General features: G+C 71.8%; 103 protein-coding genes and 5 tRNA genes (1 of these 108 only partly in view). 28 read left to right on the top strand and 80 right to left on the bottom strand.

Features of this window, described 5'->3' with window-relative positions; all coding sequences use genetic code 11:
* Window positions 1-14 precede the first annotated feature (14 nt).
* The 11 genes from AC069R_RS11805 to rpsB form a co-directional block, all read right to left on the bottom strand.
* Window positions 15-812: a maleylpyruvate isomerase family mycothiol-dependent enzyme gene (locus AC069R_RS11805; protein ID WP_478766631.1), complete on the bottom strand. Its 798-nt coding sequence runs from the start codon at window positions 810-812 to the stop codon at window positions 15-17.
* 24 nt (window positions 813-836) lie between these two features.
* Window positions 837-1,853: an ABC transporter ATP-binding protein gene (locus AC069R_RS11810; protein WP_478766633.1), complete on the bottom strand. Its 1,017-nt coding sequence runs from the start codon at window positions 1,851-1,853 to the stop codon at window positions 837-839.
* The gene (locus AC069R_RS11815) at window positions 1,853-3,454 is read right to left on the bottom strand and encodes an ABC transporter permease (protein ID WP_478766635.1); all 1,602 of its coding nucleotides are present in this window, start codon (window positions 3,452-3,454) and stop codon (window positions 1,853-1,855) included. The genes AC069R_RS11810 and AC069R_RS11815 overlap by 1 nt, the downstream gene beginning before the upstream one ends.
* 47 nt (window positions 3,455-3,501) lie before the next feature.
* Window positions 3,502-4,572, bottom strand: a complete 1,071-nt coding sequence (locus AC069R_RS11820) for a thiamine ABC transporter substrate-binding protein (RefSeq protein ID WP_478766637.1) — start codon at window positions 4,570-4,572, stop codon at window positions 3,502-3,504.
* Window positions 4,573-4,839: 267 nt separating this feature from the next.
* Window positions 4,840-5,946, bottom strand: coding sequence for a dual-specificity RNA methyltransferase RlmN (rlmN, locus tag AC069R_RS11825; RefSeq protein WP_397983780.1), 1,107 nt, complete (start codon window positions 5,944-5,946; stop codon window positions 4,840-4,842).
* 108 nt (window positions 5,947-6,054) lie between these two features.
* Window positions 6,055-6,831, bottom strand: coding sequence for a VOC family protein (locus AC069R_RS11830; protein ID WP_478766639.1), 777 nt, complete (start codon window positions 6,829-6,831; stop codon window positions 6,055-6,057).
* A 239-nt stretch (window positions 6,832-7,070) separates the two neighbouring features.
* Complete coding sequence (locus tag AC069R_RS11835) at window positions 7,071-8,333, bottom strand: phosphatidate cytidylyltransferase (protein WP_478766874.1); 1,263 nt, start codon at window positions 8,331-8,333, stop codon at window positions 7,071-7,073.
* A 140-nt stretch (window positions 8,334-8,473) separates the two neighbouring features.
* Window positions 8,474-9,031 carry a ribosome recycling factor gene (gene frr, locus AC069R_RS11840; RefSeq protein ID WP_478766641.1) on the bottom strand — a complete coding sequence of 186 codons (558 nt, stop codon included), beginning with the start codon at window positions 9,029-9,031 and terminating at the stop codon, window positions 8,474-8,476.
* Between the two features lie 187 nt (window positions 9,032-9,218).
* The gene (pyrH, locus tag AC069R_RS11845; protein ID WP_046421052.1) at window positions 9,219-9,977 is read right to left on the bottom strand and encodes a UMP kinase; all 759 of its coding nucleotides are present in this window, start codon (window positions 9,975-9,977) and stop codon (window positions 9,219-9,221) included.
* A 204-nt stretch (window positions 9,978-10,181) separates the two neighbouring features.
* Window positions 10,182-11,018, bottom strand: coding sequence for a translation elongation factor Ts (gene tsf / locus AC069R_RS11850; RefSeq protein ID WP_397983783.1), 837 nt, complete (start codon window positions 11,016-11,018; stop codon window positions 10,182-10,184).
* A 159-nt stretch (window positions 11,019-11,177) separates the two neighbouring features.
* Complete coding sequence (gene rpsB / locus AC069R_RS11855; protein WP_478766644.1) at window positions 11,178-12,083, bottom strand: 30S ribosomal protein S2; 906 nt, start codon at window positions 12,081-12,083, stop codon at window positions 11,178-11,180.
* 273 nt (window positions 12,084-12,356) lie between these two features.
* Between rpsB and AC069R_RS11860 the strand changes: the two genes are divergently transcribed.
* A complete protein-coding gene (locus tag AC069R_RS11860; RefSeq protein ID WP_478766646.1) occupies window positions 12,357-12,926 on the top strand; it encodes a peptidoglycan DD-metalloendopeptidase family protein in 570 nt (189 codons plus the stop codon).
* Between the two features lie 19 nt (window positions 12,927-12,945).
* On the opposite strand, the gene AC069R_RS11865 is transcribed toward AC069R_RS11860, so the two are convergent.
* The 17 genes from AC069R_RS11865 to AC069R_RS11945 form a co-directional block, all read right to left on the bottom strand.
* The gene (locus tag AC069R_RS11865; RefSeq protein ID WP_397987164.1) at window positions 12,946-13,500 is read right to left on the bottom strand and encodes a TetR/AcrR family transcriptional regulator; all 555 of its coding nucleotides are present in this window, start codon (window positions 13,498-13,500) and stop codon (window positions 12,946-12,948) included.
* Window positions 13,501-13,565: 65 nt separating this feature from the next.
* On the bottom strand, window positions 13,566-14,408 hold the full coding sequence (gene whiG / locus AC069R_RS11870; RefSeq protein ID WP_397983786.1) for an RNA polymerase sigma factor WhiG: 843 nt from the start codon (window positions 14,406-14,408) through the stop codon (window positions 13,566-13,568).
* A gap of 323 nt (window positions 14,409-14,731) precedes the next feature.
* The gene (dprA, locus tag AC069R_RS11875) at window positions 14,732-15,898 is read right to left on the bottom strand and encodes a DNA-processing protein DprA (RefSeq protein ID WP_478766875.1); all 1,167 of its coding nucleotides are present in this window, start codon (window positions 15,896-15,898) and stop codon (window positions 14,732-14,734) included.
* A gap of 440 nt (window positions 15,899-16,338) precedes the next feature.
* Complete coding sequence (locus AC069R_RS11880) at window positions 16,339-17,949, bottom strand: YifB family Mg chelatase-like AAA ATPase (protein ID WP_478766649.1); 1,611 nt, start codon at window positions 17,947-17,949, stop codon at window positions 16,339-16,341.
* A complete protein-coding gene (locus AC069R_RS11885; protein ID WP_478766651.1) occupies window positions 17,950-18,312 on the bottom strand; it encodes a YraN family protein in 363 nt (120 codons plus the stop codon).
* A gap of 127 nt (window positions 18,313-18,439) precedes the next feature.
* Window positions 18,440-18,748: a DUF2469 domain-containing protein gene (locus AC069R_RS11890; RefSeq protein WP_014675276.1), complete on the bottom strand. Its 309-nt coding sequence runs from the start codon at window positions 18,746-18,748 to the stop codon at window positions 18,440-18,442.
* A 56-nt stretch (window positions 18,749-18,804) separates the two neighbouring features.
* Window positions 18,805-19,323, bottom strand: coding sequence for an NUDIX hydrolase (locus AC069R_RS11895; RefSeq protein ID WP_478766653.1), 519 nt, complete (start codon window positions 19,321-19,323; stop codon window positions 18,805-18,807).
* Complete coding sequence (lepB, locus tag AC069R_RS11900; RefSeq protein ID WP_478766655.1) at window positions 19,313-20,095, bottom strand: signal peptidase I; 783 nt, start codon at window positions 20,093-20,095, stop codon at window positions 19,313-19,315. Before lepB (AC069R_RS11900) ends, AC069R_RS11895 begins: the two co-directional genes overlap by 11 nt.
* Before the next feature lie 111 nt (window positions 20,096-20,206).
* Complete coding sequence (gene lepB / locus AC069R_RS11905; RefSeq protein ID WP_478766657.1) at window positions 20,207-21,214, bottom strand: signal peptidase I; 1,008 nt, start codon at window positions 21,212-21,214, stop codon at window positions 20,207-20,209.
* The gene (gene lepB, locus AC069R_RS11910) at window positions 21,102-22,193 is read right to left on the bottom strand and encodes a signal peptidase I (protein ID WP_478766659.1); all 1,092 of its coding nucleotides are present in this window, start codon (window positions 22,191-22,193) and stop codon (window positions 21,102-21,104) included. The genes lepB (AC069R_RS11905) and lepB (AC069R_RS11910) overlap by 113 nt, the downstream gene beginning before the upstream one ends.
* Window positions 22,186-22,884: a signal peptidase I gene (lepB, locus tag AC069R_RS11915; RefSeq protein ID WP_478766661.1), complete on the bottom strand. Its 699-nt coding sequence runs from the start codon at window positions 22,882-22,884 to the stop codon at window positions 22,186-22,188. Before lepB (AC069R_RS11915) ends, lepB (AC069R_RS11910) begins: the two co-directional genes overlap by 8 nt.
* Before the next feature lie 45 nt (window positions 22,885-22,929).
* Window positions 22,930-23,280, bottom strand: a complete 351-nt coding sequence (rplS, locus tag AC069R_RS11920) for a 50S ribosomal protein L19 (RefSeq protein WP_471067095.1) — start codon at window positions 23,278-23,280, stop codon at window positions 22,930-22,932.
* Between the two features lie 135 nt (window positions 23,281-23,415).
* Window positions 23,416-24,249 (bottom strand): tRNA (guanosine(37)-N1)-methyltransferase TrmD, encoded by an 834-nt coding sequence (gene trmD / locus AC069R_RS11925; RefSeq protein ID WP_478766664.1) that lies wholly within the window; start codon window positions 24,247-24,249, stop codon window positions 23,416-23,418.
* A complete protein-coding gene (gene rimM, locus AC069R_RS11930) occupies window positions 24,249-24,860 on the bottom strand; it encodes a ribosome maturation factor RimM (protein WP_478766666.1) in 612 nt (203 codons plus the stop codon). The genes trmD and rimM overlap by 1 nt, the downstream gene beginning before the upstream one ends.
* 158 nt (window positions 24,861-25,018) lie before the next feature.
* Entirely contained in the window at window positions 25,019-25,258 is a 240-nt protein-coding gene (locus AC069R_RS11935) for an RNA-binding protein (RefSeq protein WP_029385578.1), read from the bottom strand.
* A gap of 5 nt (window positions 25,259-25,263) precedes the next feature.
* Window positions 25,264-25,683 (bottom strand): 30S ribosomal protein S16, encoded by a 420-nt coding sequence (gene rpsP, locus AC069R_RS11940; RefSeq protein ID WP_478766668.1) that lies wholly within the window; start codon window positions 25,681-25,683, stop codon window positions 25,264-25,266.
* Window positions 25,684-25,963: 280 nt separating this feature from the next.
* A complete protein-coding gene (locus tag AC069R_RS11945) occupies window positions 25,964-26,560 on the bottom strand; it encodes a hypothetical protein (RefSeq protein WP_478766670.1) in 597 nt (198 codons plus the stop codon).
* Window positions 26,561-27,086: 526 nt separating this feature from the next.
* Here AC069R_RS11945 and AC069R_RS11950 point away from each other — a divergent pair.
* On the top strand, window positions 27,087-27,926 hold the full coding sequence (locus AC069R_RS11950; RefSeq protein ID WP_478766672.1) for a class I SAM-dependent methyltransferase: 840 nt from the start codon (window positions 27,087-27,089) through the stop codon (window positions 27,924-27,926).
* A gap of 43 nt (window positions 27,927-27,969) precedes the next feature.
* On the opposite strand, the gene ftsH is transcribed toward AC069R_RS11950, so the two are convergent.
* From ftsH to nsdA, 6 genes are all read right to left on the bottom strand, one after another.
* On the bottom strand, window positions 27,970-29,913 hold the full coding sequence (ftsH, locus tag AC069R_RS11955) for an ATP-dependent zinc metalloprotease FtsH (RefSeq protein ID WP_478766675.1): 1,944 nt from the start codon (window positions 29,911-29,913) through the stop codon (window positions 27,970-27,972).
* A gap of 142 nt (window positions 29,914-30,055) precedes the next feature.
* The gene (gene ffh, locus AC069R_RS11960; protein WP_397983803.1) at window positions 30,056-31,609 is read right to left on the bottom strand and encodes a signal recognition particle protein; all 1,554 of its coding nucleotides are present in this window, start codon (window positions 31,607-31,609) and stop codon (window positions 30,056-30,058) included.
* Window positions 31,610-31,708: 99 nt separating this feature from the next.
* On the bottom strand, window positions 31,709-34,168 hold the full coding sequence (locus AC069R_RS11965) for a [protein-PII] uridylyltransferase (protein ID WP_478766677.1): 2,460 nt from the start codon (window positions 34,166-34,168) through the stop codon (window positions 31,709-31,711).
* Window positions 34,169-34,235: 67 nt separating this feature from the next.
* Complete coding sequence (locus AC069R_RS11970) at window positions 34,236-34,574, bottom strand: P-II family nitrogen regulator (protein ID WP_397983805.1); 339 nt, start codon at window positions 34,572-34,574, stop codon at window positions 34,236-34,238.
* Complete coding sequence (locus AC069R_RS11975; protein ID WP_478766679.1) at window positions 34,571-35,968, bottom strand: ammonium transporter; 1,398 nt, start codon at window positions 35,966-35,968, stop codon at window positions 34,571-34,573. The genes AC069R_RS11970 and AC069R_RS11975 overlap by 4 nt, the downstream gene beginning before the upstream one ends.
* Window positions 35,969-36,239: 271 nt before the next feature.
* Window positions 36,240-37,715, bottom strand: coding sequence for a transcriptional repressor NsdA (gene nsdA, locus AC069R_RS11980; protein ID WP_478766680.1), 1,476 nt, complete (start codon window positions 37,713-37,715; stop codon window positions 36,240-36,242).
* Between the two features lie 503 nt (window positions 37,716-38,218).
* Between nsdA and AC069R_RS11985 the strand changes: the two genes are divergently transcribed.
* On the top strand, window positions 38,219-38,881 hold the full coding sequence (locus AC069R_RS11985; protein WP_478766681.1) for a bifunctional DNA primase/polymerase: 663 nt from the start codon (window positions 38,219-38,221) through the stop codon (window positions 38,879-38,881).
* Window positions 38,882-39,142: 261 nt separating this feature from the next.
* On the opposite strand, the gene ftsY is transcribed toward AC069R_RS11985, so the two are convergent.
* Window positions 39,143-40,348: a signal recognition particle-docking protein FtsY gene (gene ftsY / locus AC069R_RS11990; RefSeq protein ID WP_397983809.1), complete on the bottom strand. Its 1,206-nt coding sequence runs from the start codon at window positions 40,346-40,348 to the stop codon at window positions 39,143-39,145.
* Window positions 40,349-40,520: 172 nt separating this feature from the next.
* Between ftsY and AC069R_RS11995 the strand changes: the two genes are divergently transcribed.
* Window positions 40,521-42,008, top strand: a complete 1,488-nt coding sequence (locus AC069R_RS11995) for a cytosine permease (RefSeq protein WP_478766683.1) — start codon at window positions 40,521-40,523, stop codon at window positions 42,006-42,008.
* Between the two features lie 914 nt (window positions 42,009-42,922).
* Here the strand turns inward: AC069R_RS11995 and AC069R_RS12000 are convergent.
* The 4 genes from AC069R_RS12000 to AC069R_RS12015 form a co-directional block, all read right to left on the bottom strand.
* Entirely contained in the window at window positions 42,923-44,341 is a 1,419-nt protein-coding gene (locus AC069R_RS12000) for a sugar porter family MFS transporter (RefSeq protein ID WP_397983812.1), read from the bottom strand.
* Window positions 44,342-44,590: 249 nt separating this feature from the next.
* A complete protein-coding gene (gene smc / locus AC069R_RS12005; RefSeq protein ID WP_478766685.1) occupies window positions 44,591-48,205 on the bottom strand; it encodes a chromosome segregation protein SMC in 3,615 nt (1,204 codons plus the stop codon).
* Window positions 48,206-48,448: 243 nt separating this feature from the next.
* Window positions 48,449-48,652, bottom strand: coding sequence for a hypothetical protein (locus tag AC069R_RS12010; RefSeq protein WP_023546484.1), 204 nt, complete (start codon window positions 48,650-48,652; stop codon window positions 48,449-48,451).
* 373 nt (window positions 48,653-49,025) lie between these two features.
* Window positions 49,026-49,307: an acylphosphatase gene (locus AC069R_RS12015; protein ID WP_478766686.1), complete on the bottom strand. Its 282-nt coding sequence runs from the start codon at window positions 49,305-49,307 to the stop codon at window positions 49,026-49,028.
* Window positions 49,308-49,440: 133 nt separating this feature from the next.
* On the opposite strand from AC069R_RS12015, the gene AC069R_RS12020 reads away from it, so the two are divergent.
* Complete coding sequence (locus AC069R_RS12020) at window positions 49,441-50,919, top strand: CAP domain-containing protein (RefSeq protein ID WP_478766687.1); 1,479 nt, start codon at window positions 49,441-49,443, stop codon at window positions 50,917-50,919.
* 66 nt (window positions 50,920-50,985) lie between these two features.
* Here the strand turns inward: AC069R_RS12020 and AC069R_RS12025 are convergent, their stop codons facing one another.
* A complete protein-coding gene (locus tag AC069R_RS12025) occupies window positions 50,986-51,570 on the bottom strand; it encodes a flavodoxin family protein (RefSeq protein ID WP_478766688.1) in 585 nt (194 codons plus the stop codon).
* 104 nt (window positions 51,571-51,674) lie between these two features.
* Here AC069R_RS12025 and AC069R_RS12030 point away from each other — a divergent pair, with 104 nt between their 5' ends.
* Window positions 51,675-52,070 carry a winged helix-turn-helix transcriptional regulator gene (locus tag AC069R_RS12030; RefSeq protein ID WP_397983817.1) on the top strand — a complete coding sequence of 132 codons (396 nt, stop codon included), beginning with the start codon at window positions 51,675-51,677 and terminating at the stop codon, window positions 52,068-52,070.
* Here the strand turns inward: AC069R_RS12030 and mutM are convergent.
* The 8 genes from mutM to recG form a co-directional block, all read right to left on the bottom strand.
* Window positions 52,043-52,903, bottom strand: a complete 861-nt coding sequence (mutM, locus tag AC069R_RS12035; protein ID WP_478766689.1) for a bifunctional DNA-formamidopyrimidine glycosylase/DNA-(apurinic or apyrimidinic site) lyase — start codon at window positions 52,901-52,903, stop codon at window positions 52,043-52,045. The two genes, AC069R_RS12030 and mutM, sit on opposite strands and share 28 nt — an antisense overlap.
* Before the next feature lie 124 nt (window positions 52,904-53,027).
* Window positions 53,028-53,867, bottom strand: a complete 840-nt coding sequence (rnc, locus tag AC069R_RS12040) for a ribonuclease III (RefSeq protein ID WP_478766691.1) — start codon at window positions 53,865-53,867, stop codon at window positions 53,028-53,030.
* A gap of 7 nt (window positions 53,868-53,874) precedes the next feature.
* Window positions 53,875-54,048 carry a 50S ribosomal protein L32 gene (gene rpmF, locus AC069R_RS12045; protein WP_003951102.1) on the bottom strand — a complete coding sequence of 58 codons (174 nt, stop codon included), beginning with the start codon at window positions 54,046-54,048 and terminating at the stop codon, window positions 53,875-53,877.
* 2 nt (window positions 54,049-54,050) lie between these two features.
* Window positions 54,051-54,695 (bottom strand): YceD family protein, encoded by a 645-nt coding sequence (locus tag AC069R_RS12050; protein ID WP_478766693.1) that lies wholly within the window; start codon window positions 54,693-54,695, stop codon window positions 54,051-54,053.
* A gap of 153 nt (window positions 54,696-54,848) precedes the next feature.
* Window positions 54,849-56,063 carry an ATP synthase F0 subunit B gene (locus tag AC069R_RS12055; RefSeq protein ID WP_478766695.1) on the bottom strand — a complete coding sequence of 405 codons (1,215 nt, stop codon included), beginning with the start codon at window positions 56,061-56,063 and terminating at the stop codon, window positions 54,849-54,851.
* Between the two features lie 63 nt (window positions 56,064-56,126).
* The gene (gene coaD / locus AC069R_RS12060; RefSeq protein ID WP_397987166.1) at window positions 56,127-56,606 is read right to left on the bottom strand and encodes a pantetheine-phosphate adenylyltransferase; all 480 of its coding nucleotides are present in this window, start codon (window positions 56,604-56,606) and stop codon (window positions 56,127-56,129) included.
* 26 nt (window positions 56,607-56,632) lie between these two features.
* Window positions 56,633-57,220, bottom strand: a complete 588-nt coding sequence (gene rsmD, locus AC069R_RS12065; RefSeq protein WP_478766697.1) for a 16S rRNA (guanine(966)-N(2))-methyltransferase RsmD — start codon at window positions 57,218-57,220, stop codon at window positions 56,633-56,635.
* A gap of 129 nt (window positions 57,221-57,349) precedes the next feature.
* The gene (gene recG / locus AC069R_RS12070; RefSeq protein WP_478766699.1) at window positions 57,350-59,578 is read right to left on the bottom strand and encodes an ATP-dependent DNA helicase RecG; all 2,229 of its coding nucleotides are present in this window, start codon (window positions 59,576-59,578) and stop codon (window positions 57,350-57,352) included.
* A gap of 224 nt (window positions 59,579-59,802) precedes the next feature.
* Here recG and AC069R_RS12075 point away from each other — a divergent pair, with 224 nt between their 5' ends.
* Both AC069R_RS12075 and AC069R_RS12080 read left to right on the top strand, forming a co-directional pair.
* Entirely contained in the window at window positions 59,803-61,638 is a 1,836-nt protein-coding gene (locus tag AC069R_RS12075) for an HSP90 family protein (RefSeq protein ID WP_478766701.1), read from the top strand.
* Complete coding sequence (locus AC069R_RS12080; RefSeq protein ID WP_478766703.1) at window positions 61,631-64,492, top strand: tetratricopeptide repeat protein; 2,862 nt, start codon at window positions 61,631-61,633, stop codon at window positions 64,490-64,492. Before AC069R_RS12075 ends, AC069R_RS12080 begins: the two co-directional genes overlap by 8 nt.
* A gap of 260 nt (window positions 64,493-64,752) precedes the next feature.
* On the opposite strand, the gene AC069R_RS12085 is transcribed toward AC069R_RS12080, so the two are convergent.
* Window positions 64,753-66,507, bottom strand: coding sequence for a DAK2 domain-containing protein (locus AC069R_RS12085; protein WP_478766705.1), 1,755 nt, complete (start codon window positions 66,505-66,507; stop codon window positions 64,753-64,755).
* 256 nt (window positions 66,508-66,763) lie between these two features.
* Between AC069R_RS12085 and rpmB the strand changes: the two genes are divergently transcribed.
* Window positions 66,764-66,949 carry a 50S ribosomal protein L28 gene (gene rpmB / locus AC069R_RS12090; RefSeq protein WP_004924906.1) on the top strand — a complete coding sequence of 62 codons (186 nt, stop codon included), beginning with the start codon at window positions 66,764-66,766 and terminating at the stop codon, window positions 66,947-66,949.
* A 107-nt stretch (window positions 66,950-67,056) separates the two neighbouring features.
* Here the strand turns inward: rpmB and AC069R_RS12095 are convergent, their stop codons facing one another.
* On the bottom strand, window positions 67,057-67,533 hold the full coding sequence (locus AC069R_RS12095; protein WP_478766708.1) for a MarR family winged helix-turn-helix transcriptional regulator: 477 nt from the start codon (window positions 67,531-67,533) through the stop codon (window positions 67,057-67,059).
* A gap of 44 nt (window positions 67,534-67,577) precedes the next feature.
* Between AC069R_RS12095 and AC069R_RS12100 the strand changes: the two genes are divergently transcribed.
* Window positions 67,578-68,492: an alpha/beta hydrolase gene (locus AC069R_RS12100; RefSeq protein ID WP_478766710.1), complete on the top strand. Its 915-nt coding sequence runs from the start codon at window positions 67,578-67,580 to the stop codon at window positions 68,490-68,492.
* A 62-nt stretch (window positions 68,493-68,554) separates the two neighbouring features.
* Here AC069R_RS12100 and thiD read toward each other — a convergent pair whose 3' ends face one another.
* Both thiD and AC069R_RS12110 read right to left on the bottom strand, forming a co-directional pair.
* A complete protein-coding gene (gene thiD / locus AC069R_RS12105) occupies window positions 68,555-69,349 on the bottom strand; it encodes a bifunctional hydroxymethylpyrimidine kinase/phosphomethylpyrimidine kinase (RefSeq protein ID WP_397983828.1) in 795 nt (264 codons plus the stop codon).
* Window positions 69,346-70,311 (bottom strand): thiamine-phosphate kinase, encoded by a 966-nt coding sequence (locus tag AC069R_RS12110; protein ID WP_471067048.1) that lies wholly within the window; start codon window positions 70,309-70,311, stop codon window positions 69,346-69,348. The genes thiD and AC069R_RS12110 overlap by 4 nt, the downstream gene beginning before the upstream one ends.
* Before the next feature lie 254 nt (window positions 70,312-70,565).
* Here AC069R_RS12110 and AC069R_RS12115 point away from each other — a divergent pair, with 254 nt between their 5' ends.
* Together AC069R_RS12115 and AC069R_RS12120 are read left to right on the top strand one after the other, a co-directional pair.
* Window positions 70,566-70,799 carry an Lrp/AsnC family transcriptional regulator gene (locus tag AC069R_RS12115; RefSeq protein WP_037654619.1) on the top strand — a complete coding sequence of 78 codons (234 nt, stop codon included), beginning with the start codon at window positions 70,566-70,568 and terminating at the stop codon, window positions 70,797-70,799.
* Window positions 70,800-70,819: 20 nt separating this feature from the next.
* Complete coding sequence (locus AC069R_RS12120; RefSeq protein ID WP_478766714.1) at window positions 70,820-71,350, top strand: DUF3515 domain-containing protein; 531 nt, start codon at window positions 70,820-70,822, stop codon at window positions 71,348-71,350.
* Window positions 71,351-71,363: 13 nt separating this feature from the next.
* Here the strand turns inward: AC069R_RS12120 and AC069R_RS12125 are convergent, their stop codons facing one another.
* The 3 genes from AC069R_RS12125 to AC069R_RS12135 form a co-directional block, all read right to left on the bottom strand.
* Entirely contained in the window at window positions 71,364-72,521 is a 1,158-nt protein-coding gene (locus AC069R_RS12125) for a D-alanine--D-alanine ligase family protein (protein WP_397983830.1), read from the bottom strand.
* Window positions 72,522-72,645: 124 nt separating this feature from the next.
* Window positions 72,646-73,656 (bottom strand): NAD(P)H-dependent glycerol-3-phosphate dehydrogenase, encoded by a 1,011-nt coding sequence (locus AC069R_RS12130; protein ID WP_478766717.1) that lies wholly within the window; start codon window positions 73,654-73,656, stop codon window positions 72,646-72,648.
* Window positions 73,653-74,423 (bottom strand): lysophospholipid acyltransferase family protein, encoded by a 771-nt coding sequence (locus AC069R_RS12135; protein ID WP_478766719.1) that lies wholly within the window; start codon window positions 74,421-74,423, stop codon window positions 73,653-73,655. The genes AC069R_RS12130 and AC069R_RS12135 overlap by 4 nt, the downstream gene beginning before the upstream one ends.
* A 165-nt stretch (window positions 74,424-74,588) precedes the next feature.
* Between AC069R_RS12135 and cofC the strand changes: the two genes are divergently transcribed.
* Complete coding sequence (gene cofC, locus AC069R_RS12140; protein WP_478766721.1) at window positions 74,589-75,227, top strand: 2-phospho-L-lactate guanylyltransferase; 639 nt, start codon at window positions 74,589-74,591, stop codon at window positions 75,225-75,227.
* 96 nt (window positions 75,228-75,323) lie between these two features.
* Complete coding sequence (locus AC069R_RS12145; RefSeq protein ID WP_478766722.1) at window positions 75,324-75,527, top strand: hypothetical protein; 204 nt, start codon at window positions 75,324-75,326, stop codon at window positions 75,525-75,527.
* Between the two features lie 81 nt (window positions 75,528-75,608).
* Here the strand turns inward: AC069R_RS12145 and AC069R_RS12150 are convergent, their stop codons facing one another.
* From AC069R_RS12150 to leuC, 4 genes are all read right to left on the bottom strand, one after another.
* Window positions 75,609-76,250: an HU family DNA-binding protein gene (locus tag AC069R_RS12150; protein ID WP_478766724.1), complete on the bottom strand. Its 642-nt coding sequence runs from the start codon at window positions 76,248-76,250 to the stop codon at window positions 75,609-75,611.
* A gap of 136 nt (window positions 76,251-76,386) precedes the next feature.
* On the bottom strand, window positions 76,387-76,617 hold the full coding sequence (locus AC069R_RS12155) for an SCO5555 family protein (RefSeq protein ID WP_111585543.1): 231 nt from the start codon (window positions 76,615-76,617) through the stop codon (window positions 76,387-76,389).
* A gap of 277 nt (window positions 76,618-76,894) precedes the next feature.
* Window positions 76,895-77,488: a 3-isopropylmalate dehydratase small subunit gene (leuD, locus tag AC069R_RS12160; RefSeq protein ID WP_478766726.1), complete on the bottom strand. Its 594-nt coding sequence runs from the start codon at window positions 77,486-77,488 to the stop codon at window positions 76,895-76,897.
* Window positions 77,489-77,494: 6 nt separating this feature from the next.
* Window positions 77,495-78,919 (bottom strand): 3-isopropylmalate dehydratase large subunit, encoded by a 1,425-nt coding sequence (gene leuC / locus AC069R_RS12165; protein WP_478766728.1) that lies wholly within the window; start codon window positions 78,917-78,919, stop codon window positions 77,495-77,497.
* A gap of 187 nt (window positions 78,920-79,106) precedes the next feature.
* Here leuC and ndgR point away from each other — a divergent pair, with 187 nt between their 5' ends.
* Complete coding sequence (gene ndgR / locus AC069R_RS12170; RefSeq protein WP_046427375.1) at window positions 79,107-79,823, top strand: IclR family transcriptional regulator NdgR; 717 nt, start codon at window positions 79,107-79,109, stop codon at window positions 79,821-79,823.
* Between the two features lie 92 nt (window positions 79,824-79,915).
* Here the strand turns inward: ndgR and AC069R_RS12175 are convergent, their stop codons facing one another.
* Complete coding sequence (locus AC069R_RS12175) at window positions 79,916-80,452, bottom strand: DUF4188 domain-containing protein (RefSeq protein WP_478766731.1); 537 nt, start codon at window positions 80,450-80,452, stop codon at window positions 79,916-79,918.
* A 44-nt stretch (window positions 80,453-80,496) separates the two neighbouring features.
* Here AC069R_RS12175 and AC069R_RS12180 point away from each other — a divergent pair, with 44 nt between their 5' ends.
* A complete protein-coding gene (locus AC069R_RS12180) occupies window positions 80,497-81,141 on the top strand; it encodes a MerR family transcriptional regulator (RefSeq protein WP_478766733.1) in 645 nt (214 codons plus the stop codon).
* Window positions 81,142-81,194: 53 nt separating this feature from the next.
* On the opposite strand, the gene AC069R_RS12185 is transcribed toward AC069R_RS12180, so the two are convergent.
* The 9 genes from AC069R_RS12185 to AC069R_RS12225 form a co-directional block, all read right to left on the bottom strand.
* Window positions 81,195-81,267, bottom strand: a tRNA-Glu gene (locus tag AC069R_RS12185).
* A gap of 28 nt (window positions 81,268-81,295) precedes the next feature.
* Window positions 81,296-81,367: transfer RNA gene (locus AC069R_RS12190), tRNA-Gln, on the bottom strand.
* A gap of 20 nt (window positions 81,368-81,387) precedes the next feature.
* Window positions 81,388-81,460 (bottom strand) — tRNA-Glu (locus tag AC069R_RS12195).
* A gap of 29 nt (window positions 81,461-81,489) precedes the next feature.
* Window positions 81,490-81,562: transfer RNA gene (locus tag AC069R_RS12200), tRNA-Glu, on the bottom strand.
* Between the two features lie 21 nt (window positions 81,563-81,583).
* A tRNA-Gln gene (locus AC069R_RS12205) sits at window positions 81,584-81,655 on the bottom strand.
* Window positions 81,656-81,746: 91 nt separating this feature from the next.
* A complete protein-coding gene (locus AC069R_RS12210; RefSeq protein WP_478766734.1) occupies window positions 81,747-82,478 on the bottom strand; it encodes an HAD family hydrolase in 732 nt (243 codons plus the stop codon).
* Between the two features lie 153 nt (window positions 82,479-82,631).
* Entirely contained in the window at window positions 82,632-84,122 is a 1,491-nt protein-coding gene (gene gltX / locus AC069R_RS12215; protein ID WP_478766736.1) for a glutamate--tRNA ligase, read from the bottom strand.
* Window positions 84,115-84,900, bottom strand: a complete 786-nt coding sequence (locus tag AC069R_RS12220; protein ID WP_397983842.1) for a fumarylacetoacetate hydrolase family protein — start codon at window positions 84,898-84,900, stop codon at window positions 84,115-84,117. Before AC069R_RS12220 ends, gltX begins: the two co-directional genes overlap by 8 nt.
* A gap of 409 nt (window positions 84,901-85,309) precedes the next feature.
* Window positions 85,310-85,504, bottom strand: coding sequence for a hypothetical protein (locus tag AC069R_RS12225; protein WP_397983843.1), 195 nt, complete (start codon window positions 85,502-85,504; stop codon window positions 85,310-85,312).
* A 583-nt stretch (window positions 85,505-86,087) separates the two neighbouring features.
* On the opposite strand from AC069R_RS12225, the gene AC069R_RS12230 reads away from it, so the two are divergent.
* The 8 genes from AC069R_RS12230 to AC069R_RS12265 all read left to right on the top strand — a co-directional run bounded on the left by AC069R_RS12230 (window position 86,088) and on the right by AC069R_RS12265 (window position 96,952).
* A complete protein-coding gene (locus tag AC069R_RS12230; protein ID WP_478766738.1) occupies window positions 86,088-90,155 on the top strand; it encodes a sensor histidine kinase in 4,068 nt (1,355 codons plus the stop codon).
* Between the two features lie 9 nt (window positions 90,156-90,164).
* A complete protein-coding gene (locus AC069R_RS12235) occupies window positions 90,165-90,578 on the top strand; it encodes a roadblock/LC7 domain-containing protein (protein WP_023546525.1) in 414 nt (137 codons plus the stop codon).
* A 111-nt stretch (window positions 90,579-90,689) separates the two neighbouring features.
* Window positions 90,690-91,088, top strand: a complete 399-nt coding sequence (locus AC069R_RS12240; RefSeq protein ID WP_037654659.1) for a DUF742 domain-containing protein — start codon at window positions 90,690-90,692, stop codon at window positions 91,086-91,088.
* On the top strand, window positions 91,069-91,644 hold the full coding sequence (locus AC069R_RS12245) for a GTP-binding protein (protein ID WP_085566720.1): 576 nt from the start codon (window positions 91,069-91,071) through the stop codon (window positions 91,642-91,644). Before AC069R_RS12240 ends, AC069R_RS12245 begins: the two co-directional genes overlap by 20 nt.
* 403 nt (window positions 91,645-92,047) lie before the next feature.
* On the top strand, window positions 92,048-95,266 hold the full coding sequence (locus tag AC069R_RS12250; protein ID WP_478766741.1) for a nitrate- and nitrite sensing domain-containing protein: 3,219 nt from the start codon (window positions 92,048-92,050) through the stop codon (window positions 95,264-95,266).
* Window positions 95,267-95,276: 10 nt separating this feature from the next.
* Window positions 95,277-95,690: a roadblock/LC7 domain-containing protein gene (locus AC069R_RS12255; protein WP_004983065.1), complete on the top strand. Its 414-nt coding sequence runs from the start codon at window positions 95,277-95,279 to the stop codon at window positions 95,688-95,690.
* 94 nt (window positions 95,691-95,784) lie between these two features.
* Complete coding sequence (locus AC069R_RS12260) at window positions 95,785-96,381, top strand: DUF742 domain-containing protein (protein ID WP_478766744.1); 597 nt, start codon at window positions 95,785-95,787, stop codon at window positions 96,379-96,381.
* Complete coding sequence (locus AC069R_RS12265) at window positions 96,362-96,952, top strand: GTP-binding protein (RefSeq protein ID WP_070022337.1); 591 nt, start codon at window positions 96,362-96,364, stop codon at window positions 96,950-96,952. The genes AC069R_RS12260 and AC069R_RS12265 overlap by 20 nt, the downstream gene beginning before the upstream one ends.
* 147 nt (window positions 96,953-97,099) lie before the next feature.
* On the opposite strand, the gene AC069R_RS12270 is transcribed toward AC069R_RS12265, so the two are convergent.
* Entirely contained in the window at window positions 97,100-97,291 is a 192-nt protein-coding gene (locus AC069R_RS12270; RefSeq protein WP_397983847.1) for an acyl-CoA carboxylase subunit epsilon, read from the bottom strand.
* 35 nt (window positions 97,292-97,326) lie between these two features.
* Window positions 97,327-98,922 (bottom strand): acyl-CoA carboxylase subunit beta, encoded by a 1,596-nt coding sequence (locus tag AC069R_RS12275; RefSeq protein ID WP_478766746.1) that lies wholly within the window; start codon window positions 98,920-98,922, stop codon window positions 97,327-97,329.
* 401 nt (window positions 98,923-99,323) lie between these two features.
* Here AC069R_RS12275 and AC069R_RS12280 point away from each other — a divergent pair, with 401 nt between their 5' ends.
* Complete coding sequence (locus AC069R_RS12280) at window positions 99,324-99,926, top strand: YceI family protein (protein ID WP_478766748.1); 603 nt, start codon at window positions 99,324-99,326, stop codon at window positions 99,924-99,926.
* Here the strand turns inward: AC069R_RS12280 and AC069R_RS12285 are convergent.
* Window positions 99,913-100,533 carry an FUSC family protein gene (locus AC069R_RS12285; protein ID WP_478766750.1) on the bottom strand — a complete coding sequence of 207 codons (621 nt, stop codon included), beginning with the start codon at window positions 100,531-100,533 and terminating at the stop codon, window positions 99,913-99,915. The genes AC069R_RS12280 and AC069R_RS12285 overlap by 14 nt on opposite strands.
* On the bottom strand, window positions 100,530-100,916 hold the full coding sequence (locus AC069R_RS12290; protein ID WP_478766751.1) for a hypothetical protein: 387 nt from the start codon (window positions 100,914-100,916) through the stop codon (window positions 100,530-100,532). Before AC069R_RS12290 ends, AC069R_RS12285 begins: the two co-directional genes overlap by 4 nt.
* A gap of 99 nt (window positions 100,917-101,015) precedes the next feature.
* Between AC069R_RS12290 and AC069R_RS12295 the strand changes: the two genes are divergently transcribed.
* Window positions 101,016-101,459 carry a MarR family winged helix-turn-helix transcriptional regulator gene (locus AC069R_RS12295; protein WP_478766753.1) on the top strand — a complete coding sequence of 148 codons (444 nt, stop codon included), beginning with the start codon at window positions 101,016-101,018 and terminating at the stop codon, window positions 101,457-101,459.
* A 113-nt stretch (window positions 101,460-101,572) separates the two neighbouring features.
* On the opposite strand, the gene AC069R_RS12300 is transcribed toward AC069R_RS12295, so the two are convergent.
* Together AC069R_RS12300 and AC069R_RS12305 are read right to left on the bottom strand one after the other, a co-directional pair.
* Window positions 101,573-102,940, bottom strand: coding sequence for a hypothetical protein (locus AC069R_RS12300; RefSeq protein ID WP_478766755.1), 1,368 nt, complete (start codon window positions 102,938-102,940; stop codon window positions 101,573-101,575).
* A gap of 51 nt (window positions 102,941-102,991) precedes the next feature.
* Window positions 102,992-106,012 (bottom strand): glycoside hydrolase family 3 protein, encoded by a 3,021-nt coding sequence (locus AC069R_RS12305; protein WP_478766757.1) that lies wholly within the window; start codon window positions 106,010-106,012, stop codon window positions 102,992-102,994.
* A 146-nt stretch (window positions 106,013-106,158) separates the two neighbouring features.
* Here AC069R_RS12305 and AC069R_RS12310 point away from each other — a divergent pair, with 146 nt between their 5' ends.
* Entirely contained in the window at window positions 106,159-108,024 is a 1,866-nt protein-coding gene (locus AC069R_RS12310; RefSeq protein ID WP_478766759.1) for a lectin, read from the top strand.
* Between the two features lie 63 nt (window positions 108,025-108,087).
* Complete coding sequence (locus tag AC069R_RS12315) at window positions 108,088-108,690, top strand: GOLPH3/VPS74 family protein (protein WP_478766761.1); 603 nt, start codon at window positions 108,088-108,090, stop codon at window positions 108,688-108,690.
* Between the two features lie 154 nt (window positions 108,691-108,844).
* Here the strand turns inward: AC069R_RS12315 and cimA are convergent, their stop codons facing one another.
* From cimA to AC069R_RS12340, 5 genes are all read right to left on the bottom strand, one after another.
* Window positions 108,845-110,452: a citramalate synthase gene (gene cimA / locus AC069R_RS12320; RefSeq protein WP_478766763.1), complete on the bottom strand. Its 1,608-nt coding sequence runs from the start codon at window positions 110,450-110,452 to the stop codon at window positions 108,845-108,847.
* A gap of 286 nt (window positions 110,453-110,738) precedes the next feature.
* The gene (locus AC069R_RS12325; RefSeq protein WP_478766765.1) at window positions 110,739-112,049 is read right to left on the bottom strand and encodes an MFS transporter; all 1,311 of its coding nucleotides are present in this window, start codon (window positions 112,047-112,049) and stop codon (window positions 110,739-110,741) included.
* A gap of 109 nt (window positions 112,050-112,158) precedes the next feature.
* On the bottom strand, window positions 112,159-112,776 hold the full coding sequence (locus tag AC069R_RS12330) for a TetR/AcrR family transcriptional regulator (protein WP_478766767.1): 618 nt from the start codon (window positions 112,774-112,776) through the stop codon (window positions 112,159-112,161).
* A 116-nt stretch (window positions 112,777-112,892) separates the two neighbouring features.
* Complete coding sequence (locus tag AC069R_RS12335) at window positions 112,893-113,372, bottom strand: nuclear transport factor 2 family protein (protein WP_478766769.1); 480 nt, start codon at window positions 113,370-113,372, stop codon at window positions 112,893-112,895.
* 33 nt (window positions 113,373-113,405) lie between these two features.
* Window positions 113,406-114,056: the 3' portion of an agmatine deiminase family protein gene (locus tag AC069R_RS12340; RefSeq protein ID WP_478766771.1), read on the bottom strand. 399 nt of this gene lie beyond the right edge of the window; the window shows 651 of its 1,050 coding nt (coding positions 400-1,050); its start codon lies beyond the right edge, outside the window; the stop codon is at window positions 113,406-113,408.

Genomic DNA, 114,056 nt, shown 5'->3' on the forward strand with positions numbered 1-114,056 from the left:
TACCCCCACGGCGCTCAGCCGAAGTTCGTGTTCTCCAGCCAGAACTCCAGCACCGCACGCTCGCCCACGACGTCGAGACCCGGAGTGTCCAGCGGCAGCCGGCGGTAGAAGGCGAGCAGCACGGACGTGAGCGGCCCCCGCAACGCGACCGTCGCCTTCTCGTGGCCGCGCCGCCAGCTCACGCCGTCCTCGCCCAGCTCGACCAGCCACTCGGCGTTCAGCTCCGGCTCGGCGTCGGTGGCGTGCAGATGGATGCTCCGGCCGGGCGCGCGCAACTCCGCGGCCCACTCCCGCGCGCCGGTGCGCTGCACCCACTCCACCAGTTCCAGCCACTCGTCCAGCGCGTCGGCGGCGATGTCGGCCGCGACCTCGTACGGCGCCCCGGTGGTGAGCGCCGCGTCGGCGCGGTGGACGGTGATCTCATGGGTCATCCGGCGCGCCCAGAAACCGCTGGTGGCGGGGCCGGTCCAGCTCCACACCCCGGCCTCGGGGCCCGCCTCGCGCAGCGCGCCGACGATCAGCTCGCCGGTGTCCGCCAGCCACGCGTCCAGCGCCGCCGCATCGCCCCGCTCCTCGGGACCGCCGCCGAGCGGGACCCGGTCCGTCGGGATCATCTCCTGCGCCCGCTCCCGCACCATCGTGCCGGACCAGCGCAGGGCGCCACCCATATGCCGTACGAGCTGTTCCAGCGACCACTCCGGGCAGGTCGGCACGGTGGCCGACAGATCCGCGCCGGAGGCGATCAGTTCCCTCAACTGCCCCACCTGGAGGGCGATTTCATCGCAGTAGCGGTCGTGCGCGAGGTAGGTCATGGGCCCACCCTAGGCGGCCGGTGATCAGTCGAGCACGACGATTTCGGCCGCGTCGAACTCCGCGCCCACCGTGTCCCCCGTCTCCGGCGCGTCCCGCAGCGCGCAGGCCGCTTCCAGGCGGGGGCCGTCCTGTGGCTGGAGGTGGACGGCGACATGGGTGCCCTTGAAGGTGCGGGCGGCGACGGTGCAGGTCAGCCCGGTGTCGGCGGGGACGAGCCGTACCCCGGCGGGCCGGACCAGCAGCGTCCGGGGGCCCTGCGGGGCGTCCTTTGGCACCGGCAGCTTGCCCCAGGGGCCCTCGGCGACCGCGCCCACGACCGTCGCCGGGACCACGTTCTCGAAGCCGAGGAAGCGGGCCACGAACGCGTCGGCGGGGCGCCGCCAGACGTCGAGTGGCGTGCCGGACTGGGCGATCCGGCCGTCCCGCATCACCACCACCCGGTCAGCCAGCGCGAACGCCTCGCCCTGGTCGTGGGTGACGGCGAGCACGGTCGTGCCCAACCGCCCGAAGAGTTCGCGGAGTTCGACCACGAGGCGTTCGCGCAGGGAGCGGTCGAGCTGGCCGAGGGGTTCGTCCAGCATCAGCAGCCGGGGCCGGGGAGCGAGCGCGCGGGCGAGGGCGACGCGCTGCTGCTCGCCGCCGGACAGCCCGGCCACCGCCCGGCGGGCGGCGCCCGGCAGTCCGACCAGTTCCAGCAACTCGCCCACCCGCGCGTCCCGTTCGCCCTTCGGCACGCCGTGCATCCGCAGCCCGAACGCCACATTGGCGCCCACGTCGCGCTGCGGAAAGAGCTGGTGGTCCTGGAACATCAGGCCGACCCCGCGCCGGTGCGCGGGCACCCCGCCCTGGTCCCGTCCGGCCAGCGCGATCCGCCCGGCGTCCAGGGGCTGGAGCCCGGCGACCGCGCGCAGCAGCGTGGACTTACCGCTGCCGCTGGGCCCGAGGACGCACACCACCTCGTGCTCGGCGACCTCCAGGCCGACCGCGTCCAGCACGGGCCGCCCGCCGAAGCGCACGGTCGCGCCCTCGATGCTCAGCATCAGAACTCCCCCGTCCGGTCGGTGCGCAGCCGCTCCAGGAGGAGCAGGGCGGCCGCGCACACCACCATCAGAATCGTCGAAAGGGCCATCGCCTGGCCGTAGTTGAGGTCGCCGGGACGGCTGAGCAGCCGGGCCACGGCGACCGGCAGGGTGGGGTTGTCGGGCCGCGCGATGAACACGGTCGCGCCGAACTCGCCCAGCGAGACGGCGAACGCGAACCCGGCCGCGACCAGCAACGCCCGCCGCACCAGCGGCAGATCGATCTCCCGCCACACCCGCCAGGGCGAGGCCCCGAGCACGGCCGCCGCCTCCCGCAGCCGGGCGTCCACCGCGCGCAGCACCGGCAGCATGGTGCGCACCACGAAGGGGGCGCCGACCAGGGCCTGCGCGAGCGGCACCAGGATCCAGGACTGGCGCAGGTCCAGCGGCGGTCTGTCGAGGGCGATCAGGAAGCCGAAGCCGACGGTCACGGCGGACACGCCGAGCGGCAGCATCAGCAGCGCGTCGAAGCCCCGTACCAGCCGGCCCGCGTCGCGGCGGGCCAGCGCGGCGGCGGCGAGGGAGCCGATCAGCACGGCGATGGCGGTGGCGGCGACGGCGTACTGGAGCGAGGTCCACACCGCGTGCACCGGCGCCACCAGGAACGTACCGCCGTCGGTGCGGGTCAGCGCCCGGTAGTAGCCGAAGCCGGGGGCGTCCAGGGAGCGGCGGACGAGGACGGCGAGCGGCAGCACCAGAAGCAGCGCGACGCCGGCGAGGACGCCCGCGAGCAGCGCCCACTGCCCCGCGCCGCGCGGCCGCCGGGCGGTGATGCCGGGGTCGACCAGGCGCAGGGCGGTCTCCCGGCGGCGTACCGTCCAGGCGTGGACGCCGAGGACGGCGCCGACGGCGGCGAACTGGACGAGGGTCAGGACGGCGGCCGTGCCCAGGTCGAAAATCTCGGAGGTCTGCCGGTAGATCTCCACTTCGAGGGTGGAGAAGGTGGGGCCGCCGAGGATCTGGACCACACCGAAGGAGGTGAAGGTGAACAGGAACACCATCAGCGCGGCGGCGGCCACGGCGGGCGCGAGGGCGGGCAGGGTCACCTTGCGCCACGCGGCGAACGGGGAGGCGCCGAGCATCCGCGCGGCCTCCTCCTGCCGCGGGTCGAGCTGGGCCCACAGCCCGCCCACGGTCCGTACGACGACGGCGTAGTTGAAGAAGACGTGCGCGAGCAGGATCGCCCACACGGTGGTGTCCAGCCGTACGCCCCACAGCTGGTCGAGCAGTCCGCCGTGGCCGACGAGGGCGAGGAAGGCGCTGCCGGCGACGACGGTGGGCAGCACGAACGGGACGGTGACGACGGCCCGCAGCACCTGTTTGCCGGGGAAGTCGAGGCGGGCGAAGACGAACGCGGCGGGCAGCGCGAGCAGCAGGGTGAGCGCGGTGGAGGCCAGCGCCTGCCAGGTGGTGAACCACAGCACGTGCCGGATGTCCGGCCGGCCGACCACGTCCGCGATCCGCCCGAGGTGCCAGGCGCCGCCGGTCTTCAGGCCGCGCGCCACGATCGCGGCGACGGGCCAGGCGAAGAACACGGCGAAGAACGCGACGGGCAGGGCCATCAGCCCCAGCCGCGCCGCGCTCCCGCGCCACCTCCGCCCGCGGGCGGTCACTTCAGTACGAGTGACGTCCACGTCTTGACCCACTGATCACGGTCGGCGGCGATCTTCTCGGGGGCCATGGTCTCGGGGTGGGGGGCCGGGGGACCGTACTTGGTGAAGTCGGCGGGCACCCGGGCCCCCGCGACGACCGGGTAGACGTACATGTTCAGCGGCATGTCCTGCTGGAACTCCCGCGAGATCAGGAAGTCGAGGAACGCCTTGGCGCCCTTGGGGTTCCGCGCGTTGCTGAGCAGCCCGGCGAACTCGATCTGGCGGAAGCAGGTGCCGGTCGCCACGCCGGTCGGGGCGGTGGCGGGGCGCTTCTTGGCGTAGATCACCTCGGCGGGCGGGGAGGAGGCGTACGACACGACGAGCGGCCGGTCGCCGCCGGCCTTCCTGCCGCCGGAGGAGCCGGAGAACTCCTGGTCGTAGGCCTGCTCCCAGCCGTCGACGACCTTGACGCCGTTGGCCTTGAGCTTCTTCCAGTAGTCCTGCCAGCCGTTGTCGCCGAACCGCGCGGCGCTGCCGAGCAGGAAGCCGAGGCCGGGCGAGGCGGTGGCCGGGTTCTCGGTGACGAGGAGGTTCTTGTACTGGGGCTTGACGAGGTCGGCGTACGACTGCGGCGGCGTCAGGTGGTGCTTGCTGAAGTACGCCTTGTCGTAGTTGACGCAGATGTCGCCGTAGTCGACGGGGGTGACGCGGTGCTTGCCGTCGAGCTGGTACCGGGCGCCGACCTTGTCCAGGCCCTTGGCGGTGTACGGCTGGAACAGGCCGTTGTCGAGGGCGCGGGAGAGGAGGGTGTTGTCGACACCGAAGAGGACGTCGCCCTGGGGGTCGTCCTTGGTCAGGATGGCCTTGTTGACGGCCTGTCCGGCGTCGCCGTCCTTGAGGACGCGGACCTGGTACCCGGACCGCTTCTCGAAGTCCGCGAGGACGCTCTTGGAGACGGCCCACGAGTCGTGGCTGACGAGGGTGACGGTCTTGTCGTCCGCCGTGCTCTGGCCCTGGGTCGAGCCGCACGCGGACAGCGCGAGCAGGCCGAGACCGACCGCCGCGGCCACACAGGTCTTGTTGTGCACTTGGTTGTCCTCCTGGGGTTGGCCAGGAAGAACGCGGCCCTGCCCGGAAGACCCGGACAGGGCGCAACAGCTTGAGTAGTGACCGAACTTCCTACCCAGAATGACCTGGGCGAGGTTCAGAGGGTCTGCGGCCTGGTGCCGCACTCTCAGCGCTGTGGCGCTCCCCTGTCGGAATATGAAGATGTTGAGACTGCTTCTTCTGCTTCTTCGACTTCTTCTGCTTCTTCGACTGCTTCAATGATGAAGAAGCGATGGACCGGGCTCAGACTACCGCTCGGTGGCGGCGAGCTGACCACAGGCTCCGTCGATCTCCTGGCCACGGGTGTCCCGGATCGTCACCGGCACACCGTGCGCGGCGATCGCGTCCACGAACGCCTTCTCGTCCTCGGGCCGCGAGGCCGTCCACTTGGAGCCCGGAGTCGGGTTCAGCGGGATGAGGTTGACGTGCACGGGCCGGCCCTTGAGCAGCCGGCCGAGCCGGTCGCCGCGCCACGCCTGGTCGTTGATGTCGCGGATGAGCGCGTACTCGATCGACAGCCGGCGCCCGCTCTTCTCGGCGTACTCGAACCCGGCGTCCAGCACCTCGCGCACCTTCCACCGCGTGTTCACGGGGACGAGGGTGTCGCGCAGCTCGTCGTCGGGGGCGTGCAGCGAGATCGCCAGCCGGCACTTGAAGCCCTCGTCGGCGAACCGGTGGATGGCCGGCACCAGGCCGACGGTGGAGACGGTGATGCCGCGCTGGGACAGACCGAGGCCGTCCGGCGCCGGGTCGGTGAGCGCGCGGATGGCGCCGACGACCCGGTTGTAGTTGGCGAGCGGCTCGCCCATGCCCATGAACACGATGTTGGACAGCCGCGCCGGGCCGCCCGGCACCTCGCCGTCGCGCAGCGCCCGCATGCCGTCCACGATCTGGTGGACGATCTCCGCGGTGGACAGATTGCGGTCCAGGCCCGCCTGCCCGGTCGCGCAGAACGGGCAGTTCATGCCGCAGCCCGCCTGCGAGCTGATGCACATGGTGACCCGGTCCGGGTACCGCATCAGCACGGACTCCACGAGGGTGCCGTCGAACAGCTTCCACAGCGTCTTGCGGGTGGTGCCCTCGTCGGTCGACAGATGCCGGACGACCGTCATCAGCTCCGGGAACAGCGCCTCGCGCAGCTTCTGCCGGGAGCCGGCCGGGATGTCGGTCCACTGCTCGGGGTCGTGCGCGTACCGCGCGAAGTAGTGCTGCGAGAGCTGCTTGGCACGGAACGGCTTCTCACCGATCCCGGCCACCGCTTCCTTGCGCTCCGCGGGCGAGAGATCGGCGAGATGCCGCGGCGGCTTCTTGGCTCCGCGCGGCGCGACAAAGGTGAGTTCTCCGGGCTTGGGCATGGTGGTACCAGTGTCGCAGATCCAAACGGGTGACCTGCGGCCGCAGCTTGTGGTGCTCGTCGCGGGCGGACCGGGCCGTTCGGCTGGGGGCCGGTCGGTGCGGGTGGTTCACATCGGGGTCGGTTTGATCATGGCGAAGGGGGCGCCCTGGGGGTCGGTGACCACGGTCATCCGGCCGGCCATCATGTCGAAGGGCGGGGCGAGGACCGTGCCGCCGCTTCTGACCAGGGCGTCCACGGTGGAGTCGACGTCGTCGACCGCGAAGTAGGCCAGCCAGTGGGCGGGGGTGCCGGGCGGGTCGTCGGCGAGCTGGGTGACGCCGCCGACCGCGCGGCCGCCGACCATCAGCGCCCAGTAGGCGTCCGCGCCCTCCATGGGCTCGATCTCGATGCCGAACGCCTCGCCGTAGAAGGCGGTGGCGCCGGGTACGTCGCTGGTGTGCAGCTCGTTCCAGGTCAGCGCGCCCGCCTCGTTGACGACCTGGGCGCCGTGGAAGTCGCCCGGCTGCCAGGCGCCGAAGACCGCGCCCTGCGGATCGGCGGCGATCAGCATCCGGCCCAGGCTGCCGACGTCCATCGCCGGGACGAGCAGGGTGCCGCCCGCGGAGACGATCGCGTCCTGGGTGGCCTGGGCGTCGGTGGTGGCCAGGTAGCTGGTCCAGACGGTCGGCGGCGGTTCCGGCATGTCCTGGGGCTTCGGGCCGAGGCCCGCCACGGGCTTGCCGTGCAGCTCGCAGACCGTGTACCCGCCGAACTCGGCCGGCCCCGGCTGACCCTGCCAGCCGAGCAGGTCGCGGTAGAAGTCCAGCGCGGCCTGCTGGTCCGAGGCCATCAGGTCGACCCAGCACGGGGTGCCGGTCGCGTACGGGGTGGTGACTTCGGGCATCTCTCGCTCTCCCTACCAGGGGACCGGGGGGCCACGGGACCAAGGGACCAGGGGACCAGGGTGGCCACGCCGCGGGTCGTTCTTTGTCACCATCGTGTGGCCAAACGTGATCCCCCGCCCGTCGGAGCAAAGCGGCGCCGGCGGGGGGCCGGACGAGCGGGCGGTCGTACGGCGACGGGCCCCGCCCTGTTCCCAGGGTGGGGCCCGTACGGCCGTGACGACGCGCGGCAGGGGTTTCGTCAGGCGGAGCCGACGAAGACCACCAGCAGGAGCCAGACCACCGGTGCCGTCGGCAGCAGGGAGTCCAGGCGGTCCATGATGCCGCCGTGGCCCGGCAGCAGGGTGCCCATGTCCTTGATGCCCAGATCGCGCTTGATCATGGATTCGCCGAGGTCGCCCAGGGTGGCGCTGGCCGCGACCGCGAGGCCCAGCAGCAGGCCCTGCCACCAGTGGCCGCCGTCGATCAGGAACTGCATGCACAGCGCACCCGCGACCATCGAGAAGGACACCGCGCCGAACAGGCCCTCGCGGGTCTTGCCGGGGCTGATCCGCGGGGCGAGCTTGTGCTTGCCGAAGCGCCAGCCGACGGCATAGGCGCCGGTGTCGCTGACGACGGTGAGCAGCAGGAAGGTCAGGACCCGCCAGGGACCGTCGGCCGCGGTCAGCATCAGGGCGACGAAGGTCGCCAGGAAGGGCACGTAGAACGCCGCGAAGACGGCGGCCGTGACGTCCTTGAGGTAGCCCTCCGGTGGCTCCGTCATCCGCCAGACCAGCACCGCGAGCGCGGTGAGGGCCATGGCGACCCACGCGCCCTCGGCGCCGCGCACATAGCCGGCGACCACCATCGCGGCGCCGCCGACCGCGAGCGGCACGAGCGGCGCCTTGATCTCCTTGCGCTCCTGGAGCCTGCTGGTCAGCTCCCACAGGCCGACGACGACGGCGACCGCGATCACGCCGACGAACACGGCCTTGACGATGAACAGCGACGCGATGATCACCACGCCGAGTCCCACGCCGACGCCTATGGCCGCGCCGAGGTCGCGGCCCGCGCTTTTCTTCTGCGGCGCCGGCGTCGGCTGCGGGGCGTCGGGCATGGGCTCCGGATTCTGGATCGGGCTCGGGGTCGGCTGGGGCGTCCCGTACGGGGGCTGCGGCTGCGCCCCGTAGGGCTGCTGCTGCCCGTGCTGCGGCTGGGGCGCGTACGGCTGCCGGGCCGGCTGCTCGTGCGTCGGCCGCGTCCCGGCCGGCGACTGCGTCCCGTACGGGTCGTACGGCACCGCGTCTCCGGGCGGGTTCGGGGTGCCGTATCCGGGCTGCCGCTCGGGCGGCGGCTGCGTCCCGTAAGGGGGCTGGCCGCCGTACTGCGCCGGTGACCCGGACTGCGGTGGTGACCCGTACTGCGGCTGGGGCTCGTCCCGGAACAAGGGGCCGCTCAGCCGAGCAGCCCCCCGGGTGTCGTCCTGGTCTCCGCCATACACGGGTACGTCGGGCACGATGGGCATGGGGCGCGTCTGCTGCGCCTCGGGCGCATCGTACGCGGGTCCCGCCGGGGCGGCCTCGCCCTGGACGGGCCCACCCTCGGTGGGCCCCCAGTAGCCGGTCCGCCCCGCCGGTGGCGGCGCCCCCCAGGAAGAGTCGCTCATCAGACTTCGAGCAGCTCCGATTCCTTGTGCTTGAGGAGCTCGTCCACCTGGGCGACGTACTTCGCCGTCAGGTCGTCCAGCTCCTTCTCCGCACGGCGGCCCTCGTCCTCGCCGATGTCGCCATCCTTGATCATCTTGTCGATGGCGTCCTTGGCCTTGCGGCGCACGGAACGGATGGAGACCTTGGCGTCCTCGGCCTTGCCCTTGGCGACCTTGATGTAGTCGCGGCGGCGCTCCTCGGTCAGCTCGGGGAACACCACCCGGATGATGTTGCCGTCATTGCTGGGGTTGACGCCCAGGTCGGAGTCGCGGATCGCCTGCTCGATGTTGCGCAGCGCGCTCTTGTCGAACGGTGTGACGACCGCCATCCGCGGCTCCGGCACGGAGAACGAGGCCAGCTGGTTGATCGGCGTCAGGGCGCCGTAGTAGTCGGCCACGATCTTGTTGAACATCGCCGGGTGCGCACGGCCGGTGCGGATCGCGGCGAAGTCCTCCTTGGCGACCACGACGGCCTTCTCCATCTTCTCCTCGGCTTCGAGGAGGGTCTCTTCGATCACCACTTGCTCCTGCGTGTCTTGAGTAAGGCCCGGCTGCGGTTCCTCGGTGGTCCGGCGGCCGGCTGCGTCGCGTCTTCTTCCTGCACGGTTCCCGACCGGCAGGACATTGTCCATCCCCCGGCCGAGGCGCGTGACGTCCATCCCTCGGACAGGTGTCGTACCCCGGGGGGCGACGGGGGCGTGCCGGTCAGTTCCGGCTGCCGTGGTCACCCACCAGCGTGCCGATCTTCTCACCCTTGACGGCACGGGCGATATTGCCCTCCGCGAGAAGCTCGAAGACGAGGATCGGGAGCTTGTTGTCGCGGCACAGCGTGATCGCGGTGGCGTCGGCGACCTTCAGGTCCCGGGTGATGACCTCGCCGTAGCCGAGGGCGTCGAACTTGACGGCGTCGGGGTTGGTCTTGGGGTCGGAGTCGTAGACCCCGTCCACACCGTTCTTGCCCATGAGCAGCGCCTCGGCGTCGATCTCCAGGGCGCGCTGGGCGGCGGTGGTGTCGGTGGAGAAGTAGGGCATGCCCATACCGGCGCCGAAGATGACCACGCGGCCCTTCTCCAGGTGGCGCACGGCGCGCAGCGGGATGTACGGCTCGGCGACCTGGCCCATGGTGATGGCGGTCTGCACCCGGCTGTCGATGCCCTCCTTCTCCAGGAAGTCCTGGAGGGCGAGGCAGTTCATCACGGTGCCGAGCATGCCCATGTAGTCGGAGCGGGCGCGGTCCATGCCGCGCTGCTGGAGTTCGGCGCCGCGGAAGAAGTTGCCGCCGCCGATGACGACCGCGACCTGCGCGCCGTCCCGTACGACGGCCGCGATCTCGCGGGCGATCTTGTGCACCACGTCCGGGTCGACGCCCAGGCCGCCGCCTCCGGAGAACGCCTCTCCGGACAGCTTCAGCAGAAACCGGCCGCGTACTTTGCCGTCGTCGCTTTTCTGGGCCTTGTCGGTCATGGGAGATCCCGCCTCTTTCACGTGTTGCACATACGAAGAAGGCCATTGCCGGTGGGGTCGCTTTTCGCTCCCATACGCGGCAATGGCCTCCTCGTCAGATCTGCTGCCGTCCGCCCCACACTCGCGTGTGGCGGTGGTCGCGGACGACTGCTGTCGACCCTATCGGGATTTCTCCGCGGGTCGCGCGTCGATCGCGGTACGGACTCAGATGCCGACCTTGATGCGCGTGAAGCGCTTCAGGGTGACACCGGCCTCGTCCAGCACCTTCTGGACCGACTTCTTGTTGTCCAGCGCGTACGGCTGGCCCAGCAGGGTGGCGTCCTTGAAGAAGCCGTTGACGCGACCCTCGACGATCTTGGCGATCGCGGCCTCGGGCTTGCCCTCGGCGCGGGTCGTCTCCTCGGCGATGCGGCGCTCGGACTCGACGACCTCGGCCGGGACGTCCTCCTTGGCCAGGTACTTCGGCGCGAACGCGGCGATGTGCTGGGCGATGCCCTTGGCGACCTCTGCGTTCGGCTTGTCCAGCTCGACCAGGACACCGATCTGCGGGGGCAGGTCGGGCATGGTGCGGTGCATGTAGGCGGTGACGTAGCCGTCGGAGAACTGCGCGAAGCGGTCCAGGACGATCTTCTCGCCGAGGTTGGCGTTGGCCTCGTCCACGAACGCCTGGACGGTCTTGCCGGGCTCGATCTCGGAGGCGAGCAGGGCCTCGATGTCGGCCGGGGAGGTCTTGGCGACGTGCTCGGCGATGGTCTTGGCCACGGCCTGGAACTTGTCACCCTTGGCGACGAAGTCCGTCTCGCACTTCAGCTCGACCAGGACGCCGGAGGAGTTGTCGTCGGCGATGATGGAGACCACGGCGCCGTTCTCGGCGGAGCGGCCCTCGCGCTTGGCGACGCCCTTCTGGCCCTTGATGCGCAGCGCCTCGACGGCCTTGTCGACGTTGCCCTCGGCCTCGTCCAGCGCCTTCTTGCAGTCCATCATGCCGGCGCCCGTGAGCTCACGGAGCTTCTTGACGTCGGCGGCGGTGTAGTTCGCCATGAGTCAGTGAGTCTTTCTCGAAGTCTGGGAGATCTTCAGATCCGCACGGTTTGCGATCCACATGTAGACGCGGAGCGCATACGTCGTACCGACCTATGGGTGAACAGCGGGGGCGGAGTTGATGTCGCCGCCCCCGCTGTCAAACGCTGACGCGGCGGATCAGGCCTGCTCGCCCTCGGCGGCCTTCTCCTCGGCCGGAGCGGCCTCGGCGGCGGGCGCCTCGGTGGCCTCGGCGGCCGGAGCCTCGGTGGCCTCGGCGGCGGGGGCCTCGGCGGCCGGAGCCTCGTCCTTCTTCTCACCCTCGAGCAGGTCGCGCTCCCACTCGGCGAGCGGCTCGCCGGCGGCCTTCTCGCCCTTGTCACCGGTGGCGACGCGAGAGCGGGAGATGAGGCCCTCGGCGACGGCGTCGGCGATCACGCGGGTGAGCAGGGTGACGGAGCGGATCGCGTCGTCGTTGCCCGGGATCTTGTAGTCGACCTCGTCGGGGTCGCAGTTGGTGTCGAGGATCGCGACGACCGGGATGTTCAGCTTCCGGGCCTCACCAACGGCGATGTGCTCCTTCTTGGTGTCCACGATCCAGACGGCGCTGGGCACCTTCTGCATCTCGCGGATACCGCCGAGGGTCTTCTCCAGCTTGGCCTTCTCGCGGGAGAGGACCAGCAGCTCCTTCTTGGTCAGACCGGAGGACGCGACGTCCTCGAAGTCGATCTGCTCAAGCTCCTTGAGGCGCTGCAGACGCTTGTAGACGGTCGAGAAGTTGGTGAGCATGCCGCCCAGCCAGCGCTGGTTGACGAAGGGCATGCCGACGCGGGTGGCCTGCTCGGCGATGGCCTCCTGCGCCTGCTTCTTCGTGCCGACGAACATGACCGTGCCGCCGTGGGCGACGGTCTCCTTGACGAACTCGTAGGCGCGGTCGATGTACGACAGCGACTGGAGCAGGTCGATGATGTAGATGCCGTTGCGCTCGGTGAAGATGAAGCGCTTCATCTTCGGGTTCCAGCGACGGGTCTGGTGACCGAAGTGGACGCCGCTCTCCAGCAGCTCCCGCATCGTGACGACGGCCATGGCCGTATCTCCTTGAGTTTCTCGGTTGTGCCGCGTCCGCCGGACGGCGGTCGCGCCTGACGCCCGCGTGCGCCGTGCCGCGAAGGACCGAGAGGCGCTTGGCAGGAACCGTTTCCGGATGCCGTACCGGGGCGTGCGAAGTCGACCCGGTGACCCGGATCGCCAGAAGAAGTGTACGGGACCGCCGGGCCACCGGGTGACGCGGTTGTCCACAACCGGGGAGTGATCCACAGGTGAGGAGGCCCCGGCGGTGGGGTGCGGGACGGTGGGGACATGCGACGACTTGTGTGGTGCGGGGTGGGGACGGTGGTGCTGGTGACGGCCTTGGCGCTGATCCTGTGCGGGCGCCGGGCCTGGGCGCAGCCGCCGTCCCCGCCACCGGCGGGGGCTCCGGCCGGGGTGCCGGCCATCGCGCGGGGCTGGCCGGTGGGGGTACGGCCCGTGGTCCTGCGCGGCTGGCAGCCGCCGGCGACGCCGTACGGCCCCGGCCACCGCGGTGTGGACCTGGCGGCCGCCCCAGGTAGCCCGGTACGGGCGGTGGCGGCGGGCCGGGTGTCCTTCGCGGGCCGGGTGGCGGGGCGGGGAGTGGTGACGGTGGAGCTGCGGGGGACTGGACTGCGGACGACGTACGAGCCGGTGCGCCCCTCGGTGCCGGAGGGGGCGGAGGCGGGGGCGGGGGACGTGGTCGGGGTGGTGGAGGCGGCGGGAGCGCACTGCGGTGCGCCGGCCTGTGTCCACTGGGGGCTGCTGCGGGGCAGGACCTATCTGAATCCCTTGGCCCTGCTGCCGCCGTGGCTGCTGGACAGGGGGCCGTCGCGGCTGCTGCCGGTGCTCACCGGCTGACCCCGGACCCCGGCGGGGCTCAGCCCCGCACGCCCCGCAGCGCCATCCTGACAGCCGCGTCGGTCACCGCCGCCGGGTCCTCCGCGCCGAGCTCGATCCGCCGTACCGCCGCGTCCACGACGCCCTGGAGCAGCATCGCCGCCAGCCGCGGCTGCTCCTGCCCCAGCTCGCCCAGCGCCTCGACGATCATCGCGACCAGCTCGCCGTGCGCCGCCCTGATCTTCTCCCGTGCCCCGGCGTCCAGCTCGCTCGCGGAGATCGCCACGACCGCCCGGTGCCGGCGGTCCCCGACGAGGGCCAGCTGCCGGCGGACGTACGCCTCGACCTTCCCCTCGGGCGAGTCCGCGTGCTCCATGGCCGCGGCCACCTCCGCCGCCCACAGCGGGAAGTCGGCCTCGCACAGCTCCTCGACCACGGCCGCCCGCGAGCGGAAGTACTCGTACACGGAGGACCGCGCGAGGCCCGTGCGCTCGGCCAGCGCGGGGAAGGTCAGCGCCTCCGTCCCGCCCTCGGACAGCAGGGAACGAGCCGCGTCCAGCAGGGCGGCTCGCTGCATCGACCGGTGCTCGGCCACGGAGGCCGCTCGAATCCTTGGCACGTCGACCACTTTAGGACGCGCCCGCGCCCGGCGGCGTCCGCTCAGCGCCCGAAGCTCGCCAGCTTGGCCCGCAGCTGGAGCACCGATTTGGTGTGGATCTGGCTGACCCGGCTCTCGGTGACCCCGAGCACATTGCCGATCTCGGCGAGCGTGAGGCCCTCGTAGTAGTAGAGCGTGACGACCGTCTTCTCCCGCTCGGGCAGCGTGTTGATGGCCCGCGCGAGGAATCTGCGCAGCTCCCGGTCCTCGGCCACCTCCACGGGGTTGTCCGCGGCGGTGTCCTCCAGCGTGTCCATCAGGCTGAGCCGGTCCCCGCCGTCGCCGCCGACGTGCAGCAGCTCCTCCAGGGCGACCACGTTGGCGAGCGACAACTGGCTGAAGACGGCGTGCAGTTCGTCCACCTCCATGCCCAGCTCCGCGGCCACCTCGCTCTCGCTCGGGGTGCGCCGCAGCCGGGCCTCCAGGGTGGCGTAGGCACGCTCGACATTGCGCGCCTTCTGCCGCACCGAGCGCGGGATCCAGTCCAGCGCCCGCAGCTCGTCGATCATGGCGCCGCGGATCCGGGTGATCGCGTACGTCTCGAACTTGATCTCCCGGTCGATGTCGAACTTCTCGATCGCGTCGATCAGCCCGAACACCCCGGAGGAGACGAAGTCGGCCTGCTCCACATTGGGCGGCAGGCCGACGCTCACCCGGCCCGCCACGTATTTCACGAGCGGCGAGTAGTGCAGGATCAGCTGCTCCCGCAGCCGCTCGTCCCCCGTCGCCTTGTACGACCGCCACAGCTCGTCGAGCGTCGAGGGAGCGGGCGGCCGCACGCTGCCACCGTCGCGGGCGGCTGGGGGGATTGCCGCCCGGTCGGACCCGGAGGTGTGCTGGGGCATTCGTCGCCTTGTGCCGTTCTGCCGTGAAGTGCCGTCAAGTGCCGTGACTGTGAGTGCGGTGCAAAAAGGTGGTGGGCCGAAAGGGGCCGCCTGGGTGAGGTGTCGGTCTGATGTCGAGTTGGCGGTCTGTGCGGACGTCTTCGTGAGCGTAGCGTGACTGAGGAGTCGCGGTGTGCGAACGACGAGGCACCACCCGTGCGCGGGTCCCAAAGGCCCCTTCGGCATCGCCTTCCGCAGCTCGCTCTGTGTGATGGCCGATGGGTGCCAACTCCGGGAAACTCCAAGGGCGTCGGGTGTTCCCCCGGACGGCCGAACACACTCGGTCAGCATGGGGGGCGCCCCGTCCGGGCCGAGATCACCGCCTGGCGTGTCAACTTCCAGCCATCGCCGTGTCGTTCGACGTATCCAAGTGCTCGGAGTTCGTACAGTCTCGCGATCGCCTCGTCCGGGGTGGTGCGGGCGGCCGCCGCGAGTTCGCCGGCGGGGGCCGCGCGGTCGCCGGGCAGCGCGGCGAGGACGGTTCTCGCGGCAGGGGTCAGCAGGTCGCGGGGCAGCACCGGGCCGGTGCGGGGCGGGGCCAGGTCGCCCATGTCGCCGACGAGTTCGGCCACCTCGGCGGCGTCCGTGACGAGGGTGGCCTCGCCGCGCAGCAGCTCGTGCACCCCGGCGCTGAGGGCGCTGGTGACCGGGCCCGGCACGCCCATGGTGTGTCTGCCCAGGCGCTGCGCGGTCCGCGCGGTGGCGAGCGAGCCGCTGCGGCAGGCGGCCTCCACGACGACGGTGCCCCTGGTCAGGGCGGCGATGACCCGGTTGCGCAGGATGAAGCGGCTCGGGGTCGGATGGTCGCCCGGCGGCAGCTCACCGATCACCAGGCCCTGCCCGGCGATCCGCTCGATCAGGGTGGTGTGGCCGCGGGGGTAGGGCCGGTCGACGCCGCTGGCCAGGACGGCGACGGTGGCTCCGCCGGCGGCGAGGGCGCCGCGGTGGGCGGCGGCGTCGATGCCGTAGGCGCCGCCGGAGACGACGACCCAGCCGCGCTCGGCGAGGCCGGCGGCGAGGGTGGCGGCGACATGGGTGCCGTACTCGGTGCAGGCGCGGGCGCCGACCAGGGCGACGGAGCGCAGGGCCCACATGCGCAGGCTGGGGCGGCCGCGGACCCAGAGCCCGAGGGGGCGGGCGTCGGCGAGGTCGTCCAGTTGTCCCGGCCACTCGGGGGTGCCCGGCGCGACGAACCGGGCGCCCACCGCCCGCGCCCGGAGGAGATCCCGCTCCGGCTCGGCGCGCGCGGCCCGCGCCAGGAGCCCGGCCCACCGCACCTTGCCGACCCCCGGCAACGGCTCGTCCCCCGCCTTGATCCGCCGCACCACCTCCCCCACCCCGAACTCCCTCACCCACCGCCCCCCGACCTCATCCCCCGGCTCGATCACCCGCCCGAGGAAGACACGGCCGAGGGTTTCCTCGTCCACGGTGGGATCGGGGCCGAGGTCCACGGTGGGATCAAGGTCCGGGCCCGCGATGAGATCAGGGGCCGAGTCCGAGGTGAGATCAGAGCCCACGCCCACAAGCGGATCGGCGTCCGAGCCCGCGGTGGAATCAGGGGCCGGCCGACTGATCCTGGCCGACCGGGGGGCCGGGAGCACGGCCTCGCTATGACCGGTTCCGGAGCCGTGTGCCTCGGTCTCGCCAGGACCGGCCTCGGCTCGGGGAGGGCCGAGACTGTGGCCGGGGCCAAGACCAAAGCCAGGGCTCGGACCAAGGTCAGGGACGGCACCGGGGCCAGAGCCGGGACTAGAACGAGGGTCAGGGCTAGAACCGGGGCTACGGCTGGGGCAGCCGGCTCCGGGTCGGTCCGTCGAGGTCGGTCCAGGGACCGGTGGTCCCTCCTCGACCGGTACCGGGGCCGATCGGCCGGTCTCGGGGGCGCTGCCGCTCATGTGCCGGTCCTTTCCAGGACCGCCCCGCGTCGGACCCCGGTGCGCAGTTCCAAGGCCCAGTTCACGTCGTTCGCCGAAGGACGGTCGCGACCGCCCAGGTCGGCGAGGGTCCAGGCCACGCGGAGGACACGGTCGAGGCCACGAGCCGTGAGCAGCCCCCGGTCGAGATCCTCCTCAGCCTTGGCGAGCGCGCCGGGCTGCACATGCCAGCGCGTGCGCAACTCGTGGCCGGGCACTTCGCTGTTCGTCCGCCAGGGCAGCCCCTCATAGCGCCGGGCCGCCCGTTCTCGGGCGAGCCGCACCCTGTCGGCGACGACGGCCGTGGACTCGGCGCCGGTATGCATACGCAGCAGCTCCGCCCTGGCGACCGGCTCCACGGTGACCCGCAGGTCCACCCGGTCCATCAGGGGGCCGGACAGCCGGGCCCGGTACCGCTTGATCGAGGACGGCCGGCACTCGCAGATGTCGTCACCCCTTCCGTGCCTGCCGCACGGGCACGGGTTCGCTGCAAGGACCATGAGGAACCTGGCCGGCATCCGCAGCATGCCCGCGGCACGGGCGATCACGACATGACCCGACTCCAGAGGTTGGCGCAGTGCATCCAGGACGCTGCTGTGGAACTCCGCGGCCTCGTCCAGAAAGAGCACTCCGTGGTGCGCCAGGGACACCGCACCGGGACGCGGCATCCCGTTTCCGCCGCCGACGAGGGAGGCCATCGTCGCCGAGTGGTGCGGGGCGCAGTACGGGGGCTTGTCGACCAGGGGATGACCGGGCGGAAGCATGCCCGCCACCGAGTGGACGGCCGTGACCTCCAGGGACTCCTCGCGGCACAGCTCGGGCAGCAGTCCCGGCAGCCGTTCGGCCAGCATGGTCTTGCCGGCACCGGGCGGCCCCTTGAAGAACACATGGTGTCGGCCGGCCGCCGTCACCTCCAGCGCCGAGCGCGCCATGTGCTGGCCCGCCACATCGGCCAGATCGGGCGCGTGCGCGCCATCGGGCACACCGGTGCCGAGCCCTGTGCCGGGCAGTGCCAGCCCCGCGAGGAACGGGTCGGGGCGGATCTCCCCCGGCACGGGCTCCTCGTCGGGCACGGGCTCGTCGGTCAGGACCGAGATCAACTGGCGCAAGCTACGGACACCGAGCACGGACACGCCCGGTACCAGGGAGGCCTCCGGGACCGCGCACTCGGGCACGACCACCTGTTCGTACCCCGCGTCGGCGGCGGCGAGGACCGCGGGCAGGATGCCCCGCACAGGACGCACACGACCGTCGAGCCCGAGTTCCCCGATCATCACGATGTCGGCGAGCACGCGGGGGTCGATCCGCTCCGCCGCCCCCAGGACGGCCGCGGCGACGGCCAGATCGAAGCCGCTGCCGCTCTTGGGCACCGACGCCGGGCTGAGGCCGACGGTGAGCTTCTTGGCGGGCCAGGCCGCGCCGGAATTCACCACCGCCGCGCGCACCCTGTCCCGACTCTCCGTCAGGCTCTTGTCCGGGAGGCCGACCAGGGTGAAGGCGGCGACGCCGGGTTCGAGGTCGGCTTGGACCTCGACGACCACGCCCTCGACGCCGACGAGGGCGACGGAGCAGGTGCGGGCGAATGCCATTCAGGCCACCCCCCGCGCGTGCTCGACCCGCGGGGCGCCGCGGCCGGGGACGAGGACGCCGACCAGGTCGATGCGGACGCCGCCCGGTGGGGCGCCGCCGTGGGCGTGGATCCAGCGTTCCGCGAGGTCACGCAGCCGGGCGGCCTTCTGAGGGGTCACCGCGGCCATGGGATGTTCGTAACGGCCGCCCGCGCGGGTCTTGACCTCGCAGACGACCAGGACCTCGCCGTCCCTGGCCACGATGTCGATCTCGCCGCTGCGCCCGGCGCGCCAGTTGCGCGCCAGGACCGTCATCCCGCCCTCGGCCAGCCGCCGGGCGGCCAGGTCCTCGCCGTACCTGCCGATCGCTTCTCGTGCGTTCATGTCGGCACCACCTCCGGCGCCAACCGTCACGCATCCGCCCGAGGGAAGTGGATCTTGGTGGGCTACCGGGCGGTTGTGGAAAACCCCGTCACCCGGACGGCGTAACCGAGCGAAAACGCGCAGGTCATCAGCCGCCCGGCAGCTCCAGGTCGCTCTTGTTCAGTTCCTCGATGTTCACGTCCTTGAACGTGAGCACCCGGACCTGCTTGACGAACCGGGCCGGCCGGTACATGTCCCAGACCCAGGCGTCGGCCATCGTCACCTCGAAGAACACTTCACCCTGGACCGAGTGCACCTGCATCTCGTAGTCGTTGGTGAGGTAGAAGCGCCGTTCCGTCTCGATCACGTATTTGAACAGACCGACGACATCTCGGTACTCCCGGTAGAGCTTCAGCTCCATCTCGGTCTCGTACTTCTCGAGGTCCTCGGCGCTCATGGCATGTTCCCCTTCAGCCGTGCGATCCCCCCATTGTGCGCCAGTTCCGCTGGCTCTCAGACGATTTCCGTGTCGAGGGTCAGGGGGCCGGCCGGGGGACCCTCGTCGAGCAGCGTGCGCAGCAGCTCGGCGAGTCTGGTCGGATACACCGTCTCATGTGCCCGGCTCAGTTCCCGGCACGTCCACCAGCGCGCTCCGGCGACACTGCGCCGCTCCAGCTCCGTCAGGCCCGTCGGCGCCGTCGCGGTCTGGGTCGTACGGGCCAGGTAGTACCACTCGTCCTGATCCCAGCGGCGGCCCGCGAACGGGAAGGAGCAGCGGCGCCGCCACAGCACCGGGCCGAGTTCGACCTCGGTGATGCCGGTCTCCTCGGCGAGTTCCCGCAGCGCCGCCTGGGCGCGGGTCTCGGCGCCCTCCACTCCGCCGCCGGGGGTGAACCACCAGTCGTCGGCGGGGTCGTCGGGCTCATGGCCGTGCAGCAGCAGGATGCGGTCCGCGGGGTCGAGCAGCACCACGCGGGCCACCTTGCGCAGGCCCCCTTCGTAGGGCTGCCCGCACTCGGGCTCAGCGGACACCGGCCGCCTCCGCGCGGGCGGTACGGGCGCGGGAGCGGCCGGCCCGCTTGGCGATCGGACCGTAGGCGCCGCCGCCGAGGACCAGGACGGCGCCGGCCACGATCAGCAGCTCGATGGTGGACAGCGGTCCCGGCCGCGACAGGGCGCCCAGCGCCTCGAACCCGGTGGGGCGCTTCAGCCCGCCCTTCCAGGGGAAGACGACGGCGTCCACGCGGGCGATCACCGCGGTGCGGGAGACGGTGCCCTTGGCGGCGTCCGTGAGGTGGGCGGTGGAGTCCAGGGAGCCCTGGCGTTCGTCGCCAAGCAGGAAGAGCCGGCCCTTGGGCACGGTCACGGTCGGGAAGTTCTGGTTCTCGGCCGCGGTCCCCTCGGGCAGGTACGGCTCCTCGATCTGCTTGCCGTTCACGGTCAGCTTGCCGTCCGTGCAGCAGGAGACGGTGTCGCCGCCGACCGCGACCACGCGCTTGACCACGTCGGAGCCGGTGACCCAGCTGCTGTCACGGAAGACGACCACATCGCCGCGGCGCACCTCGCCGCCGTCCACGCGCTGGGCGAGCACCCGGTCGCCCGCGTCGATGGTGGGGGTCATGGAGCTGGTGGGCACGGTGTACGGCCGATAGCTCACGGCCGCCCAGCCGAAGCCGCCGAGGAACAGCACCAGGCCCAGGGCCACGGCCACTCCGGACAGCCGCTGCCCGAGCCTGCCGCCGGCCGCCGCCGTGCCGGTGCCGCCGCTGCGCGGGGCCGTACGCGTCGTACTCTCACCACCCATGGACCCGCACCCTACCTGTCGGTACCGAGCGTGGTCAGCCCCTCTTCCAGGACTCGGGGCACAGCTTTCCCGGAGCTTCACACGCGGTCCGGGAAAGCCTGGGCGGAGCGCTCAGCGCTGTCCGGCCGACGACTTCGGCAGGGCGTCCGAGCGCAGCCGGTCCGCGCGCCTGCGCCGCCACACCACGACGGGGGCGACGGCCGCGACGGCGACGCCCTCGGGGGCGACCGTCAGGGACGCGGCGGACGAGGACTGCTGGTTGTTCAGACCGGGCTGGTCGAAGGTGTCCGGGACGGGCAGGGTGCCCCAGTGGCTGATGGGCCATGCCTTGACGATGGCGCGGCCGACGACCTTGTCGACGGGGACGAAGCCGTGGTTCTTGTCGGTCTGGTTGTAGCGCGAGTCCCGCGAGTTCTGCCGGTGGTCGCCCATCACCCACAGGTAGCCCTTGGGGACCTTCACCTTGAACTGGCCGCCTTGGTCATCCTGGCTGCACGGGGTGTTGCCGGGGTAGACATACGGCTCGTTCAGCGCCTTGCCGTTGACCAGCAGGGGGCCGGTGCCCTTGCACTCGACGGTGTCGCCGCCGACGCCGATCACGCGCTTGATCAGGTCCTTCTCATTCGCGGAGGGCATCAGTCCGATCCAGCTGAGGACCTTCTGCACCGCGTTCGGATTCGGCGCGGGCTCGCCCGCCAGCCAGTCGTCCGGGTCGTGGAAGACGACGACCTCGCCGCGCTCGGGCTTGGAGCCGAACCACGGGGTGAGCTTGTCGACCAGGACGCGGTCGCCGATCTGGAGGGTGTTCTCCATCGAGGCGGAGGGGATCGAGAACGCCTGGACCAGGAACGTCTTGATCAGCAGCGCCAGGACCAGCGCGATCACGACCAGGATCGGCAGCTCCTTCCAGAAGGAGCGCGGCTTCCTGGGCGGCGGCGGGGTGTTGCCCGCGCCCGCGCTCCTGGAGCCCTGTCCGTCGCGCGGTGCGCCGTCGTCGCCCGTCGCGTCATTCCCGGTGGTCATGGCGCCGTCCGTACCTGAGTCGTCCGCCTCCGCGGGGTTCCCGCGGTGCTCCTCGCCGTCGTGACCCGACCGTGCGCCAACCGCCACATCCCCCACGCCAACTCCTTACTCCGTGCCGCCGCCCGCGCCACAGACGGCGCAGGCCCACCACTCCCATAACGAGCGGGAGTTCCGCAGGGGTCGGGAGTCGGCTCATTCCGTTCGGATTCTCATGGTCAACCCTATGCGACAGGGGCGGAGCGGCAGCCGCCCGCGTCCCGGCACGGGCAACGCTTGCAAAGGTTTTAGGTTCCTCCAGGCGCGTCCAGTGGCCGATCGGCCAGCCGATCCACATGGCCCGTCCGACCACCGATTTCACCGACACCGTTCCGCCGTACGGGGAGTTGCGGTGGTAGCGGGAGTCCGCGGACTCGCCCCGGTGGTCGCCCATCACCCACAGCCGGCCCTTGGGGACGGTGATGTCGAAGCGGATGTCGGACGGGTCGTTGCCCGGATAGAGGTAGTCCTTCTCGGACAGCGGCACGCCGTTGACGGTGATCCGCCCTTGCGCGTCGCAGCACTTCACATGGTCGCCGCCGACCCCGATGACCCGCTTGATCAGGTCCTTCTCATTGGAGGACGGCAGCAGCCCGATGAAGCTGAGGCCCTCCTTGAGCTGTTTGACGACGACCGGGTCCGGCTTCTGGGCGGCCTCCTCGCCGGCCAGCCAGCCACCCGGATCGTGGAAGACGACGACGTCACCGCGCTCGGGCTGGGAGCCGAACCACGGCGTCAGCTTGTCGACCAGGACGCGGTCGCCGACCCGGATCGTCTGCTCCATGGAGCCGGACGGGATCACGAACGCCTGGACGAGGAAGGTCTTCAGGACCAGCGCGATCAGCACCGCGACGCCCACCAGAAGGGGGATCTCCCGAACGGCTGAACGTCTGCGCTTGCGCTTGACCTTGCGCTGGAGTTTCCGCCGTTCCGCGCGGGTGCGGCCGCCGCCGGGCGCGGAGCTGCGCCGGGAGGCGGCGGTGGCCGGCCCTGAGCCGGCCGGACCGGAGCCCGCGCGCGGCTTGCCGCGGTTACCCATGGGCGCCGCCCGTCGCCGCCGGCACGCGCGCGTAGGCGGACGGCCGGGTCAGATGGGTCCAGTGGCGGTACGGCCAGACGATCCAGTCGGCCCGGCCGATGACGCGGCCGACCGGGATCATGCCGCCGCCCGGCGAGCCGAGGTGGTCGCGGGAGTCGCTGGAGTCGCTGCGGTGGTCGCCGAGCACGAACAGGGTGCCCGGTGGCACCACGAGGTTGAACGGCACGCTGGAGGGGCTGTCTCCGGGGTAGAGGAACGCCGATTCGTCGACCGCGCGGCCGTTCACATCGATCCTCCCCCGCTTGTCGCAGCAGACCACATGGTCCCCGCCCACCCCGACGACCCGTTTGATGTAGTCGCCGTCCCCGAAATACCCGCTTCCGTCGAACACAATCACGTCCCCGCGGGCGGGCCCGGCGCCGAAGCGGTAGGTCAGCTTGTTCACGAGGACGCGGTCGCCGATCCGCAGTCCCTGCTCCATGGACCCGCTCGGGATCTGGAAGGGCTGCGCCACGAAGGTGCTCAGCAGGAGCAGGAACACCAGGCAGGCGAAGAGGGTGAGGGTGACGCGGCCGCCCGGCAGCCATTCGGCGATCCGGGCCGGCAACGCGAAACGCGACCGCTCCTCCGGGTCCGGGGAATCCGGACGGGAGGTGCGGTCGCGCTTCGTCGGCTGTGCTTCGGTGTCCATCGGGGCGAGATGTTATCCGGCCCCGCTGTGACTCCGGGGAGGCGCTCAGCTCTCGCGCTTCTCCTTGATCTTCGCGGCCTTGCCGCGCAGCTCACGGAGGTAGTACAGCTTGGCGCGGCGCACGTCACCACGGGTGACCAGCTCGATCTTCTCGACGATCGGGGTGTGCACCGGGAAGGTGCGCTCGACGCCGACGGAGAACGAGACCTTGCGGACCGTGAAGGTCTCGCGGACACCGGAGCCCTGGCGGCGGATCACGACGCCCTTGAACTGCTGCACACGGGAGCGGTTGCCCTCGATGACGCGCACGTGGACGTTGACCGTGTCACCCGGACGGAAGGCCGGGAGGTCGGTGCGCAGCGACGCGGAGTCGACGGTGTCGAGCAGGTGAGACATTTCGTCTGCTTTCTTCGCTGATGCCACAGGTCATCAACGGGAGTGAAGAGGTACAGGTAGTTGCCGCGCGTGTCGGGTCGGGCGTCTTGTCCCCCTGTGGCAGGGGCGCACACCGGACGGGCGCACAGCAGCGGCCTATTCTTCCATGCCGGTGGCCCGGCGCCAAAATCGGCCGTACGAGTGACCGTCCGGGTCCGGTTCCCAGCCCAGGATGGACAGCATTTCGCGGTCCTTCTTGTCGAAGGCCTTCGGGTCGCAGCGCTCGATCAGATCGGGCCGGTTGAGGGTCGTACGGCGCAGGGCCTCGTCGCGGCGCCAGCGGGCGATCTTGCCGTGGTGACCGCTGAGCAGCACCTCCGGGATGTCCCGGCCGCGCCAGGCGGGCGGCTTGGTGTAGACGGGGCCTTCCAGGAGGTTTGCCATGGCGCCGGGCGCGAAGGAGTCGTCGCGGTGGGACTCGGCGTTGCCGAGGACGCCGGGCAGCAGCCGGGCGACGGCCTCGGTGATGACGAGGACGGCCGCTTCGCCGCCGGCGAGGACGTAATCCCCGATGGAGACCTCGTAGACGGGCATCCGGGTGGCGTACTCGTCGAAGACACGCCGGTCGATGCCCTCGTAGCGGGCCGGTGTGAAGATCAGCCAGGGCCGCTCGGAGAGTTCCACGGCGAGTTCCTGGGTGAAGGGCCGGCCGCTCGGGGTGGGGACGATCAGCGCGGGGCCGTGGGCGCCGGTCTCGTAGCCGTCGGCGAGGACGGTGTCGAGGGCGTCGCCCCAGGACTCGGTCTTCATGACCATGCCGGGGCCGCCGCCGTACGGCGTGTCGTCGACCGTGTTGTGCCGGTCGTACGTCCATGCGCGCAGGTCGTGGACGTGCACGGCGAGCTGTCCGCGGTGCCGGGCCTTGCCGACGAGCGAGACGTTCAGGGGGTCCAGGTATTCGGGGAAGATGGTGACGACGTCCAGGCGCATTACGCGTCTTCCCCCGGCTGGTCTTCCCCCGGCTGGTCTTCCGTCGGCCGGCCTTCCGAAGACCGGTCTTCCTCCGGCTCGCGGCTGGAGGCGATCTCGGCGCGGTCGTCGATCAGGCCGGGCGGGGGCGTGATGACGGCCTTCTGCTCCTCCAGGTCGATCTCGGCGACGATCTCCTCCACGAAGGGGATCATGACCTCGGTGCCGTCCGGGCGCTCCACGATGAACAGGTCCTGGGAGGGCAGGTGCGAGATCTCGGTGATCCTGCCGACCTCCACGCCGTCCTCGGTGACCACGTCCAGGTCCATGAGCTGATGGTCGTAGTACTCGTCCTCGCCCTCCGGCAGCTCCTCCGGGTCCACGTCGGCGATCAGCAGGGTGTTGCGCAGGGCCTCGGCGCCGGTCCGGTCGGTGACGCCCGCGAAGCGCAGCAGCAGCCGGCCGCTGTGGACGCGGCCCGTCTCGATGGTCAGCGGCCCCGCGGACGCGGGATCCGTGGCGAGGACGGCGCCGGGGGCCAGCCTCAGCTCCGGCTCGTCCGTACGTACCTCGACGGTGACCTCGCCCTTGATGCCATGGGCCCGGCCGACCCGTGCGACTACCAGCTGCACCGTTCCAATTCTCCTGTCATCTGCTGCGCGTGTCCTGCTCGTACGACCGCGTTGTACGACTGAGTTGTACGACCGCGTTGTACGACTGCTGCGGATACGACTGCGGGCCGGGGACGGCCGAGTGGCCCTCCCCGGCCCGAGCCGGTTGCGATGAAGCGTCAGCGGACGTTGTCCACGTCGACCAGGTCGACGCGGACACCGCGACCGCCGATGGCGCCCACGACGGTACGCAGAGCGCGCGCGGTACGGCCGTTGCGACCGATCACCTTGCCGAGGTCGTCGGGGTGGACCCGGACCTCCAGCACGCGCCCGCGGCGCAGGTTGCGCGAGGCGACCTGCACATCGTCAGGGTTGTCGACGATGCCCTTCACGAGGTGCTCAAGCGCCTCTTCGAGCATGCTGCTCAGGCCTCGGTCGAGTCGGACTCGGCCGCGGCCTCGTCCTTCTTCTCAGCCTTCTTCTTCTGGGTGATGGCCTCACCCTTGGCGTCGTCGTCGCCACCGAGGGCGTCGAACGACGGACGGGCCGGCTTGGGCTCGGCGACGAGCAGCGGCGCGGGAGCCGGCTCGCCCTTGAACTTCTGCCAGTCGCCGGTCTTCTTCAGGATGGCGAGGACCGGCTCGGTCGGCTGGGCGCCGACGCCGAGCCAGTACGCCACGCGGTCGGCGTCCACCTCGATGACCGACGGGTTGTAGGTCGGGTGGTACTTGCCGATCTCCTCGATGGCCCGGCCGTCACGGCGGGTACGGGAGTCGGCGACGACGATGCGGTAGTGAGGCGAACGGATCTTGCCCAGACGCTTCAGCTTGATCTTGACTGCCACGGGAGTGGAATCTCCTGGTTTTGACGTGGGTGGGGCACGGCGCGTTGCCGCGTGGGGTTGCGGTACCCGTGTGCCCGACGGACGCGTCAGCCGGAGGAGAGAGGGGTCCTGTGCGGCTGTCGAGTACAGCCATCCATTCTGCCATACCCGGCGGACCCCTCCGGGCCGGGGTGCGCGTCCCGCGGCATCGCGGCCCACGCCCGCCGGCCTGGGGTGCCGACGGGCGCGGTGCGGGGTCGTGGTGTGGGGTCCGGCACCCACGAGATGCCGGGGTGGAGGGTCAGGCGGCGCCTGACATTTCCGGGATGCGGAAGGGTTTGCCGCAGCCGCCGCAGACGATGGGGGCCTGGGCGAGGACGGAGGGGACCACGCGGACGTTGCGACCGCAGTCGCAGACGGCCTTGACCCGGACGCCGCCGCCGGAGGAGCCATGGCGGGCGGCGGGACCCCGGAAGGTGCGGGAGGTGTCCTGCGTGGTGGCCGCCGAGTGCGCCTTGAGGGCGCGCTGGAGGCGTTCGATGGTCGGGCGGTAGCGCCGCTTCGCCTCGGGGTTGAGCGTGACCAAGGAGAAGCCGCTGCTGGGATGCGGTTCCTCGGGGTGGTCCAGGCCCAGCTCCTCGGCGATCGAGAGGAACCGTCGGTTGTGGTAGCGGCCGGCGCGGGAGGTGTCGCGGACCCCGCGCGCGGCGGCGATGCCGTGGACTGCCTCATGGAGCAGCCGTTCGAAGGAGAGTTCGTGTCCGCAGGCGGAGGACGACTCTCCGATCAGGGACTCTGGCGCGGCGAGATCCGGCAGATCGGGGTGGTACCGCTGAATGTCGGCCCACGCCTGTGCCAGCTCTGCGGCGAGAACAGGTGGTGTCTGTGTCGTGCTCACGTAATGACAACGAGCGGGGGGCACGCTGTGTTCCTATTCCGGGGCATCCCAAATAATTTGCACGTACCCGTCAGTTGGCACTGATGCGTCCTGACGAGGGCGCGTGCGCCGATGTGCGGAGGAAGCCTCACAGCTCATCACAAGCCGGTGCGTAGGTGGCACTACGATTCGCCCAGTAGGCCCTGTCACGACGGTGGCCCGTGGCGGCGCAAGAGGCGATTCGGCCGCTCTCGGTTTCCGGCCTCGCCTCGGTCGGCGCCCGTGCCGGTCGCGACGTTACCGTGCGCGACCGCACCGCCCGGCACCGGCCCGTCCTCCGGTGTGATCACCGTAAGCACAGCGGGGTTGCCGGGATGTGAATTCTCGCCACACCGGCCCACCGCGGCCAAGCAGGCGCCCTCGACCCCTGGACGGCACCGCGAGGCGGGGGTTACCTGGCATACGTGAGTCGTCGCGAGGGCGGCGGGCACGGGGGCCACACAACCGGACGCAGCGGCGAACCGTCGGCGGATGGGGGCGCTTATCCATGACAGCTTCGCTCGTACGGCGGTATCCGCCGCACGTGGAACCCACAGCCCACGAGGAAGCGGAGGCACGCGCGCGCGACTGGGCCGAGATCCAGGAACGGATGCTCGTCCCGCTCCACGAGGCCGTGTACGAACGGCTCGACGTGGGCCCGGACACCCGTCTGTTCGGCCTGCGCTGCGGCTCCGGCCTCGCCCTTCTGCTGGCGGCCGCCCGCGGCGCCGCCGTCACCGGCACCGACCCCTCCCCCGAACTGCTCGCCCTCGCCCGCGAGCGGCTGCGCCCACCGGGCGGCGGCGCCCCGCGCGCGGAACTCGGCCACGGCTCCCCCGCGGACACCGGAACCGCCGGGTCGTACGACCTGATCACCGCACTCGACCCGATCCGCTGCCCCTCCGGCGATCCTCAGCAGTTCGCGGCCCTGCTCGCACAGGTCCTCCCCCGCACCGCCCCCGGTACCGCCGTGGTGCTCGCCGGCTGGGGCCCGCAGGAACGTTGCACCACCTCCAGCGTGCTCCGCGTCGCGGCGAAACTGGCTGATCCTTTGCGCGGTACCGGCGGCTGGCGCCCGGCCCGGCGGGACGACCTGGAGGAGGCCGCCCAGCGGGCGGGTCTGCGTCCGGACGGCTCCGGGCGGGTCTCCTGCCCGTTCGGCTACGCCGACCCGGACAGCGCGGTGCGCGGGCTGCTGTCCACCGGTCTCTTCGACGCGGCGGTCGCGGCGACCGACGCCAAGCAGGTCGACAAGGAGCTGACGGAGGCCCTGCACCCGTACCGCCGCGCCGACGGCACCGTCTGGATGCCCAACGTCTTCCGCTATCTGATCGCGCGCGTCCCCTGAACCCGGTGCACCCGACAGGCCCGGCGGAGCCGGTGGACCCGGCTCACCGCGCCTCCTCGGGATCCTTGGCCAGCCGGGTGATCCCGGCGATCCGGTACGCGTCCGCCTCCTCCAGCGTCTCGTGCTCCAGCAGCGCCCGCGCCAGCGCGTCCAGCTGGCCGCGGTGGTCCTGGAGCTTGCGCAGCGCCTCGTCGTAGCACTCGTCCACGATCCGCCGCATCTCGGTGTCGATCACATCGAGCGTGCCCGGCGCCGCCGCGAGCCCGTACGCCTGCTGGGCGTCGCTCGGCAGCGCGGACAGCCGGCCGACGCGCTCGCTCATGCCCCACCGGGCCACCATCGCGCGGGCGATGTTCGTCACCTGTTCGAGGTCGCTCTCCGCGCCCGTGGTGACCACGCCGTAGACGACCTCCTCCGCGGCCATGCCGCCCAGCGCACCGATGATCCGACCGCGCAGGTACTCCTCCGAGTGGGCGTACCGCTCCACCTCGGGCGTGGACATCGTCACCCCGAGCGCCCGGCCGCGCGGCACGATGGTGATCTTGCGAACGGGGTCCGCGCCCGGCTGGAGCATGCCGAGCAGCGCGTGGCCGCTCTCGTGGTACGCCGTGCGCCGCCGGTCCTCCTCCGGCATCACCAGGGTCCGCTCGGCACCCAGCTGGACCTTCTCCAGCGCCTCGGAGAGATTCGCGCCGGTCACCCGGTCCTGCCCCCGCTTGACCGCGAGCAGCGCGGCCTCGTTGGCCAGGTTGGCCAGGTCCGCGCCGGTCATACCGGGGGTCGCGCGCGCCAGCCGGGCCAGGTCCACGTCCGGCTCCAGCGGCACGTCCCGTGTGTGGATGCGCAGGATCGCCTCACGGCCGGCACGGTCCGGCGGGGCCACCGTGACCACCCGGTCGAAGCGGCCGGGGCGGGTCAGCGCCGGGTCCAGGATGTCGGCGCGGTTGGTCGCCGCGATGACGATCACGCCCTCCGAGCCCGAGAAGCCGTCCATCTCGGTGAGGATCTGGTTGAGCGTCTGCTCCCGCTCGTCGTGCCCGCTCATGGCCGTACTGCCGCTGCGCGCCCGGCCGATGGTGTCGATCTCGTCGATGAAGATGATCGACGGCGCCACCTTGCGGGCCTCCGCGAACAGCTCGCGCACCCGCGACGCGCCGACGCCGACGATCATCTCGATGAACTCCGACGCCGAGGCGGAGAAGAACGGCACTCCGGCCTCGCCCGCCACCGCCCGCGCGAGCAGCGTCTTCCCGGTGCCGGGCGGGCCCGCGAGCAGCACACCCCGAGGCAGCTTGGCGCCCATCCTGCGGTAGGCGTCCGGGTGCTCCAGGAAGTCCACCACGTCGTCCAGCTCGCCCTTGACCTCGTCGATCCCGGCCACGTCCGCGAACGTCGTGCGCCGGGCGTCCGGCTCGGGCCCCACCGGCTTGGGCGGCGCCCGGCGCCCGAACAGACCGCCCGCGCCGGGCAGCGCGCCGCCGAGCCGCCGGGCGAAGAAGACCCACACCGCGACCAGGACCAGGATCGGGATCAGGGAGAGCAGCAGATTGGAGACGAAGCTGCGCTCCTGCACCACCGGGCGGGCGGTCACCGTGACGCCATGACTGCTCAGGTTCTGCCACAGCCGGTCGTCCGCGAAGGCGGGGCGCTGCGTCTTGAACCGGGTGTACCGGCCGCCGCCCTCGGGATTGCTCCGGGCGGTCTTCAACTGGCCCTGGATGGCGTCGCCCTTGGAGTAGATCGTGGCGACATTGCCCTCGGAGACCTGCCGGCTGAACTCGGTGTAGGAGATCGTCGGTTGATTGGCCTGGCCGAGGTAGTTCAGGCCGAAATAGGCCAGCAGGAAGACGATCACCGCGGTGACGAGGAGCCCCCACCACTTCCCGCCCCGGAGCCCTCCCCCACCGGAGCGCCGGGGCCCGTCGGGGGTGCCCTCGGCGCGCCACGGCTGCTCCGGGTCCTTGCGCGGGGGCGGCGCGTTGCTCATATAGGGACGTTAAGACAGATACCGGCGCACGGCACATGCTGAAGGGCGCCCCCCCGGAAACAGGGGGCGCCCTTCAGCGTCGTACAGCCGTCATGTCGATCAGACTGCGGCCGTCATGTCATACGACCATGTCGTACGACCGTCAGCCCATGAACTTCTTGAACTCGTCCGGCAGCTCGAACTCCTCGGAGCCCTGCTGGGGCAGCTGGAAGGCGTTGCCGGCCTGGGCCGCGGCGGCCTCGCGGCGCTGGGCCTCCTCCAGCTCCTGCTGCCTGCGCTTCATCGGGTTGCCGGAGCGCTGCTTGCCCTTGGCCTTCTTCTGCTGCTTCTTCTGCCGGCCGGGGCCGCCGCCCATGCCCGGAATCCCCGGCATGCCCGGCATCCCGCCGCCCTGGGCCATCCGGGACATCATCTTGCGGGCCTCGAAGAACCGCTCGACCAGCCCCTTCACGGCGCTGACCTCCACGCCGGAACCCTTGGCGATACGGGCGCGGCGGGAGCCGTTGATGATCGTCGGGTCCTGGCGCTCGGCCGGGGTCATCGACTTGATGATCGCGGCGGTGCGGTCGACGTCGCGCTCGTCGATGTTCTGGATCTGGTCCTTGATCTGGCCCATGCCGGGCAGCATGCCGAGCAGCTTGCTGATCGAGCCCATCTTCCTGACCTGTTCCATCTGGGACAGGAAGTCGTCCAGGGTGAAGTCCTGGCCCTTCTTGGACGCCAGCTTGGAGGCCATCTTGGCGGCCTCTTCCTGGCTGAAGGTCTTCTCCGCCTGCTCGATCAGGGTGAGCAGGTCACCCATGTCGAGGATGCGGGAGGCCATCCGGTCCGGGTGGAACGCGTCGAAGTCGTCCAGCTTCTCGCCGTTCGACGCGAACATGATCGGCTTGCCGGTGATCTGCCGGATGGACAGCGCGGCACCACCGCGGGCGTCGCCGTCGAGCTTGGAGAGGACCACGCCGTCGAAGCCGACGCCGTCGCGGAACGCCTCGGCCGTGTTGACGGCGTCCTGGCCGATCATCGCGTCGACGACGAAGAGGATCTCGTCCGGGGAGACCGCGTCGCGGATGTCCGCGGCCTGCTGCATCATCTCCTGGTCGATGCCCAGACGGCCGGCGGTGTCCACGATCACGATGTCGTGGACCTTGGACTTCGCGAACTCGATGGAGTCCTTGGCGACCTTGACCGGGTCGCCGACGCCGTTGCCCGGCTCCGGCGCGTACACGGCGACGCCCGCGCGCTCGGCGACGACGCTGAGCTGGTTGACCGCGTTGGGGCGCTGGAGGTCGCAGGCGACCAGCAGCGGGGAGTGGCCCTGCTCCTTCAGCCAGCGGCCGAGCTTGCCCGCGAGGGTGGTCTTACCGGCACCCTGGAGACCCGCGAGCATGATCACGGTGGGCGGCTGCTTGGCGAAGCGCAGGCGCCGGGTCTCGCCACCGAGGATGGTCACCAGCTCGTCGTTGACGATCTTCACGATCTGCTGGGCGGGGTTCAGCGCCTTGGAGACCTCGGCGCCGAGGGCACGTTCCTTGACGTTCTTGATGAACGTGCGGACGACCGGAAGGGCCACGTCCGCTTCGAGGAGCGCGATGCGGATCTCGCGTGCCGTGGCGTCGATGTCCGCCTCGGACAACCGGCCCTTGCCGCGGAGGTTTTTGAAAGTCGCGCTGAGGCGGTCGGAGAGGGTATCGAACACGGTGGCGTCGGTCCTCGGGGTCGGAGGGATCTGGGCTGCCCTCCAGGGTATCCGGCCCGGCAGGGCATCAGTCCCCGCCCGTCGCATTCCCGGTGCGCGTCACGGCGTCCGCAGCGTCTCCTCCAGTGCCCTCGCCACCGAGGTCGCGTCCTGTTCCGGCAGGGGCTCGCCGGTGCCCGTCGTCACGTAGAAGGCGTCGACCGCGTTGGCGCCGAGTGTCGAGACGTGCATGCTGCGGACCCGGACGCCCGCCTTCTCCAGGGCGGTGCCGATGCGGTGCAGCAGGCCGGGGGCGTCCTGGGCGCGGACCTCGATCACGGTGGCGTGGTGGGAGGCGGCGGGGGCCACCGTCACGCGCGGCGGCGGGGCGAGCAGGCCCCGGCGCCTCGGGTAGGCGGCGTCGCGCTCGGCGAGGCGGCCGGCGATGTCGAGGGAGCCGTCCAGGGCGCGCACCAGGTCGGCGCGGAGCCGGGCGGCCTCGGGCAGGGAGCCGTACTCGGCGGCGACCCGCCAGTCGAGCAGCAGCACCGGGCCGTCGCCGTCGTGCACGTCCCGCGGCAGCCGCAGGGTGCGCAGCTCGGCGGTGCGCACGGTGAGCCGGTGCATGGCGAGGACCCCGGCGACGGCGGGCAGCACGGCGCTCTGGTCGGGTACGGCGATGAGCAGCTCGACGCCGAGGGGTTCGGGCGCGCCGGGCGGTTCCTCGGCGGGCACCGGCTCGCTGCGGGCGCGCACGGCGAGGACCGGGCCGCCGGTGCGGAACGCCTCGACGGCCAGGCGTTCCTGTTCGGCGGTGGGCGCGGTGGGCGCGGGTTCGTCCGGGACGTCGCCGGCGAGCAGGGCGCCGACGCGGCGGACCAGGTCGGCGACGAGGGAGCCGCGCCAGGTGGACCAGGCGGCGGGGCCGGTGGCGAGGGCGTCGGCCTCGGTGAGGGCGTGCAGGAGTTCCAGGGTGCCCTGGGTGCCGACGGCGTCGGCGACGGAGCGGACGGTGGCGGGGTCGTCCAGGTCGCGGCGGGTGGCCGTGTCGATCAGCAGGAGGTGGTGGCGGACCAGCGTGGACAGGACGGCCGCGTCCTCGGGGTCGAAGCCGATGCGGGTGGCCACGTCCTTGGCGATGATCTCGCCGGCCACCGAGTGGTCGCCGGGCCAGCCCTTGCCGATGTCGTGCAGGAGCGCGGCGACGAGGAGCAGGTCGGGGCGGTGGACATGGCGGGTGAGGGCGGCGGCGCGGACGGCGGTCTCGATCAGGTGGCGGTCGACCGTCCAGATGTGGACGGCGTTGCGCTGGGGGCGGCAGCGGACCCGTTCCCAGTCCGGGAGGAGCCTGCTGATCAGCCCCTCGGCCTCCAGCGCCTCCCACACCTCGACGGTGGGGCGGCCGGAGCCGAGCAGGGTGACCAGTTGTTCGCGGGCCTCGGCGGGCCAGGGGGTGGGCAGCGGGCGGGCGGTCGCGGCCAGGCGGCGTACGGCGTACCGGGAGAGCGGGAGGCCGGCCTGGGCGGCGGCGGCCGCGGCGCGCAGCGGGAGCACGGGGTCGCGTTCGGGGCGGGCGGCGCGGGCGAGGACCACCTCGCCGTCCTGTTCGACCACTCCCTCGGCCAGCGGGGACCGCTCGGCCACCTGTTTCCCGCCGCCCAGCATGGCGCGCAGGCGCGGGCGTACGGCGCGTGAGCGCAGCACGCGCCCCACTTCGCGCCAGGTGACGTCACCGGCGTAGGAGATGACGCGGGCCGCCTCGTAGACCTGCCGGAGCAGGGCGTCGGCGTCGAGCAGGCCCAGTTCGGCCGCTACCTGGTCCTGTTCCTGGAGGGCGAGCCGGTCGGTGGCGCGGCCGGTGCTCAGATGGAGGGCGTCGCGGACGTCGAGCAGGGTGCGGCGGGCCTCCGCCAGGCCCTCGCGGGGGGCGTCGGCGAGCCAGGAGGCGGCGACGGCGCGCAGCGCGGTGGCGTCGCGCAGGCCGCCGCGGGCCTCCTTGAGGTCGGGTTCCAGGAGGAACCGCAACTCGCCCTGGCGGTCGGCGCGTTCGTCGCACAGCTGCTTCAGTTCGGGCAGCCGTTTGGGGGCCTGGTTGCGCCAGTCGGCGAGGACGGCGGTGCGCAGTCCGGCGGTCAGGCCGAGGTCGCCGGCGAGGTGGCGGGCGTCCAGCAGGCCGAGCTGGACCTTGAGGTCCTCGCCGGCCGTCCTGCGGGCCTCGGCGAGGGTGCGGACGGAGTGGTCGAGGTCGAGGCCGAGGTCCCAGACGGGGTACCAGAGGCGGTCGGCGAGGGCGGCGACCGCGGCGGGGTCGGAGCCGTCGTGCAGCAGCAGGAGGTCGAGGTCGCTGCGCGGGGACAGCTCCCCGCGGCCGTAGCCGCCGACGGCGACGAGCGAGATGCTACGGGACCGGCCGGCCGCGGCGGTGAAGAGGGCGGCGAGCCAGCCGTCGGTCAGTTCGGCGAGGGCGGCACGGCGCGGCGGCCCGGTCCGCGCCCCCTCGGTGAGGAGGCGCAGCCGGGCCGCCGCGTAGCCGCTGGGTTCCGGGCCTTCGGCCGCTGTCCGCTCATCCGTTCCCGTCACCCGGCGACTCCCGTTCCGTTCGGTTTCCAGGGCTGGGCCTGGGTTTCCAGGCTCGATGTCAGAGGCGTCAGAGGGCGTCCGGGCCGCGTTCCCCGGTGCGGACGCGGACGGCCGTCTCGACCGGGACCGACCAGACCTTGCCGTCGCCGATCTTGCCGGTGCGGGCCGCCTTGACGATGGTCTCGATCAGTTCCTCGGCGTCGTCGTCCTCGGTGAGGACCTCGATGCGGATCTTGGGGACCAGGTCGACGGTGTACTCCGCGCCGCGGTAGACCTCGGTGTGGCCCCGCTGCCGGCCATAGCCGCTGGCCTCGGTGACCGTCAGTCCGTGGACGCCGAAGGACTGAAGGGCTTCCTTGATCTCGTCGAGCCGGTACGGCTTGACGACGGCCGTGATGAGCTTCATGCGTCCACCTTCTTGGTCTGCTTCCCGCTCTTCTTGTCGTCCTGATTCTCCGGCCGCTTGCCGCCGCCCGCGCCGGCCGCGGCGGCCGCGGTGGAGAGGGCGGAGCCGAGGACGCCGCCGCCGGCGCCGCTGAAGTCGTAGGCGCTCTCGGCGTGCTGGGCGCGGTCGATGCCGGAGACCTCCTCGTCCTGGGTGACGCGCATCCCGATGGTCTTGTCGAGGAGGAAGGCGAGGACGGCGGAGACGATCAGGGAGTAGGCGAGGACGGCGCCGACTCCGGCGCACTGCTTCCACAGCTGGGTGAAGGAGTGGTCGCCGTAGAAGACGCCGGTGGCGGTGGACTGGCCCGTGCCGCTGGCGAAGAAGCCGATCAGCAGGGAGCCGATGATGCCGCCGACCATGTGGACGCCGACGACGTCGAGGGAGTCGTCGTAGCCGAAGCGGAACTTCAGTCCGACGGCCGCGGCGCAGGCGACACCGGCGATGGCGCCGACGGCGATCGCGCCGAGCGGGGTGACGGCGCCGCCGGAGGGGGTGATGGCGACGAGGCCGGCCACCGCGCCGGAGGCGGCGCCGAGGGTGGTGCAGGCGCCGTGCCGGATCTTCTCGTAGCCGAGCCAGGCGAGCATGGCGGCGGCGGTGGCGATCTGGGTGTTGACGAACATCAGGGGGCCGACGCCGTCGTCGTTGCCGAGCCAGGAGCCGGCGTTGAAGCCGAACCAGCCGAACCACAGCAGACCGGAGCCGAGCATGACCAGGGGCAGGCTGTGCGGGCGCATCGGGTCCTTCTTGAAGCCGACGCGCTTGCCGATGACGAGGATGACGCCGAGCCCCGCGGCGCCGGCGTTGATGTGGACCGCCGTACCGCCGGCGAAGTCGATCACGCCCAGCTTGTAGGCCCAGCCGCCGGCGCCCCAGACCCAGTGGGCGACCGGGAAGTAGACCAGGGTGACCCACAGCACGAGGAAGACGGCCCAGGCGCTGAATTTCACCCGGTCGGCGAGGGCGCCGCTGATCAAGGCCGGTGTGATGATCGCGAACATCATCTGGAAGACGGCGAAGACGAAGACCGGGATGGTGTAGCCGGGCCACAGGTCCGTCTTGCCGATGCCGGTCCAGCCGACGTAGCCGGAGGTCCAGCCGATCAGGGAGCCGTGGTCCGTGCCGAAGCTCATCGAGAAGCCGTAGAGCACCCACAGGATGGTGACGATGCCCATGCTGATGAAACTCATCATCAGCATGTTCAGGGTGCTCTTGACCCGGACCATGCCTCCGTAGAAGAAGGCCAGGCCCGGCGTCATGAGCAGCACCAGGGCGGAAGCAATGAGCATGAAGCCTGTGTTGGCGGACGACAGCTTGGGTGCGTCCGCCGCAAGCATGATGGCTGGGGCCATCGGCGTCTCCTCGTCGATCTGGGCGCCCGTGCGGGCGGTGCCTCAGCGGTCCGGTGGGGTGGCGTGGGGGCCGGGTATGCGCCAGAGACTGACGGAGCACCGTTTCCACGGAGGCCACTCGTTGTTTCACCGGCGTGACGAAGACGACCCGTGTGTTACGCGTGCATGAACCGGCCGCGGCGCGGGCCTCTCGATGACCTGGCGTTGGGGGAGCCGAGTCGGGCGGTTCGGGAGGTCCGGCCGCGGCCGGGGTTTCGGGGCGGGGTCCGGGTCAGACGGCCTCGGACTCGGGGAGGTCGACGGCGAGCTGTTCGGCGAGGTCGACCACGGCGGCGAGGTCGCCGTGGTCCCGCACGGCCGTGCCGACCGTCTTTCGGATACGGGTGTTCACGCGCTCGGAGCGGACCTTCTTGGCCACGGTCATCGCCCGCGAGGCGAACTCGGTGCCGGCCTCGGGCTCGCCCTGGAGCAGATGCACGGTGGCCATGCCGATCAGATTGAGCGCATACGACCGCTGGTGCTCGCCGTCCTTGGCGAACAGGTCCACCGCGCGGCGCATCAGCGGCTCGGCGAGGGAGGCGTAGGCGGGGCTGCGGCCCGCGTGGTAGGCGAGGTCGCGGAAGGAGTGGGAGTTCTCCGCGTACAGCTCGGCCTCGGAGAAGAAGCGGATCCAGTCGGGGTCCGGTTCGTCCCACTCCTGTGCCTCGGCGAAGGTGTCCTCGGCCATCCGCACCGCGCGCTTGGTCCGGCCGGGCTGGCCCATGTTGGCGTAGGCGCGGGCCTCCATCGCGTACAGCATGGCCTGGGTGCGCGGTCCGGCGCAGTCGCGGCTGCCGTACTGGGCGAGGTGGATCAGCTCCAGGGCGTCGTCGGGTCGGCCGAGGTGGATCATCTGGCGGCTCATGCTGGAGAGGATGTAGGAGCCGAGCGGCCGGTCCCCGGCCTCCTTGGCGGCGTGCAGCGCGAGGACGAAGTACTTCTGCGCGGTGGGCTGGAGCCCGACGTCGTACGACATCCAGCCGGCGAGTTCGGCCAGTTCGGCGGCGACCTTGAACAGCTTGCGGGTGGTGGCCTCGGGCTGGGGTTCCTGGAGCAGGTCGGTGACCTCGTGCAGCTGGCCGACGACGGCCTTGCGGCGCAGACCGCCACCGCACTGGGCGTCCCACTGGCGGAACATCCGGGTGGTGGACTCCAGCAGGTCCAGCTCCGGCTTGGACAGGCGGCCGGGCCGGCGGGAGTCGGCGGGGGACTCGGGGGCGGGCGCGGCCGGGGTGCCGGGGGTGGGCACGAGCCAGCGCTGCATGGGCTCGATCAGGGAGGGGCCCGCGGACAGCGCGAGGGAGGTGCCGAGGAAGCCGCGCCGGGCGAGCATCAGGTCGCTGCGGGAGAATTCGCCGAGCTGGGCGACGGTCTGCGGGCCGGTCCAGGGCAGGTCCACACCGGAGGCGGCGGTCGACTGGCGGGCGGCGCGCAGGCCCAGGTCCTCGATGGAGACCACGCAGCCGAAGCGCTCGGAGAACAGCTCGGAGAGGATGCGCGGGATCGGTTCGCGCGGGTTCTCGCCGTCCAGCCAGCGGCGCACGCGGGAGGTGTCGGTGGAGATGTGATTGGCGCCCAACTGGCGGGCCCTGCGGTTCACTTGGCGGGCCAGCTCGCCCTTGGACCAGCCGCTGCGCACGAACCACGAGCCGAGCAGCTCATTGGGGCGCTTGTCAGCGTTTGTCCCGCTTCCGCCATTGCCGCCCACTGGAACGCCCCCATCCCTGAGACCTCTTGCCGCCTGAGTGCGCCAAGCCCTATCAGAATGCCGGTAAATACGGCCCGGCGTCCCCCGGTTCCCAGCCTTCGAACGCGATACCGAGCCGTTCTCGGACCCTTTTCGGGTTACCGCCGAGTCGCTTCCGGGTTGCCCCCGGCATACCCACGGGCGCATGTGCCCCGAGGATTTCGCACACTCACAGTAACCCCGTGATCACCGGCTCGGCCACGCGGATCAGAGAAACGCCACCATTCGCCACCCCTTCGAATGAACTCCCGGCCCGTCCCACGCGATTCACTTGACACAGGACGAACGGAAGCGGGCGGAGTGATGCACAAAGGGGCGCGTGGATCCCGGCGCGCCACCCGGCATGCTTCAAAGCGCCGCCCCGGTTCCGTCACGGCCGGGGCATGCGGAGCCGTAGCGTTACGTTCCGCTTCCGTCTCGTTCCTTGTCGTAACCACCGGCGCGCTGGACCCGTTGGAGGGGGCATGGGCTTCACGATCGGCGGCATTCGCGAGATCCGCTCCGGCACGCGTCGGCGTGGCCGGCCGGCGGAGTGCACCACCGTCGCCGAGTTCACCGGGCTCTGGGGCTGGGACGTGGTGCCGGGTGCCCGGGCCGCGGCGGGCGCCTGCTCCTGCGGCTTCGCGGAGTGTCCCGAGCCGGGCGCGCATCCGCTCGGCTTCGCGCCCGAGGTGCCGGCCGGGGCCACGCTGGACGAGGTGGCCAAGGCGTGGGCGGAGTTCCCCGGCGCCTCGGTGCTGCTGCCGGTGGGCCGCGCGTTCGACGTGGTGGAGGTCTCCGAGCCGGCCGGCCGGCGCGCCCTGGTCCGGCTGGAGCGGATGGGGCTGCCGCTGGGTCCGGTGGCCCTGACCCCCGAGGGCCGGGCCCAGTTCTTCGTGGCCACCGGCGCCGCGGCCGAGCTGCCCCGGCTGCTGTACCGCATGGGCTGGGACGACCCGCGCGCCCTGGATCTGCGCGGGCTCGGGCCGGGCGCGTACATCACCGCGCCGCCCAGCGACCGGGGCGGCCGGGGTCCGGTGCGCTGGCTGCGCCCGCCCGCCCTCGACTCCGCGACCCGCCCCCCGGCGGCCCGGCTGCTGCTGGGCACGCTGGCGTATGTGGCGCACCGGTCGGGGTCGCGGGCGTGAGGCGGCGGCAGGAAGCCGGCCGGAGGCAGGAAAGAGCCTGAAGAAGACGACGGCCGGAAGGCGCTGGTAGAAGAAAGCCGGAAGGCACCGGCGGACGGCGGCCGGAAGGCACCGGGGGAAGACGGCCGGAAGGCGCCGGCGGACGGCGGAGGGCAGGCCGGACGACACTCGCGGGCGGCGGCCGGAAAGAGCGAAGTGCCCGTCCTCAACTGCACCTTGAGGGCGGGCACTTCTTCACGCCGAGGGGGTGAATTTACCCCCTCAGTCTCCGATCAGCGCGTCCACGAACGCCTCCGGCTCGAACGGCGCCAGGTCGTCCGCGCCCTCGCCGAGCCCGATCAGCTTGACCGGCACGCCCAGCTCGCGCTGGACCGCGACCACGATGCCGCCCTTGGCGGTGCCGTCCAGCTTGGTCAGCACGATGCCGGTGATGTCCACGACCTCCGCGAACACCCGCGCCTGCACCAGGCCGTTCTGCCCGGTGGTGGCGTCCAGGACCAGCAGCACCTCGTCCAGCGGCGCGTGCTTCTCGACCACCCGCTTGACCTTGCCCAGCTCGTCCATGAGACCGGTCTTGGTGTGCAGCCGGCCCGCGGTGTCGATGAGGACGACGTCGACCCCCATCTCCTTGCCCTCCTTCACCGCGTCGAAGGCCACGGAGGCGGGGTCGCCGCCCTCCGGACCGCGCACGGTGTAGGCGCCGACCCGCTCGCCCCAGGTCTGGAGCTGGTCGGCGGCGGCGGCACGGAAGGTGTCGGCGGCGCCGAGCACCACGCTGCGGCCGTCGGCGACCAGGACGCGGGCGAGCTTGCCGGTGGTGGTGGTCTTGCCGGTGCCGTTGACGCCGACGACCATGACGATGCCGGGCTTGCGGTCGGCGGGCTCGGTCTTCACGGTGCGGTCGACATCGGTGCCGACCAGCTTCAGCAGTTCCTCGCGAAGCAGGCCGCGCAGTTCCTCGGGGGTGCGGGTGCCGAGCACCTTGACGCGCTCGCGCAGGCCCTCGACCAGCTCCTGGGTGGGCTGCACGCCGACGTCGGCGGTGAGCAGGGTGTCCTCGATCTCCTCCCAGGTGTCGTCGTCCAGGTGCTCGCGCGAGAGCAGCGTGAGCAGGCCCTTGCCGAGGGCGTTCTGGGAGCGGGACAGGCGGGTGCGGAGCCGGACGAGCCGGCCCGCGGTGGGCTCCGGGATCTCGATCTCGGGAGCCTCGACGGTGGGTGCGGGAGGCTCCTCTACGACGACCGGCGGGCCGCCCGGGAGATCCACCTCCTCGATCGTCCGGCGCGGTTCGTCGCGCGGCGTCTCGGCCTCTTCGCCGACATGCGGCTCGGCCGGGGGCGCGGTGATGTCGGGCGCCTTCGGGGGCGGCGGGGGCAGCGACTTCCGGCGTCGGCTGCCCACGATCAGCCCGCCGAGCGCGCCGAGCACGACCACGGCGATGACTACAGCAAGGATGACGGTTTCCATAACGCGTCCCAGTATCGGCCATGGGTTCCGCCGGGACCGGGCTTGTGGCATCCTCCGAGAGACAAACGCCACGTTTGGCGAGGAGTCGGAGCAAAGTACGATGGTCCGGGCTGCGTTGACGCGCGTAGAGTCCGACCGTCCCCTTCCCCCCATCTCTAGGGCACCTTTCCCCATGAGCAAAACCGTCGAGACCGAAGGCGCTCTCGAGACCCGCGGCATCGAGCAGGTCCCGGACCACGAGCGGACCGGCCGGACCCGTGAGCTGTTCCCGACCTGGGTCGGCGCCAACATCAGCGTGCTGCTGCTGACGATGGGCGCGAGCCTCGTCGTGGCGTACCACCTGAACATCTGGCAGGCGCTGGTCGTCGCCGTGGCGGCGCCCGTCGTGTCGTACGGCCTCGTCGGTCTGATCGGCATCGCCGGCAAGCGGGGCGGGGCGCCGGGCATGGCGCTGTCCCGCGCGGTGTTCGGACAGCGGGGCAACCTGCTGCCGGGCTCGCTGATCTGGGTGGCCCGCTGGGGCTGGGAGACGATCAACGCGGTGACCGGCGCCTACGCCATGCTCTCCATCCTGGACATCCTGTTCGGGATCAAGGGGAACAGCGTCCTGGACATGGTGACGCTGCTGGTGTTCGTGGTGGCGACCTTCGCGATCTCCGGGCTCGGCATCAACGCCGTGCAGAAGTGCAACAAGTACGCCACCTACTTCTTCGGCGCCTTCTCGGTGCTGGTCCTGGTCTACCTGGCGGTGAAGACGGACTGGTCGAAGGTGATGGACCACAGCGCCGGTTCCACGGCCGCGGTGATCACCGGCATCGGCATGATCGCGGCCGGTGGCGTCAGCTGGATCCCGACGGCCCCGGACTTCACCCGCTATCTGCCGCGCACGGCCTCCTCCAAGGCGATCGTGGGTACGGCGGTCGGCGGCGCCGGTGTGGTCGTGCTGCCGATGGTCCTGATGGGCGCGGTGATGGCGGTCGCCACTCCGGACCTGGCCTCGGCCACCGACCCGGTGTCCTTCCTGGGCAAGATCCTGCCGACGTGGATCGCGGTGCCGTACCTGTTCATCGCGCTGGTCGGCATGCTGCTGATCAACTCGATGTCGATGTACTCGGCGGGCTTCACCGCGCAGACCCTCGGCTTCAAGGTGCCGCGGCACTGGGCGGTGTCGGTCAACGCCGTGATCTCGCTGGTATTCGGCGGCGTGCTGATGCTGGTCGCGACGAGCTTCATGGGCTCCTTCATCGCCTTTCTCTCCCTGCTCGCGGTCGCGTTCTCCGCGTGGGTCGGCGTGTTCGGCGCGGACATGCTGCGTCGCACGGAGTACGACGGCCGGGCCATGGCCGACACCACGCGCACCAGCGCCTACTGGTACAAGGGCGGCTTCTCCCCCGCCGCCGTGGCCGCCTGGGCGATCGGCCTGGTCTCGGGCCTGCTGTTCACCACCTCGGACTGGTTCACCGGTCCGCTCGCCAAGAACAACGTCATCGGCCAGTACGGCCTCGGCTGGGTCGCGACGATCGTGATCTCGGGCGTGCTGTACATGGTGCTGCCGAAGCCGGGCATCGCGGCTCCGGTGGACGCCGCGGAGACCGCCGCGTCCACCGGGTCCGCCCCCGCCGCCAGCCCCACCGGCGAACAGGCGACCGCCGCGGTCTGACCGGCGCTCGACGGGCTCAGCAGCCGCTCTTGTACGGGGCGGAACGCTACTGCCCTGCCCGGCATCTGACGGTACGTCAGCCACCTCCCCCCTCCGACGCCTCGCGTCGGAGGGGGTTTTGGCGTGCCTCGACGGCGGCGAGCTGAGCCGCGAGGATCCCCTCGAACGCGGCACGGCGGCTGACGCCGGGGGGCGTGCGTCGGAGCCGGCCCAGGAAGCCCCCTGCCCCGCGGGCGTGTTGGCGATCGCACTGCTGTGGCACAGGTGTGCGCCGGCAACCAGGAGGTCGTGGATCGCGCGGACATGGTGATCGTCGCCGTACGCGGCCAGGACCGGCACCAGGGCGCTGGCCGGTGTGCGGGTGGGCGGTGACACGGTCGTCGTCAATGTGATGGCCGAAGTCGCTCACGACGAGTTGCGGCGGACCCTCGGCACCGAGGCGCCGATGGTGCGGGCGATTCCGCTGCCCGCGGTGCGCGAGCGCCGGTCGGTCACGGTGGTGCAGCCGTCGCGTCCGGCGGTGGACGCGCTGTTCGACCGGTGTGCTCCCCGTCGCGGACGAGGCCGCCTTCGACGTCCTCTCGGCGCTGACCGGGACGCTGACCGCGCACTACGCGTATCTCGTCGCGCTCACCTCGTGGGCCGCCGGCCAGGGCATCCCCGCGGCCGGCGCCGAGCGGTACGTCCGGGGCCTCTTCCAGGGTGTCGGGCGGCGCTGGGCGATGACGCGAGCCGGTGGCCCTCGCCGGGGGTTCTCGACCGGTTCCTCGCCCGGCTCCGGGCCGGCGGGTGAAAGCCCTCGCCCCCGGACCGGGCAGTGGCCGGTCCGGGGGCGAGGGGAGATACGGGGAGAGGGGCAGCGGGGTCTGAAGGCCCTTCTCCCCGGGTTCGGGGACGCCTCGGGGTTACGAGGCTCAGCCCATCTCCTCCAGGGCCTTGCCCTTCGTCTCCTTGACGAACTTCAGGACGAAGGGGATGGAGAGGGCGGCGAACACCGTGTAGATGATGTACGTGCCGGAGAGGTTCCAGTCGGCCAGCGACGGGAAGCTCGCGGTGATCGCCCAGTTGGCGATCCACTGGGCGGCGGCGGCCACGCCCAGCGCGGCGGCGCGGAGCCGGTTCGGGAACATCTCGCCGAGCATGACCCAGACGACCACACCCCAGGACAGGGCGAAGAAGAGGACGAAGACGTGCGCCGCGATCAGGGCGACCCAGCCCTGGGTGGCGGGCAGCTTGCCGTCGACCAGGTGGTACGAGAACGCCCAGGCTTCCAGCGCCAGGCCGACGACCATACCGGTCGAGCCGATGAGCGCGAGCGGCTTGCGGCCGATCCGGTCCACGAAGATCATCGCGATCACGGTGCCGATGATGTTGATGATGGACGTGGTGAAGGAGTAGAAGAACGAGTCCGTCGGGTCGACGCCGACCGACTGCCACAGCGTCGAGGAGTAGTAGAACGCGACGTTGATGCCGACGAACTGCTGGAAGACCGACAGGCCGATGCCGACCCAGACGATCGGCTTGAAGAAGAAGCCGCCGCCCAGCAGGTCCTTGAAGGTGGAGCGGTGCTCGCTGCGCATCGCGTGCTCGATGTCGGCGACGCGCTTGTCCAGGTCGGCGCCCTTGCCCTCGACCTCGGCCAGGATCTCCTTGGCGCGCTCGCGCTTGCCGACGGACAGCAGGAAGCGCGGGGACTCGGGGATGGCGAAGGACAGCAGGCCGTACAGGGCGGCCGGGATCACCATGACGCCCAGCATGACCTGCCAGGCCTCCAGGCCCATGAGGTGGCCGCGCTGGTTGCCGCCGGCGGCGTTCAGCAGGCCCCAGTTGACGAGCTGGGAGATGGCGATGCCGACGACGATCGCGGCCTGCTGGAAGGAGCCGAGCCGGCCGCGGTAGGCGGGCGGGGCGACCTCGGCGATGTAGGCGGGGCCGATCACGGAGGCCATGCCGATGGCGAATCCGCCGACGATGCGCCAGAAGGCGAGGTCCCACAACGCGAAGGGCAGCGCGGAGCCGACGGCGCTGATCGTGAACAGCACGGCCGCGATCTGCATGCAGCGGATACGGCCGATCCGGTCGGCTATCCGGCCCGCGGTGGCGGCGCCGATGGCGCAGCCGATCAGGGCGATGGCGATGACCTGCGCGAGCCCGGCGGAGCCGATGTCGTAGCGGTCGCGGATGGCCTCGACGGCGCCGTTGATGACGGAGCTGTCGTAGCCGAAGAGGAAGCCGCCCATGGCCGCGGCCGCGGCGATGAAGATGACGTGCCCGAGATGTTCGGGATGAGCCGTCCCGGCTCCTGACTGAGGTGCCTGCGCTGTGCTGGTCACGTGAAACTCCTCGGGCCACGGCAACGCTGCCGGGGTGGGGTGAGCCCTTCCAGGTCTCCAGTGGCGCACACGTTCGCGCTACTTACACCTGAAGGAAAAAAGCAACGTTGCAGAGACTATGCCTTCAACTTTCGAAGTCAATAGGGGGAATGCTGTGAGTTAGGAGATACGGCGCCTCGCTCCGTGTTCAAGAAATGAACAGGGAGTGAGGTGATCTTGATCGACGGTTGCAGTGGATCTTGAAATGGGTCAGCGCAGACGCTGCGAGATGACCTTCGACACACCGTCGCCCTGCATCGAGACGCCGTACAACGCGTCGGCCACCTCCATCGTGCGCTTCTGGTGCGTGATCACGATGAGCTGCGAGGACTCCTGCAACTCCTGCATGATCCGGATCAGCCGCTGGAGGTTGGTGTCGTCCAGGGCCGCCTCGACCTCGTCCATCACATAGAAGGGACTCGGCCGGGCCTTGAAGATCGACACCAGCAGCGCGACGGCCGTCAGCGACCGCTCGCCGCCCGAGAGCAGGGACAGCCGCTTGACCTTCTTGCCCGGCGGCCGCGCCTCGACGTCGACGCCCGTGGTGAGCATGTTGCCGGGGTCGGTGAGCACGAGCCTGCCCTCGCCGCCGGGGAACAGCCTGGCGAAGACGCCCTCGAACTCGCGCGCGGTGTCCCGGTAGGCCTCGGTGAAGACCTGCTCGACCCGCTCGTCGACCTCCTTCACCACCTGGAGCAGATCGGCGCGGGTCTTCTTCAGGTCCTCCAGTTGCTCGCTGAGGAACTTGTGCCGCTCCTCCAGCGCCGCGAACTCCTCCAGGGCCAGCGGATTGACCTTGCCGAGCTGCTGGTACGCCCGCTCGGCCGCCTTGAGCCGCTTCTCCTGCTCGGCCCGCACGAAGGGGCGCGGCTGGTTGCGGGGGTGGTCCGGGTCCTGAGGCAGCGTCTCGCCGTCGGCGGGGGGCGAGGGCGGCACGGGCTGGTGCGGCCCGTACTCCGTCTCCAGCCCCGCGGGTTCGACACCCAGCTCCTCCAGCGCCCTGGTCTCCAGCTGCTCGATCCGCAGCCGCTTCTCGGCGCCGAGTACCTCGCCGCGGTGGACCGAATCCGTCAACTTGTCGAGTTCCGACTTCAGTTCACGTCCGGCGGTGCGGGCGGCGGCCAGTTCCTGCTCGCGCCGGGCCTTCGCTGCCTCGGCGGCGGCGCGCTCCCGGTCGGCGCGGACGAGGGAGACCTCGACGTGCGCCAGCAGCTGCCGGGCGCCGTCGGCCACGGCCCGCGCGACCGCCGCCTCGTGGCGCAGCCGGGCCCGGCGCTGCTCGGCCCGCGCCCGCGTCTCGCGCTCCGCACGGGCGGCGCGGTCGAGGGAGTCGGCGCGGCCGGCCAGCGCCTTGACCCGCTCCTCGTGGGTACGGACCTGGAGCCGGGCCTCCATCTCGGTCTGCCGCGCGTTGGCGCCGTCGGCGGAGAGCCGGTCGCGCACCGCGGTGTCCGGCTCCTCCTCGACCGGCGTCTCCTCGGCGACGGCGAGCCGCTCCGCGAGTTCCCCGGCCTCCGCCACGGCCTTGTCCAGCGCGTCCTGCGCCCGCGCGGCAGCGGCGGCGGAGCGCTCGGCCTCACCGGCGGCGGCGCGGGCCTCGCCCGCGAGGCGGCCGAGCCGCTGGGCGACGGTGGACTTCTCGCGGTCGGCCGCCCGGCGCCGTTCGCCCAGCTCCTCCACGAGGGCGGCGGCCGCGGTACGGCTTTCCGTCGCGCTGTTCTCCTCTTCGGCCAGCTCGGCGCAGCGGACGGACAGCTCCGCGAGTTCGGCGGCGGCCTCGTCCACGGAGGCCTGGACCTCCAGCAGGCTGGGGGCGCCGGCGGAGCCGCCGTGGGCGAAGTGGGCGCCGAGCAGGTCGCCGTCGGCGGTGACGGCGGTGAGGTGGGGGTGGGAGCGGATGAGGTCTTCGGCGGCGTCCAGGGTGTCGACGACGACGGTGTCGCGGAGGAGTCCACGGAGGGCTGGCATCAGCTCGTCGGGGGCGCGGACGAGGTTTTCGGCGGGGATCGGTCCGTTGCCGGCCGCGGGTGCTTCGTGGTCGCTCGCGCCCGCGCGGTGGGAGCCGCATGCCGGACAGGGCCCCGCGCCCCTTCGCGGCGCGCCTTCGGGGCCGGTGATGAGCAGGGCCGCCCTGCCGCCGTCCTGTTTGCGCAGGAGGCGGAGGGCGTCGGCGGCCGCGGTCGGGTTGGTCACGGCGAGGGCGTCGGCGGCGGCGCCGAGGGCGGCGGCGAGGGGGATCTCGTAGCCAGGAGTGATGGTCAGGAGTTCCGCCGCCGGGCCGAGCAGGCCGGTGAGGGTCGAGCGGGCGTCGAGCAGTATGCCGGTGCCGTCCTTGCGGCGCAGGCCCAGGGCCAGGACGTCGTGGCGGGCCTGGGTCGCGGCGCGGCGGCGCTCGGCGGCGGTGGTGGCCTGGCGGGCGGCGGTCAGGGCGGCCTCGGCGTCGGCCAGTTGCCGTTTCGCGGCCTCGTGGCGCCCGGCGAGGTCGGTGTCGTCCACGTCGAGGCCGTCGACCTCGGCCTGGAGCGCCTCGTACTCCTCCTGGGCGCGCACCGCGCGGTCCTGGGCCTCGTCGCGGGCGGTGGCCAGCCGGTCGATCTCGGCCTGGGCGGCGGCGGCGCGCGAACGGGCCGCGCCCACCTGGCCGTTCAGCCGGGCCAGGCCCTCGCGGCGGTCGGCGATGGCGCGGGCCACGTCCTTGAGCCGGCGTTCCTCGACGGCCAGTGCCCGCTCCAGTTCGGCGCGGTGCGCGACCGTGTCGTCCAGGGCGTGCCGGGCCGCTTCCAGGGCGGCCTCCAGTTCGGCCTCCTGTTCGCGGACGCGGGCGGCCTCGCGCTCCAGGTCCTCGGGGTCGCGGCCGCGGCGCTCCTCGGGCGGGGCGGAGGTGGCGCTGGTGACCCTGGCGTCGGCCAGCGAGATGGTGCCGCGCACCCGCTCGGCCAGCTGGGACAGCTCGTACCAGGTCTGCTGGGCGCGCTGGAGGCGGGGCGCGAGCCGCCGTACCTCGTCCTCCAGGACGGACTCGCGGTGCAGGGCCTTGCGCAGCTCCTGCTCGGCGGCCTCCTTGCGTTCCTTGAGCGCGGCCTCGTCGGCGATCTCGGCGTCGAGCGCCTGGCGCAGCCGTACGAGGTCGTCGGCGAGCAGCCGCAGCCGGGCGTCGCGCAGGTCGGCCTGGATGACGGCGGCCCGGCGGGCCACCGCCGCCTGGCGGCCGAGCGGCTTGAGCTGGCGGCGCAGTTCGTCGGTGAGGTCCTGGACGCGGGCGAGGTTGGCCTGCATCGCGTCCAGTTTCCGCAGCGCCTTCTCCTTGCGCCTGCGGTGCTTGAGGACGCCGGCCGCCTCCTCGATGAAGGCGCGGCGGCCCATCGGATCGGCGTGCAGCACGGAGTCCAGCTGGCCCTGGCCGACGATGACGTGCATCTCGCGGCCGATGCCGGAGTCGGAGAGCAGTTCCTGGATGTCGAGGAGGCGGCAGGTGTCGCCGTTGATCTGGTATTCGCTGCCGCCGTTGCGGAACATGATCCGCGTGATGGTGACCTCGGCGTACTCGATGGGCAGCGCCCCGTCGGAGTTGTCGATGGTCAGGGACACCTCGGCGCGGCCCAGCGGGGGGCGGCCGGTGGTGCCGGCGAAGATGACGTCCTCCATCTTGCCGCCGCGCAGCGACTTGGCGCCCTGCTCGCCCATCACCCAGCTCAGCGCGTCCACCACATTGGACTTGCCCGAGCCGTTCGGTCCGACGACGCAGGTGATTCCGGGTTCGAAGCGGAGGGTGGTCGCGGAGGCGAACGACTTGAAGCCGCGCAGGGTCAGGGCCTTGAGGTGCACGCCGCTGGACTCTACCGGCCGCCGCTGTCTCACTCCATGAACGCCGGAGACCGCGCGGTTTCACTCCTGGACGCGCAGGGCACACCAGATGTTGAAGATGGTGAAAGGATGCGCGGGGGAAGAAAGAAGGGACGCCGAAGCGTCCCTTGCGATTCTGATGGACGGCCCCGGATGCCGGTCGTCCGATCTGTCGAGCGGTTGATACGGGCTGCCCAACCGCTGCCGTTGTCAGCGATGCAGCGATCAGGTGAGCGCAGGCTCCGCCTGGTGTGCGTCGATGCTCTCCATGATCCTGTCCTGAGAAGCGGCAGCCGTCAGCGCGTCGTTCTCCGCCTGGATCCTGACCAGCTCGGACTCCAGGTCCTGTACACGCTGCTGAAGCCGTCGCATCTCGGCGAGGAGTCGAGGGTCGGAGCCGCCGACGTAACCGAGAAGCGCCTTTGCCATGATGGATGGTCCTCCACACTGAGTGACCGACCGATGCGGTGTGGGTCGTGAGGGATTCGCACCCGCGGTGCTTGGCACATCCGAGTGTTGCTCTGCTGTTGTTCTCATGCCAAACAGCTAAGGTGCGCGGGGCTTTCAGCGTCTCACCAAAAAGTTTGACGGTCAACACGATCACACCCCGTATTGGCGGGCGAACCGGGGCGCGCGGCCGGAAAAGCACGGCGGCGCAGCGAGTCATCCGGGCCCTGGGGCGCAGCGATCAGCTGTACCTGCGGAGCCTGCCACGCTACGCCCTTCTTGGCAACCACCAGGCCGTTTCCGCTCCCGGCCGGCGCGGGCGGGGGCGCGGCGGCCGGGGCCGGGCGGCTTCGGCTCAGCGGATCGCGAAGCCGTCGTAGCCGCCGCGGGGTGTGTCCCAGATCTCGGTGACGCCGTCCACACGGCCGGGCGTGTCGGCTCCCTGGAGCCAGTCGAGCAGCCCCTCGCAGCGGTCGCGGGCGCCCTCCGCGACGACCTGGACCCGGCCGTCCGCCAAATTGAGAGCAAAACCACTCAAGCCGCCGATCTCCAGCGCCTTGGCACGGGTGAACCAGCGGAATCCCACGCCCTGCACGTGTCCGCGCACCCAGGCGATCAGTCGAACATCCTCACTCATGGGGGCAACCTAACCGTCGGGTGTCGTTCGGGACACATCGCCCTCGAAGGGCATGAGGTACGGTCCGCACGCGGGCACCTCTCTGGGGAAATCCACTCGATCGAGTGGGTTGGGGCGGCCCGAAGCACCAAAGATGTACGAGGAAGAGGGCAAGGTCATGGGACGCCACCGACGCTCGGACGCTGGCCGCGCCGCGGGGAGCGACGACCCGCGCGCCTCGACCGCCGGGAACGACGACCCTCCCGCCTCGACCGCCGGGAACGACGATGCGGCGTCCGCGCCCACGATGCCGGTCGGGGGGCACGATCAGGCGTCCGCGCTCACCGTGCCGGCCGGGAGCCACGGCCCGGTCTCCACGCCCGCCGTGTCGGCCGGGGGCCCCGGTCCGGCTGCCGCGGCCACCCTGCCGGCCGGGAGCCACGGCGTCTCCACGCCCACCGCGCCCACGATGCCGGCCGGGGGCCACGATCCGGCTGCCGCGGCCACCGTGCCGATACCGATGGGCACCGCGCCCTATCTGAATCCCGAGGCGTACGCGGCGGCGAAGGCCAAGGCGGACGCGTATCTCTTCGCGGCCGGGCCGGCGGAGCCGTTCGCGGGGGACGCGGGCTCGCCGTACGCGGGTGCGGACGCGGCCGGCGAGGGTGCTGCCGGTACCGGGGAGCCCGGCGGGGAGCCCGTCCGTGGCAAGCGGCGGCCGAAGCAGGCCGGGCGTGCGGTGAGCATGACGCTGCTCGGGATGTGCGTGGCCGTCGCCCTGGGCACCGCCGCGGTGGCCGCGGGCGTGGTGCCGGGCTTCCAGGGCTACCGCCTCGACGGCAGCGGTCACACCACCGGCGGCGACCGGGTCCGGGTGGCGGGCTCCCCCAGCAACACGGCGGACGCGCAGGGCGGCACCTCCGGCAGCGCGGAGAACGGCGGCACGGGCACCGGCGGCACGGACAACGGCGGCGGTGGTACGGCGGCGGGTCGCGGCACCGGGCGGTCGCCCTCCTCCCCGGCCGCTCCTACGCCGTCCTCGTCCCCGGCGCCCGGGAAATCCGCGTCGCCCACGCGCTCGGCCCCCGCCTCGCCGGCCCCCTCGAAATCCGCGAAGCCCACCGCGCCCAGGACCACCCCGGCCGCTCCCGCCGCGCCGAAGCCCAAGCCCTCCCCCACCAGGGCGAAGCCGAGCCCGGCCCCGACGAAGACCGCGGCCCCCGCGCCGGCCGTCCCGCCCGTGACCGTCTCCGCGCAGGCCGCCGCCGAGGCCCAGGTGCTGAGGCTGATCAACGACGAGCGGGCGAAGGCGGGCCTCGCCGCGCTGTCCGCGAACTCGGCGCTGACGAACCTGGCCGGGGCGTTCAGCGACGACATGGCGGCGCGGGGCTTCTTCTCCGACACCGACCCGGACGGCAAGTCGCCGTGGGACCGGGCGGCGGCGGCCGGTGTCAGCGGCCTGGGCGCCGAGAACATCGCGCGCGGTCCGGCGGACCCGGCGGCCGTGGTGAAGGCGTGGATGGCCAGCCCCGAGCACCGCGCCGACATCCTGAACCCCGCCTTCCACACCCTCGGCGTCGGCGTGCACTTCGGCGCGGGCGGACCCTGGTGGACGGCGGAGTTCGGCAACTGAGTTCGGCGACCGGCTTCGGTGGCCGAGTCCGGCGGCCGGGCCGGACTCCCCCGCCCGGCGGCCGGGTCAGGCGGCGGCGCGGCCCCGCGCGAACGTGCGTGCCGTCTCCGCCACCCGGCGCCCGAGGTGCTCGGCCGTGGCGATGTCCGCCTTGTGCACGCCCTCCGGGCCCTGGTCGGTGTCGGTCTGGGCGGCGGCACCGGCGAAGAAGCCGAGGCGGTTGAGGTCGTTCTCGGAGGCGGTGCTGCTGTTCCAGCCCGGAAGCAGACCGAGGTTGACCCAGTGCATGCCGTGCTGGGCGGCGAGCGTCTGGAAGAACTGGAGCGTGTGCAGCTTGTCGCCGCTCTTGGAGCCCGAGTTGGTGAACCCGGCGGCCAGCTTGTCCTGCCAGTCCTGGCCGGCCCAGCGCGAGGAGGTCGCCTCGCCGAAGACATGGAAGGCGCCGGAGGCGGTGCCCATGTAGGTGGGCGAGCCGAAGACGATCGCGTCGGAGCGGTCGAGTATCCGCCACTGCTCCTCGGTGATCTCGTCCACCTTGATCAGATGCGCCTCGGCGCCCGCCTCGACGGCACCGGCGCGGACGGCCTCGGCCAGGACGGCGGTGTGGCCGTAGCCGGAGTGGTAGGCGATGGAAAGAACGGGGGTGGTCATGACTCTCCTCGGAAGGGCAGCTCAACAACGGCGAGGAAAGGAAAGCACTAACTTCTAGTTAGCGCAACCTACTGGTTAGCGCTGCGTGGGCGTATCCTTGTGTCATGACCGGATGTCCCGAGGAGCGCGACCAGCTCGCCTACAGCGTCTTCGCCAAGGCGTGTCCCTCCCGCTGCACGCTGGAGAACGTCACGGGTCGCTGGGGCGGACTGACCCTCGGCGCGCTGTACGAAGGCTCGCTGCGCTTCAACGAGCTGCGCCGCCGCGTCGACGGGGTGAGCGAGAAGATGCTCTCCCAGACCCTGCACGCACTGGAGCGCGACGGCCTGGTGCACCGCGAGGCCCAGCCGACCAACCCGCCCCGCGTCGACTACGAGCTGACCCCGCTCGGCCGCGAGGTCGCCGGGCGCCTGCTCTCCCTCATCGAGTGCGTGGAGGGCGCGATGGACGAGGTGCTGGCTTCGCGCGAGCGTTACGACGCGGCGCGCGGCGCCCGCTGACACTTCGGGCAGAAGTAGCTGGAGCGGTTCATCCAGGGGCGGCGCCGCATGGGGGTGCCGCAGCGGCGGCAGGGCTCGCCCTCGCGGCCGTAGGCGTCGAGCGAACGGTCGAAGTAGCCCGACTCGCCGTTGACGTTGACGTACAGGCTGTCGAAGCTGGTGCCGCCGACGGCGAGCGCCGCGTTCATCACATCCCGGATGTGGCCGAGGAGTTCGGCCGTGACCGGGCGGGTGAAGTGCGCGGTCGGGCGCTCGTAGTGGATGCGGGCGCGCCAGAGGGCCTCGTCCGCGTAGATGTTGCCGACGCCGCTGATCAACGACTGGTCCAGCAGGGCCCGTTTGACGGTCGTGCGCTTGCGGCGCAGCGCCTGGTGGAAGGCGTCGTCGTCGAACAGCGGGTCGAGGGGATCGCGGGCGATGTGCGCGATGACGTCGGGCAGTCCGTCGGGGGTGTTGTCGTGCAACGACAGCCCGCCGAAGGTGCGTTGGTCCACGAACCGCAGCTCGGTGCCGAGCGAGTCGGCGAACCGGATGCGGATGCGCAGGTGCTTCTCGTCCGGCGCCTCCTGCGGCTGCACCAGCAGTTGCCCGCTCATCCCGAGGTGCGCCAGCACCGACTGGTTGGTCTCCTCCAGCGGCAGCCACAGGTACTTGCCGCGCCGGCTGGGGTCGCCGATGTGATGCCCCTTGAGCCGGTGCGCGAAGTCCTCGCCCCCGGCCAGGTGCCGGCGTACGGCGCGCGGGTGCAGCACCTCGGTCTCGGCGACGGTGCGATGGGCCACCCACCGCGCCAGCCCCCGCCGGACGACCTCGACCTCGGGCAACTCGGGCATCGGGACCCCCGTAGGAAACGCGGTACGGAACGGAAGGACGCCCTGCGAACCAGAAGGGCGCCGGATGTGACGAGCGCCCGCCCCCGTCCGAAACGGGTGGGGCGGGCGCTCGGTGGAGCTGTCCTCAGGCGGTGGCGGACGACGTGTCGTCGTCCTTCACGGCGTGCACGGCGGCCTGCCTGGCCTCCGTCGCAGCCGTCGCCGCCTCGGCGCGCTCGTCCGCGGCGGCCTTGATGGCCCGCCAGGCGGACTCGGCGGCCTGCTGCTCCGCCTCCTTCTTGCTGCGGCCGGTGCCGGTGCCGTACGAGACGCCTCCGACGCGGGCGGCAGCAGTGAAGGTCTTCTCGTGGTCGGGGCCGGTCTCCGTGACCAGGTACTCGGGCACGCCGAGCCCCTCGATCGCGGTCAGCTCCTGGAGCGACGTCTTCCAGTCCAGGCCGGCGCCCAGGTTGGAGGACTTCTCGATCAGCGGGTCGAAGAGCCGGTGCACCAGCTCGGACGCCGCGTCGAGGCCCTGGTCGAGATAGACCGCGCCGATCACCGCTTCGAGGGTGTCGGCGAGGATGGACGCCTTGTCCCGGCCACCCGTGCCCTCTTCACCCCGGCCGAGCCGGATGAAGGCGCCCAGGTCGAGGCCGCGCCCCACCTCCGCCAGCGCACGCGAGTTGACCACCGCGGCCCGCAGCTTGGCCAGCTGGCCCTCGGGCAGGTCGGGGTGGGTGCGGTACAGCGTGTCCGTGACGACGAGGCCGAGCACGGAGTCCCCGAGGAACTCCAGCCGCTCGTTCGTCGGCAGACCGCCGTTCTCGTACGCGTAGGAACGGTGGGTGAGCGCACGCACCAGAAGGGCGGACTCGACCTGGTAGCCGAGCCGCCCTTCCAGAACTGTGTGGGACGAGGCCTGCGGACTACCCCCGCGCTGACGGGGACTAGCGGCATTCGCGTCTGTCATCGGGCCTCTCACCAACCGCTCAGACTTCGAGGACCTGGCGCTTGTTGTAGGTGCCGCAAGACGGGCACGCGATGTGCTGCTGCTTGGGCTCGTGGCAGCGCTCGCACGCAACCAGGGTGGGGACCGCAGCCTTCCACTGCGACCGGCGGTGGCGCGTGTTGCTGCGCGACATCTTCCGCTTCGGAACAGCCACGGCTACTTCTCCTGCTTCTCGTCGACGCCCGCTTCGGCGCCGCTCATCTCGTCCTTCTCGCCGTCCGTGGTGGTGCCGGCGAGTCCCTGCAAAGCCGCCCAACGGATGTCGACGGCGTCATGGTGGTGTTCCGGGTCGTCCGCGAGCCGCGCTCCGCACTCGGAGCACAGGCCCGGACAGTCTTCCCGGCACACCGGCTGCATCGGCAGTGCGAGCACCACCGCATCACGCAGCACTGGTTCGAGGTCGAAAAGGCCGTCCCCGATGAAGAGCCTGTCCTCGTCGTCCTCGGCGTCGTCGCCCGGTTCCGCGATCACGCGGCCCCGGTCGTCGGCGTCAGGGTACGAGAACATCTCCTGGAAGTCCGCTTCGAGCTCCAGCTCGACCGGCTCCAGACACCTTACGCACTCCCCCTTGGCCGTTGCACGGGCGGTGCCTGTGACAAGCACCCCTTCCATGACCGACTCAAGCCGGAGGCCGAGTTCCACCGGGGTGCCTTCCGGCACTTCGATGACTTCCGGAATGCCGAGGTCCCCGGGGGCGTCGATCTCGCGGGTCAGGCGCTGCAGCGCACCAGGACGCCGACCCAGCTCGTGGGTGTCGAACACGAGGGGGTTGCGGTGGTCGAGGCGGGCGTTGGAAGCCATTCCTGCTTTCGATCTGCGATCTCGGAGGGACACCGCCCGTCGGTGCTTGCGGGCGGCGGCGGTCGCAGACTGCTCCGTACGCGAAACGTCAGGGCATGCGCGACCGAAGGGCCAGGATACTGGACCTTGCGCCCAGGGCCCAATCCGGCCCCGTCAGCGGCCCCCGCGCCCCTGCTCGTAGGCCCGCAGCTGCTCCGCACTGATCATGCTGGTGTCGAAGAGGCTGGTCTCGTCCAGAGCGTAGTCCTGCTGCGCCTGTGACTGCTGCGGGGCCTGGGGCGGCTGCTGCTGGGGGTCGTAGGCGGGCTGCTGGGAGTAGCCGCCCTGGTACCCGTAGGGATCGGCCTGCTGGTATCCGTACGGGTCCTGCCCGCCGTAGCCGCCCTGCTGCGGGAAGCCGCCGTAGCCGGCCTGCTGCTGGTCGTAGGCACCGTAGGCGGGCCCCGGCTCGTACGCCGGCTGCTCCGGCTGCTGCTGCGCGTACGCGGGCTCGGCGTGCGGCTCGTACGACGGCTCGCCCCCCGCTTCGTACGCCGGCTCGCCCCCGGCTTCGTAGGACGGCTCGGCCGCCGTTTCGTACCCCGTCCGGTCCGTCCGGGGCTCGTACGACGGCTGCTCCTGCCGGGCCGCCGGGCGCCCGGCCGGGGTGTCCGAGAGGGCGGCCAGGTCGGCGAGGTAGTCGGCGTCGCTGGAGTGCTGGAAGGTCGTGGTGTCGTCGGCGAGGGCGCCGAGGTCGTCGGTGGCGATCCGGCCGTGCAGCTTCTGCCGGCCGCGGCCGACCGCCTCCAGGGTCTTGGCGAGCACCGCCTCGAAGGCGCCCAGCTTGGTGTCCACGTACGCGTCGGCGTTGTGCCGCAGGGTCTCGGGGTCGGGGCTGCGCTCGGGGGCGTCCTCGTCCTCGTAGCCGTTCTCGTCCAGCCCCGGACCGGTGCCGAGGAGCTTCTCGCGGCCGCGGCCGACCGAGCCGAGGGTCTTGGTGAGGACGACCTCGAAATTGGCGAGCTTGGAGTCGACGTAGTCGTCGGCCTCGGCGCGGATCTCCTCGGCCTCCTGGCGGGCCTCGGCGAGGATCCGGTCGGCCTCGGCCTGGGAGCGGCGGGCGATCTCGGTGCCCGCGACCAGCGAGCCGCGCTCGGCGTGCGCGGTCTCGATGATCCGCTCTGCCTCCCGGCGGGCCTCCTCGACCATCTGCTCCCGGTCGCCGATCAGCTCCTGCGCCTGCGCGAGGGAGCCGGGCAGCGCCTGGCGCACCTCTTCCAGCATCGCGAGCAGCTCGGCGCGGTTGATCACGCAGGACGCCGACATGGGCATGGCCCGCGCGCCGGCGACCGCGGAGACGATCTCGTCGAGCTTCTTCTGCACGTCCACCTGTGCTCGCCACTTCCTACAGCCGGATCGGAGACGGACGGGACGACTGTAGCCCCACGCCCATCAGTCCTTGCGCAGCCGCCTGTTGAGGGCGTCGAGGACCTGCGGCGGGACCAGGTGGGAGACGTCGCCGCCCCAGGCCGCGACCTCCTTGACGAGCGAGGAGGACAGGAAGCTGTAGGTGGGGTTGGTCGGCACGAACAGCGTCTCGACGCCGGTGAGGCCGTTGTTCATCTGGGCCATCTGGAGCTCGTAGTCGAAGTCGCTGACGGCGCGCAGACCCTTGACGATGGCGGGGATGTCGCGCTGCTTGCAGTAGTCCACGAGGAGGCCGTGGTGGGTCTCGACCCGTACGTTGGCGTACTCGGCGGTGACCTCGCGGATCAGCCCGACCCGCTCGTCGACCTCGAACAGGCCCTTCTTGGTCTGGTTGATCATCACCGCGACGTAGACCTCGTCGTACAGCCGGGAGGCTCGGGCGATGATGTCGAGATGTCCGTTGGTGATCGGGTCGAATGACCCGGGACAGACGGCGCGGCGCACTTGAGATCCCTCGCTCTCCGGTCCGGTCATCGTGCGTCTTCGCACGTAGAGGCGGCGCGACCGTACCAAAACGTTCCCTCGCCGTAACGACGGGACCGGATCGCCTCGAAGCCGTCCGGCCACCGGAATTCGCCGCCTCTGGTGCTGCGCTCCACGGTGACCAGCGCGTCCTCCGCGAGCCACCCCTCCGAGCGGAGTGTGAGCAGAATCTCCCGAAGATCGTCGTCGGTGACGGCGTAGGGGGGATCGAGGAAGACCAGGTCGTACGGGGTGGCGGGGGGCGCGGTGCGGATGACTTGTTCCGCTTTGCCCGCTCTGACCTCCGCGCCGGGCAGGCCGAGGTTCTTCACGTTCTCCCGGACGGTCCGCGCGGCGCGGGCGTCGGCCTCGACGAGGAGGGTGTGGCCCGCGCCGCGGGAGAGGGCTTCCAGGCCGACGGCGCCGGAGCCGGCGTAGAGGTCGAGGACGCGTTCGCCGCGCAGGGGGCCGCCGAGGAGGGACTGCCAGGTGGAGAAGAGACCTTCGCGTGCGCGGTCGGAGGTCGGCCGGGTGCCGGTTCCCGGAGGGACTGCGAGGCGACGTCCGCCGGCTGTGCCGGCGATCACGCGGGTCATGTGTGGTCCTTCATCGTGGGCGGCTTCAAGGTCCATTGTGACGGGTCGCGCCCCGCGGCGGCGGACGCGCATCCGATCCGGCCCCGCGCCCCCGGACCGGCGTCCCTCAGCCCTTCGGACGGGCGCCCTTCAGCCCTTCTCCAGGTACTGCTCCCGCTCCTCGTCCAGCAGCGCGTCCAGGGCGGTCCGCAGGCCCGGCAGCCGCTCCAGGTCCGGGTCCGCCGTCACCAGGGCCATCGCCTCCGCCCTCGCCTCCGCGATGACCTCCTCGTCCTCGATGACGGCGAGGACGCGCAAGCTGGAGCGGGCGCCGGACTGGGCCTGGCCGAGGACGTCGCCCTCGCGGCGCTGTTCGAGGTCGATGCGGGAGAGTTCGAAGCCGTCGAGGGTGGCGGCGACCGCGTTCAGCCGCTGGCGGGCGGGGCTTGCCTCGGGCATCTCGGTGACCAGGAGGCACAGACCGGGCGCGGAGCCGCGGCCCACCCGGCCGCGCAGCTGGTGGAGCTGGGAGACGCCGAAGCGGTCGGCGTCCATGATGACCATCGCGGTGGCGTTCGGGACGTTCACGCCCACCTCGATGACGGTGGTGGCGACCAGGACATCGGTCTCGCCCGCGGCGAAGCGGCGCATCACCGCGTCCTTGTCGTCGGGGTGCATACGGCCGTGCAGCACCTCGACGCGCAGGCCCTTGAGGGGGCCCTCGGCGAGTTGGCCGGCCACGTCGAGGACCGCGAGCGGGGGGCGCCTCTCGGCCTCGTCCTCGGCGGACTTCTTCCTGGCCGCCTTCTTCGGGTCGGCCGCCTCGTCGATGTCGTCTCCGATCCGGGGGCAGACGACGTACGCCTGATGGCCGCTCTCCGCCTCCTCGCGCACCCGCTCCCAGGCGCGGGCCAGGAAGTGGGGCTTGTCGGCGGCCGGGACGACATGGCTGGCGATCGGGGAGCGGCCCGCCGGGAGCTGGTCGAGGACGGAGGTCTCCAGGTCGCCGAAGACGGTCATGGCGACCGTGCGCGGGATCGGGGTGGCCGTCATGACGAGGAGGTGCGGGGGCTGCTTGCCCTTGCCGCGCAGGGCGTCGCGCTGTTCCACGCCGAAGCGGTGCTGTTCGTCCACGACGACCAGGCCGAGGTCGTGGAACTGCACCTTGTCCTCGATCAGGGCGTGGGTGCCGATGACGATGCCGGCCTCGCCGGTGGCCAGGTCGAGCAGGGCCTTGCGGCGGGCGGCGGCGCCCATGGAGCCGGTGAGCAGCACCACCTTGGTGGCGTGCTCGGTGCCGCCCAGCATGCCGCCCTCGGCGAGGTCGCCCATCATCTCGGTGATCGACCGGTGGTGCTGCTGGGCCAGCACCTCGGTCGGCGCGAGCATCGCGGCCTGCCCGCCCGCGTCGACCACGGCGAGCATGGCGCGCAGGGCCACCAGCGTCTTGCCGCTGCCGACCTCGCCCTGGAGCAGCCGGTGCATGGGGTGTTCGGTGGCGAGATCGGCGAAGATCTCGCGGGAGACCTTCTGCTGGCCCTCGGTGAGGGTGAAGGGCAGCCGGTCGTCGAAGGCGGTGAGCAGGCCATCGGACTTGGGGCGGCGGGCGACCGCGGGGAGCTGGGCGTCCGCGTACCGGCGGCGGGCGAGGGCGACCTGGAGGACGAAGGCCTCGTCCCACTTGAGGCGGGCGCGGGCGGCGGCGATGTCGGCCTTGCTGGCCGGGCGGTGGATCCTGACCAGGGCCTCGGGGAGCGGGAGCAGCCCGCGGCCCTCGCGCAGGGCGGGCGGCAGCGGGTCCACGGCCTCCTGGGCGGCGGGCAGGATCGTCTGCACCGCCTTGCCGATCTTCCAGGACTCCAGTTTGGCGGTGGCCGGGTAGAGCGGGATCAGCGCGCCCGCCCAGGTCTCGGCGCTCTCCTCGCCGTCGCCCTTCAGCAACTCGTAGGCCGGGTGGGCGAGCTGGAGGCGGTGGTTGAAAACGGAGACCTTGCCGGCGAACATCGCGCGGGTGCCCGGCAGCAGGTCCTTGTGCGGTTTGTGCACGCCGTTGCCGAAGAAGACCAGCTGGAGGCGGCCGCTGCCGTCGGTGATGGTGACCTCCAGGCGCTGGCCCTTGCCGCGGGGCGCGCGGGAGGAGGCGAAGGAGTGCAGGCGGGCGTCGGCGACCTGGGCGACCACGGTCACGTGCTCGTCCATGGGGAGGTCGGCGAGGTGGGTGAGCTGACCGCGCTCCTCGTACCTGCGCGGGTAGTGGTGCAGGAGGTCGCCGACGGTGTGCAGGCCGAGGTGCTCGGCCATCACCTTCGCGGTGGCGGGGCCGAGCACTGACTTCAGTGGCTGTTTCAGTGGTTCTTCCAGTGCGGGCACGGCATCCATTGCACACCACCGCACTGACAATGCCGCAGACGCCCACTGGGCGGGTCCGGTCCAGCCCACTGGGCGGGTCCGGTCCATACTGTCGTACCGATCCGGGAAAGCCCTGGTCCGCGCGGCGGTTCCGGGCCTAGGATGGCGCGCTCCGGCCATCCTTCGCGGTCACCGCCGCCTGCTGCGGGACCGCCCGACCCGGCGCCGGGTCCTCCCCCTCCGGCGCAGTGACGATGGATTCCCAGACCTCACAGTCATCCCAGTCCTCCCAGTCGCCTCTTCCCCCGCACACGTTCCAGGTCGATCTGCGCGGTCTGGTCGATCTGCTCTCCCATCACCTCTACTCCAGTCCGAAGGTCTACCTGCGCGAGCTGCTCCAGAACGCCGTGGACGCCGTCACCGCCCGGCGGGCCCTCGCGCCCGGCGCCCCGGCGCTGGTGCGGCTGCACCCGGCGGACGGCGGCCTGCGCGTGGAGGACAGCGGCATCGGGCTCACCGAGTCGGACGTGCACGAACTGCTGGCGACCATCGGGCGCAGCTCCAAACGCGCCGAGGGGCTTCAGGAGGCCCGCTCCGGCTTCCTCGGCCAGTTCGGCATCGGGCTGCTCGCCTGCTTCCTCGTCGCCGAGCGGATCCGCGTGGTCAGCCGCAGCGCCCGCACCCCCGGCGCGCCTCCGGTGGAGTGGACGGCGTGCGACGACGGCTCGTACACCGTGCGGACGCTGCCCGACGCGGCGCGGCCCGAGCCCGGTACGACGGTGCAGCTGACGCCCCGGCCCGGCGCCGCCGAGTGGCTCGCGCCCGAGCGGGTGCGCGCGCTGGCCCGCGACTTCGGCGCGCTGCTGCCGTACGACGTCCGGGTCGGCGAGGAGCGGATCAGCGAGCTGCCCGCGCCCTGGGACCGGTCGTATCCGAGCCCCGGCGCGCGCCGGGTGGCGCTGGCCCGGCACTGCCAGGAGCAGTTCGGGTTCGCGCCGCTGGACTCGATCGACCTGGCCGTGCCGCTGGCCGGGGTCCGCGGGGTGGCCTATGTGCTGCCGTCGGCGGTGAGCCCGGCGCAGCGGGCGACGCACCGGGTGCATCTCAAGGGCATGCTGCTGACCGAACGGGCCGAACAGCTGCTGCCCGACTGGGCGTTCTTCGTGCGCTGTGTGCTGGACACCGACAGCCTGCGGCCCACCGCCTCGCGCGAATCGCTGTACGAGGACGAGACGCTGGCCGCCGTGCGGGACGCGCTCGGCGAGCGGATCCGCGGCTGGCTGACCGGGCTCGCGGCCGGTGACCCGGAGCGGCTCGCGGCGTTCCTCGCCGTGCACCACCTGGGGGTCAAGTCGCTGGCGCGGCACGACCACGAGATGCTGCGCACGATGCTGCCGTGGCTGCCGTTCGAGACGACCGACGGGCAGGTGTCGCTGGAGGAGTTCGCGCGCCGGCACCCGGTGGTGCACTTCACCCGCGGGGTGGAGGAGTACCGGCAGGTCGCGGCGATCGCCTCGGCGCAGGGCGTGGGCGTGGTCAACGGCGGTTACACGTACGACAGCGAGCTGATCGAGGCGCTGCCGTCGGTGCGGCCGGGCACGGTGGTCGCCGAGCTGGACGCGGACACCGTGACCGCGCACCTGGACGGCATCGATCCGGGCGTGGAGCTGGCGCTCACCGGGTTCCTGGCGGCGGCGCGGGCGAAGCTGGACCCGCTGGGCTGCGATGTCGTGCTGCGCGCCTTCCATCCGCTGTCGGTGCCCGCGCTGCACCTGGACGACCGGTCGGCGCGGCACGAGCAGGCCCGCGCGGCGGCCGAGGAGCAGGCCGACGCGCTGTGGGCGGGCATCCTGGGGTCGCTGCGCGGCAGCGCGCCGCGCGCCCGGCTGGTGCTCAACCACCTCAACCCGCTGATCCGCAGGGTGAGTTCACTGGGTGATCCGGAACTGATCGGCACCGCGGTCGAGTCGCTGTACGGACAGGCGCTGCTGAGGGCGCAGCGCCCGCTGCGGCCCGCGGACTCCGCGCTGCTGAACCGGGCGTTCATCGATCTGCTGGAGTGGGCGACGCGGGGGACGGCCGATGACTGAGATCACCGACCTGGCGGGACTGCGCCGGGAGATGGCGGAGAACGCCGGGCAGCCCGAGGGCCCGGCCCGCAACGCCCGCGCGGAGCAACTGCTGGCGGCGGCCGAGAGGTTGAACGTTCCGCTGGCCGTGATCGAAGCCCTCGGGCACCAGTTGAGCGTCTACAGCTACAGCTCCGAGAAGGACAAGATGTTCGTCCCCTTCGCGCGGCTGCTGCGCATGTGGGACGAGCGGCCCGAGGACTTCGACGCGTACGAGACGCGGTCGCTGCACTGGGTCTTCAAGTGGATGTCGGCGGGCATGCTGGACCAGCCGCACATCCCGCTCGCCTCGATCGAGCAGTGGCTGGGCGAGATGGAGCACCGCTACCGCCTCGCCGGGTACTCCGAACGGGCCGTGCGGGGCGCCGAGTTCAGCGTGGCCGCGCACATCGGGGACCTGGCGCGGGCGGAGCGGGCGTACGCCGCGTGGCTGGCCGCCGACCGGGACGAGATGGCCGACTGCCACGCCTGCGAGCTGTACCGGCAGGGCCTGTGGCAGGTGCAGCGGGGCCAGGACGCCGAAGCGCTGGAGCTGTGGCGGCCGGTGCTGGAGGGCGAGTTCAGCTGTGCGCACGAGCCGCACGCGGTGCTCGCCGCGTCCCTGCTCCCGCTGCTGCGGCTGGGCCGCCTGGAGGACGCCCGCGCACACCATCTGCGGGGGCTGCGGCTGGTGCGGCCCATGGAGAGCATGCGCGGCGCGTACGCCGAGCATGTGGAGTTCTGCGCGCTGAGCGGCAACGAGGCGCGCGGTCTCGAGCTGCTGGCCGAGCGGCCCGCCTACTTCACGGACACCGGGCAGCCGCGCAGCCGGCTGGACTTCCTGGCCGTGGTGGCGCTGCTGACCGGGCGCCTGACCGAGCTGGGCCTCGGCGCCGAGCGGGTGCCGGGCCCCGCCGGGTGCGCCTGGACGGCACGGGACCTCGCGGCCCACGCCCGCACCGAGGCGCTGGCCCTGGCGGCGCGGTTCGACGCGCGCAACGGCACGTCGTACGTGGGCGACCGGACGCGGGCGCGGATGGACCGGCGACCGCTGGCGGACCGGCTCCCGCTGGGCGTCCGCACCGCGCGCCCGGCGCCCGCCGCACCGCCGGCCGCTCCCCCGCCGGCACCGGCCGCGGAACCGTCCCTGCCCGCTCTCCTCGCCGAGGCGCACCGGCTGGCGGACACCCTGCGCCCGGAGGCGCTGGACGCCTGGGCCGCGGTGGGGCGCGCCGCGAGCGATGGTGAACTCTCCCCCGCCGACCGCGCGTTGGTCGCCGACCACGAGGCGATGTCCCGCGGCCCCGAGGGCGCCGAGCTGTTCGAGCGGGCGGCCGGGCTGTACGCGGCGGCGGACGATCCCGGCGAGGCGCTGGCGGCACAGGCCCGCGGCGCCTACTTCCGGGCGCTGCGGGGCGAGCGGGACACGGCCCTGGTCCGGGTGAGCGGTCTGTGCGAGGAGGTCCTCGCGCTGTACGCCGCCGGGGCCACCGGGGTGCGGCAGGCCGCGTCGGTCCTGATGAGCCGGGCCCGCGTACTGATGCACCGGGCGCGCTCCGGCGCGGGTTCCGCTCAGGACGCGGACGCCGCCGTGCGCGAGGTGCTGAGCCTGATCGAGGGGCAGGGGGTGCGGGACGCGCGGCTGGCGGCGCGGGTCGCGGAGTGCCGGGGCATGCTCGCCGAGCTGGCCGGGGCGGGCGGAGACGGTGCGCGGGCGGCGGAGCTGCTGCGGCGGGCCGTCGGGGAGTACGTGCGCGCCGGGCTGCCGTGGTGCGCGGTGGAGTACGAGGTCCACCTCGCCGCGCTGGCCGAGGAGGCGGGTGACCGGGAGGGGGCCGAGCGGGCGCTGCGGGCGGCGCTGGAGCACGGCGGCCGGTACGTGGAACCGGCCGGGCAGGTCCAACTGCACCTGCGAATAGCAGAGTTGACGGCCGCGCGGGGGGACGTCGCGGCAGCCGCGGAGCACGCGCTCCAGGCCGCGCACTGGGCCGACGAGGCCGGGGAGTCCGGCACGTCCGGGGCCTGGGCGCGGCAGCAGCTCGGCGGATATCTGCTGCGGCGGGGGCGGTGCGCGGAGGCGGCCGAGGTGCTGGAGTCGGCGCTGGCCGACCTGAGCGCCGGGACGCACGGGGACGGGGCCGTCGTACAGGCCCGCTGGTGGCTCGGGGACTGCCTGGCGGAGCTGGGCGAGCACCGGGCGGCGGCCGAGCAGCGGCTGCTGGCCGCCGACATCGCCCGGCACTGGCCCGAGCAGCGCGACCACGCCACGCTCGCCCACCTCGCCGCGGACGCCCTCGCCGACGCGGGCCTGGCGGCGGAGGCCGACCGGGCCTATGCCCGCGCGGGCGAGCTGTGGCGCTCCCTCGGCGACACCCGGCTCCTGGTCCGCTCGCTGCGGGCGCGCGCGTGGCTGGCGCTGGGCGAGGACGAGGGGGAGGAGGCGGAGGCGGCCGGGGTGCTGATGGCCGAGGCGGTGGCGGTGTGCGAGCGCGCGCGGCGGGACGCGGCGGACTCCCCCGCCCTGGCCGAGCTGACCCGTGAACTGGCCCAGACGCACCGCCAGTTCGGCGACCTCCTCGCCCAGGCCGGGAGACCGGACGCGGCTCCTTTCGACCGGGCGATCGCGCTGTTCGACTCGCTCGGCGCGGCCGGGCTGCACGACCGTACCGGCGCCGAACTCGCGGCGGCGGAACTGGCCGCCGAACTGGGCCGCCCCGAGCAGGCGACGGCCCACGCCCGCGCGGTACTGGCCGCCTACGAGAACGCGGACGACACGGACGACACGGTCCGGGCACGCCGGGCGGAGGCGAACCGGCTGCTCGGAAGGGCGGAGTGAGCGGCGGCGGGGCGCCCGTCGAGCACCGAGGGGAAGAGGGGGGCGGGGGCCTTGGACCGGTACGCTCGCAGGACGCGGAGGTGAGCCGGGGAGCGGCGTGCCGCGGGGCGGCCGACGCGAGCCGAGCCGTACACGGGCCGGGCACACCGCGCGGAGACCGGGGCGGGCCGGCGGGGCGGCGCGCCGGACGGGGCAGCCGACGCCGAGCCTCCGGGAAAGGGCGGCGCCGGGAGGGTGCGGGTGCGCCGGGGACCTGTCGGTCACTCCACGCCGATGAGCAGCAGCGCTCCCTGGCGGCCGCCGTCGTACACCACCGTGTCCACGGCCAGGTAGGACTCCCGTACGCGGGTCTCCAGGTGCCCGGCGACGGTCTCGGGGGCCTCGGCGCCGATGACGAGGGTGACCAGTTCGCCGCCGGCCTGGAGCATGCGGTCCAGGACGGTGACCGCGGTGGCGGTGACGTCCGTGCCGATCACCGCCACGTCGCCGTCGATCAGCCCGAGCACGTCGCCGGCCTGGCAGATCCCGGCCGTGGTCCAGGACCGGTGCTCGGCGACGACGACCTCCGCGTACCGGGTGGCGCCCGCGGCCGAGGTCATCTGGACGACGTCCTCGTCGAACCGGCGCCCCGGCTCGGACACCGCGAGCGCCGCGATGCCCTGCACCGCCGAGCGGGTCGGGATCAGCGCCACCCGGACCCCCTCGGCACGGGCCTGCTCGGCGGCCGCGGCCGCGGTGTCGCGCAGCTCGGCGTCATTGGGCAGCAGCACCACCTCGCGCGCGTGGGCCCGCCGCACCGCCGCCAGCAGCTCCCCGCTGGCGGGCGGCTCGCCGGGGCGCGCGAGCACGGTGGTCGCACCGGCCTCGGTGTACAGCTCGGCGAGCCCCTGCCCCGGTACGACGGCCACGACGGCCCGCTGGGCCCGCTCGCGCGGGGGACGCGGCCCGCCCGTGTGCACGTCGCCGAGCCCGAAGTGCGTGATCCTGATCCGGTACGGGCGCCCGGCCTCCACGCCCGCCTCCACGGCGGCGCCCGCGTCGTCCACGTGCACATGGACGTTCCACAGCCCGTCGCCGCCGACCACCACCAGGGAGTCGCCGAGCGCGTCGAGGCGGGTGCGCAGCCGGGCCACGGCGGTGTCGTCGGCCTCCAGGAGGTAGATCACCTCGTAGGCCGGGCCACCGGGCCCGCCGTTCCCGGCCGCCTCGGCGGCGCAGGCCCCGGCTTCGGCTTCGGCATCGGCATCGGCTTCGGCTTCGGAGGAAGCTTTCGGTGTCTGTTCAAGTACGACGCCCCCGACCGCCACGGCGTCCACGGCGTCCACGGCCTCCCCCGCCCCCGGCGCCCCCGCCCCCCGCGCCGCCTCCCCCGTGCACGCCTCCACCAGCGCGCCGAGCACCGCCACCAGACCGCTGCCCCCCGCGTCGACCACCCCGGCCCGCGCCAGGACGCCCAGCTGGGCCGGGGTCGCCGCCAGGGCCGCGCGGGCGCCCTCGTGGGCGGCGCGGGCGACCGTCCCGCAGTCGCCGTCGGCCCGCTCGGCGGCGTCGGCCGCGGCCGAGGCGACCGTCAGCACGGTGCCCTCGACCGGGTGCGCCACGGCCTGCCGGGCGGAGTCCGCGGCCCGGCGCAGGGCGAGCCGCAGCGCGGCACCGTCGCAGCGCGGCTCCGCGTCGTCCGCCGCGAGCACCTGGGCCATGCCGCGCAGCAGCTGGGCGAGGATCGTGCCGGAGTTGCCCCGCGCGCCGATGAGCGCCCCGTGGGCCATCGCGCGCACCGCGTCCGCGAGAGAGGGACCGGCGGGCTGCGTCTCGTACCCGGCGAACACGGCCTCCACGGCCGTCGCGGCGGACTCCAGGGTCAGATAGAGGTTGGTCCCGGTGTCGCCGTCGGCCACCGGATAGACGTTGATCGCGTCGATCTCCTCGCGCGCCCGTCCCAGGGCGCGCAGGGCCAGACCGCACCAGGTGCGCACCGCGAGACCATCGAGGAATGTCTGCGGCACCTGCGCCACCTGCGCCTCCCTGAGCCGGCTTGACGTGGTCGCAGCGTAGACCCCGGCGGGGTGCCCGCCGGAAGCGGGCCGGGGCGGGACCCCTCGCGACCATGGTAGTTTCGCTGTACCGAAGCAGGCTTGCTATGCTGCTCCGGTTGCCCGATCCGATCGGGCTCTCCCCCCTGGCAACGCCAACCAGATCTCAGGTCGTACGATCTCGATCCCGGCATGCCGGGATTATCCGTAAGTGCATCTGAAGTCTTTGGAGTGACCCGTGGCTGCCAACTGCGACGTCTGCGGCAAGGGGCCGGGCTTCGGCAACAACATCTCGCACTCGCACCGCCGTACGCCCCGTCGCTGGAACCCGAACATCCAGCGTGTGCGTACCGTGGTGGGCGGGACGCCGAAGCGCGTGAACGCTTGCACCTCGTGCATCAAGGCCGGCAAGGTCTCGCGCTGACGCTACAGCTGAGCGCGCGGCCACTTGTTGGTTCGCTGCACTGAGCCGGTCCATCTCAGGATGGACCGGCTTTTTGCCATGCTCGGAAGTCGGATCATCCTCTCGCCTCAGCCCGTCGGCATGCCGACCTGCCGCCGCTCCAGGGCGGAACGCAGCCTGGAGAGGGTCCCCGCGACGGCCGCCGCCGAAGAGGCGTCCATCACATCCGCCAGCAGTTCGGCCAGGGTCGCGCCGACCGTCTCCTCCGCCGCGGCGACGAGCCGCGCACCCTCCACGGTCAGGGCCAGCAGGGACGAGCGGCGGTCGGCCGGGTTCGGCGTCCGGACCACCCAGCCCCGTTTCTCCAGCCGGTCGACGCCCTTGCTCGTCGCCCCGACGCCGATCGCGAACTCCGCCGCGAGATCCGCCACCCGCGCCCCTTCGTGATCGCGCAGGAAGCGCAGGGCCTCGAACTGCGAGGTGACAATCGCGTGCCGCGCGCGGAGCCGGTCGTTGAGGGCGTTGTAGAGCCGCGTCTCGCAGCGCACCAGGTCGGAGAAGAGATCCAGCAGCCCGGCGGTGTCCCCGGTTGTTTTATATGCCACGGCATATAGTGTAGAGGAATCCACTAGCGAGGGGGAGCACACGCATGAGCAAGGAACAGCGGGCCCGGATCGACGCCCTGCTGCGGCAGCCGCGCCCCGCGGGGCCCCGGACGATCGAGGAGCTGCGGGCCGGGTTCGAGGCGCTGATGAGCGGGATGCCGGTGCCCGACGGCATCCGTACGACGCGGACCGCGCTCGGCGGCCGGCCCGCGCTGTGCGTCGCGCCGCAGGAGCGCCCGCGCGCCGGCACGATCCTGTACTTCCACGGCGGCGGCTGGGTGAGCGGCTCCCCCGAGACCGCCCTGGCACTGACCGGACACCTCGTGACCAGGACCGGACGCACGGCATATTCACTGGACTACCGGCTGGCCCCCGAGCATCCGTTCCCGGCCGCGATCGAGGACACGCTCGGCGCCTACCGGGCCCTCCTCGACGGCGGCGCCGACCCGTCGGCCGTCGTGTTCGCCGGGGACTCCGCGGGCGGCGGGCTCGCCGTCACCACCTGCCTGGCCGCGCGGGACGCGGGTCTGCCGCTGCCCGCCGCGCTCCTGGCGTTCTCCCCCGGCCTGGACGCGACCCGCACCGGCGAGAGCATCGACACCAAGGCGGGCGTCGACCCGTTCTTCACCCGCGCGTCCGTCGAACACACCGGGGCGATGTACCTCGCGGGCGCCGACCCGCGTCAGCCCCTGCTCAGCCCGGCCGTCTGCGCCGATCTTGCCGGTCTGCCGCCGATACTGCTCCAGGTGGGCACCAACGAGATCCTGCTGGACGACTCCACCCGCCTCGCCGCGCGCGCCAGGGCCGCCGGGGTGGACGTGATCCTGGACGTCACGGCCGATGTGCCGCATGTGTTCCAGTCGTTCGCCGGCTCCCTGGACGAGGCGGACGAGGCGCTGGAGCGCGCGGTCCTCTTCCTCGACCAGCGCCTGCGCCACCTGAGCGCGACGGCGGCATAGACCCCGGCCCAGTCACGGACCCGGCTCGGGCACGGACCCGGCTCAGCTCGTGCGCGGCCCGCTCACTTCCTGAACCGCCACCCGTGATCCACCGGGCCGATCCCCGCGCCCAGCGCGAACCCCGCCGCGATCGCCCCGGTGACGTACTCCTTGGCCTCGGCGACCGCCGCCGGCACGGTCAGGCCCCGCGCCAGCCCGGCGGCGATCGCGGAGGCGAGCGTGCAACCGGTGCCGTGGGTGTGCCGGTTGTCGTGGCGGGGGGCGCGCAGCCAGTGCTCCCCCGCCGCGGTGCCGTCCGTCAGGAGGTCCACCGCGTCACCGGCCAGATGCCCGCCCTTGATCAGCACCCAGCGCGGGCCGTAGGCCAGCACCGCGTCCGCGGCCCGGCGCAGGTCGTCCTCCGACTCGACGCGGACGCCGGTGAGTTGGCGCACCTCGTCCAGGTTCGGGGTCGCCACGGCCGCCGCCGGGAGCAGCCGGGTACGCACGGCGTCCAGGGCGGAGGCGGCGAGCAGCGCGTCGCCGTGCTTGGAGACACCCACCGGGTCCACCACCGCGGGCGCGTCCGTGCCGGCGATCAACTCGGCCACCGTCTCGACCAGTTCGGCCGAGCCCAGCATGCCGGTCTTCACGGCCTGTACGCCGATGTCGTCCACCACGCTGCGGTACTGGGCCCGCACCGCCTCGGCCGGGAGTTCCCAAACGCCCTGCACACCAAGGGAGTTCTGCGCGGTCACCGCGGTGAGCACGCTCATCCCGTGCACGCCGAGCGCGAGCATCGTCTTGAGGTCGGCCTGGATTCCGGCGCCGCCGCCGGAGTCGGAGCCGGCCACCGTGAGCACCCGTGGCGGGGTCACGGCTCTATGTCCCCGAAGTGGTCCCAGCCGCCCGCGCTGGTCCAGGGCGCCCCGTCCACCGTCACCTGCGGCAGCGCGGAGGGGTTCAGGACCTCGCCGATGACCTTCCAGCGGGCCGGGAGCTTGGTGTCCGGCGGGAAGGTCGCCACGATCGCGTGGTCCTCGCCCCCGGTCAGCACCCACTGGAGCGGGTCCACGCCGACGGCCTGCCCGATGTCGTTCATCTGCGTGGGCACGTCGATCGCGCCGGAGCGGATGTCGATGCGGACCTTGCTGGCCTCGGCGATATGGCCGAGGTCGGCGATCAGCCCGTCGCTCACGTCGCACATCGCGGTCGCGCCGAGCGAGGCGGCGGCCGGGCCCGCGTGGTACGGCGGCTCGGGGCGCCGGTGGGCCTCCACGAAGGCGCGCGGCGAGCGGAAGCCGCGGGAGAGCACCGCGTACCCGGCCGCGGACCAGCCCAGCCAGCCGGTGACGGCCACCAGGTCGCCGGGCTGGGCGCCGGCGCGGGTCACCGGCTCCTGGTTGCGCAGATCGCCGAGCGCGGTGATCGACACCGTGATGGTGTCGCCCCGTACGACATCCCCGCCGACCACGGCGGCGCCCGCGACCTGGCACTCGTCGCGCAGCCCGTCCATCAGCTCGGTCGGCCAGCTGACCGGGAGTTCGGCGGGCACCACCAGGCCCAGCAGCAGGGCGGTGGGTACGGCGCCCATCGCGGCGATGTCCGCGAGGTTCTGCGCGGCCGCCTTGCGCCCCACGTCGTAGGCCGTGGACCAGTCGCGGCGGAAGTGCCGCCCCTCCAGCAGGACGTCGGTGCTCGCCACCACCCGCCGGTCGGGCGCGGCCACCACGGCGGCGTCGTCACCCGGACCGATACGGACCGCCGGGGTGGTGGTGAGACGGGAGGTGAGCTCCCTGATGAGCCCGAATTCCCCGAGCTCACCAACCGTGCCCTTCATGTCCCTGACTCCCCTTCTCTGCCTTCGCCTGACCGTGCTGACTCGCGCCCCATCAGTGTCCCCGATACCGTCGAGATGACCCCGACGCGGTCGGGAACGGCCGCCGGTACGGTCCCGGACGACCGCCGACCTCCGTCGCGCCCGCACCCTGGCGCGCAAGCCCGGTTCCCGCAGGTCTCCCCGCGGGGAGCGGCGACGCGATACCGTGGCGTTCCTTTTCCCCACATGATCCTCGTGGCCGCCCTGGAGGTTCCGTGGTACAGGCGTACATCCTGATCCAGACGGAGGTCGGCAAGGCGTCGACCGTCGCCGAGACCATCAGCAAGATCCCTGGAGTGATCCAGGCCGAGGACGTCACGGGTCCGTACGACGTCATCGTGCGCGCCCAGTCCGAAACCGTCGACGAACTCGGTCGCATGGTGGTCGCCAAGGTCCAGCAAGTGGACGGCATCACCCGCACCCTGACCTGCCCGGTCGTGCATCTGTAGCCCCCGTCTACGCTTGGCCGGTGAACTTCTTCCGTCACCGGCCCCCCGCCCTGCTCGCCGCCCTGGCCGCGTCCGCGTCGCTGCTCGCGGTCGCGGGCTGCACCGCGGACGACGGCGCGGCGGTCGCGGTGCCCCGCCCCGACGCGAAGACCGCCCCGCTGTGCCGGAGTCTGCACGCGGTGCTGCCCGCCACGGTGGACGGGCGGCGGCGTGCCGACCCCGAACCCCGGTCCGTCTACACGGCGGGCTGGGGAAACCCGGCGATCATACTGCGCTGCGGGATCGTCCGGCCGCCGAAGATGATCGACCCCAAGGTGGCCCAGGGCGAGGACCCCGACGCGATCGCGGGCGGGGTCAACGGCGTGGACTGGCTGATGGAGAAGCAGGGCGACGGCACCTGGCACTTCACGACGGCGGGCCGCAAGGCGTATGTGCAGGTGATCCTGCCGAAGAAGCTCTCGGGACCGGACGACAGCGCCCAGGTCCTGGAAGACCTGGCCCCGGCCGTGAAGAAGGCCATCCCCACGGGGATGGCCTCCATGCGCGGCTAGCTCGCCCCGCCGGTCAGCGCAGTCCGGTGGACCTGCGCAGCGCGGCCTGGAGCAGGCGGTCGATCAGCTCGGGGTAGCCGACCCCGGTCGCCTGCCACATCTGCGGGTACATCGAGATCGGCGTGAAGCCGGGCAGCGTGTTGATCTCGTTGATCACGAACTCCCCGTCCCGCGTGAGGAAGAAGTCCGCGCGCACCAGCCCCTCGCAGGACGCCGCCTCGAACGCGTCCACCGCGAGCCGCTGGATCTCGGCGGTCTCCTCCGCGGTGAGCGGCGCCGGGACGATGCCGGGCGTGGAGTCGATGTACTTGGCCTCGAAGTCGTAGTACGCGTGCGCGTCCGGCGGCGGGATCTCCGCCGGGACCGAGGCGCGGGGGCCGTCCTCGAACTCCAGGACGCCGCACTCGATCTCGCGGCCGGTGATGGCCGCCTCGATGAGGATCTTCGGGTCGTGCGACTGCGCCTCGGCGATCGCCTCGTCGAGCCCGGACAGGTCGTCGACCTTGGTGATGCCGATGGACGAACCGGCCCGCGCGGGCTTCACGAACAGCGGCCAGCCGTGCTCGCCGGCGAAGTCCACGATCTTCTTGCGCGCGGCGGCCTCGTCCCGCTGCCACTCGCGGGGCCGGATCACCACGTAGGGGCCGACCTTGAGCCCGAAGGAGGTGAAGACCCGCTTCATGTACTCCTTGTCCTGGCCGACGGCCGAGGCGAGCACGCCCGCGCCCACGTACGGCACCCCGGACAGCTCCAGCAGCCCCTGGAGGGTGCCGTCCTCGCCGTAGGGGCCGTGCAGCACCGGGAAGACGACGTCGACCTCGCCGAGCGCCTTGGGCACGGAGCCGGGCTCGCTGTAGACGACCTCGCGGCTGGTGGGAGCGACGGGGAGCACCACGTCCCCCTCGTGCGACTCCGCCAGGTCCTCGACGGCGGGCAGGGCGCGGTCGGTGATGGCCATCCGCTCCGGCTCGTCGGCCGTCAGCGCCCAGCGGCCGTCCCGCGTGATGCCGATCGGCAGGACGTCGTACTTCGTCCGGTCGATGGCCTTGAGGACGGCGCCGGCGGTGACCACGGAGATCCCGTGTTCGGAGCTGCGCCCACCGAACACGACGGCCACGCGGGGCTTGCGCGACGGCTGCTCAGGGCTCTGGGGAAGGTTCTCGGTGCTCATATCGCGTTGAGAGTACCTGTTGGCAGAGCCCGGATACAGCGTCGGCTCCGCCCCGGAACGCACAAAAACGGGCGGATTTCGCGCAGTGTCGCGGCATTTTCGCGCAGCGGCCCCGCGGTCTCGCTCAGCGTCGCTCGGGCTTCGCGCTGCGCGACATCAGCTCCTTCAGCGCGACGACCGGCGGCTTGCCCTCGTGCACGATGCCGACGACCGTCTCCGCGATCGGCATGTCGACGCCGTGCCTGCGGGCCAGATCCAGCACGGACTCGCAGGACTTGACGCCCTCCGCGGTCTGCTTGGTGACCGCGATGGTCTCCTCCAGGGTCATGCCCTTGCCGAGGTTGGTGCCGAAGGTGTGGTTGCGCGACAGCGGCGAGGAGCAGGTGGCCACCAGGTCGCCGAGACCGGCGAGACCGGAGAAGGTCAGCGGGTCGGCGCCGAGCACGACACCCAGCCGCGCGGTCTCCGCGAGGCCGCGGGTGATCAGCGAGCCCTTGGCGTTGTCGCCGAGCCCCATGCCGTCCGCGATGCCGACGGCGAGCCCGATGACGTTCTTCACCGCGCCGCCCAGCTCGCAGCCGACCACGTCGGTCTCGGTGTACGGCCGGAAATACGGCGTGTGGCAGGCCGCCTGAAGCCGCCGGGCCACGGCCTCGTCGGCGCAGGCCACCACGGCGGCGGCGGGCATCCGGGCGGCGACCTCGCGGGCCAGGTTGGGCCCGGTGACGACGGCGACGCGCTCCGGGCCGACCTTGGCGACGTCCTCGATGACCTCGCTCATCCGCATCGCGGAGCCCAGCTCGACGCCCTTCATCAGGGAGACGAGCACGGTGTCGGGAGCGAGCAGCGGAAGCCACTCGGCGAGGTTCTGGCGGAGGGTCTGGGAGGGGATGGCGAGGACGGTGAACTCCGCGTCGCGCAGCGCCTCGGCGGCGTCCGCGGTGGCGCACAGGTTCTCCGGCAGCTCCACGCCGGGCAGGTAGTCGGAGTTGATCCGGGTGGAGTTGACCGTCTCGGCCAGCTCGGGCCGACGGGCCCACAGGGTCACGTCACAGCCGGCGTCGGCGAGCACCATGCCGAAGGCGGTGCCCCAGGAGCCGGTACCCATGACGGCCACCCGCACTGGCGTGCTCACTTGCTCTGCTCCTCTTCCTGCCTGCCCTTGTTCTGCTCCCGCGTACGGCGCCGCTGCTCGATCCGCTCGCGGCGCGGGTCGTACGGCGTCTCGGGCGCCTTCTCGCCGCGGATCTCCTCCAGGAGGCGGGTGATGGCCGCCATGATGACCTCGGTGGCCTCCTTCTGGAGCTCCGGGGTCATCTCCTTGTCGTAGAAGCGCGACAGGTCCACCGGCGGGCCCGCCAGCACGTGGTGGGTCTTGCGCGGGAAGAGGTTCGGCTTCTTCGCGTACGGCGGCAGCAGTTCGTTGGCGCCCCACTGGGCGACCGGGATCACCGGGCACTTGGTCTGCAGGGCCACCCGCGCGGCGCCGGTCTTGCCGGTCATGGGCCAGCCGTCGGGGTCGCGGGTCAGGGTGCCCTCGGGGTAGAAGGCGACGCACTCACCGCGTTCCACGGCGTCGATCGCGGCGCGGAAGGCGCTCAGCGCGTCCGTGGACTCGCGGTAGACGGGAATCTGTCCGGTACCGCGCATCGCGGCGCCCACGATTCCCTTCTTGAAAAGGCCGCTCTTGGCCAGGAATCGCGGAACCCGCCCGGTGTTGTACTGATAGTGCGCGTATGCGAAGGGGTCCACGTGGGAATTGTGGTTCACCACGGTGATAAATCCGCCCTCGGCCGGAATGTGCTCCATTCCACGCCAGTCCCGCTTGATCAGAACCACCAGTGGCGGTTTGCAGATCACCGCGGCGAAGCGGTACCAGAAGCCGATTCTGCGGCGGGGCACAAGGACACCTTCCTCTAGGGCTATCCACGGGGGGGCTGACCCCGGCGCGGGCCGCACAAGTGTCGCCCCGGAGCGCCGGTCTGTCGAGAACACCGTACGCCCGACACGCCCCGCCCCTCCGGCTGCGGGTGACAATGATCGCGACGAGAGAGGGGCGGTACGCCGGTGCAGTGGACGTTGGTCATCCCCCTGAAGCCGCTGTCGCGGGCCAAGAGCAGGCTCGCGGACACCGCGGCGGACGCGGTGCGCCCCGGCCTGGTCCTCGCGTTCGCCCAGGACACGGTGGCCGCGGGGCTCGCGTGTGCCGGGGTCGGGGATGTGGTGGTCGTCACGGACGACCCCCGCGCCGGGCGCGAGCTGTCCTCGCTGGGCGCGCGGATCGTCCCGGACGCTCCGGCGGGGGGCCTGAACGCGGCGCTGGCGCACGGGGCGGCGGCGGTTCGGCGGGGGCGCCCGCGGGCCGCGGTGGCCGCGCTGAACGCCGATCTGCCGGCGTTGCGGGCCGATGAGCTGGAGCGGGTCCTTTCCGCCGCCGCGCAATTCCCGAGGTCTTTTCTCGCGGACGCGGCAGGGGTCGGTACGACATTGCTGGCGGCGCGCGCGGACCGGGAATTGGACCCGCTGTTCGGCCCCGAGTCACGGGCGCGGCACCGGGGGTCCGGCGCGGAGGAACTGCTGCTGGGGGGCGTGGATTCGGTACGGCAGGACGTGGACACGGGCGCGGACCTGCGGGCGGCGCTCGCGCTGGGCGTCGGGCCGTATACGACCACGGCGTGCGCCGATTTGCCGGTCCCCGGCGCTTGACCGGGCCGCTCACCGCAGCCGAGGGGCGCGGAGAACCGCACGATCAGCCACGACGGACCCGCGCGCGGCCACGGACCACGCATTACCCTGAACCCCATGCAGGCGACCGCGTACACCTACGACAGCGAGACCCGCAGCGGGCAGGTGCTGCTCGACGACGGCACCCCCGTGCCCTTCGACGCCGCGGCGTTCGACCGCGGCGGTCTGCGGCTGCTGCGGCCCGGCCAGCGCGTGCGGATCGAGACGGAGGGTGCCGACGACACCCTGCGGATCACGCTCGTCACGCTCCAGACCCTGTAACTCCCCTTACACACGCCGCGGGCCGGACTCCACTGGGAGTCCGGCCCGGCGCGCGTGAGTACCCTGGCCCGCGACCTGCGCCTAGCGCGCGGCGGTCTTCTTCGCGGTGGTCTTGCGGGCCGTCGACTTCTTGGCCGGCGCCTTCTTCGCGGTGACCTTCTTCGCCGGGGCCTTCTTCGCGGTGGCCTTCTTGGCGGTGGTCTTCTTCGCCGTCGCGGTCTTGGCCGTCGCCGGCGCCTTCTTGGCGGTCGCCTTCTTCGCGGTGGTCTTCTTCGCCGCGGCGGGGGTGGTGGTCTTCTTCGCCGTCGTCTTCTTGGCGGTGGTCTTCTTCGCGGCCGCCTTCGCGGTCTTCTTCGCGGCGGCCTTCTTCACCGTCGCCGCGGCACCCCCGGTCAGGCTGCCCTTGGGCGCCTTCTTCACCGAGACCTCGCCGCCGCGCGGCAGCTTCTTCGAGCCGCTCACCAGGTCCTTGAAGCCCTGACCGGCGCGGAAACGCGGCACGGAGGTCTTCTTGACCCGAACCCGCTCGCCCGTCTGGGGGTTACGGGCGTACCGCGCGGGGCGGTCCACCTTCTCGAAGGACCCGAAACCGGTGACCGAGACCCGCTCGCCCGCGACGACCGCGCGGACGATGGCGTCCAGAACATGATCGACGGCTTCCGCCGCCTGCTGGCGGCCGCCAACCTTCTCGGCAATCGCTTCTACGAGCTGCGCCTTGTTCACGTCTTCCCCTTCGGAGACATCGCCAGAACGAATGTGTTCAAGCTTTTTCGCACGTTAGGCAGATATATACCGCAAATCAAACACGAAACGGGCTTATCACCCTTGTGCCGCAACAGACTCGGCGCTCTCGGGCTGTTCAGCGGTCCTCGTCGGGGATCCGACCCTCGTCGAGGTCCGCGGTGAACCGCTCGAGCCGCCTTGCCGCACCGGCGAGATCGTGCTTGGCCGCAGCCGTAATGACCAGCAGCTTCCGGGTCAGCGCCATCCGTACGCCCTCCGGGACTTGCAGTGCGCGCACTCTTGCGTGCGCTTCCTTGAGTTGGTTCGCGACCGCCGTATAGAGCTGGAGTTGGCCGTCGTGTTCCATGCACAGATTGTGCCATCTGGGGCGAGTTGTCGCCTGCCCAGGGGGCAACTCCCGCCACAAATGGCCTTCCAGGCACTTGCGGAAGACGCGATCCTCTGCCTCATCTACCCTGCCAACGCCCTTCATAACATGGGAAGTTGAGAGAACCACCAGCGCCAGGGGGGTGCGTACGGACCCGAACATGCCTGTACCCCCGATCGGGGCGATCGGGGGTACAGACGGGTTCGTTGGGGTGGCCGAAACCCGACCCTCGCGGGGTTCGGGACAGGCTACCCGGTCAGCCCTGGAGGGTCCGCGGCTTGTAGGCGGGGCGGCGCTGCTCGTACGCGGCGATGTCCGCCTCGTCCCGGAGGGTGATGGAGATGTCGTCCAGGCCGTTCAGCAGCCGCCAGCGGGAGTTCTCGTCCAGCTCGAAGGAGGCGGTGACGCCCTCGGCGCGCACCTCGCGCGCCTGGAGGTCCACCGTGATCTCGGCGCTCGGGTCGGCCTCGGTCAGCTCCCACAGCGCGCCCACGGTCTTCTGCTCCAGAACCACGGTGAGCAGGCCGTTCTTCAGCGAGTTGCCCCGGAAGATGTCCGCGAAGCGGGAGGAGATCACGGCCTTGAAGCCGTAGTTCTGGAGCGCCCAGACGGCGTGCTCGCGGGAGGAGCCGGTGCCGAAGTCGGGGCCGGCGACCAGGACGGTGGCGCCCTGCCGCTCGGGGCGGTTGAGGATGAACTCGGGGTCCTTGCGCCAGGCCTCGAAAAGCCCGTCCTCGAACCCGTCCCGCGTCACCTTCTTGAGCCAGTGAGCGGGGATGATCTGGTCGGTGTCGACGTTGCTGCGGCGCAGCGGGACGGCCCGTCCGGTGTGGGTGGTGAAGGCTTCCATGGTTTCTCAGACTCCAGCGGGCACAGGGGCGTCGGACAGGTCGGCGGGCGAGGCCAGGTGGCCCAGGACGGCGGTGGCCGCCGCGACCTGCGGCGACACCAGGTGGGTACGACCGCCCTTGCCCTGCCGGCCCTCGAAGTTGCGGTTGGAGGTGGAGGCGGAGCGCTCGCCCGGCGCCAGCTGGTCCGGGTTCATGCCCAGGCACATCGAGCAGCCCGCGTACCGCCACTCGGCGCCGGCCTCCTTGAAGACCACGTCCAGGCCCTCGGACGCCGCCTGGAGACCGACCCGCGCCGAGCCCGGCACGACCAGCATCCGTACGCCGTCGGCGACTTTGCGGCCCTTGAGGATCGCGGCGACGTTGCGCAGGTCCTCGATCCGGCCGTTGGTGCACGAACCTACGAAGACGGTGTCCACCGTGATGGAGCGCAGCGGCGCCCCGGCCTCCAACCCCATGTATTCCAGGGCCTTTTCGGCGGCCAGGCGCTCCGATGCGTCTTCGTACGAAGCCGGATCGGGGACGTGGGCCGAAAGCGGCGCGCCCTGGCCGGGGTTGGTGCCCCAGGTGACGAACGGGGACAGCGTGGCGGCGTCGATGACGACCTCGGCGTCGAATTCCGCGTCGTCGTCGGTGCGCAGCGTCTTCCAGTACGCGACGGCCGCGTCCCACTCGGCGCCCTCGGGGGCGTGCGGGCGGCCCTTGAGGTAGGCGAAGGTGGTCTCGTCGGGGGCGATCATGCCCGCGCGGGCACCGGCCTCGATCGACATGTTGCAGATGGTCATCCGGGCCTCCATCGAGAGCTTCTCGATGGCGGAGCCGCGGTACTCCAGGACGTAGCCCTGGCCGCCGCCGGTGCCGATCTTCGCGATGATCGCCAGGATCAGGTCCTTGGCGCTGACGCCGTCGGGCAGTTCGCCGTCGACGGTGATCGCCATGGTCTTCGGGCGGGCCATCGGCAGCGTCTGGGTGGCCAGCACATGCTCGACCTGGGAGGTGCCGATGCCGAACGCCAGCGCGCCGAACGCGCCGTGCGTGGAGGTGTGGGAGTCGCCGCAGACCACGGTCGTGCCGGGCTGGGTCAGGCCCAGCTGGGGGCCGACCACGTGCACCACGCCCTGCTCGACGTCGCCCAGCGGGTGCAGCCGCACCCCGAACTCGGCGCAGTTCTTGCGCAGCGTCTCCAGCTGGGCGCGGGAGACCGGGTCGGCGATCGGCTTGTCGATGTCGAGGGTCGGGGTGTTGTGGTCCTCGGTCGCGATGGTGAGGTCGAGGCGGCGAACCCGGCGGCCGTTCTGGCGCAGCCCGTCGAAGGCCTGCGGGCTGGTCACCTCGTGCAGCAGGTGCAGATCGATGTAGAGGAGGTCGGGCTCGCCGTCGGCGCGCCGGACGACATGGTCGTCCCAGACCTTTTCCGCGAGTGTCCTACCCATCGCTTTCCCTCCGGCCGGCATGCGTGCGCCGGCCCAACTAGAGATCTTGAGGACGGCGCCCGCGCCCCTGATTCCGGGCGTCCGCCGCCGGGCCCATCGATGGACGGGCCGCCGTGTGAATCCAGAGTGGCGCGTTCCGCGGAAAATTGAACTTGCGTTTCACAGAGTGAGACGTGAGTATCGTTGCATGGACAACAGTAGCGGCGTCGGCGTTCTGGACAAGGCGGCCCTCGTCCTGAGCGCTCTGGAGTCCGGTCCGGCCACCCTCGCGGGTCTGGTCGGAGCCACCGGACTGGCACGACCCACGGCCCACCGCCTGGCCGTGGCCCTGGAACACCACCGCATGGTGGCGCGCGACATGCAGGGCCGGTTCATCCTCGGCCCGCGCCTCGCGGAGCTGGCCGCGGCGGCGGGCGAGGACCGCCTGCTGGCGACGGCGGGCCCGGTGCTCACCCACCTCCGCGATGTCACCGGCGAGAGCGCGCAGCTCTACCGGCGCCAGGGTGACATGCGGATCTGCGTGGCCGCGGCGGAGCGGCTGTCCGGCCTGCGGGACACCGTCCCGGTCGGCTCCACGCTCACGATGAAGGCCGGCTCCTCGGCACAGATCCTGCTGGCCTGGGAGGAGCCCGAGCGGCTGCACCGCGGACTCCAGGGCGCCCGCTTCACGGCGACGGCCCTGTCGGGCGTGCGGCGCCGCGGCTGGGCCCAGTCCATCGGTGAGCGCGAGCCGGGCGTCGCGTCCGTCTCGGCGCCCGTGCGCGGCCCCTCCAACCGCGTGGTGGCCGCCGTCTCCGTCTCGGGCCCCATCGAGCGCCTGACGCGCCATCCCGGCCGTATGCACGCCCAGGCCGTCATCGACGCCGCCACCCGCCTCTCCGAGGCCCTGCGCCGCACGGGCTGACGGCGACCGGTACGACGTGGGCCGCCGGGAGCCGCCTCAACGCCGCGGCGGCTCCCGACCGACGGGAGCGGAGCCGCTCACCACCCCACCCGTCAGGCGATCTTCTCCCCGGACCCCGCCTTCCCGGCCGTCTCTCCCGCCCGGTACGCGAACCGGTCCTTCGCGTACCGCCCGCGCGCGGCGAGCGGTACCTGCCCGTGCGCCGCCGCCAGCCCGAACGGCGGCATGTCCGCGTAGATCGCCTCGTAGGACCCCTGCGGCACCACGTACGTCTCGTGCCAGATGCCGACCTCGCCGTGCAGCTTCCCGGCCCGCTCCATGCGGTTCAGCCGCGCCCAGACCTTGTGGTGGAAGGCGTCGGGCGCCGTGGCGTAGGCGTACAGCTTCTCCTTGGACTCCCAGTACTGCACGACGTAGTACGTCCGCGGCGACGCCGTGAGCAAGATCTTCTCCCGCAGTCCCCGCTCCGGGTGCCGCGCCAGTTCCCGCAGCATGCGGAGCATCGCGAGCATCACCGGCACCCACCGGTGCACCGCCCGGAAGCGGTTGACGCGTACGCCGATCAGCAGGACGACGACATCACCCTGCGCGTCGGCGGTCGTACGGGACACCATGATTTCCCCCTTCATCGCGTGATTGGATAGTGCCCTTATCCAATGAAAGGCGCAAGAGCATGAGGCTGGCCGAACTGAGCCGACGCAGTGGTGTCTCCACCGCGACGATCAAGTACTACCTGCGCGAGGGCCTGTTGCCGCCGGGCCGGCAGCTCAACGCGACCACGGCGGAGTACGACGAGGGGCATCTGCGCCGGCTGCGCCTGGTCCGGGCGATGGTGCAGGTCGGCAGGCTGCCGGTGGCAAAGGTGCGCGAGGTGCTCGGGCACGTGGACGACGAGTCCCTGGGCAGCACGATCCGGCTGGGCACCGCGCTGTGGGCGCTGCCGCAGGTCCCGGAGCCGGACGAGGACGACGCGTGGGTGCGGGCCGCGCGCCAGGAGGTCGAGGCGCTGCTCGGCCGGCTGGGCTGGGAGAACGCGCTGCGGGTCTCGACGATCTCCCCCGCGTACCGCTCGCTGGTGGTGGCGGTGGCCGCGTTCCGCCGGCTCGGCTACGAGTGGGGGGCCGAACAGCTCGCGCCGTACGCGGAGTTGATGTACCGCACGGCCGTACGCGACCTGGACAACCTGGAGACGCTGCCGCCGGGGGCGGAGCGGGTCGAGTTCGCGGTCCTCGGAGCGATCCTCAACGAGCCGGCGCTGCGGGCGCTGCACCGGCTCGCGCAGGAGGAGGAGACGGCCCGGCGGTACGGCTTCGAGTGAGCGGCGCCGGGAACGGCGAAGACCCCCCGCCGCAGCGGAGGGCCTTCGTGCTGTACCCCCGACCGGATTCGAACCGGCGCTACCGCCTTGAGAGGGCGGCGTGCTAGGCCGCTACACAACGGGGGCGTGGACCCTGCGTTTCCGCAGGTCCGAGCTGGTCTACCTGGACTCGAACCAAGACTAACTGAACCAGAATCAGTCGTGCTGCCAATTACACCATAGACCAATGATGGTTTAGACCAGTCGTACCCCCGACCGGATTCGAACCGGCGCTACCGCCTTGAGAGGGCGGCGTGCTAGGCCGCTACACAACGGGGGCCCTAGCGATCCCGACAAGATCAGGATCAGTACCCCCGACCGGATTCGAACCGGCGCTACTGCCTTGAGAGGGCAGCGTGCTAGGCCGCTACACAACGGGGGCTTTGCAGATAAGCTCTGCGAGCTGGCCTACCTGGACTCGAACCAAGACTAACTGAACCAGAATCAGTCGTGCTGCCAATTACACCATAGGCCACTGGAACTCAACCCCCTGGAGGGTTTTTGTTCTCGTTTCGCTCCTCGGGGTTCCGGCCTTTCGGCCCGTTCCCCTCGGCGCAGGAAGAACATTACCCGAAGGTGGACGGGGCTCCAAAACGAGTATCCGAGCGCAGCAGCGCCGGGAGTTCGGCCAGGCTCGCGATGCGGTGCACGACGGCGCCCCCGGCGTCCCGCGCGGGCGCCGTGCCCCGGTCGATCCACACGGACAGCAGCCCGGCCTCGGCCGCGCCCCGCCCGTCGATCTCCGGGTGGTCGCCCACGTACGCGACCTCGTGCGGGGCGAGGGACAGCGCCTCGCAGGCGGCCAGGAAGGCGCCGGGCCGCGGCTTGGAGACGCCCAGCTCGGCGGCGCACAGCACGGCCTCGAAGCGGTCCAGCAGGCCGAGGGTGCGCAGCTTGTGCTCCTGGACGGTGATGCTGGAGTTCGAGAGCACCGCGTGCCGGTGGGTGGGCGCGAGCGCCGCCAGCGCGGGCAGCACGTCCGGGAACAGCCCCCAGGCGGCCTCGTAGTGACCCACGTAACGCTGGAACCAGGCCTCCGCCTCGGCGTCGTCCAGCTCCGCGTCGAGGAACGCCCGTACGCGGTCGCGGCGCTGCTCCTGGAAGCCGCACTCCCCCGCCGCGTACCGCGCCCACTGCCGGTCGGTGATCTCCCGCCACCGGGCCAGCGCGTCCTCCACCGCGCCGTAGCGCCCGAGCAGCCCCTCGGCGAGGAGGTGCGCCCGCATCCCGCTCCGGTCGGCGCCGGTGTAGTCGAAGAGTGTGTCGTCCACGTCCCAGACCACGGCTTGGATGCTCACGCCTCCGACCGTAACGCCGGGGGGCGGGGCGCGTCCGGGGAACGGCGGCGCCGGGGGCTCAGCGGTGAGAGTCGTCACATCGCGGGCGCGGGGGTACGGCGAAGGGGCGGCGCCCGGAACTCCGGGTGCCGCCCCTTCGCACGTGGTGGGCCTTTAGGCGGTGAGCCTCGTCAGGGCCGCGTCGATGCGGGCCAGGGTCGGCTCCTTGCCCAGGATCTCCAGGGACTCGAACAGCGGGAGGCCGACGGTGCGGCCGGTGACGGCGACGCGCACCGGGGCCTGCGCCTTGCCGAGCTTGAGGCCGTGGGCCTCGCCGGCGGCCAGGACGGCCTCCTTGAGGGACTCGGCCGACGTCCAGTCCGCGGACTGGAGCTTCTCGCGGGCCGTGCGCAGCAGGGCGTCGCTGCCCTCCTTCATCGCCTTGGCCCAGGAAGCCTCGTCGAAGACCGGCTCCGGCAGGAACAGGAAGTCGACGTTCTCGGTGATCTCGGAGAGCACCTTCAGGCGGGTCTGGGCGTGCGGCGCGATGGCCTCCCACTTGGCCTCGTCGAACGCCTCCGGCGCCCAGGGGGCGAACGGGGCCCTCAGCCAGGGGCGGCAGCGCTCGGTGAACTCCTTCACATCCAGCATGCGGATGTGGTCGGCGTTGATCGCCTCGCACTTCTTCAGGTCGAAGCGCGCCGGGTTGGGGTTCACATCGGAGATCTCGAAGGCCGCGACCATCTCCTCGATCGTGAAGATGTCCTTGTCCGCGGAGAGCGACCAGCCCAGCAGGGACAGGTAGTTGAGCAGCCCCTCGGGCAGGAAGCCGCGCTCGCGGTAGAGGTTCAGCGAGGACTGCGGGTCGCGCTTGGAGAGCTTCTTGTTGCCCTCGCCCATCACGTACGGCAGGTGGCCGAAGGCCGGGGTCTGCTTGGCGATGCCCAGCTCCGTCAACGCCTTGTACAGCGCGATCTGGCGCGGGGTGGAGGAGAGCAGGTCCTCGCCGCGCAGCACGTGCGTGATCTCCATCAGTGCGTCGTCGACGGGGTTGACCAGCGTGTACAGCGGGGCGCCGTTGGCGCGCACGATGCCGTAGTCCGGGACGTTCTCCGGGGTGAAGGTCAGCTCGCCGCGCACCAGGTCGTGGAAGGTGATCGTCTCGTCGGGCATCCGGAACCGGACGATCGGCTGCCGGCCCTCGGCCCGGTACCGCTCGACCTGCTCGGCGGACAGGTCGCGGCAGTGGCCGTCGTAGCCGGAGGGCTTGCCGGCGGCGCGGGCGGCCTCGCGGCGGGTGTCCAGCTCCTCCTGGGAGCAGTAGCAGTGGTAGGCGTACCCGCCGTCGAGGAGCTTCTGCGCGACATCGGCGTAGATGTCCATGCGCTGCGACTGGCGGTACGGCGCGTGCGGGCCGCCGATCTCGGGGCCCTCGTCCCAGTCGAAGCCGAGCCAGCGCATCGCGTCGAGCAGCTGGTTGTACGACTCCTCGGAGTCGCGGGCCGCGTCGGTGTCCTCGATGCGGAAGACCAGGGTGCCCTGGTGGTGCCGGGCGAACGCCCAGTTGAACAGGGCGGTGCGGACCAGGCCCACGTGGGGGTTACCGGTGGGCGAGGGACAGAAACGGACGCGGACGGGAGACGGAGAGCCGGGTGCGCTAGCCACGCTTGACAACCTTGTTGGTGAGAGTGCCGATGCCTTCGATGGTGACGGCGACGTCGTCGCCGGCGTTCAGGGGGCCGACCCCCGCGGGGGTGCCGGTGAGGATGACGTCGCCGGGCAGCAGCGTCATGGCCTCGGTGATGTTGACGATCAGGTCCTCGATGGGGTGGATCATCTCGCTGGTGCGGCCCAGCTGGCGCTGCTCGCCGTTGACGGTGAGCTGCACGGTGAGGTCGTTGGCCCGCGCGAGGTCGATGTCCGTCTCCACCCAGGGGCCGAGCGGGCAGGAGCTGTCGAAGCCCTTGGCCCGCGCCCACTGCTTCTCGCGGCGCTGCACGTCGCGGGCGGTGACGTCGTTGGCGCAGGTGTAGCCGAAGATCACGTCCTTGACGCGCTCGCGGGGCACCTCGCGGCACATGCGGCCGATGACGACGGCCAGCTCGGCCTCGTGGTGCAGCTCCTCGGAGAAGGAGGGGTAGTGGATCTCGTCTCCGGGGCCGATCACCGAGGTGGACGGCTTGAAGAAGGCGAACGGGGCCTCGGGCACCTCGTGACCCAGCTCCCGCGCGTGCTCGGCGTAGTTGCGGCCGAACGCCACGACCTTGTTGGGGAGGACCGGCGGGAGCAGCCTGACCTTGCTCAGCGGCACCTTCGTCCCGGACAGCTCGTGGTCGGCGAAGGGGATGCCCTTGATGATGTCGAGGACGAGTTCGTCCTCCTTGTCGCCCTCGACCGCGCCGAAGGCTACGTTCCCGTCGATGGAGAACCTGGCGATGCGCACGGGTGCTTGCGCCCCTCACTGAGAACCGGCGTACTGACGCCCAAGGTTAACCGGTCGGGCGGCCCGATGTTCGGCCGGGAGGGCATGGCGAGGGGTTTTTCCGGGGCCGTAATGCGCTTAAGGGGAATTCCCGTTTCCGGTGTTTTCGGGGGCGCCGGCGGCAGGGCTTCGGATGCCCTTCACCCTGCTGAGCTGCGCTGATGGCGGCTGCCCGGCTCGCGCTCCGGGGGCCGGGAAGGCTAGGGCGCCCGCCGTCGCCGTCACCGATAAACGCGGCGGCGCGAATGCGCTGGAAAACATGTGCGGCCCGGCGCCCGGAGCCGCCGAAAAGACGAGCGCGGCCCGGAAGATCATCGCCGTCGGGCGGTCTTCCGGGCCGCGCTCGGGGCTCCCGCGGTCGCTCCGGCGGTCACTCGCCGGCGTTCGCCCCCGCGGTCTCGGGCAGGTCCATGAGGATGGTGCGCCGGGGGTTGGCCGTCTGGGCGGGGAGTTCGACGGACTGCTCCGGCAGCGCGGGCGTCTGCAGCTCGCCGGCGTCCTCGAGGTGCGCCAGGGTCGTGCGTCGCGGGTTGGCTATCTTGCGGAACATCATCGTCGTCTTCACGGTTGTCGGCGTCCTCATCCTGTGTCGGCGGGTGCTGGTGCGGGGTGACAGATACGTCCCTCATGTAAAGCGTCAGGCTAAACATCCGATTCCCTGACCAACTCACCAACCAGCCCTGATGGTTGTGTGATTTTGCTCACCAACAAGGGGACATAGGGGTCAATTCCGGCCGACAAACCGCGCCGGAGAAACGGACATTGAGGGTTGGAAGCCCCCATTCCGCTGCCGATCATGGCGACTGGGACACGTGCCACCGCGCGGCGACTCGCAGGGATACGTCCGTTATGGATGAGATCGACTTCCACGACTGGTGACCCGACATGCACGCCCTGTCACGGTTGTCACAGCTCGGCACGCGGCCCTTGTTGGAGATCCGCCACTGTGCTGGAATTCCACGGACCGCCGCAGGATCGAGCCGGCGCAGGGGGCGCGACGCAGCGCCGAGTGGCGGCGAGAGCAAGGGGGAAACCAGCGCCGGTCACTCCAGACCACCGGGGGGCGTTTTCAGGGCGCCTTCCACGACGCCGACACCGTGTTCGTCCGCTCGCGCGGCCGGACGCCTGGTCCAGAGGTTGCGACGCTAGTGCAGGGACGTTTCAAGAGGGATGGCAGCGCTTCGGCGGAGCCGGAGCCGCACGACGGGACTGGCCCCATGAAGGGCAGCGCCTCTCCCCAGCACGCCCAGAACCCGGGCCCCACCCCGCCCGGTGAGGGCCCCGAGCGCGCACGCCCCGGCGCGTCGGCCGCCTCCTCCCCCAAGGGCTCGGCCGGCAAGGGCTCCTCCGGCAAGGGCTCCGCGAAGCCCGCGGGCGGCACGCCGTCCGCGAAGCCCGCCCCGACCGCGAAATCGGCCGCGGTGCCCGCGAGTTCCGGCTCCCGCATGGCGCTGCGCAACTGGCGCATCTCGACCCGTCTGGTCTCGCTGCTCGCGCTCCCCGTGGTCGCGGCGACCTCGCTGGGCGCGCTGCGCATCAACGAGAACCTGAACGACATCCAGCAGCTCGACAACATGAAGCTGCTGACGGACATGACCAAGCAGGCCACCGAGCTGGCCGCCGCGCTCCAGGAGGAGCGCGACCAGTCCGCCGGTCCCCTCTCGCACGGCCTCAGCGCGAGCGACTACACGGTCAAGGGCTACCAGCAGAAGACCGACCGGGCCCGCGCCAACTTCCTCGACGCCTCCGAGCAGATCGACGAGGCCAGCAAGAACGGCCAGCTCCAAGGCGTGCGCGACGCGCTCGTCGGCCTCGCCAACCAGCTGGACGACCTGGCGAAGATCCGCCGGTCCGCCTACCAGTCCAAGGAGAACTCGACTCAGACCATCGAGTCGTACCACCGGCTGATCACCCAGCTGATCGACCTCTCCCAGGACATGGCCGAGGCGTCCAGCAACCCCGAGATGATCTCGCGCACCCGCGCCCTGGCGGCGTTCTCCACCGCCAAGGAGTACGCGTCCGTGCAGCGCGCGACCATCGCCGCGGCGCTGCCCTCGACCACCTCCAGCAAGGCCGACCTCTCGGAGAACGACCGCCTCTACGGCGAGTCGGCGTACGAGAGCGAGAACTCCGAGCTGGCGATCTTCCGCAAGATCTACGCGAGCCAGAACGCGGAGGAGCTGCTCAAGCCGATCGACGGCGGCAACAACCCGACGATCGAGTCCGCGGACACCTACGCCAAGCGCGCCTTCGCGCAGCGCGGCGGCCTGTCCGACCTGCCCCCGCGCTCCTACCGCGACTGGGTGGACGACAGCTCGACCAAGATCGAGCAGATGAAGAAGATCGAGCACACGCTGCTCGAGGACATGGAGCAGAAGGCGCGCGAGCTCAAGAGCGCCACCCAGCGCGACGCCATCATCTCCGGTGTGCTGATCCTGCTGGTGCTCGGCGTCTCGCTGGTCGGCGCGTTCGTCGTGGCCCGCTCCATGATCCGCTCGCTGCGCCGGCTCCAGGAGACCGCCACCACGGTCGCCCAGGAACGCCTGCCCGAGCTGGTCAAGCAGCTCTCCGAGTCCGACCCGCAGGACGTGGACACCTCCGTGGAGTCGGTCGGTGTGCACTCCCGCGACGAGATCGGCCAGGTGGCCGCGGCCTTCGACGACGTGCACCGCGAGGCGGTCCGCCTCGCCGCCGAGCAGGCGCTGCTGCGGGGCAACGTCAACGCGATGTTCACCAACCTCTCGCGCCGCTCCCAGGGCCTGATCCAGCGCCAGCTGTCGCTCATCTCCGAACTGGAGTCCCGCGAGGCCGACCCGGACCAGCTGTCCTCGCTGTTCAAGCTGGACCACCTCGCCACCCGTATGCGCCGTAACGGCGAGAACCTCCTCGTCCTCGCCGGTGAGGAGCCGGGCCGCCGCTGGACCCGTCCGGTGCCGCTGGTCGACGTGCTGCGCGCCGCCGCCTCCGAGGTGGAGCAGTACGAGCGCATCGAGCTGGCCTCCGTGCCGACGACCGAGGTCGCCGGCCGGGTCGTCAACGACCTCGTGCACCTGCTCGCCGAGCTGCTGGAGAACGCCACCTCGTTCTCCTCCCCGCAGACCAAGGTCAAGGTCACCGGTCACGCGCTGCCCGACGGCCGGGTGCTGATCGAGATCCACGACACCGGTATCGGCCTCTCCCCCGAGGACCTCGCGGCGATCAACGAGCGGCTGGCCTCGCCGCCCACCGTGGACGTCTCCGTCTCCCGCCGCATGGGCCTGTTCGTGGTCGGCCGCCTCTCGCAGCGGCACGGCATCCGCATCCAGCTGCGCCCCTCCGACTCCGGTGGCACGACCGCGCTGGTCATGCTGCCCGTGGACGTCGCCCAGGGCGGCAAGAAGGCTCCCGGCAAGCCCGGCGGCCCCGGCGCGGTCGGCGGTCCGGCCGCGGCGCAGGCGGCAGCGGGCGCCGCGGCGGCCCGCCGCGGTGGCGCCGGTGCCGGTGCTCCCGGCGGTGGTCTGCTCGGTTCCGGCGGCGGCTCGCGCGGCCAGGTCGGCGCGGGGCAGGGTCCCCGAGCCGCGCTGCCCGGCGCGGGCCAGGGGCAGGGCCAGGGGCAGGGCGGCCGTCCCGGCGGCCCCGGTGGTACGCGCGGTCCGCAGCGCGGCGGTCCCGGTGTCCCCGGCGGTCCCGGTGCCCCCGGCGGCTTCGGTGCGCAGGCGCCGAACGCCCCGCAGAACCTCCAGGCCGCGAACCCGGCCGCCCCGCAGGGGCTCCAGGCCGCGAACCCGGCCGGGCCCCAGCAGGACCTGTTCGGCGGGCGCGGGTCCCAGCGCAACGCCGGTGGCGGTGCCGACCAGGGCCGTCAGCCCCAGCTGCCGCCGCGCGGCGGCCCGCGGGCCGAGCTGCCCGGCGGCGACTCCCGGCGCGGCCAGGACTGGGGCAACGGCCGGTCCTCCCTCGACACCCCGCGCGGCCACGACGAGCAGGACCCGACGGGGACCGCGCAGATGCCGGCGATCGACGACCGGCAGGGTCCGGGTTCGACCGCGCAGATGCCGCGGATAGATCCGCACGCTCCCGCCCCCACGGGCGACTTCGGCCGCCCCGAGCTGCCCGGTTCCCAGGGCGCGGACCAGTACGGCCGTACCGAACCGGCCCAGCAGACCGGCCAGTTCGCCCGGCCGGACACCACGGGCCAGTACCAGCGGCCGGACGCCGGTCAGCACACCGGTCAGTTCCAGCGGCCCGAAAGCCCGCAGGACACCGGCCAGTTCCAGCGCCCCGACACCACGGGCCAGTACCAGCGCCCGGACGCCGGTCAGTACCAGCGGCCCGAGAACCCGCAGGACACCGGCCAGTTCCAGCGGCCCGACGCGGCGCAGCACACCGGTCAGTTCCCGCAGGCCCAACTCCCGCAGCAGAGCGGGCAGTTCTCGCGCTCCGACGCTTCCCAGCAGACCGGCCAGTTCCCGCAGCCGGGGCGGTACGACGCCCCCGCCGGGCAGCAGGAGAGCGGCTCGTTCGTGCGCCCGGACGTCTTCGGGACGCCGGCCCGGCCGGAGGAGCCCGCCCAGGACACCGGCCGGTACGCGGCGCCGGGTGGCTACGACGGCGGCGGCACCGGACAGCACGCGCTGCCCGGCCGCCCCGACCCGGCGCACACCGGGCAGTTCGAGCGCCCGCAGCCGGCCCGTGACGACTTCGGCGCCCCGCGCCCGCCGGCCCCGCAGCAGGCCCCGGCCCACCAGGAGCGCCCGGTGCGCGAGCCGGAGGCGCTGCCCCCGGCCACCGGTCCCGGTGACGGCCGTACCCCGCTGTTCGACACGCTGGAGACCAACTGGTTCCACGGCGCGGCCGGACAGCAGCAGGGCCAGCAGGGCCAGCAGCAGAGCGCGCCCGCCGAGCAGCAGCCGCAGCCCGCGCCGCGCGAGGCGGCCGCCACCGGCTCATGGCGTGCCTCGCCGAACGACGAACTCGTGCGGCAGGCCGAGCGGGTGCGGCAGCCCGCCGCGGGCGGCATCACCACGTCCGGCCTGCCGCGCCGGGTGCCCAGGGCGAACCTCGTGCCGGGCACGGCTCAGCAGCAACAGCACCAAGCTGGTCCGCAGGTCTCCCGTGCGCCCGATGACGTACGCGGCCGGCTGACCAATCTCCGTCGGGGCATCGCACAGGGCCGTCAGGCCGGCAGCGGCCAGACCGGCAGCTACCCGAGCCCCACTCACCAGCAGGAGCGTTAGTTGAGTCCGATGAGCCAGGCGGCACAGAACCTGAACTGGTTGATCACCAACTTCGTGGACAACACACCCGGTGTGTCCCACACGGTGGTGGTCTCCGCCGACGGCCTGCTGCTGGCGATGTCCGAGGGCTTCCCGCGGGACCGCGCCGACCAGCTGGCGGCCGTCGCCTCCGGCCTGACCTCGCTGACGGCCGGGGCCTCCCGGATCTTCGAGGGCGGCACGGTGGCCCAGACGGTCGTGGAGATGGAGCGGGGGTTCCTCTTCCTGATGTCCGTCTCGGACGGGTCCTCCCTCGCGGTACTGGCCCACCCCGAGTGCGACATCGGCCTGGTCGGCTACGAGATGGCACTGCTCGTCGACCGCGCGGGGGCGGTACTCACCCCGGACCTGCGCGCCGAACTACAGGGCAGTCTGCTCCACTGACCGGCCCCGGCACCACACACCTCACCAAAACACCGTCCGGCCGCCACAAACCCCCCACCGGCCCCGTCAGACGGCTTGACTGACCGACTTGCTGTCCCGCCCGGAGGATCCATGACCCCGCCCACCGCCCATCACGATCCGTATGCGGAACCGTACGGGGACGAGGGCGACCAGCCGCTGGTGCGGCCGTACGCCATGACCGGCGGCCGCACCCGGCCGCGCTACCAGCTCGCCATCGAGGCGCTGATCAGCACCACGGCCGACCCCGCCGCCCTCATGGGGCTGCTGCCCGAGCACCAGCGGATCTGCCACCTGTGCCGCGAGGTCAAGTCGGTGGCCGAGGTCTCGGCGCTGCTGAACATGCCGCTGGGCGTGGCCCGGATCCTGGTCGCCGACCTGGCCGAGGCCGGCCTGGTCGCCATCCACCAGCCGGGCGGGGACGAGAACAACGGCGGCGCTCCGGACGTGACGCTGCTCGAAAGGGTGCTCAGTGGACTTCGCAAGCTCTGACGCGGGACGGGCCACCACCTCGGCGAAGATCGTGGTGGCGGGCGGCTTCGGCGTGGGCAAGACCACGTTCGTCGGCGCCGTCTCGGAGATCAACCCGCTGCGCACGGAGGCCGTGATGACCTCGGCCTCGGCCGGCATCGACGACCTGACGCACACCGGGGACAAGACCACCACCACGGTGGCCATGGACTTCGGCCGCATCACCCTGGACCAGGACCTCATCCTGTACCTGTTCGGTACGCCGGGTCAGGACCGCTTCTGGTTCATGTGGGACGACCTCGTCCGCGGCGCCATCGGCGCCGTCGTCCTCGTCGACACCCGCAGGCTCGCCGACTGCTTCCCGGCTGTCGACTACTTCGAGAACAGCGGGCTGCCCTTCGTCATCGCGCTCAACGGCTTCGACGGACACCAGCCCTACACGCCGGACGAGGTGCGCGAGGCGCTGCAGATCGGTCCCGACACCCCGATCATCACCACCGACGCCCGGCACCGGGCCGACGCCAAGAGCGCGCTGATCACGCTGGTCGAGCACGCGCTGATGGCGCGGCTGCGGTAACCGGCCGCGGTAGCACTCAAGTGCGACCCCCCGTACGGCAGTTGCCGTACGGGGACGCGCAGGGCCCGGCGGGGCCCACTGTGGCCTTTGACACGGTGGGCCGCGGCGTTCATAACAGTTCGGCAGAGGAATCACCCGAGGCCGCCACGCGACGCGGTCGGCCGGTGCCGCTGCGCGCACGACCGCCCCGCCTTTTGGCGGGGCTCGCTCTTTATGACCGTTTTATCTCTCGCTTACAGCCGAACCGTCACAAGGTTTCCACTGTTTGGAAGTGCGCTGGTCCACGTGCTGGAATGCCTGAACTGCCCCATGGTCCCTGACGTACTGCGTCGTCGTCGGCCGAACGGGCTCTGAGAGACTGCGGCACGACGTAGGTGCCGACCGCCGAGAGGTTGTTGGTCGAGTGAGGCGAAGCAAGAACGGTCCCGAGCCGTCGGCACGGGGCAACTTCACCCCGCCGCCGCGCGCCGCGGCGCCCGCCCCGGTGTCCGGTGCGGAGCAGGCGGACACTCCCGCGCCGGGCGGCGGCCGTTTCTCCCCGCGCAACTGGCGGGTGCCCACCCGACTGAACGCGATCCTGCTCATACCCGCGGCCGTCGGCCTCGTCATGGGCGGCTTCCAGGTGAACAACTCGATCGAGACCTGGCAGCAGGCCCGTGACGCCGAGAACACCGCCCGGCTGGTGCGCGCGGCCCTCGTCTACGCGGACGCCGTGGAGAACGAGCGCGACATCACCGCCGAGCCGCTGCTGCTGAACAAGAAGGACAGCAAGAGCAAGGCGACGATCGAGGACGCGCGCAAGGCCACCGACGAGGCCGCCGCCGGCTTCACCGAGGCGACGAAGAGCATGCCGCACACGCCCGGTCTGGAGCGTCGGCTGAAGCTGTTCCGCAAGGCCGAGCCCGAGCTCCAGGTCCTGCGCAAGACCGCCTACACCTCCAAGCTCACCGGTGTGCAGACGGAGGAGGCGTACGTCGAGGTCGCCCACCCGCTGATGGAGTTCGCCAACGAGCTCGGTCTGGGCACCGGCAACATCACCTCGTACGGCCGTACCGTCTACGCCATGTCGCTGACCAAGGCGGCGCTGTCGCTGGAGCGGTCCATCGGCATGCACCTGCTGGTCAAACCGGGTCCGGACGCGCCGAACCTGTCCACCCAGCGGGTCTCCCTGGCGTCGTACGCCTACCTTGAGCGCATCGCCATCGAGGAGTACCAGGGCGGTGGCACCGCGCAGGACTCGCAGGTGCTGGCCGACGCGCAGAAGAAGGTCGCGGCACAGGCCAAGGCCGAGGCCGCGCAGGCCAAGCTGGACGACCCGAACTACGTGCCGCCGCCGAGCAACCCGAACACCATGGTCTCGGCGCTGGCCACCATGAAGGACACCAGCCAGGCCACCCGTGACGCGCTCGCCGCGAACGGCGTCAGCGCCCAGAACTGGTTCGCGGTCAACACGCTGAAGTACAAGGCGTACCGCAAGATCGAGTCGGACATGGCCGACAAGGCCGTGAACGAGGCGTCCGGCATCGCCGACGACGCCCGCACCTCCGCGATCATCACCGGCACCATCGTGGTCCTCGCCCTGCTGCTCGCCTTCCTCCTGGCCGGCGCGGTCGCCCGGCAGATGAGCCGCTCGATGCGCCAGCTGCGCAACGCGGCCTTCGGCATCGCCGAGCAGCGCCTGCCGATGCTGGTCGACCAGCTCTCGCGCACCGACCCCGGCCGGGTCGACACCCGCGTCGCCCCGATCCCGATCCACACCAAGGACGAGATCGGCGAGGTCGCCCGCGCCTTCGACCAGGTGCACCGCGAGGCGGTCCGGCTCGCCGCCGAGCAGGCCCTGCTGCGGGGCAACATCAACGCGATCTTCACCAACCTGTCGCGCCGCAACCAGTCGCTGATCGAGGGCCAGTTGACCCTGATCACCGACCTGGAGAACAACGAGGCCGACCCGGACCAGCTGGAGAACCTCTTCAAGCTGGACCACCTGGCCACCCGTATGCGCCGCAACGGCGAGAACCTTTTGGTCCTCGCCGGCGAGGAGCCCGGCCGCCGCTGGGACCAGCCGGTCCCGCTGGTCGACGTGCTGCGCGCCGCCTCCTCCGAGGTGGAGCAGTACGAGCGCATCGAGCTGTCCGGCGTCCCGGACGCCGAGATCCACGGCCGCGCCGTCACCGACCTGGTGCACCTGCTGGCCGAGCTGCTGGAGAACGCCACCACGTTCTCCTCGCCGCAGACCAAGGTCAAGGTCACCGCGACCCGGCTGCCCGACGGCCGGGTCATGATCGAGATCCACGACAAGGGCATCGGCCTGACCGCCGAGGACTTCGCGGACATCAACCACAAGCTGGCCAACCCGCCGACCGTGGACGCCGCGATCTCCCAGCGCATGGGCCTGTTCGTGGTCGGCCGGCTGTCCGACCGGCACGGCATCCGGGTCCAGCTGCGCCCCTCGGGCGAGCAGGCCGGCACCACCTCCCTGGTCATGCTGCCGGACGCGATCACGCACGGCGGTGGCGGCGACACGGCGCTGGACCGCGAGGAGTTCACGGTCTCGCAGATCATCCCGGAGCAGCAGTTCCAGGCGCAGCACCCGGAGGCGCAGCCGCTGCGCACCGCCGCCGAACTCGGCTTCGACGACAGCCAGTACACCGAGGTCCCCGACGACATCCGCGAGCTGGACCCGGTCGGCCGCTCCCTGCTCCGCGAGGGGCGCCGGGCGGCGCTGGAGGCGCAGGCCAACGGCCAGCAGCAGCCGGAGGAGCCGCGCCAGAACACCGGCGAGACCTACGCCGAGCCGCTGTTCGAGGGGCAGCAGCACACCGGTTACCCGGAGCAGCCGCAGCAGCCGCAGCAGCCGTACGAGGAGACTCCGTACCAGGAGGCCGGGGCCGGCTACCAGGAGCAGGGCTACCAGGAGCCGTACACGGAGACGCCGTCCGCGTCCTACGAGCGGTCGTACGACGGGCAGTTCTACCCCCAGGGTGGTGAACTGCCGGGCTCGGAGGGCTACCCGGCGGCCGGCGGTTACCCGCAGAACGGCTATGCGGAGCCCGCCTACCAGGGCGACTGGCAGCAGCAGGACGGCTACCAGAACGGCTACCCGGCCCATTACGCTCCGGAAACGGAATCCGCGCCGGCCGACGCGGGTGAGCAGAACCGCGTAGGCTTCGAGGGTCCCGAAGCGGTCGCTCCCGCCGCGCACGCGCTGACCGACGCCGGGCTGCCCCGCCGGGGTTCCGTCGCGAACGGCTTCGACGGTGCGGCCCCCGCACCGCAGGAGCCGCCGGCCGAGGCACCGGGGAACGACGGTGACGACGACTGGCGTTCGGCCAACGACGAGCGCTGGCAGCAGGCTTCGCAGCTGCGCAAGCCCAAGGCAGGCGGGGTCACCGCCTCCGGGCTGCCGCGGCGGGTACCCAAGGCCAACCTGGTCGAGGGCAGCGCCGAATCGACCCCCCAGGGAGGCCCCCAGGTCTCCCGCGCTCCGGAGGACGTCCGGGGCAGGCTGAGCAACCTGCGCCGGGGCGTCCAGCGCGGACGCAGCGCAGGCAGTGAAACGAACGGCCAGGCCACTGGGAATCACCACAGTGGTCCTGACAGCACCTACAACCAGGAGCGTTAGTGTGAGCCCGATGAGCCAGGCGGCACAGAACCTGAACTGGTTGATCACCAACTTCGTGGACAACACCCCGGGGGTGTCCCACACGGTGGTGGTCTCCGCCGACGGACTCCTTCTGGCGATGTCCGAAGGCTTCCCCCGTGACCGCGCCGACCAGCTCGCCGCCGTCGCCTCCGGTCTGACCTCGCTGACCGCCGGTGCCTCGCGCATCTTCGAGGGCGGCAGCGTCAACCAGACGGTTGTGGAGATGGAGCGGGGATTCCTCTTCATCATGTCCATCTCGGACGGATCGTCCCTCGCCGTCCTGGCCCACCCGGAAGCGGACATCGGCCTCATCGGGTACGAGATGGCCCTGCTGGTGGACCGCGCGGGCACGGTCCTCACCCCGGATCTCCGCGCGGAGCTCCAGGGCAGCCTTCTCAACTAGTAATCGGACGGTGCGTATTCGCGTCCCGTGGCCTTAAGGTTTCGGGACGCGGCTCCACACGGATGGGTGCCCGACGCAGTCGGAGGAGGAGAAAGTGGCAACACCCCCAGGAGGTTCGCCCTCGGGCAACTGGTCGTACGGCCCTGCCCAGGGCCACGGCGACGGCTCGGCGAACCCGTACGACTTCCCCTCCGCCCCCCACCACCGGCAGCCGTACGCCCCGCAGGGTCCCGGCCCCTCGCCGTACAACCAGCCGCAGGGGCCCGGCCCTTCGCCGTACGACCAGCCGCCGGCCCCGCGTATCCAGCCGGTCCAGCCGCAGCGCCGCCCCGAGCCGGCGCCCGCGGCGAACAACCCCCTGGTGCGTCCGTACGCCATGACCGGCGGCCGGACCCGCCCGCGCTACCAGCTCGCCATCGAGGCGCTGGTGCACACCACCGCTGCTCCGCACCAGATGCAGGGCCAGCTGCCCGAGCATCAGCGGATCTGCAATCTCTGCCGGGAGATCAAGTCGGTGGCCGAGGTCTCGGCCCTGCTCACGATCCCCCTCGGCGTGGCCAGGATCCTCGTCGCCGACTTGGCGGAGGCGGGCCTGGTCGCCATCCATCAGCCCGGCGGCGACGAGAACGCCGGTGGCCAGCCAGACGTGACACTGCTCGAAAGGGTGCTCAGTGGACTTCGCAAGCTCTAGCGGAGGGCCGGTTTCTCAGAGTCGCTCCACCACCTCCGCGAAGATCGTGGTGGCGGGCGGCTTCGGCGTGGGCAAGACCACGTTCGTCGGCGCCGTCTCGGAGATCAACCCGCTGCGCACAGAGGCCGTCATGACGTCCGCTTCGGCCGGCATCGACGACCTCACCCACACCGGAGACAAGACCACCACCACGGTGGCCATGGACTTCGGCCGCATCACCCTGGACCAGGACCTCATCCTGTACCTGTTCGGTACGCCGGGTCAGGACCGTTTCTGGTTCATGTGGGACGACCTCGTCCGCGGCGCCATCGGCGCGGTGGTCCTCGTCGACACCCGGAGGCTCGCCGACTGCTTCCCGGCTGTCGACTACTTCGAGAACAGCGGGCTGCCGTTCGTCATCGCGCTCAACGGTTTCGACGGCAATCAGCCGTACAGCCCGGACGAGGTGCGCGAGGCGCTGCAGATCGGTCCGGACACGCCGATCATCACCACCGACGCGCGGCACCGGGCGGACGCCAAGTCCACGCTCATCACGCTCGTGGAGCACGCGTTGATGGCTCGTCTGCGGTAGGTGGGTTTCGCGGCTACCGGGCTGCCCGTCGCGGTCGGACGCCGGCTGCGGGCAGCCCTTGCCGTTCGCGCAGGCACCGCGCCCTTGGGACGCACAGAAGTGGGGCCCCTCCGGAGAGGGGCCCCACTTCTGTGTCTGCTTCTTCGCTCAGCCGTGCCAGCTGTGCGGGGCGCGGAAACCGGGCTCGCGCTCCAGGCGGCGCCAGCCGGCCTTGGGGTGCGGGCGGTGGTGGGCCGGCTCGGGGCGGGCGGCGGCGCGGGCGAGCAGGACGGCCGTGATGGCGGCGACCTCCTCGGGCTCGGCGTGGCCCTTCTCGACGCGGATGTCGGCAGTGCTCATGGGTGTCAGTCTCCGTAAGAGAGATGGCCGCTCGGTTACTGCGGGGGGTTGCCGTGCTTGCGGGACGGGAGGTCGGCGTGCTTGGTCTGGAGCATCGCCAGCGACTTCACCAGCACCTCGCGGGTCTCGGCCGGGTCGATGACGTCGTCGACGAGGCCGCGCTCGGCGGCGTAATAGGGGTGCATCAGCTCGGACTTGTACTCCTTGACCATGCGGGCCCGCATGGCCTCGGGGTCCTCGGCCTCGGCGATCTGGCGGCGGAAGATGACGTTGGCCGCGCCCTCCGCGCCCATCACGGCGATCTCGTTCGTGGGCCAGGCGTAGGTGAGGTCGGCGCCGATCGACTGGGAGTCCATGACGATGTAGGCACCTCCGTACGCCTTGCGCAGGATCAGCGAAATCCTCGGCACGGTGGCGTTGCAGTACGCGTACAGCAGCTTGGCACCGTGCCGGATGATGCCGCCGTGCTCCTGGTCGACGCCGGGGAGGAAGCCCGGCACGTCCAGGAAGGTCACGATCGGGACATTGAAAGCGTCACACATCTGGACAAAGCGCGCAGCTTTTTCACTCGCCTCGATGTCCAGTACGCCGGCGAGGACCTGCGGCTGGTTGGCGATGATGCCGACCACCTGGCCGTCGAGGCGGGCCAGGGCGCAGATGATGTTGCGGGCCCAGCGCTCGTGGACCTCCAGGTACTCGCCGTCGTCGACGATCTCCTCGATGACCTTCGTCATGTCGTACGGCCGGTTGCCGTCGGCCGGGACCAGGTCGAGCAGGACGTCCGAGCGGCGGTCGGCCGGGTCGGAGCACTCCACGCGCGGCGGGTTCTCGCGGTTGTTCTGCGGCAGCAGCGAGAGGAGGTAGCGCACCTCGGCGATGCAGGTCTCCTCGTCGTCGTACGCGAAGTGGCAGACGCCGGAGGTCTCGGCGTGCACGTCGGCGCCGCCCAGGCCGTTCTGGGTGATCTCCTCGCCGGTGACCGCCTTGACCACGTCCGGGCCGGTGATGAACATCTGCGAGGTCTCGCGGACCATGAAGACGAAGTCCGTGAGGGCCGGCGAGTACGCCGCGCCGCCCGCGCAGGGGCCCAGCATCACGGAGATCTGCGGGATGACGCCCGACGCCTTCGTGTTGCGCTGGAAGATGCCGCCATATCCGGCGAGCGCGCTGACGCCCTCCTGGATGCGGGCGCCCGCGCCGTCGTTCAGCGACACGAGCGGCGCGCCGGCCGCGATGGCCATGTCCATGATCTTGTGGATCTTGGTGGCGTGGGCCTCGCCGAGGGCGCCGCCGAAGATCCGGAAGTCGTGCGCGTAGACGAAGACGGTACGGCCCTCGACCGTGCCCCAGCCGGTGATGACACCGTCGGTGTACGGCTTCTTGGCCTCCAGGCCGAATCCGGTCGCCCGGTGCCGGCGCAGCTGCTCGACCTCCTGGAAGGAATCCGGGTCCAGGAGCAGCTCGATCCGCTCCCGCGCCGTCAGCTTGCCCTTGGCGTGCTGCGCCTTGGTCGCCTTCTCGCTGGGGCCGGCCACGGCCTGCGCACGGATGTCGTGCAGTTCGGCGACCCGTCCGCGCGCGTCCGTCGGCTCGCCGGTCGGCTCACCCGTCGTCTCTTCCAAAACGGTCATGTAGCGACCTTACGAAGGACACCAAGGAAAGCGAGCCGTCGACTCCGTACAGTCTCCGGCCCGTTTTCCTGGTGCCAGTGAACAGAACCACGGCGCGGTGCAGCCGTTCCGACTGCTCAGAGGCGGCTTGCGTTGTGGGAATACGACAAGGACACCCCGGCCGGCCATCCCGCATTCGTGGGAACGCGCATGCCATCCGTGGAGTGACGCCACCCCTCGGACGGCCCTCAGCCGCGACCCACGCCCCCACGCTACGCGCTTCTCCCGGCGGGCCCGCACGGTGACTTCGAGTCATCGACACGCCACGCTGCGGATGATGTTGAAAACCGAACGGAATGGGTCTACCGTCGGAGTCGTCGGGTTCGTTGAACGTTAAACAGAATGGCTCTCAGGAGGACACCATGGGCATCTTCGGCCGCAAGGACAGCACGACCACCGCCACCGCGCAGAGCGCCGGGCCCGACCTGGCCGCGCTGACCGGCGACTACACGATCGACCCCGCGCACAGCACGATCGGGTTCGTGGCCCGGCACGCGATGGTCACCAATGTGCGGGGCACCTTCCAGGACTTCACCGGCACCCTGCACCTGGACGGTCAGGATCCGGCCAAGTCCACCGCCACCCTCGACATCGCGATGGCGAGCATCGACACCGGCAACGCCGACCGCGACGGCCACCTGAAGTCGGCCGACTTCTTCAAGATCGACGAGTTCCCGGCCATGACCTTCCGCTCCACCAAGGCGGAGGCCCTGGGCGGCGACGAGTACCGCATCACCGGCGACCTCTCGCTGCTCGGCGTCACCAGGCCGATCACCGTCGACCTGGAGTTCAACGGCGTCGCCAGGGACCCGTTCGGCAACGAGCGCGCCGGCTTCGAGGGCAAGGCCGAACTGCTGCGCTCCGAGTGGGGCCTGACCTGGAACGCCGCGCTGGAGACGGGGGGTGTGCTGATCTCCGACAAGATCAAGCTGAACTTCGACATCTCCGCGATCAAGAACGCGTGAGCCCCGGCCGGCCGCGCCCCACCGGCAGCAGCCACCACGCCGACGCCACCGAGAGCACCGCCCCGACCGCGATCGCGGACAGCCGGGCCGGCAGCAGCTCGGTGGCGTTCTGGCCGTAGGAGCCGAGCAGCAGGGACAGGGCGGTGGTCATGCCGGCCGCCCAGAAGGCGTAGTCGAGCGGGCGCAGCCACAGGGCCACGGCGAGGACGGCGAACAGCGCCACCACCGCCCGGTGCCCGCCGAGCCCGGCCGCCGCCGCGCCGGTGGCGAGCAGCGTGCCCGCGCAGGCACCGGCGAACCGGCGGACTCCCTTGTGCAGGACGTCCGTTCGCCCCCGGTTTCCGCTCGCCACGACGTAGGCGGTGAGCACGAGCCAGGGCCAGTGGTCGGCGTACAGGAGCCGGCCGAGCGCGAACGCGGCGGCGATGGCGGTCGCCAGCTGTACGGCCATCCGGGTGCTGGGGCGCGGACGCGGCGCGGTGGCGCGGCGGGGCTTCGGCGGTTCGGGGTCCTCGGGGCGCGGGGCGAGGCGGCCGGCCAGGGTCCGCACCAGCAGCACGCTCGTCCAGGCCAGGGCGCCGATCAGCGCGGACCAGCCCCAGTTCACCGCCGCGGACCGGGCGCCGGGGGCAGGGTGGGGCCGGGGACGATCAGCAGGGCGATGAGCGGCAGGGTGAGCAGGGTGCCCGCGCGGGTGGCGGCGGGGCCGTAGCGGCGGATCCAGACGGCGAGGGCGAGGCCCGCGGTGAAGAGGGCGGCGCCGGGCCAGTAGTGGGCGGCGAGCAGCCGGGACAGACCCGCGCACAGGGCGGCGGACAGGGGCAGCAGGGCGAGCGCGGTGAGCCGGCCGCGCCGGTCGGCACTCCACCGGCCCCGCGCCAGGGTCAGGGTCAGGGCGACCGCGAGGACCACGGAGTCGGTGTGCAGCCCGGCCGCGCCCTCCAGCCACAGGGATGCCGCCCAGGAGAGCAGCACGGCCGCCATCGTCACGGCCGCTTCATAAGCATTGCGTATCAGTCTCCGGCACACTGACCGAGAATAGAGCCTGGAGGTCGGCTCTTTAATAAGCGGCTGCGTACGATATCGCGCATGGACGATCATCTCGCCGATGCCGCCGCTCTCCGCAGTGCCGTCGTCCGGGTCAACCGGCGGCTGCGACAGGAGCGCGGGGAGGGGGGCCTGAGCCCCAACCAGCTCGCGGTGCTGGGGTATCTGCACGCGCACGGCCCGGCCACACCGGGGCGGATCGCGGCGCAGGAGCGGCAGCGGCCGCAGTCGCTGACACGGGTGTTCGCGGACCTGGAGGCGGAGGGGCTGATCGCGCGGGAGCCGGACGCGGGCGACCGCCGGCAGTCCGTGCTGACCCTGACCGGACCGGGGCGGCGGGCGCTGGAGCGGGACATGGCCGAGCGGGACATCTGGCTCGCCGCGGCCCTGAGCACGCTCGGGGACACGGAGCGGGGGGTGCTGAGGCTGGCGGCGGCGCTGCTGGAACGGGTGGGGTCGATGGAGATACCGGGCACGGAACCCTGACCGCCCCCGGCCGCCTCCCCTTACGGGCCCGCCCCCGGCCGCCTCCCCTTACGGGTCCGCCCCAGTCGCCGTCTGTTGCCTTAAGGGTCCCCCTCTGTCGCCTTACGGGCCCCTCAGTTGCCGAAGCCGCCGCCGAAGTCGCCCCCGTCTCCCCCGCCGAATCCGCCGCCGTCACCGAACCCGCCGTCACCGAATCCGCCGCCGAAGTCGCCGGGGTCGAAGTCGGTGCCGGAGACGTCGCCGCCCTGGTAGCCGGCGCCGCCGAAGTCGCCGTACCCGGCGCCGTAGTCGGCGGCGTACGAGGGCGTGGACATCATGCTGCCGAGCACGGTGCCGAAGAGGAGGCCGGGGAGGATGCCGCCGCCGAAGTAGCCGCCGGCCCAGGGGCCGTAGGCGGGTCCGGCGTCCCAGTAGGGGCGGCGTCCGTACTCCGTGTCGACCTCGCGGACCACCGGATCGCGGCCGTCGGCGAGGCGGGTGGCGTCGGCGGCGCAGACCGGGACCTCGCGCGGGGCGCCGCCGGGCGGGGTCCAGACGGCGTCGGCGACCGAGGGGCCGTGCCGGGGGTCGAAGAAGCAGGGCGGGCGGCGCTCGGGCAGCGGGCGGCCCTCGCGGCGCGCGGCCAGCTGGGCGAGGCTGAAGCGGCCGTCCTCCAGCGCCTCGGTGACCGGCCGGACGTCCTCCGGCCTGCCCGCCTCGGCCATCCGCTGCTTCGCCCTCTCGTAGGCGTCCAGGGCCCGCTCGTAGTCGGCGCGCATCGCGTCGTCGGCGCCGGGTTCGGCCGGGTGGAAGTCGAGGCGGTCCAGCTCCTCGCCGAACGCGGTGATGTCCTCGTCCACCACCACCCGCAGCCGGTCGAGCGCGGCCCGCTGCTCCCGCTCGCGCCGCCGCCGGTTCCGCCGTACCAGCGTGTACGCGCCCGCGGTGCCCGCCACCAGCACCGCGGCGACCGCGATCAGGCCCGCGCCGGAGCCCGCCCCGCTGCCCGCGGCGCCCCAGCTGCGGGGCGCGCGGCCGCCCATGTGGGCGAGGGCACGGTCGGTGAAGTCGGTGAGCTGGGTCTTGGTGTCCTCGCCCTGGACGCTGGTCACCAGGTTCTGCCGGGCGGTCGGCGACATCACGGAGGCGTCGGCGCGGGCGTCGAAGCGGTCGCCGAGCCGGATGCCGTACAGGCCGGTGATGCCGGTGGCGGCGCGCAGGTCGGGGAAGAGGCTCGTCGTGGGATAGCCGGCCGGGAGGACCGCGATGAACAGCGGTTTGTTCGCGTCCTTGATCCGTTTTGCCAGCGCGTCGGCGTCCGCGCGGGACAGCTGGCCGGAGGCCGCCGGATCGACGTAGACCGGGCCGGAGCGCAGCGCGCGGGCGATGGCGGAGACGCTGGTGTCCGCGCTCGCCGCGGGGGCGAGACCGGTCGCCAGGACCAGGGCGAGCGCGGCGAGCAGCAGAGCGGTGAGGCTTCGGGTCCGCGGGACTGCCTTCATGTCTCGACGCTACCCGAAGCCTCCCTCAAGGGGTGGTTCGGAGCGGACCGGTCAGGCCGCCCGGTACGCCTGCGCCAGCTTCTGAAGCGCCTGCCCGTAGTGGCCGGTCAGCAGCAGGTGGTCCGCGTCCGCGAAGGGTTTCGCCACGGCCGCCGTCATCCGCTGCCCCACCTTCCGCTGGACCAGCAGCCGGGCCTGGTCGACCAGCTCCCGCCCGGTGCGCCCGTCACCGCGCCGCTGTGCCGTCGCCGCCCGCGCGGCCAGCGACCTCAGGGTGCCCGCGCCGCCGTGCGGGACGGCGGTGCGGGTGGTCAGGCCCCACCCGTAGGGGAACTGGGGGTCGTACGACGCGTCGCCCACGTTGATCGGGAGCTGGGACTCGGACTTCGGCCAGGTGACCGGGAGCTGTCCGGTGAAGGGGCGGGTGCCGTAGAGGACGTCGGCGACGCCCTCGCCCTCGGTGCCGGGCAGCCAGGAGGCCACCAGGGAGTCGATCTCGCCGAGCCGGTCGCCGATCAGCTGGGGCCGGCCGGAGACGATCAGCACCACGCACTTCATGGCGCCGCACACCTTGTCCACCGCCGCCTGGTCGGCCGCCGTCAGGGACAGCGAGTGCCCGTTGCCGACGTCGCCGACGCCCTCGGCGTAGGGGGTTTCGCCGACGACGACCACGCCCACGTCGTATCCGGCGGTCGGGGCGGAGGCGTCCCTGGAGTAGGTGACGTTCCCGCCGGCCTCGCGCATGCCCTGGAGGATGGTGGTGCCGGGGACGGTGTCGCCGGAGGCGCCCTGCCAGGTGAGGGTCCAGCCGCCGGTCTGGTTGCCGATGTCGTCGGCGTTGGACCCGGCGACGTACACCTTCTCCCGCTTGTCCAGCGGCAGCAGCCCGCCGCTGTTCTTCAGCAGCACCTGCGATTCGGCGGCCGCCTGGCGGGCCACGGCGCGGTGGGCCGGGGAGCCGATGGCGGCGGCGCCGCTGGTGTCGGCGTACGGGTGCTCGAACAGGCCCAGTTCGAACTTGCGGGTGAGGATGCGGGAGACGGCGTCGTCGATCCGCGCCTCGGGGACCCGGCCCGCCTTCACCTCGTCGATCAGCGTGGAGCTGAAGTCCTTGTAGGTGTACGGCACCATCATCATGTCGACGCCCGCGTTCACGGCTGTGCGGACGTGGTTCGCGTAGTCGCCGGGGAGCTGGTCGATGGCGTTCCAGTCGCTGATCACGAAGCCGTCGAAGCCCAGCTTCCCCTTCAGCTCGCCGTTGATCATGTCGCCGCGGGCGTGCATCCTGACCGCGCCCTTGCCGTCGCCGGTGATGTCGAGGGAGGAGTACGAGGGCATCACGGTGCCGATCCCCCGCTTGACGGCGGTCTGGTACGGCGCCAGGTGGATGTCCTCCAGCTGCTGCCGGGTGACGGTGGTGACGCCCTGGTCGATGGTGTACGTGCCGGTGGTGGAGGAGCCGTAGGCGGTGCCGCCGTCGCCGACGAAGTGCTTGGCGGTGGCGAGGACCTTGTCGTTCCGGCTCAACTGGCTGCCGTCCGCGCGCCCTTGGAGGCCCTGGATCACCGTCTCCATGGACTGCACCAGCGCCGGGTCCTCGCCGAAGGACTCGTAGGAGCGGCCCCAGCGTTCGTCGCGGCTCACGCACAGGCAGGGCGCGAAGTCCCAGGGGACGCCGGTCGCGCGCACCTCGGCGGCGGTCACCGCGCCGGTCCGCTCGGCGAGTTCAGGGTCCCTGGTGGCGCCGATGCCGATGTTGTGCGGCATGACGGTCGCGCCGTACAGGTTGTTGTGGCCGTGCACCGCGTCCACGCCGTAGATCAGCGGGATCTGGAACCGCGTTGCCCGCGCCTGGAGTTGGAAGCCGTCGATCATTCGCGCCCAGCCCTCGGCGGTGTTGGGCGTGGGCGTGGAGCCGCCGCCGGACAGCAGCGAGCCGAGGCCGTACGAGGCGATGTCGCCCGGTGTGGTCAGGCCCGCGCGTTCGGCCTGGGTCATCTGCCCGGCCTTCTCGGCGAGCGACATCCGGGACAGCAGATCGGCGACCCGCTTCTTCACCGGCAGCTTGGGGTTCAGGTACGGCAGTCCGTGCGCGTCGATGACGACCTGCGGGGCCTCGGCGGGGGCCTTGGCGCCGTCGGCGGTGAGCTTGAGGGGGATGGTCTCGGCGGGCTCGGCGGCCCTGTCCCTGCGGGTGGGTACCTCGATGGTCCGGGTGGTGCCGGAGGGGGTGCCCGCGGGGAAGGTGAGGGTGCCGGAGACCGGGGTGTAGTCCCGGCCTGCGGTGGCGGTGCCGCCGCCGGTGGCGTAGGTGACGGTCACCGGGTCGTCCACGGGCTTCGCGCCGGTGGTGGCGAGGGTGACCTTCACCCTGGCGGTGCCGCCCCCGGTCACCGGGTAGACGGTCGCGTCGGTGCTGACGGAGGCGTGCAGCGCCTGGTCGGCCTTGCCGTACAACTCCACGTCGTCCATGGCGAATTCGCCTTTGAGGCCGGTGGGGAGGGTGACCGCGTACCCCCACATTTGGGTGAGGCCGAGGACGTGGTCGATGCCGCCGACGGGCTGGTAGTCGGTGCGGTAGGTGAAGTCGGCGAACGGGATCCGGATCTGCTTCCAGCCGGTGAAGTCGTCGGTGAAGGACGTCGTCCACAGCTCGGACGCCTCGCCGTTGGCGCCGCCGTCCTTGATCTCGAAGGCGATCTTCCTGCCGTTGTCGTGCCCCTCCCACCAGAAGCGGATGCCCTGGTGGGCCGACCAGTCGCGGGCGGGCTGGTCGGCGGCGAAGTCATGGGTGAAGCCGCCGTAGCCGCTGATGTCGTAGGTGCCGGTCAGCACCTTGGCGCCCTCGGGGGCGTCGGCGCGCTCGGCGAGGCGCAGCGTGGGCGGGTCGTCGCTGTCGCCGCCCCAGGTGAAGAGGCCGTCGGCGGGCTGGGCGGCGAAGGGCACCTCGCCCTCGAAGCGGTCCACGGGCACCGGCGGCGGATCTTGGGCGGCGTGCGCCGCGGCGGACAGGGGCAGCAGGGCGGCGAGCAGGGCTCCGGGGACGAGCAGGGCGGTTCTTGGCCTCGGCATGGACCTTCCCTCGTCTCTCATGGTTCACTCATGGCTTAGCTCACGGCGTGAGTTAACTGACGGCTCCCCAACTCGTCAAGACCGGGCGCCAGTTGCTCTCCCCGCTCAGCCCCGCTCTGTCGACCCGAGAGGAAGGGCGACGCACCATGAGGAGATCCCCCCGCGCACTCCGGCTGCTGCTGGCCGGACTGCTCTCCGCCGCCGGATTCACCGCGGCCACGCTCCCCGCACACGCCGCCGGTGAGCAGGTCACCGCGTGGCTGACCACCACCGACGACTCCGCGGGCCGCCATGTCGTACGCGGCCTCGAAGCGCAGGCGCCGTTCGCCTTCCAGTCCGGGACGGGCGGTGGCGGCACGAACATCACCGTGGACGAGAACACCCGGTACCAGACCTTCACCGGCGCCGGCGCCTCGTTCACCGACACCGCGGCCTGGCTGCTGAACAGCAGCGGCGCGCTGTCGCAGGCGACACGGGACGCGACGATGCGCAAGCTGTTCTCGCCGACGGACGGCATCGGCCTGTCGTTCCTGCGCAACCCGATGGGCGCCTCGGACCTCGCCCGCTACGGCTACACGTACGACGACATGCCGTCCGGGCAGACCGACCCCGGCCTGAGCAAGTTCTCCATCGCGCACGACCTCGCGGACGTCGCGCCGCTCACCAGGCAGGCGCTCCAGCTGAACCCCGCGCTGACCGTGATGGCCTCCCCCTGGACCGCCCCGGCCTGGATGAAGGACAGCGGCTCGCTCGACGGTGGCTGGCTGAAGGCGGAGGACTACGGCGCCTACGCGTCGTACTTCGTCAAGTACCTCCAGGCGTACCGGGATCAGGGCATCGACATCTCGTACGTGACCCCGCAGAACGAGCCGACCTGCTGCTCCGGCTACCCGTCGATGAGCTGGAACGCGAGCGGTCTGGCCTACTTCCTCAAGAACGACCTGCTGCCGCAGCTCCAGTCGGCGGGCCTGAGCACCAAGATCCTGGCGCACGACTGGAATTGGGACACGTACGACTCCTACGCCGCGCAGTCCGTGGACGACCCCGCGATCCGCGACCACCCCAACTTCGGCGGCATCGCCTGGCACGGTTACGGCGGCGACGTCTCCGAACAGACCACGATCCACGATAAATACCCCTCGCTGGACACCTTCGGCACCGAGCACTCCGGCGGCACCTGGATCGCCGACCAGCAGCACGAGGACATGTCGAACATCATCGACTACACCCGCAACTGGGCGAAGTCGGTGACCAAGTGGTCGCTGGCCGTGGACCAGAACATGGGCCCGCACAACGGCGGTTGCGGCACCTGCACCGGCCTGGTCACCGTGCACGACGGGGACAGCAGGAGCGGGAGCGTGGACTACACCGTCGAGTACTACGACATGGGCCAGCTGACCAAGTTCGTACGGCCCGGCGCGCAGCGGATCGCCTCCACGGCGTCCACCACGGTGCCCAACGTGGCCTGGCGCAACCCGGACGGCAGCAAGGCGCTGATCGCCTACAACGGCTCCGCCTCCGCCCAGACGGTGACCATCGACTGGGGTTCCGAGCACGCGACTTACTCGCTGCCCGGCAAGACCTCCGCGACCTTCACCTGGTCCGGCACCCAGTCCGGCACCGGCGCCACGAGCGGGGCCTTCGTGGGGCTGGCCGGCAAGTGCCTGGACGTGGCGGGCGGGTCGAGCGCCGACGGTACGGCCGTACAGCTCTACGACTGCAACGGCAGCGCCGCCCAGCAGTGGACCGTGTCGGCCGACGGCTCCGTGCGGGCGCTCGGCAAGTGCCTGGACGTCACCTCGGGCTCGACGGCCGACGGGGCGAAGGTGCAGCTCTACGACTGCAACGGGACCGGCGCCCAGCAGTGGTCGTACAACGCCGCGACGCATGACGTGGTGAACCTCGCCGCCGACAAGTGCCTGGACGTCACCGACAACTCCTCCGCCAACGGAGCCCGCGCGCAGATCTGGTCCTGCACGGGGGCGGCCAACCAGAAATGGCAGCTGCGGTGACGAGCGGCGGGCCGGTGGCTGGGGGACGATGAGGGGCAACGGCCGCCTCGATCTGGAGCCACCATGACCACACCGCAGGACCTGTTCCTCGTCAGCGTGGACGTTCCCGGCGCGCGCCCCGTCGAGCAGGGCGATCTGTCGCTGGCCCTCGCGGGGGCCGAGCTGATCGACCTGCTCGGGGTGCGGGCGCTCACCCTGGACGGGGAGCGCATCGTGCCGGGTCCGGGGCTGACCACCGGTGACCGGATGCTGGACGAGGCGGGCGCGGCGCTGGTGCGCGAGGAGCCGTACGAGACGGTCGAGGACTGGCTGTGGCGGCGCGGGCGCGGGCTGGCCACGGCGTATCACGACGCGCTGGACACCGAGGGGCAGCTCACCGGGGAGCGCCGGCGCTGGCTGCCCCGGCTCGGCGGGGAGGCCCCTCAGCCCGACACCCCGGCCCGCCGCCGCGCCGCCGACCGCTGGTGGTCCGGCGAGCCGGTCCTGACCGCGCTCGCCGTCCCGCTGGGCATCGGCGAGGACCGCGCGGACGGCAACGAGAACGCCGACGACGCGGTCCTCACCGTGCTCGCCGCGGTCGGCGACGCGATCACCGAACTGACCGCGGTCCGCGAACGCCGCCGCATCGAGAACGCCGCCTTCGACAACATCTGGCGGGCGCCGTGAGGGCGGGGGTGTGCGGGGGCGGGAGCCTCAGGGGTAAGCGCCCTGAGCACCCCAGGATCCCGCGGGGGCAGGCGTACGGCACCCCGAGTCCCGGCCGGGCGGGCGCCGTGCGCCCTCGGGACCGGGGTGCCCCCGCCGTCGTACCCGCGCAGCGTTACGCCGGTTGTACGCCCGCCCGCAGGAGGCCGTAGGTGTAGGCGTCCTCCAGGGCCTGCCAGGAGGCGGCGATGACGTTTTCCGCGACGCCGACCGTGGACCACTCGCCGGTGCCGTCGGAGGTGGAGATGAGGACGCGGGTGATGGAGGACGTGCCGTGGCGGCCCTCCAGGATGCGGACGCGGTAGTCGACCAGTTCCAGGCCCGCGAGCTGGGGGTAGATCTTCTCCAGGGCGACCCGCAGGGCGCGGTCGAGCGCGTTGACCGGGCCGTTGCCCTCGGCGGTGGCCACGATGCGCTCGCTCTTGGCCCACAGCTTGACCGTGGCCTCGTTGGCGTGGGTGCCGTCGGGCCGGTCCTCGGCGATCGCCCGCCAGGACTCGACGTCGAAGTACTTCAGCGCCTTGCCCTCGGCCTCGCCGCGCAGCAGCAGCTCGAAGGAGGCGTCCGCGGCCTCGTACGTGTAGCCCTTGAGCTCGCGCTCCTTGACCCGTGCCACCACCCGCCCGATCAGCTCGCGGTCGCCGCCGAGGTCGACGCCGAGCTCCTTGCCCTTCAGCTCCACGGAGGCGCGGCCCGCCATGTCGGAGACCAGCATCCGCATGGTGTTGCCGACCCGCGCCGGGTCGATGTGCTGGTACAGGTCCGGGTCGACCTTGATCGCGGAGGCGTGCAGCCCGGCCTTGTGCGCGAACGCGGACACGCCCACGTACGGCTGATGGGTGGAGGGCGTGAGGTTGACGACCTCGGCGATGGCGTGCGAGATCCGGGTCATCTCCCGCAGCCGCCCCTCGGGCAGCACCTTCTTGCCGTACTTCAGCTCCAGCGCCGCCACCACCGGGAACAGGTTCGCGTTGCCGACCCGCTCGCCGTAGCCGTTGGCCGTGCACTGCACGTGCGTGGCACCGCCGTCCACCGCCGCCAGCGTGTTGGCGACCGCGCACCCGGTGTCGTCCTGGGCGTGGATGCCGAGCCGGGCGCCGGTGTCGGCGAGCACGGTCGCGACGACGGCGTGCACCTGGGCGGGCAGCATGCCGCCGTTCGTGTCACACAGCACCACCACATCGGCCCCGGCCTCGGACGCGGCGCGTACGACGGCCTTGGCGTACTCGGGGTTCGCCCGGTAGCCGTCGAAGAAGTGCTCGCAGTCCACGAACACCCGGCGCCCCTGCTCGCACAGGTAGGAGACGGTGTCGCGGACCATCTCCAGGTTCTCGTCCAGCGTGGTGCGCAGCGCCATCTCGACGTGCCGGTCGTGCGCCTTGGCGACCAGCGTGATCACCGGGGCGCCGGACTCCAGCAGCGCCCTGACCTGCGGGTCGTCGGCGGCCTTGGCACCGGCGCGGCGGGTGGCGCCGAAGGCGACCAGCCGGGCGTTGCGGAACTCGATCTCGTTCCCGGCGCGGGCGAAGAACTCGGTGTCGCGGGGGTTGGCGCCGGGCCAGCCGCCCTCGATGAAGCCGACGCCGAAGTCGTCCAGGTGCCGGGCGATGGCGAGCTTGTCCGCGACGGTGAGGTTGATGCCCTCACGCTGCGCGCCGTCGCGCAGCGTCGTGTCGAAGACGTGGAACGAGTCGTCGAGCTCGCTGGTTGCCGTCTCGGTCATGGTCTCAAGGCTCCTGTTGTGGATCTTCGGTCTTACCGGAATGACCGGCTCCACCGTCCCCCCAATACTCCCCCGCGCTCGGTTCACGGCTGAAGGTGGGCCGTAAAACGAAAAAACCCCTCGCGGATGCGAGAGGTCTGCGCGCGGGTCGAGGACGAACGGTGGCCATTCGCACCTGGTCGTACGAGATGGTCACTGCGGACCGGCGCGCCTGTTGCCGATAATCGTGGCGAACGTAAGCACGGGGGAAGTCTGGCACAGCACCGCCCCCGGCTCACCGCCCGTCTCAGGATGCGGTCGTCACACGGGACTCCCCCACTCCCCCGGACCCCCGCACACCGGTCAGGTCCCGGTCCTTCGTCTCCCGCATGGTGACGTACACGACCAGCGATACGGCCGCACAGCCCGCCACATACCAGAAGAATCCGGACTCGATCCCGGCCTTCTTGAACCACAGGGCGATGTATTCGGCGGTCCCGCCGAAGACGGCGTTGGCGAGGGCGTACGGGAGGGCGACGCCCAAGGAGCGGACACTCGTGGGGAACAGCTCGGCCTTCACGCAGGCGTTGATCGAGGTGTAGCCGGTGACGATCACCAGCGCGAGCAGACAGAGGCCGAGGGCGGGCCAGTAGCCGCCGGTGTGCTTGAGCAGGGTCATGATCGGCACCGTCAGGACGGTGGAGCCGACCGCGAAGGTGATCAGCAGCGGCCGGCGCCCGATCCGGTCGGACAGGGCGCCGGCGAGCGGCTGGATCGCGGCGAAGACGATCAGCGCGGTGAAGGAGACGAGGGTCGCGGTGTCCTTGGACAGGCCCGCCGAGTTGGAGAGGTACTTGGTCAGGTAGGTGGTGTACGTGTAGTACGCGACCGTGCCGCCCATGGTGAGCGCGATGACGAGGAACGCCTCGCGCCGGTGCCGCCACAGGGCGCGCAGGGTGCCGCGCTCCCCGGCGGCCGAGGCGTCCTCGTCGTAGACCTCGCTCTCCGGCATGGTGCGGCGCAGATAGAAGACGACGGCCGCGCCGAGGGCGCCGACGACGAAGGGGATGCGCCAGCCGTAGCTGTGCAGGGCGGAGTCGGACATGGTGCGCTGGAGGACGATCTGGAGGCCGAGGCCGATGATCTGACCGACGGTCATGGACACGTACTGGAAGCTGGAGGCGAAGCCGCGCCGCTTCGGGTCGGTGGCCTCGGTGAGGTAGGTGGCGCTGGCCGCGTACTCGCCGCCCACCGACAGGCCCTGGAGCAGCCGGGCGACGAGCAGGACGAGGGCGCCGCCGTACCCGGCGACGGCGTACGTGGGCGCGACGGCGATCAGCACCGCCGAGGCCGACATCAGGGTGACGGTCAGCGTCAGCGCCGCCTTGCGGCCCCTGCGGTCACCGACCCGCCCGAGCAGCCAGCCGCCGACGGGCCGCATGAAGAACCCGACGGCGAAGATCCCGGCGGTGTTCATCAGCTGCGCGGTGGGGTTCCCACTCGGGAAGAACGCCCCGGCGAAATAGGTGGCGAAGCTGGCATACACGAACCAGTCGAACCACTCGACCATGTTCCCCGCCGAGCCGACCCAGATCCTCTTCCAGTGTTGGATTCCCATGCCCCCTTCCCTGCCCGACTCCACGACACGGGATGCGCCCCGGAGGGGCGGGGGGGGGACTGGGCGATGAACCACACGGAAACCCACACCCGCCGGACCGCCGACGCGGTCACGGCGATGGGGCGACAAGTCCTTCCTCGATGAACTCCCTTACATGCTGGATCACTTGCTCTCGACGCACTCCCCGCAACCCGATCGCCACGTGGATCGAGAAGCCGTCGAGCAGGGCGCGTGTCCGGGTGGCGAAGCGGTCTGGGTCCACGGGTCGGAACTCGCCGCGGGAGATGCCCTCGGCGATCAGTGCGACGAGGTCCCGGTGCCAGGCGCCCTCGATCGCGGCCTGGCGGGCGCGGGCGTCGTCGTCGGCGTTCTGGGAGCGGTTCCAGACCTCCAGCCACAGGCTCCAGTGGGGGTCGCGGTGGCCGTCGGGCACGTACAGGTCGACGTAGGCCGCCAGCCGCTCGCGCGTCGGGCCCTGGCCCGCGAGCAGCCGGCCGCGCGCCGCTCCGAGCCGGCCCTCGCTCCACTCCAGGGTCTGGAGCAGCAGCTCGTCCTTGGAGCGGAAGTAGTAGAGGAGGTGCCCGCTGCTCATCCCGACCTCGCGGCCGAGCGCCGCCATCGTGAGCTTCTCCAGGCCGCGTTCGGCGATCATGCCCATGGCCGCGGCGAGCAGCTCCTCGCGGGGCGGGGCGGGGGTGCGCCGGCGCGGCGCGGAGCCCTCGCTCATGCGGACACCGCCCGTGCGGCGAGGGGACGGCGTGCGGGCGACGCGGGCAGCGGCCGGACCGGCTCGGGGAGACGGTGGCCGCGGCCCGTACAGACCAGGACGTTCACCCGTATGTTCTACCCGACGCGGAGGCCCGGCGGTCGCCGGGACGCCGGTTCCCCGGCGCCCGTGGGCGGCCGCCCCTGCGTCCAGACCGCGCGGACGGCCAGCCGGGCGAACCGCCAGCCGTCGCCGGTCCGGGTGAGGTCGGCCTCGAAGACACCGCCGACCTGGAACAGCGTGGCGTCGTGGTGGACGTGGACCATCAGGGCGTTCCAGGAGGCCCGCGCCGTGGCGCCGGACACGTCGGCGACGAGGCCGGCGGCGAGGTGCTGCGTACGGTCGTACCGCGCAAGCGCCTCCTCGGTCGCCCGGACGGCCGCCGCGCCCCCGGACGTCCCGAGCGGCGTCTCCATCCGGGCGTCCGGGGTGAGGAAGCCGTCCGCCCAGCCGGGCGTGAACTCCCGCGCGTCCAGGGCCCGGAAGAACCGGTCCACCAGGGTCGCGATCTCCGTCTGAGCCGTCTGATCCGTGTGCGTGGTCATGTCCGTGGTCATGTGCTCAGCCTCCGGCCTGAAGCGGACTTGAGGTCAAGAGCGGCGGGACCTGGGCTGCTGCTGGGTGATGCAGTGGATGCCGCCCCCGGCCGCGAAGATCTGGCGGGCGTCCACGAGGGTGACCGCCCGGTCGGGGAAGAGGCGGCGGAAGATGGCGGCGGCGGTCTCGTCGCGGGGGTCGTCGAAGGCGCACAGGACGACGCCGTCGTTGCACAGGTAGTGGTTGATGTAGGAGTAGTCGGCCCAGTGGCCGTCGGCCTCCAGGACGGTCGGGGCGGGGACCTCCACGACCTCCAGGGGGCGGCCCTGCGCGTCGGTCGAGGACTTGAGGAGGCCGATGATCTCCTTGGTGACCTCGTGGTCGGGGTGCGCCGGGTCCGGCTGGTGGTGGGCGAGGACGACACCGGGACGGGCGAAGGCGGCGACGATGTCGACGTGGCCCAGCGTGCCGAAGCCGTACGGCGGATAGTCGGAGGTCAGCCCGCGCGGCAGCCAGATCGCCTTGCTGGTGCCGAGGTGGGCGTGGATCTCCGCCTCGACCTGCTCCTTCGTCCAGTGCGGGTTGCGCTCGGGGCCGAGCTGCACGGTCTCGGTGAGCAGCACCGTGCCCTCGCCGTCGACATGGATGCCGCCGCCCTCGTTGACCAGCGTCGAGGCGTACGTCCGCGCGCCCGCGAGGTCGGC

The sequence above is a fragment of the Streptomyces sp. NPDC043952 genome (assembly GCF_056435325.1).

Excerpts from the sequence above, each read along its gene's own strand:
- pyrH (WP_046421052.1), bottom strand. The coding sequence starts at position 9,977 with ATGACCGACAAGGCCCAGAAAAGCGACGACGGCAAAGTACGCGGCCGG.
- AC069R_RS12315 (WP_478766761.1), top strand. The coding sequence starts at position 108,088 with ATGACCACACCGCAGGACCTGTTCCTCGTCAGCGTGGACGTTCCCGGC.
- AC069R_RS11805 (WP_478766631.1), bottom strand. The coding sequence starts at position 812 with ATGACCTACCTCGCGCACGACCGCTACTGCGATGAAATCGCCCTCCAG.
- AC069R_RS11995 (WP_478766683.1), top strand. The coding sequence starts at position 40,521 with ATGAGCAAAACCGTCGAGACCGAAGGCGCTCTCGAGACCCGCGGCATC.
- AC069R_RS12305 (WP_478766757.1), bottom strand. The coding sequence starts at position 106,012 with ATGCCGAGGCCAAGAACCGCCCTGCTCGTCCCCGGAGCCCTGCTCGCC.
- AC069R_RS11935 (WP_029385578.1), bottom strand. The coding sequence starts at position 25,258 with ATGCTCGAAGAGGCGCTTGAGCACCTCGTGAAGGGCATCGTCGACAAC.
- AC069R_RS12125 (WP_397983830.1), bottom strand. The coding sequence starts at position 72,521 with ATGAGCACCGAGAACCTTCCCCAGAGCCCTGAGCAGCCGTCGCGCAAG.
- AC069R_RS11860 (WP_478766646.1), top strand. The coding sequence starts at position 12,357 with ATGCGACGACTTGTGTGGTGCGGGGTGGGGACGGTGGTGCTGGTGACG.
- AC069R_RS12295 (WP_478766753.1), top strand. The coding sequence starts at position 101,016 with ATGGACGATCATCTCGCCGATGCCGCCGCTCTCCGCAGTGCCGTCGTC.
- whiG (WP_397983786.1), bottom strand. The coding sequence starts at position 14,408 with ATGCCCCAGCACACCTCCGGGTCCGACCGGGCGGCAATCCCCCCAGCC.
- AC069R_RS12335 (WP_478766769.1), bottom strand. The coding sequence starts at position 113,372 with ATGACCACGGACATGACCACGCACACGGATCAGACGGCTCAGACGGAG.
- tsf (WP_397983783.1), bottom strand. The coding sequence starts at position 11,018 with ATGGCGAACTACACCGCCGCCGACGTCAAGAAGCTCCGTGAGCTCACG.
- lepB (WP_478766655.1), bottom strand. The coding sequence starts at position 20,095 with ATGGGTGGTGAGAGTACGACGCGTACGGCCCCGCGCAGCGGCGGCACC.
- AC069R_RS12145 (WP_478766722.1), top strand. The coding sequence starts at position 75,324 with ATGCAGGCGACCGCGTACACCTACGACAGCGAGACCCGCAGCGGGCAG.
- AC069R_RS12180 (WP_478766733.1), top strand. The coding sequence starts at position 80,497 with ATGAGGCTGGCCGAACTGAGCCGACGCAGTGGTGTCTCCACCGCGACG.
- AC069R_RS12020 (WP_478766687.1), top strand. The coding sequence starts at position 49,441 with ATGTACGAGGAAGAGGGCAAGGTCATGGGACGCCACCGACGCTCGGAC.
- AC069R_RS11950 (WP_478766672.1), top strand. The coding sequence starts at position 27,087 with ATGACAGCTTCGCTCGTACGGCGGTATCCGCCGCACGTGGAACCCACA.
- AC069R_RS11975 (WP_478766679.1), bottom strand. The coding sequence starts at position 35,968 with ATGGCCCCAGCCATCATGCTTGCGGCGGACGCACCCAAGCTGTCGTCC.
- rplS (WP_471067095.1), bottom strand. The coding sequence starts at position 23,280 with ATGTCTCACCTGCTCGACACCGTCGACTCCGCGTCGCTGCGCACCGAC.
- leuC (WP_478766728.1), bottom strand. The coding sequence starts at position 78,919 with ATGGGTAGGACACTCGCGGAAAAGGTCTGGGACGACCATGTCGTCCGG.
- ftsY (WP_397983809.1), bottom strand. The coding sequence starts at position 40,348 with ATGGAAACCGTCATCCTTGCTGTAGTCATCGCCGTGGTCGTGCTCGGC.
- AC069R_RS12275 (WP_478766746.1), bottom strand. The coding sequence starts at position 98,922 with ATGACCGTTTTGGAAGAGACGACGGGTGAGCCGACCGGCGAGCCGACG.
- AC069R_RS12175 (WP_478766731.1), bottom strand. The coding sequence starts at position 80,452 with ATGAAGGGGGAAATCATGGTGTCCCGTACGACCGCCGACGCGCAGGGT.
- leuD (WP_478766726.1), bottom strand. The coding sequence starts at position 77,488 with ATGGAAGCCTTCACCACCCACACCGGACGGGCCGTCCCGCTGCGCCGC.
- AC069R_RS12100 (WP_478766710.1), top strand. The coding sequence starts at position 67,578 with ATGAGCAAGGAACAGCGGGCCCGGATCGACGCCCTGCTGCGGCAGCCG.
- AC069R_RS11970 (WP_397983805.1), bottom strand. The coding sequence starts at position 34,574 with ATGAAGCTCATCACGGCCGTCGTCAAGCCGTACCGGCTCGACGAGATC.
- AC069R_RS11885 (WP_478766651.1), bottom strand. The coding sequence starts at position 18,312 with ATGAACGCACGAGAAGCGATCGGCAGGTACGGCGAGGACCTGGCCGCC.
- AC069R_RS12110 (WP_471067048.1), bottom strand. The coding sequence starts at position 70,311 with ATGAAGGGCACGGTTGGTGAGCTCGGGGAATTCGGGCTCATCAGGGAG.
- AC069R_RS12015 (WP_478766686.1), bottom strand. The coding sequence starts at position 49,307 with ATGAGTGAGGATGTTCGACTGATCGCCTGGGTGCGCGGACACGTGCAG.
- AC069R_RS12080 (WP_478766703.1), top strand. The coding sequence starts at position 61,631 with ATGACTGAGATCACCGACCTGGCGGGACTGCGCCGGGAGATGGCGGAG.
- trmD (WP_478766664.1), bottom strand. The coding sequence starts at position 24,249 with ATGCGCCTGGACGTCGTCACCATCTTCCCCGAATACCTGGACCCCCTG.
- AC069R_RS12050 (WP_478766693.1), bottom strand. The coding sequence starts at position 54,695 with ATGGCTTCCAACGCCCGCCTCGACCACCGCAACCCCCTCGTGTTCGAC.
- AC069R_RS12300 (WP_478766755.1), bottom strand. The coding sequence starts at position 102,940 with ATGAAGGCAGTCCCGCGGACCCGAAGCCTCACCGCTCTGCTGCTCGCC.
- AC069R_RS12310 (WP_478766759.1), top strand. The coding sequence starts at position 106,159 with ATGAGGAGATCCCCCCGCGCACTCCGGCTGCTGCTGGCCGGACTGCTC.
- AC069R_RS12255 (WP_004983065.1), top strand. The coding sequence starts at position 95,277 with ATGAGCCAGGCGGCACAGAACCTGAACTGGTTGATCACCAACTTCGTG.
- AC069R_RS12025 (WP_478766688.1), bottom strand. The coding sequence starts at position 51,570 with ATGACCACCCCCGTTCTTTCCATCGCCTACCACTCCGGCTACGGCCAC.
- lepB (WP_478766659.1), bottom strand. The coding sequence starts at position 22,193 with ATGGGTAACCGCGGCAAGCCGCGCGCGGGCTCCGGTCCGGCCGGCTCA.
- lepB (WP_478766661.1), bottom strand. The coding sequence starts at position 22,884 with ATGGACACCGAAGCACAGCCGACGAAGCGCGACCGCACCTCCCGTCCG.
- AC069R_RS11880 (WP_478766649.1), bottom strand. The coding sequence starts at position 17,949 with ATGGCATTCGCCCGCACCTGCTCCGTCGCCCTCGTCGGCGTCGAGGGC.
- ndgR (WP_046427375.1), top strand. The coding sequence starts at position 79,107 with ATGGACAACAGTAGCGGCGTCGGCGTTCTGGACAAGGCGGCCCTCGTC.
- AC069R_RS12240 (WP_037654659.1), top strand. The coding sequence starts at position 90,690 with ATGACCCCGCCCACCGCCCATCACGATCCGTATGCGGAACCGTACGGG.
- AC069R_RS12010 (WP_023546484.1), bottom strand. The coding sequence starts at position 48,652 with ATGGCAAAGGCGCTTCTCGGTTACGTCGGCGGCTCCGACCCTCGACTC.
- AC069R_RS12075 (WP_478766701.1), top strand. The coding sequence starts at position 59,803 with ATGGATTCCCAGACCTCACAGTCATCCCAGTCCTCCCAGTCGCCTCTT.
- AC069R_RS12325 (WP_478766765.1), bottom strand. The coding sequence starts at position 112,049 with ATGGGAATCCAACACTGGAAGAGGATCTGGGTCGGCTCGGCGGGGAAC.
- rsmD (WP_478766697.1), bottom strand. The coding sequence starts at position 57,220 with ATGACCCGCGTGATCGCCGGCACAGCCGGCGGACGTCGCCTCGCAGTC.
- AC069R_RS11890 (WP_014675276.1), bottom strand. The coding sequence starts at position 18,748 with ATGAGCGCCGAGGACCTCGAGAAGTACGAGACCGAGATGGAGCTGAAG.
- AC069R_RS12330 (WP_478766767.1), bottom strand. The coding sequence starts at position 112,776 with ATGAGCGAGGGCTCCGCGCCGCGCCGGCGCACCCCCGCCCCGCCCCGC.
- AC069R_RS11835 (WP_478766874.1), bottom strand. The coding sequence starts at position 8,333 with ATGCCCATCGTGCCCGACGTACCCGTGTATGGCGGAGACCAGGACGAC.
- rlmN (WP_397983780.1), bottom strand. The coding sequence starts at position 5,946 with ATGCCCAAGCCCGGAGAACTCACCTTTGTCGCGCCGCGCGGAGCCAAG.
- AC069R_RS11830 (WP_478766639.1), bottom strand. The coding sequence starts at position 6,831 with ATGCCCGAAGTCACCACCCCGTACGCGACCGGCACCCCGTGCTGGGTC.
- AC069R_RS12030 (WP_397983817.1), top strand. The coding sequence starts at position 51,675 with ATGACCGGATGTCCCGAGGAGCGCGACCAGCTCGCCTACAGCGTCTTC.
- AC069R_RS11985 (WP_478766681.1), top strand. The coding sequence starts at position 38,219 with ATGGGCTTCACGATCGGCGGCATTCGCGAGATCCGCTCCGGCACGCGT.
- cimA (WP_478766763.1), bottom strand. The coding sequence starts at position 110,452 with ATGACCGAGACGGCAACCAGCGAGCTCGACGACTCGTTCCACGTCTTC.
- recG (WP_478766699.1), bottom strand. The coding sequence starts at position 59,578 with ATGGATGCCGTGCCCGCACTGGAAGAACCACTGAAACAGCCACTGAAG.
- AC069R_RS12270 (WP_397983847.1), bottom strand. The coding sequence starts at position 97,291 with ATGAGCACTGCCGACATCCGCGTCGAGAAGGGCCACGCCGAGCCCGAG.
- mutM (WP_478766689.1), bottom strand. The coding sequence starts at position 52,903 with ATGCCCGAGTTGCCCGAGGTCGAGGTCGTCCGGCGGGGGCTGGCGCGG.
- rpsB (WP_478766644.1), bottom strand. The coding sequence starts at position 12,083 with ATGGCCGTCGTCACGATGCGGGAGCTGCTGGAGAGCGGCGTCCACTTC.
- ftsH (WP_478766675.1), bottom strand. The coding sequence starts at position 29,913 with ATGAGCAACGCGCCGCCCCCGCGCAAGGACCCGGAGCAGCCGTGGCGC.
- AC069R_RS12155 (WP_111585543.1), bottom strand. The coding sequence starts at position 76,617 with ATGGAACACGACGGCCAACTCCAGCTCTATACGGCGGTCGCGAACCAA.
- AC069R_RS11810 (WP_478766633.1), bottom strand. The coding sequence starts at position 1,853 with ATGCTGAGCATCGAGGGCGCGACCGTGCGCTTCGGCGGGCGGCCCGTG.
- AC069R_RS11815 (WP_478766635.1), bottom strand. The coding sequence starts at position 3,454 with ATGGCCCTGCCCGTCGCGTTCTTCGCCGTGTTCTTCGCCTGGCCCGTC.
- AC069R_RS12235 (WP_023546525.1), top strand. The coding sequence starts at position 90,165 with ATGAGCCAGGCGGCACAGAACCTGAACTGGTTGATCACCAACTTCGTG.
- AC069R_RS12280 (WP_478766748.1), top strand. The coding sequence starts at position 99,324 with ATGGGCATCTTCGGCCGCAAGGACAGCACGACCACCGCCACCGCGCAG.